We start from the raw sequence: 115,343 nt of genomic DNA, 5'->3' as shown, positions 1-115,343 counted from the left end.
GGCTTTACAAGCGTGCCAGACGCCGGTCAGGTTGATATCGATCACCCGCTGCCACTGCTCGGTTTCCATCTCCAGCGCCGGGTTGGCGTTGGCGATCCCGGCGGCGTTCACCGCCACGTCAAGGCGGCCATACTGTGACTTTACGCCGGCGATGGCGCTGCGCAGCGCATCGGGATCGCGTACGTCGCCGGTAAAGGCGACGGCGTGACCGCCGATGGCGTGAATATGCCGCACGGTCTCTGCCAGGCCGCCGTCTTCACGCAGGTCGAAACAGGCGACGTTAGCGCCGGCGCTGGCCAGGCCATAGGCGATAGTCTGGCCGATGCCGCTGCCGGCGCCGGTCACAAAGGCGGTGCGTCCCTGCAGGCTGAATAACTGTTGAGCGAAATCTTTGGTCACCATCGAATATTCTCCTAGCGTTTGGCGCTGTATGCGGACTGCGTTGTTGATAAGGTTTTCGGAACGGCAAAGCGTGCCTTTTCATCCCGGGCGACAAAACTGGTCAGGAAAATGCTGACGATATACAGCCCGGCGAAGACAAACAGCACCCCTTTGGCGCCGACGGTGGTGAACAGCAGCGCCACCAGCAGCGGGCCAACAAAGCTGGACAGCCCGGCGCCGAGGTTCAGCACCGACATCGCCGCGCCTTTTCTTTCCGGCTCCAGCGAAGGCACCAGCGCGGTGAGCGGGCAGAAGCCGGCAATCAGCGCGCCGTACAGACAGCCCATCAGCAGCATGGCCATATAGTTGCCGCTGAACCAGATAGGCGCATAGGCCATGAAAATCATGGTGCAGGCGCAGCCGAAGCCGCCGAAGATCTGTACGGTGCGGCCCCAGCCAATGCGGTCGCCCACCACGCCCCAGATCAGGTTAAAGGCGATGTTGACCGTAAAGGTCAGCGCCCAGACCTTTAACCACTGTTCGGTGGTAAAACCGTGCAGCGAGAGGTAAATCGGGAAAAAGACCGGCAACGCAAACTGGGAGGTGGTGTTGATCAGCCTGACCAGGCCGCCGACGCCGACGCGGGGGTTTTCCTTGATAATCGAGATGCCGCTGAGCAGGATCGCCAGCTGTTCACCGACCGTCGTGCGTTCCCGCACCGTGCCTTTTACGCACATCAGAACGATCGCCGTACCGGCCAGCGCCCAGACAATGGCGCTCCACAGTACGCCGACGTGGCCGAGTACCGGGATCATCAGCGAGGCGTAGAAATTGGCGACGATATACAGCCCGCCGGTAAACGCCAGATAGAACCAGCCGACGGCGGTCGCCAGGGTTTTGGCCGGGTTGCGGTAGGTCACCCAGACCAGGAATGAGTAGCAGAACAGCGGGTAGCCGAGGCCGCGGATACAGTAGGTCGGCACGATAATGGCGAAGTTCATGGTAGGCAGGGCCACCAGCAGGAACAGCACCTGGCCGACCAGCCAGAACATCGCGCCGATCAGCATGGTTTTACGCGGCCCCAGCGCTTCGGCCATCACGCCCGACAGCCACGCGCCGATCGCCACGGCAATGCCGTAGATGGCGATCAGCGTGGCGCTTTGCGGCATGCTCAGCCCGCGTTCGATCAGATAGGGGGAGATCCAGGCTTGTTCAACGCCGTCGCCGACGATAAACAGCAGCACGCCGATTAAACCCCAGACCAAATCCGTTCTGAGGCCGAGTATCGTCCGCGGCTCTGAGTGAGCGGGTGTCATAAAGTACTCCGTAGGCAGGTAAGATTTATAGGAATTTTTAAGGGTTATGACATGATGAGGCCGCCATCGACATTGATGGTTTGGCCGGTGATATAAGAGGCGTCTTCCGAGGCCAGAAACATCACCAGCCCGGCGACGTCTTTGGGCTTGCCTGCGCGTTTTAACGGAATGCCTTCCACCCACTCCTGCATTAATTCGCCTTTGCCGTATTTTTTCTCCGGCGTGCTCAAGATCTCGCCCCAGACGCGGTCGTTATAATCCCACATCTCCGTTTCGATAATGCCGGGACAAAACGCATTGACGGTAATATTGTGGGCGGCGAGTTCCAGCGCCAGACTTTGCGTAATGCCAATCACCCCCATTTTGCTGGCGGCGTAGTGCGGCGTATAAATAAACCCGACCCGTCCCTGTCCGGATGAGGTATTAATCAGGCAGCCTTTATTCTGCTTGACCATATATTTGGCCGCTTCCCGGCAGCACAGCCATACGCCGGTGGTGTTGACGTTAAGCACGTTGTCGAATTCTTTGCGCGTCATGGAATCGAAATGGTCGATGGTAATGATGCCGGCGTTCTGAATTGAGACGTCCACCGATCCGAAGGTGTCAAACGCCAGCTGGTAGAGCGCGGCAACCTGTTGTTCGTCGGTGACGTCGGCAACCAAGGGAACGATATTGCCGCGATAGCGCTGCGTTAACCGCTCGGCCGTGGCGAGGATATCTGCCGAATAGTCGGAGATCACCAGATTGGCGCCGGCGGCGGCAAAGCGCTCGGCAATACCTTCGCCAATGCCGCGTGCGGCGCCGGTGATTACGACGGTCTGGTTGCTGAATGAATAGCTCATAACGTGGTCCTTCTGCTTCAGGGAGATCAAGATGCGTAGAGGGTGCGCTCTACCGCGCTCTGCCACTCGCGCCAGCGTTTTTGCAGGCGGCCGTGGCGTGCCATATTGGGACGAAACTCGCCGTGTACCGGCAGGTAGCTTTTCAGTTCGTCATCGGTGATATGGGTAATGGCCTTGCGCGCCAGCAGGGCGGCGCCGATGGCCGAAAGTTCGGGGATATCGCTGCGCATAACCGGGCATCCCAGCAGATCGGCCTGATACTGCATCAGCCAGTCGTTTTTGCTGGGGCCGCCGTCCACCATGAGCGCCGTCAGCGTGAAGTCATTATGTTGGCGCATGGCGGCGACCACGTCGGCAATCTGGTAGGCGACCGATTCCAGCGCCGCGCGAATCAGGTGCGCGCGTTTAACGCCGCGGCTCAGCCCGCAAATGACGCCTCTGGCGTGCTCGTTCCACCACGGCGCGCCCAGGCCGGTGAGCGCCGGAACGAAATACACCCCGAGGGTGGAATCCACCGAAGCCGGCAGCGTATTCAGCTCATGGGCCAGCTCTGCGGCGGGCAACTCACTTAAGCCGGTGCTGTCGGCCATCCAGGCGACGGCGTCGCCGGTGTGGGGAATATTGCCCTCCAGTCCGTAGACCAGCCGCTGCCCGTCATGCCAGGCGAGGGTGGTGGCGAGCGACTGGATGTCGCATTGGGCGGACGTCACCGGCGCCATGACGGACGAGCCGGTGCCGTAGGTGGCTTTGACGCAGCCGGGCTGTCCCAGCGCGTGGCCGAATAACGCGGCGTGCGAATCGCCGATCATCGCCATGATCGGAATACCGTCGGGAATGTCCGCCAGTCCTTTGGTATGGCCGAACAGGCCGCTTGAGGGTTTGACCGCCGGCAGCGCGGCGGCGGGGATCTGGAAGATGGCCAGCATCTGTTCATCCCAGCCGCCGCTGTGCAGGTTCAGCAGCTGCGTGCGCGAGGCGTTGGAGTAATCGCAGTAAAAGGCTTCGCCCGCGGTCAGATGCCAGAGCAGCCAGCTGTCGATGGTGCCCAGGCAAATCTCGCCCTGCTCGGCGAGCGCAAAGCCGTTTGGCACCGACTCCAGCAGCCAGCGCATTTTAGAGCCGGAAAACAGCGGAGCAATGGGCAGGCCGGTTGCCGTTTTAATCGGCTGCGCCTGATGATCGCGCCGCAGGCTGTCGCAAAAATCCGCGGTGCGCGAGCATTGCCAGGAGAGCGCCGCGCCGAGCGGTTTGCCGTTACTGCGATACCAGCCGATGGCGGTTTCACGCTGATTGCTGATCGCCAGCGCGCAGACACGCTCCGCACCGACGTGCGCCACCGCCTGCGCCAGCACGTTCAGCGAGGCGTCCACCAGTAATTCCCCCGACTGTTCCACCCAGCCTTCACGCGGCGTCTGAATGGACAGCGCTTGTGAAAACTTGGCGATGACCTGGCCGCATTCGTCCAGCGCGACGGCTTTGGCATTGGTGGTGCCTTCATCAAGCGCGATGATGACATTCTTTGTTGCCGACATAGAGTTTCTCCAAATAACGCAGAATTCAGGCGACGACCGGCATGGCGGAAAGCGGATCGCGTTGGCGCGGTCTGCGCCGGCAGGGCAAGGCATACGTCTTTTTCCACCGGCTTGAATATATATTCATATGTGATTATTTATTTAGTGCACGATAACCAAGTTGCTGAGGCTCAGCCACCGGCAAAGTCTGCAAATGTGCTTGCTATCACATTTCTAACGCGGTGCAGTGTGACGGGAAAAACGCAGGAGGATGGTTTATCTTTTTGATAAAAAACTATTTTTTCGTGCCGCCTCCGAAGGTTTTGGGGCGGCGGCAAACACGGTAACCGACCGGACTGGGGAAAATCAGTCCGTGACCAGCATTCTGGAAGTGTGGTAATCGGTGATCAGCACATCGATATAACCGCCGTTCAGCGCGCCCTTGATGGCGGCGACTTTGTCGCGGCCACCGGCCAGTGCGACGACGTTCGGGCATTTTTTCACTTTGTCGAGCGCCATGCCGATCACCGGATCTTCATCGTCGCTCAGCACCGGGGCGCCGTGCCGGTCAAAATAGTGCAGGCAGATATCGCCGACGGCGCCGCGCTCGGCCAACCGTGCCAGCATCTCCTCCTGATAGTAGTTGCCGGAGGTTTTCAGCAGCTGGGACGGTTCCAGAATGCCGATACCGACGATGGCGACGTCGACATCATCGAAATGGGCGATCACTTCGGCGACGTCGCTGCTGGCCATCAGGCGCGCTTTTTCATCCATCGAGCCTTCAATGCTCTGCGCCGGCAGCAGCCAGGCTTTGCAGTTGAGCTGCTGCGCCAGGGTCTGCGTCAGGATGGTGGCCTGCACGTTGCCGTTGGGCCCCACGCCGCCCAGCAGTTGGATAACGCCGTTCGCCTTCAGGTTCTGGGTGTGCACCTCATCCACCATGGCGCGGATGGTGCTGCTCCAGGAGGAGACGCCCACCAGATCGTTAGGCCGCAGGCGGGTTTCCATATAGTGGGCGGCGGCCGAGCCGATGGCGCGTTTCAGCACCGCGTCGGAAGCCTCTTCTGCAACGTCGACCACGATGGCCTGCTTAATGCCGTAACGCTCTTCGATGCCTTTTTCGATATTCAGAAAAATATTGGAGGGCTGAACAACGCTGATTTTGACCAGTCCCTCTTTTTGGCAGCGGGTGATGGCGCGCGAAACGAAAGATTGGGAAAGGGATAATGATTGTGCGATCTCAGACTGCTTGCGACCCTCCAGGTAGTAAAGCGTGGCAATCTTAACCAAGAGCCGTTGTTCATCCTGCTTAGCCATGTTGTTCCTCAACTATCAATTAGGTGCAATCAGTATGTTTTAGCCCGTCATCATACGCGAAAAAGTATGGACTTTAAGTGTGATGGAACTCTAATTTTCGCCAATGGTGTCGTACCGCGCTGGACAAACTTGCAGCGATGATCATACTATCATGAATATAAAATCATGATTGAATATATATTCATGATGGCAGATATCCCGCTTTGTTAGTGAATGGGGGCCTGTAAACGCAACGGTTTGGCAGGTTACCCCTCTTTTTTAACCAGGTGGAATAAATATTCGTGAAGGAATAATAATTCGGAGGCGATTATGAACCCGTTCTCACTGTCAGTGCCGGAACTGGAAAGCAAAGCGCGTGCGGTACGACGCCATATCATCAACCTGAACGCCAACAGCCCTGCCGGCGGACATACCGGGGCCGATCTGTCGCAGGTTGAACTGCTGACCGCGCTGTATTTCCGCATTCTGAACTGTGCGCCTGACCGCCTGGACGATCGGGATCGCGATATCTATATCCAGTCGAAGGGACATGCCGTCGGCTGCTACTACTGCGTGCTGGCGGAGGCGGGCTACTTCCCGCAGCCCTGGCTGGCGACCTATCAGCATGCCAACTCGCACCTGCCGGGTCATCCGGTGAAACAGAAAACGCCGGGCATTGAACTGAACACCGGCGCGCTGGGGCACGGTTTCCCGGTGGCGGTGGGGCTGGCCATTGCCGCCAAGCGTGACAACAGCAAGCGCCGCATTTTCCTGATCACCGGCGACGGCGAACTGGCGGAAGGCAGCAACTGGGAGGCCGCGATGGCGGCGGCGCACTACAAGCTGGATAACCTGGTGGTGATTAACGATAAAAACGGGCTGCAGCTGGCCGGCGCCACCAAAGACATTATGAGCACCGATCCGCTGGATGAAAAATGGCGCGCTTTCGGGATGGAAGTCACCGAATGCCGGGGCAACGATATGGCCTCCGTGGTGGCAGCGCTGGAAAACCTGCCGCAGAACGGCAAGCCGCACGTGCTGATTGCGCACACCACCAAGGGCGCCGGCGTGTCATTTATTGCCGGCAAGCCGGAGTGGCATCACCGGGTGCCGAAAGGCGATGAGATTACGCAGGCCATGGCCGAGCTGAGCGATCGGGCAGAAGAGGAGGTATAACGTGAGTAATGCAGAACATTTGGCGAACGTAATGGTGACGGCGTTTATCGATGCGGTAGATAACGGCGTCGATCTGGTGCCGGTGGTGGCGGACTCCACCTCCACGGCGAAAATAGCGCCGTTTATGCAGCGCTTCCCCGATCGTCTGGTTAACGTCGGCATTGCCGAACAGACGCTGGTGGGGGCCGCGGCGGGGCTGGCGATGGCGGGAAAAATCGCCGTCACCTGTAACGCCGCGCCGTTCCTGGTCGCCCGGGCGAATGAGCAGGTGAAGGTCGACGTCTGCTACAACAATACCAACGTGAAGCTGTTCGGCCTTAATGCGGGCGCCAGCTATGGGCCGCTGGCGAGCACCCATCATGCCATCGACGATATCTCCGTGATGCGCGGCTTTGGCAATATCCAGATTTTCGCCCCTTCTTCACCGTTGGAATGCCGCCAGATCATTGACTATGCGCTGGAACACGTCGGGCCGGTCTATATCCGGATGGACGGCAAAGCTCTGCCGGAGCTGCATGATGAGACCTACCGTTTCCAGCCGGGCGCCGTCGACGTGTTGCGCACCGGGAGCGATGTGGCGCTGGTGGCGATGGGGTCTGCGGTGCATGAGGCGGTGGATGCGGCGGCCACCCTGGAGCAGCAGGGCGTCAGCGCGCAGGTGATCGGCGTACCGTCAATCCGTCCGCTGGACCGCGCTGCCCTGAGCGCCGCGCTGGGCGCAATCCGCACGGTGATTACGGTCGAGGAACACAATGTGAACGGCGGCGTCGGCAGCATTGTGGCGGAAGTGCTGGCGGAATATGGTCATGGCGCACGGCTGCAACGTCTCGGCATTGCCGATGGCGAGTACGCCATCGCCGCCGACCGTCAGGCAATGCGCGCGCACCATGGTCTGGATGCGGCCGGCATTGTTCGCCAGGCGCTGGCGTCGTTGCATCAATAACGGCCATTGCGCAGATTTGCCGGCAGGGGGAGGTCACGTATGCATCCGCGACAGAGGAAAATTGTGCAGATGGTGGGGGCGCATGGCCGCCTCAGCGTCGGCGCGCTGGCGCAGGCCGTCGGCGTTTCTCTGGTCACCATCCGTCATGATTTGCAGGCGCTGCATCAGCGGGGGGAACTGTTCCGGGTGCATGGCGGCGCTGTGGCCTTGCAGAGCCATGCGCTCCGGGCCGGATTACAGCGGCGCTATGCCGCCAAACAGGGGATTGCCGGGTATGCCGCCTCGCTGGTGCGCGACGGCGATACGCTGTATCTCGACGGTTGCAGCATCAGCCTGGCGCTGATCGACGCGTTGCACGCCAGGCGTGGCCTCACCATCGTGACGACGCATCCCGATATTGCCGAGCGGCTGAAGCAGAGCGAGCATCAGGCGATGATCGTGGGTGGCCTGCGGCAAACGCGTAATGATGCGAGGATCGGGGCGTTTACCTGCAGTTGCCTCAGCCAGCTGCGGTTTCAGCGCGCCTTTCTGGGCATCGGCGGCTGGCACTGGCAAAGCGGATTTACCGAGCCGGACCCGCAGAGCTGCGCGGTGAAAAACGTCGTTGCGGCGCACTCTGACGAGGTCGTGCTGCTGGCCGACTCGTCCAGGTTCGGCCGGACGCATCCGCACGCGCTGGCGCCCGCCGACGCCGCCGTTACCCGGGTCATTACCGACACCAGGCTGTCGCCCAAATATCGGCAATATTTCGCCCGGCGGGCGATACGCTTGAACGTCATTAATGTGCCGGAGGCCGTCTCAGGCGACTAGCACCCTGACGCCCAGCGTCTCGAACGCCTGTACCTGCGACGGCGTGATGCCGCTGTCGGTAATCAGGTAATCGATCTTCGACCACTCGCAGGGTAAGGCGAACATGGAAACCTTATCAATCTTGCTGGAGTCGGCCACCACGTAGACCTCGCTGGCGGCGTTAATCATCGCCAGTTTCAGTTTGATATCCGTTTCACTGGGAAAACTCAGCCCTGAGCGCGGCGAGATGCAGGCGGTGGCGAGAAACAGTTTTTCCGCCAGCACGTTTTCGAAGAAACCAGCCGCCTTGTCGCCGGAGGTCGACAGCGTGGGGAACTTAAAGCTGCCGCCGGTCAGCAGGATATTGATCTCCGGCTCACCGCCCAGCGTCAGCGCGATGTTGACCGCCGTGGTGATGACCGACAGCCGCTTGATATGGGCCATATATTTGGTGATCGCGGTGGTGGTGGTGCCGGAATCGAAAATCACGGTGTCGCCGTTTTCGATATACCGCGCCGCCAGGCGGCCGATCGCATCTTTTTGCTCTAGATGGATCTGGCGTTCCAGCATCATCGCCCCGGTGTTTTGTTTACCGGCCAGCAGCGTGGCGCCGCCGTGATAGCGCTGGACCAGCCCCCTTTGCTGCAGGGTGCGCAGGTCGGTGCGGATGGTTGCTTCGGTCAGGCCGAATGCCGCAGTGAGCGCTTTAACCGTGACCGTTCCGTCCTCCCGGACCATCTCAAGGATCTTCTCTCTGCGTAGCCGAACGTCAGCCAGCTGTTCACTTTTGCTTTTCAATCGAAAGTCACCTTTTCGTGATGAGGTTACCTGACGGCCTACAAACTACCTCAGATTTTAACCATATGGTGAGTCTAATGCGAGAAATACGCGTACGCATCATGCTTTCGTTCGAAAATAAAATATTGTTATCTATATGAAATAGCAGCGTAAATTTATTTATTAAATAGCGGTCTATAGATTCGAATTGATGCTATCCCACTGTAATTAAAGAATATGTTTTGTTTTTCTGGCTTTTGTTTGAAATATGATCAAGTACACAAACGGAACAATATCGATCGCTTATATTTTTATTCGAAAATCAATGTGTATGAAAACGATAGTGCAGGGCAGAAAGATACGGCTGAAGCGGTTTGATTTCTCCGGGGAAAACGAGGTGATGAATCAACAGCGAGTGGTAAGGCCGGTGGGCAATAACCGACGGGATCGCGGGGGAGGTTGTGACGAACCGCTGATGCCAATCACATAATAATGAGAGAGAGCCTGATGATGAAGAAGAAACTGTTGTTATTAAGCATCGCTTCCGCCTGTGTCTTTTCCGGCGCCGCGCTGGCCGCAGAAAAAGGCACCATCATGATTCTGGTCAATTCACTGGATAACCCGTACTACGCCGCCGAGGCTAAAGGCGCCAATGAGAAAGCCAAAGCGCTGGGCTACAAGACCTCCGTGCTGTCGCACGGCGAAGACGTCAAAAAGCAGAATGAGCTGATCGATACCGCGATCGGTAAAAAGGTGCAGGGCATCATCCTGGATAACGCCGACTCGACCGCCAGCGTGGCGGCAATCAAAAAAGCCAAAGATGCCGGCATTCCGGTGGTGCTGATTAACCGGGAGATACCGGTTGACGATATCGCACTGGAGCAGATTACCCATAACAACTTCCAGGCCGGCTCCGAAGTGGCCAATGTGTTTGTCGAGGCGATGGGCGAAAAGGGCAAATATGCTGAGCTGACCTGCAACCTGGCGGATAACAACTGCGTGACCCGTTCCAAATCCTTCCACCAGGTGATCGATCAGTATCCGGATATGCAGAGCGTGGCGCGTCAGGACGCCAAAGGCACTCTGATTGACGGCAAGCGGGTGATGGACAGCATTTTGCAGGCCCATCCCGACGTGAAAGGCGTTATCTGCGGCAACGGCCCGGTGGCGCTGGGCGTCGTTGCGGCACTGCGCGCCGCCGGTCGCGACGACGTGGTGGTGGTCGGCATCGACGGCAGCAATGACGAACGTGACGCCATCAAGGCCGGCGCGCTGAAGGCGACGGTGATGCTGCAGGCGCAGGCCATCGCGGCGCAAGGGGTCACCGATCTCGACAACTATATCCAGCATGGCAAACCGCCGGCGAAGCAGCGGGTGATGTTCCGCGGCATTCTGATTACGCCGGAAAACGCGCAGCAGGTGCAGGACTTCAACTTCAAATCTTAATGTGTTGCTGTCGCGCCCGTTGCGGCGGGCGCAGAGGAGAATGTGATGTTCACACGACTCGGGCCGGTAGTGCTGATTTTTCTGCTGGGCGGTTGCCGTATTGTTTCGCAGCAGGAACTGGCGGATTTAAAAAATCCGCCTAACCCGAAAATGGCGAATATTCCGCAAACGTGGCAACAGAAGCTGGTGCCGCAAATTGTTAAGGACGCCAAAGCGGATAACGCCTTGCTTGCCGAACTGGCGGCGGCGAAAGATTTTGATGAGGCCTGCCAGCGCTATGGCTACCGCAGCCAGGCGGAGAACCCCTGCCTGTTCAGCGTCAGGCTGAGCGGCACCATCACCGACGTTAACAGCACGTCGCGCAGCGGCAAAATGACGCTGAAAACCGCCGCCGGCGATGAGGTCCGGGTACAGACCGGGCCGATTATCCGCGGAACTGACCTGCGTGACGCCTATAAGGGCGCAGGCTATCAGGATTTTAACGATCAGGTGCTGTTCGGCGATTACGGCCGGGCGATCAACCAGCAGGCGGCCGACATGATGCGCGATTTCAAACCGCAGGTCGGGGATAACGTCGAGGTGGTCGGCGTATTCAGCAGTTGGGATCTGCCGGGCAAGATCGCCGAGGTGACCCCGGCCGCGATTACGCGTCGCTAAGGAGGGAAGATGAGCGAGCAATTGGCGCACTCCGCCGCGGCGGATGTGATTATCGAGACCCGCGACGTCTCCCGTTTGTACCCCGGGGTAACGGCGCTCGATCGGGTTAACTACCGGGTCTACCGCAACAGGGTCAATGTGTTGATCGGGGAAAACGGCGCCGGTAAATCAACCATGATGAAACTGCTGGCAGGCGTGGAATCGCCCTCTTCCGGCGAAATTCTGCTGAACGGGGAAACGGTGGCCCTGTCGTCGACGCATCAGGCGGAGCGACACGGCATCAGCATTATTTTCCAGGAGCTGAATCTGTTTCCCAATATGAATGTGATGGACAACATCTTTATCGGCAATGAGTTTTTCCAGCGGGGCGTGATTAATGAGAAGTACCAGTATGCGCTGGCCAAATCGCTGCTGGAGCGCCTTGAGCTGGACGTTGACCCTTATGCGCCGCTGGGTGAGCTGGGCATCGGCCATCAGCAATTAGTCGAGATTGCGCGGGCGCTGTCCAAAGATACCCAGGTGCTGCTGATGGATGAGCCGACCAGCGCCCTGAGCCAGTCGGAAGTCAAAGTGCTGTTCAAGGTGATCGAGCAGCTCAAGCGGCGCGGCGTCACCATAATCTATATCTCTCACCGGCTGGAAGAGCTGATGGAGATTGGCGATCACATCACCATTTTCCGCGACGGGCGCTTTATCAGCGAGCGTGAAGTCAGCGACGCCAGCGTGCCCTGGATCATTGAACAGATGGTGGGCGATAAGAAAAAACATTTTGACTACTCGCCCGCGCCTCAGCAAGAAACGGTGCTGCAGGTTGACGGTTTGACCGCGCTGCACCCGAACGGCGGCTATCGGCTGAATGATGTGACGTTTGCACTGCGTAAAGGCGAGGTGATCGGCATTTACGGCCTGCTGGGCGCCGGCAGAACGGAGCTGTTCAAGGGGCTGATCGGCATGCTGCCCTGTCAGCAGGGACGCGTGGCGCTCCACGGCGAAGATATCAGCCGGCTTAACTTCCAGGCGCGGTTAAAGAAGGGGATCGCGCTGGTGCCGGAAGACCGGCAGGGGGAAGGGGTGGTGCAGCTGATGTCGATCAAAACCAATATGACGCTGTCCGATCTCAGTCTGAAGGGATTCCGGCGCGCCCTGCGGCCGCTGAGCCCGTCGCAGGAGCAGCATAACGTCGACGATATGGTGCGGCAGCTGGCGATCAAGGTGAGCGACAGCGAGCTGCCGATCACCTCGCTCAGCGGCGGCAATCAGCAAAAAGTGGTGCTGGGAAAAGCCTTGATGACCGGCCCCGAGGTGGTGCTGTTGGACGAGCCGACGCGCGGTATCGACGTCGGGGCGAAAACCGATGTGTATCACCTGATCGGCAAACTGGCGCACGAAGGGCTGGCGGTCATGTTCTCCTCGTCGGAGCTGGATGAGGTGATGGCCCTGGCTGACCGTATCCTGGTGATGGCCGACGGACGTATTACCGCCGATCTGCCGCGCGCCGCCGTAACGCGGGAAAAATTAATCAGCGCTTCAACGCCGCATGACTGACGTCCGTCGGAGAGAAACTATGAGCCGTAAATATCTGATCTATATGTATCTGCTGAAGGCGCGCACCTTTATTGCGCTGCTGATCGTCATCGGCTTTTTCAGCGTGATGGTGCCGAACTTCCTGACCCCCTCCAACCTGCTGATCATGACGCAGCACGTGGCGATCACCGGCCTGCTGGCGATCGGCATGACGCTGGTGATTCTGACCGGCGGCATTGACCTGTCCGTCGGCGCCGTGGCGGGCATTTGCGGCATGGTGGCCGGCGCGCTGCTGACCAGCGGCGTACCGCTGTGGGGCGGCAATGTTCTGTTTTTAAACGTGCCGGAGGTGATTTTGACGGTTGCCGTATTCGGCTGCCTGCTTGGCCTGGTAAACGGCACGGTCATTACCCGTCTGGGCGTCGCGCCGTTTATCTGTACGCTGGGCATGATGTATGTGGCGCGCGGTGCGGCCCTGCTGTTTAACGACGGCGGTACTTACGCCAATCTGGTGGGGATGGCGCCACTGGGCAATACCGGTTTTGCCACGCTGGGGTCCGGCACCTTCCTGGGGGTGTATATCCCGATCTGGCTGATGCTGGCCTTTTTGCTGTTTGGCCTGTACCTGACGCGTAAAACTCCGCTCGGCCGCTATATTTATGCCGCAGGCGGCAATGAGTCCGCCGCCCGGTTGGCGGGGGTGCCGATCGTGAAGGTTAAGGTGTTTGTGTATGCCTTTTCCGGGCTGTGTGCGGCGCTGGTGGGGTTGATTATCGCGTCGCAACTGCAAACCGCCCACCCGATGACCGGCAATATGTTTGAAATGGACGCCATCGGCGCCACGGTGCTTGGCGGCACCGCGCTGGCGGGAGGGCGCGGTCGCGTATCGGGGTCGATCATCGGCGCTTTCGTGATCGTTTTCCTGGCGGATGGCATGGTGATGATGGGGGTGAGCGATTTTTGGCAGATGGTGATCAAGGGGCTGGTGATCGTCACGGCGGTGGTTATCGACCAGTTCCAGCAGAAGCTGCAAAGCAAAGTCGTGATGCTGCGCCGTCATGAACATAAACAGGCCATACCGCAGGCGGAAGGATCGCTATTGCGCTGAGCCGGAAGACAGCGCGGCGTTGCGGTCAGGGAGGCTGCAACGCCGTTTTTTTCGTCTGTCGATTGTCTCGCCGGTTATGGGCGCGTTTGAATACGATTCCGAGCCGCCGTTCCGCTCCGGCCATCCGCGCCGGTTTTCTCGTCCTGGCCGTTTGATTATCGATGGGAGATGGCGAATATCCCGGCGCTGCAGACTGGGTTTTTGGTAAGGATTTCTTAAGCATAGAATTGCGGGCACTATAGTTTCCGGCTATTCTGCTTAATTATTGATAGCTGTCGGACTCATTGAAATATTATGTTTGGTGCGGAAAAAAGCAGTTTATTGCGTGCAAATCTGGAGCATTTGCTCCGTAGTAAAGGCGAAACACAGGTTTCTGTCAGTGAAAGCACCGGGCTTAATCGCACAACAATCTTTAAGATATTGGACGGCCGCGTTGCCAGCGTGCAGAAACAGACGCTGCGTAAAATATCTGATTTTTTCGGCGTCACCATGTATGAGCTGCAGCATGTAGATATTGCGACAGCGGAAAAAATCGATGCCAGTATTTCCGTTCATGGCAATATGAATGCGGCGGCGCTGCCCATAATTCCCCTGACCTCACTGATTGAGCAGATAAACGCCGGGCGTTCCGTCGGGGAGCTGACGCTGTCCTGGCCACTGACCTACTACTATGGCCATGGGCCGAACCTGATTGCCGTGGCAATGGATAAAAACCCGCCGGTGCGCTACCGGTGCGGGGATATGCTTATTATTCGTAAAGGCATCTATAAAAGCACCAATCTAAAGCTGCTGTTTAAGAGTAATGCGGGATTCTTTACTGATGCACTGGCCTGCGTGGACGAGGTCGATGCAGGGGTTATCGTATTAGGAGATATTCTTGAAGAACGTTATGGAAACTGAAGCAGAATATAAACTTATGGGGTTTGAACCCAATACTCATATGGCAAGAATCCTTATACGTTCTTCAGGGAAGGTATTGAACATTCATGCTAACGATCTGGAAAGAAGTGAAATATCGCAAAGCTTATCTGCGCATGAAATCAAGGCCTTATACCGCCATATTTATATGGATGGGCTAGCGCCCAAAACTGAGTATCAGTTGCAGGACCGGAACGATCGCTCCTGGAGCACCTATGCCGTTTTTGTCCTGGCGCTGGCGATATTTTATCAGTTCAGTAATCTGGCGGCGATTAAGCCCGTTTATATTAGCTATTTCGATATTGTGGTGACGCCGGGCACCTTTATTTACCCCTTCACCTTTCTGGTCATTGACCTACTCAATGAGTTTTATGGCTTCCGCCTGGCCAAGAGGGCCATACTGTACTCGGTCGCAGCAAACGTGGTTATCACACTGTTGCTATACCTATCGACAAAACTTCCGGTTATCCCCGGCTGGGGGCTTAATGAGGCGTATAATAACTTTATGATGCAACTCTATGTCGTACTGTTTGCCTCGACCATGGCCTTTATAACCTCTGAGCTATCTAACTCATGGATACTCTGCAAGGTGAAGGCGATGACGCATTCTCGTCACCTTTATCTGCGCATCTTTTTGAGTACCTTTGCGGCGTCCATTATCGACAGCTTTGTTTTCTGCCTGCTGGCCTTTTATGGCAAGATGGAGACCAGCGTTATCGTGAAAATGGCGATAATACAGATGATGATCAAGTCGGTTTACGCGGTGTTAAACGTATTCCCGGCCTATTATGCGCGTTTCCTCTACAGAAAATATATTCTCCATACTGAGTGAGCAGCTGCTTACACCTTGGTATGCCGGCTGTGTTTTAAAGCCGTAAGAACCGGAAATGTACTGGCCAGTATGTTTCCGGTTTTTTTGTGCGCTGCTGCATCCCCCCTGTCTTGATTCAAACCAGACCTGCTTACGCATTACCGAAAACCGAGGAGGGGGCCGGCCTGTTCAACTGACCTGTGCGGAATAGCGGGTGAACCCAATATTAAGAAAAGCGCGTGTGTAGCGTCAGCGTCCATGCGCAGTCTCGGCCGTAACCGCCAATGACACGCAGTGCCGTATGATAGAAGCATGAAAAATTCATAAGATAATTTGCATTATATGGTGGCTGGTGGGTTGTTCTATACCACTTTCCTGATTTCGACTTTTTCACATCATTTTGATAAATAACCATAATTTAAAAAGTCATTTATTAGTCACCATTTTTGTATTCATGTGTTGACTTTTCAGGGTAAGAAAAACTACATTGTTATGCAAGATGAAGGTATCAGGGGCTGTCGCTGGATAGCCATAGCACGTAATACCAGGGGAACCACTGATAAAAGGGCGCAGGACATATTACAGCCCTGTTATTCCAATAAAGTAATCTTGAATCATCCATTGGCGTGGGCGTCTGCTCACGCGCTTTTCTTTTCCCGAGCTGACTGCGGGTAACGCCTTGTGTCGGGCAGTTTGCTTCAGCGCTGCAGATACGCCGTTCTGGTTTGCCGGGCCGCGTTTAAGCGACCCGGCAATAAGCGGTATCAGATCTCTTCTACCTTAATGTCGGTGATGCTGAAATCGTTGCCGTCGCCGCTCGCCTTATGGCTGAATATTTCCAGCAGATTTTCGCCCTGTGCGGCGGTGAATTCCCCTGTGAGGGTTAACCACTCGCCTTTGTTTTTTAATGTTGTCAACGGCGTAATGTCACTGCCTGCAACACGCAGCGACAGTTCCGGGATCACTTTATAGTCGTTATCCCGGCGCGCCCGAATGCTGAAACGATAGCGCTTTCCTGGCTGCAGCTCGGTGTATTTTTTATACAGCAATACGCCGTTATGTGTTCTGCCTTTGACATTGGTGGTCGGGAAACGTATCAGGCTTTTTCCATCTTCGGTGTAAAACTCATGCTCAGGCGTTGCGGGGCCAAATTGCCAGTTATTTAACTGATTCCCTGTGAAGTCCGTTGATTCTGAGAACGGCGGGGGGACGGGGGTTGGCTCCGGGGCTGGCGGGGACGGCGGCGTTTCAACCGGTGCGGCGTGTTCATGGCACTTGCATCCGGATTTCTCCGCATTGCCTGCATTACCCGGTCCGCAGGCTTCAACCAAACCTTTCAGCACGTCCGCCAATGTATTTACCGCTTTTACAATTTCCGGCAGTTGCTCGCACAGGTTGCTGCCGTTGCCTGTCGGTTTATCGCCTTCTGACGGCGCCTTGCCTTCCAGCTTATCGGCTTCGTCTTTTTTATCCTCAATGCTCTCTTGCTGCGGGATTTTACTGGCGCAGATGGTATCTTTCAGCACCTGGGTAAAATCGGCGATGCCTTTGGTATAGATATAGTGCTCACCGCCGGTGCGCAACGCCAGGCGTTTGTATTCCTTGATATTGGCTTCTTCATCTTCCGGCGTCGGATATGGCGTGGTGGCGTGTGGGGTGCCCAGGTAAGTATGTACTTTGGCGCCGTTGTTCCGCGCGGTAGCGATGGCATCATTGCAGGCTTTGATACGCGCTGCATCCAGAATCATTTCTCCGCCTTCCAGGCTCTCATCGCCTAATACGAACACGTTCTTTTCTGCGCCGGCGCGCCAGTCAAAATGGGTGCTGATATCTTCAACCGCGCGAGCCACATCTTCCTGCGCACCGGCATTCGCTACGCTGTCCCGCTTGCGTCCTTTTAACGTATTGCCGTCTGCTCCGGCGGTTGTCGTGAGGTAGTTATGCACCGTTTTTTCAAACTTGGTGCCGGTGAATGTGCCTTCAATCCCCAAAAATTCGACCCGTAAATCAGAAGGGCAAGATTTGCGGGCTTCCTCTACGGCCTTGTCCAGCACCGCGCTCAGCGCCTTTGCCTCATCGGCCATTGAACCGCTGGTATCAATGACGATCACCAGATCGACTTTCTTACCGCTTTGCACCTGTGTATTCATCGACTGTTTCCTTTTATCCTGTTTGTTTATCATTGCTTGTTATTTTGTGTTCAAAGCATAGGCGTAGTGTGAAAGCCTCGCACTGTTATGAATAAAAAATAGTGTCGCGTCGGCGGAGTATGTCGTTTTGACGTTGACTCCGCAGGTCACCGGCGGGGTGGGTGGGTGACCGTACTATTCTTGCTGGTGGCCACCGCTATCGGCGGTCTTTTGCATGACGGCCGGCCAATCGCTCTTTCTCTACGGCGCGATAAGGCGCTATTATTTTTATCCCGGTTATTTCTCGTCATAAGGATTGCTTGCCGCTATGCCCGTGAATGTTGATCTTAACGGTCTGTATGCGTTTCGCGCGCTGGTCGAATACGGCAGCTTTCGTAGCGCCGCCGAGTCTATCTGCCTGTCCCAGTCGGCCCTGAGCCGCAGAATAGAAAAGCTGGAAGCGGCATTGGGCGCCCGGCTGTTCGAGCGCACCACCCGTCGCGTCACTCTGACGCTGTACGGGCAGACGTTTGCCGAGCGTTCCGACCAGCTGCTGGCGAATTTTGAAGAAGTGATGGCTGACGTCAGTAAAGTCAGTCAGGAGCGGACGGGGCTGGTGACGGTGGCGACGGTGCCCTCGGCGGCGTATTACTTTATGCCTGACGTGATCCGCCTGTTTCAGGCGCGATACCCGCGCGTGCGCGTAAAGCTTATCGACAGCAGCGTCGGCAACGTTATCGAAGCAGTGATGAACGGCCAGGCCGACTTCGGCATCTGTTTCTCCGGCAACCCGCTGCCGAATACGGAGTTTTTACCGCTGGTGGAAGATGCCTATGTGGCCGCCTGCCGGCGCGACAGCCTGTTGGCCACAAGGGATAGCCTCACCTGGCGCGAGTTTTATCAGCAGGAGTATGTGGGATTGGATAAAGTTTCCGGCAACCGCAACCTGCTCGATCAGGCGTTGGGGGATATAATTCCCGCGCGCCCCAGCCTGTGCGAAACCCGGCATGTGACCACCCTGCTGGGAATGGTTGAGGCGGGCATCGGCATTGCCGCCGTGCCCGCCATGTCGATGCCTCCAGCAGAGCACTCCGTGCTGATGCAGCTGCCGCTGACCGAACCGGCGGTAACGCGCACGGTCGGGCTGCTCAAACGCAGCGGACGCATACAGTCCTATGTGGCTGCGGAACTGGAACAACTGATCACTGAACGGTATCTCGCAGCTGAACGGTCTGCACGGCCGGAACAGATTTAAGCCCGGTCGCGGCAATGGTCTGCTGCGCCGTTGGTGAAGAGAGGAAATCCAGCAGCGCTTTCCCTTCCTGCCGATGCTCTGCGTGCGCCGTCACCGCGCCGGCAAAGCGGGTGATGTACTGCACGCTGTCCGGCAGTTCGCCGATAAAGGTCACGCCGGGCACCGGCAGCAGCTCGCTGACCTGCTGAAAACCGAGCGCGTATTTACCGCCTGCCACTTCGCCCGCCACCGGGACGCGCTCCACCTTATGCGCCTTATCCTTCATCTGTACTTCAATCCCCAGCGTTTTAAACAGCTGGCTGCTGACGTAACGACCGCTGGCGCTGTCGGAATAGGCCACGGAGCCGGCCTGCAACAGCGTGGCGCGCAGCGCGTCGCGGCTGCTGATATCGGGCTTCGGCTGTCCCTGTTTAACCACCACGCCAATCGGTGAATCGGCCAGCTCCACACGTGAACCCGGCTGCAGTCGGCTCTCTTTTTCCAGGTTTTTCAGCGCGTCGCCCACCATGATCACCACGTCGGTTTTTTCACCGCGCGCCAGGCGGTTAGGGATCGCCTGGGCGGATTTTCCCATCGACGGCCCGGATACCAGAATAATGTGGTTGCCGCTTTGGGTTTCATACTGCGGCGCCAGTTTTTCCAGCGCGGCCTTAAAACCGCCTGAAATCATCACGGTGACGTCTTTGGCCAGCGCGCCGCCGCTGGCGGAGGAAAGCACCAGCGCGGCGATCAGGGAAGGATAAATTTTATGCATGATGTCATTCCTGGCTGCGGGATTAATGTGAGGTTTGCAGGGTCAAGGTGCGACGGCGGTACAGATACAGCGTCGCCAGCAGGGCGCACACGGCGGCAAAGCTCATCCAGTAGCCCGGCGAGGCCTTATCCCCGGTGAATTCGATCAGCGCGGTGGATATCACCGGCGTAAAGCCGCCGAATACCGCCGTCGCCAGGCTGTAAGCCAGTGAGAAACCGGCAACCCGCACTTCCGTCGGCATAATTTCCGTCAGCGCCGGGATCATGGCGCCGTTGTACAGGCCGTAAATAAAGGACAGCCACAGCAGTACGCTCAGCATCATCGAGAAGGTGGGGGTGGCGGCCAACAGCGCCAGCGCCGGATAGGCGGTAGCCAGCGCCAGCAGCGTCATTGCCACCAGAACCGGCTTACGGCCGAAGCGGTCCGACAGGGCGCCGCCCACCGGCAGCCAGATGAAGTTTGAAATGGCGACCAGCAGCGTCACCAGCAGGCTGTCGGAGGCGCTCAGCATCAGCACTTTTTTGCCGAAGGTCGGCGCATAGACGGTAATCAGGTAAAAGGCGGTGGTGGTCATTGCCACCATCAGCATACCGGCGATAACCACCTGCCAGTTGGCGAGCAGCGTGCGGAAAACCTGCCGCATCGCCAGGTGGTTGCGGCGGGCGCTGAATTCCTCGGTTTCTTCCAGTTTGCGGCGTAAAACAAAGATAAAGGGCACGATGGCGCAGCCTAGCAGGAACGGTATGCGCCAGCCCCATTCACGGATCGCGCTCTCTTCCAGCGCCGCATTCAGGGCAAAGCCGATCGCCGCCGCCACCATGATGGCGACCTGTTGGCTGCCGGACTGCCAACTGGTGTAAAACCCCTTGCGGCCCGGCGTGGCGATTTCCGCCAGATACACCGAAACGCCGCCCAGCTCTGCGCCGGCGGAGAAGCCCTGCAGCAGACGCCCGAATAGCACCAGCAGCGGCGCCCACAGCCCGATGCTCTGATAAGACGGGATCAGCACAATCAGGAAGGTGCCGGCGGCCATGATCGACAGCGTGACGATCAGCCCCTTACGGCGGCCGACTTTATCGATGTAGGCGCCCAGCACCACCGCGCCGATGGGGCGCATCAGAAAGCCGGCGCCGAAGACGGCGAAGGTCATCATCAGCGAAGCAAATTCACTGCTGGCCGGGAAAAAGGTATGGGCGATATAGGTGGCATAAAACCCGAACAGGAAGAAATCAAACTGCTCAAGAAAGTTGCCTGAGGTTACGCGCAGTATCGCGCCGGCGCGTCCCCGGGCTGTCATGGGTGAGGTCGATGAGTGCATGGTTGTCTCCAGTTTGTCAGTGGCGCTTTTGGCTGCGCCTGCTCTGGAGACTGCAGGAACGGGGGAGAGTAAATAAGTGCAATTTACACATGGATTGATGTGTCCGGCACATCAATCGGCGGCAGCCGTAGGAAATCGATTATGTTAACAATGGGTTAATAATGGCTGACGGGTATGTCTGTTAGTAAGCAGGGTAACTGTTAGGTTGCTATTTTGTGACGGGGTTCATAGGCGGGGTGAGCGGGGGGCGACATGGGTATTACAGCATATCGGACCTGATCCTGGTCGGCGACCCCCTGCAAGATAAATCCTGCTGGTCAATGAGTTACACTTGATGTTGGCGGGTGCGGCATGTTCTGAAGCCAGCTCTCTTACGTTTCGGCCAACGTTTCCGGCTCCAGCAAAAGCGCCATAAACTCCCGGGCGATCTCGGTAAGCGGTTCACTGCGCCGGGTCAGTACGCCATATTCCTGCGGTGCCAGCCGCAGATCGGTGTTCAGCACGCTCAGCAGTCCCCCGTGCAGATGAGCGGCGGCCATGGCTTCCGGCAGCATGCCGATCATCGGGCCGCCCTGTAGTACCTGAAGGAAGGTCTGCATCGAGATGGTTTCAACGGTATTGTGCGGCGTGGCAACGCCGGCCGCCGCAAAGGCCTCCTCCATCTGGCGACGAATCGGCGTCCCCTGAGGATAGAGGATCCACGGCCACGCCAGGAGTTCTCCCAGGCTGTAGCGCCGATCCTGCCCGGCCAGCGGATGGCGGCGATTCACCACCAGGCAGAACGGTTCCGGCCCCATCGGGCGGAAGTCGAACAGCTGTTGCTGTTGAGGCTCGGTAAAACGACCAATAGCCAGGTCCAGGGTGCGTGCCTTTAGCATTTCCATCAGATGATCGCTGGTCTGTTCCACCACTTCAATCGCCAGCAGCGGCCAGCGCTTTTTGATACTGATGATGGCCTGGGGCAGCGCCACCGCCGTGGCGGCGAAGATCCCTCCCACCCGCAGGTGTCCGTGGCCACCGGCCCGCAGACTGTCGATGCGCGCCACAAATCCCCGTGCATCGTTGAGCGCAATCTGCGCGTAGCGCACCACCTCGCCGCCCAGCGCCGTGGGCGGCATACTGCGCGGCAGGCGCTCAAACAGCGGGAAACCGAACTGGTTCTCGATCTCCCTGAGCATTTTACTGAGCGCGGGCTGGCTCAGGCTCATCTGTTCGGCCGCCAGATGCATATTCCCGGTACGACCAAGAGTATCTATCAACAACAGATGGCGGAACTTTAGCCAGTGACAGAAGCTGGTAAACGACATATCAGACATAGTGCGCCCTTGAATAACCGATAACCCCTGGTTATCGATGACTGAATGAATGCCATTGGAGTTTATCTCTCCCGCCGCATAACGTAACGGCAACAACAATGAGGAGAAACTCCCATGACCATCGCTCTGAATCCTGCAAACACCCTGCCCGAAGACGGAACCCGCGGCTGCCTGATCGGCCGCGCCTGGGTTCCCGGCCCCTGTCCCGGTCCTTCGCCGGTAGTTATTCGCGGCGACGACGTCTTCGATATTTCGCAACAGGCTGCCACCGTCGCCGGACTTCTGGAACTGGAAAACCCCGGGGATGTGATACGCCAGACAAAGGGACGCCATATCGGCTCACTTTGTGAGCTGCTGGCCAACGGCGGCGATGCGCCGGACCCTGCACGCCCGTACCTGCTATCCCCCATCGACCTGCAGGTGATTAAGGCCGCCGGGGTCACCTTCGTCGACAGCATGCTGGAGCGGGTGATCGAGGAGCAGGCCGCCGGCGACGGTGAACTGGCCAGCGGCCTGCGGGCCCGTATCTACGATCTCACAGGCCCGGATCTGCGGGCGGTCAAACCCGGCTCCGAACGGGCCGCCGCCCTGAAGCAGTTGCTGATTGAACGCGGCCTGTGGTCCCAGTATCTGGAAGTCGGCATTGGCCCCGACGCCGAGATCTTTACCAAGGCGCCGGTGCTGGCCAGCGTCGGCAGCGGCGCCGCCATCGGCATTCATCCCCATTCCAGCTGGAATAACCCGGAGCCGGAAGTGGTGCTGCTGGTTAACAGTCGCGGCCGGATTCAGGGGGCGACGCTGGGCAACGACGTCAACCTGCGTGACTTCGAAGGGCGCAGCGCGCTGCTGCTCAGCAAAGCCAAGGACAATAATGCCTCCTGCGCCATCGGCCCCTTTATTCGCCTGTTCGATGACAGCTTTACCCTGGATCACGTACGCAACTGCGAGGTGGAACTGACGGTTCAGGGCGAAGAGGGTTTCCAGCTTCACGGACTGAGCGCCATGAGCGCCATTAGCCGCGATCCTGAAGAGCTGGTCAGGCAGACCCTGAACGCCAACCACCAGTATCCCGACGGCTTTGCGCTGTTCCTGGGCACGCTGTTCGCTCCCACCCAGGACCGGGATCGCCCCGGCGCCGGTTTTACCCACCGGCCCGGCGATATCGTCACTATCGGCACGCCGATGCTGGGCGCTTTGCGCAATCGGGTCACCACCAGCGACCAGGCACCGCCCTGGACCTTCGGTCTGCGCGCGCTGTTCGACAATCTGAGCCGGCGCCGCCTGCTGTAACGCCCGCCATCCTGAAATCACGCTGTAAGGCAATCCCACTGAAGGAGCATGCTATGCGTGTACAGAATCACTCTTCTACGCCCGATCCGCGCCAGCTGCGGCGGGCAATCTTCACCGGCGCCGTTGGTAGCGCGCTGGAGTATTACGATTTTGCCATTTACGGGCTGGCGTCGGCGCTGGTCTTCGGCCATATTTTCTTCCCCTCGCTGGGGGTTACCGGTGCGCTGTTGGCAAGCTTCGCCACCTATGGCGCCGGGTTCCTGGCCCGGCCTTTCGGCGGCCTGTTTTTCGGTTCGCTGGGCGATCGCAAAGGCCGCAAACTGGTCTTGCTGATCACCATCGGGCTGATGGGGGTCGCCACCACGCTGATCGGCCTGCTGCCCGCCGGGCCGCTGGGCGCCGTGCTGCTGGTTGCCCTGCGGCTGCTTCAGGGCTTCGGCGCCGGCGCTGAACAGTCCGGCGCCGCCACCCTGATGGCGGAGCTGGCGCCTCCGAAACGCCGCGGCTGGTATGCGGCACTGCCCTTTATCGGCGTTTTTTCCGGGCTGGCGCTGGCGACCATCACCTTTCGGGTTATGCAGTTGTTGCTGAGCGAACAGCAGATCCTGAGCTGGGGCTGGCGCATTCCTTTCCTGCTGAGCGTGGTGTTGATCGCCGTCGCTATCTGGGTGCGCTTAAGGCTGAAAGAAAGCCCGGTGTTTAAGACCCTGGAAACCCAGCAGCAGGTGATTAAGACGCCGATGCGGGCGGTCATGCGCGACGCGCGACGTCCGCTGGCCGCCACCATTCTGATGCGCATGGCGGAAACCGGCAGCTCCACCCTGTACGCCACGGTGTCCATCGCCTTTCTGACCGGCTACGCCGCCACCCAGGCCCAGCAGAGCGCCGCCTTCGCGCAGATCGGCACCAATGCCGTACTGCTGGCCAGCGTGGCGAGCGTCATCACCACGCCGCTGTTCGGCGCCCTGTCGGACCGCGTGGGGCGGTTGCGGGTTTACCGCGCCGGGGCGCTGTTCTGCATGATCTGGGCCTTCCCGGCCTGGATGATGATCGCCAGCGGCAATCCCTGGCTTATCACTCTGGCGATCGTCGGCGGTTTTGCCATCGGCGCCAACAGCATGCTCGGCGCTCAGTGCGCCCACTTCACCGAGCTATTCGGCAACCGCTACCGTTATTCCGGCGTGGCGCTTTCCCGCGAGGTCGGCGCGCTGCTTTCCGGCGGACTGGCGCCGCTACTCGGGATCTGGCTCACAGGACTGGCCGACGGCGCCCCCTGGGTGCTGGCCGCATACACTATTGTTCTGGGGGGCATTACGCTCGCCGGTAGCTGGCTTTCCGTGGAAACCCGCGGCCGCGATCTGACACTGATTCAGGATGCCGTCGGCCGGTCACCCCATCATCGCGCCCCGGGCGCCATACTAATAAGAGAGAAAAATCATGAAGGATAAACCGGTACCCAAACTGCGCAGCCAGCGCTGGTTCGACGATCCTGAACACGCCGATATGACGGCGCTGTACGTCGAACGCTATATGAACTACGGACTGACCCGCGAGGAGCTGCAATCCGGGCGTCCGATTATCGGCATCGCTCAGACCGGCAGCGATCTGACCCCCTGCAACCGCCACCACCAGGCGCTGGCGGAACGGGTGAAGGCCGGCATTCGCGATGCCGGCGGCATTCCGATGGAATTTCCGGTTCACCCCATCGCCGAGCAGAGCCGCCGTCCCACCGCGGCGCTGGATCGTAACCTGGCCTATCTGGGGCTGGTGGAGATCCTGCACGGCTATCCTTTGGATGGCGTGGTGCTGACCACCGGCTGCGATAAAACCACGCCTGCCTGCCTGATGGCGGCCGCCACCACCGATCTGCCTGCCATCGTACTGTCCGGCGGGCCGATGCTTGACGGCCACTATAAAGGGGAGCTGATTGGTTCCGGCACGGTGATTTGGCATGCACGCAACCTGCTGGCCACCGGCGAAATCGACTACGAAGGCTTCATGGAGCTGACTACCGCTTCTTCGCCGTCCATCGGCCACTGCAACACGATGGGGACCGCGCTATCGATGAACGCGCTGGCCGAAGCGCTCGGCATGTCGCTGCCGGGCTGCGCCAGCATTCCGGCTCCTTATCGCGAGCGCGGGCAGATGGCCTATCGCACCGGCAAACACATCTGCCAAATGGTGTGGGACGATCTGCGTCCGTCGAAGATTCTGACCAAAGCGGCGTTTGAAAACGCCATTACCGTTGCCTCGGCGCTGGGGGCATCCAGCAACTGTCCGCCGCACCTGATCGCCATCGCCCGCCATGCTGGTGTTGCGCTGACTCTGGATGACTGGCAGCGGGTGGGCGAAGCGGTGCCGCTGCTGGTGGACTGCATGCCTGCCGGACGCTATCTGGGGGAGGGCTTCCACCGCGCCGGCGGGGTTCCGGCGGTGCTGCATGAATTGCAGAAAGCCGGTCGCCTCAACGAATCCTGCCTGACGGTCAGCGGCAAAGCCATTGGCGACATTGCCCGCGAGTCCGGCAACCACAATGCGGATGTGATTCACGACTGGGAAAATCCGCTTAAACACCGGGCGGGCTTCATTGTGCTGAGCGGCAACTTCTTCGACAGCGCGATTATGAAGATGTCGGTGGTAGGTGACGAATTCCGTAAAACGTGGCTCAGCGAACCCGGTGCGGAAAACTGCTTCGAGGCGCGGGCCATCGTGTTCGATGGCCCGGAGGATTACCACGCGCGGATTAACGATCCCGAACTGGCGATTGACGCCCGCTCGATTCTGGTGATCCGCGGCGCTGGTACCGTCGGCTATCCCGGCAGCGCTGAAGTGGTCAATATGGCGCCGCCGACGGCGCTGCTGAAACAGGGGGTAACCTCGCTGCCCTGTCTGGGGGACGGACGCCAGAGCGGCACCTCCGCCAGCCCGTCGATCCTCAATATGTCGCCGGAAGCCGCCGTCGGCGGCGGGCTGGCGCTGCTGCAAACCAACGATCGTCTGCGGGTGGATCTTAACCAGCGCCGGGTCGATCTGCTGATTGACGATAGCGAAATGGAACGCCGTCGGGCGGCCTTTACGCCCACGCATCCGCCTTCTCAGACGCCATGGCAGGAAATTTACCGCAGCATGGTCGGCCAGCTTTCCACCGGCGGCTGCCTGGAGCCGGCGACCCTCTATTTGCGGGTGGTTAATGACGACAACTTACCCCGACATTCACACTAACGAGATGAGCATCAGGTCATGAAGATTACCGGATACAACTTTATCGGCAGCGAACGCAGTGCCCAGGGAGATACCGTACTGGAAAGCCTGGACGCCGTCAGCGGCGAAGCGCTGCCGTGGCGTTTTTATCAGGCCACCGAACAGGAGGCTGTCGCCGCCTGCGAGGCGGCCCGTCGCGCCTTTAGCGTTTATAGCCGCCTGGCGCCGGAACATCGGGCCCGGTTTCTGGATGCCATTGCCGATGAGCTGGATACGCTGGACGACGAGTTTCTGGCCCTTGCCAGCCGGGAGACGGCGTTGCCCGTGGCCCGGTTGCGCGGTGAACGCGGGCGCACCAGCGGCCAGATGCGGCTGTTTGCCAGCGTACTGCGGCGCGGCGACTGTCTGGGAGCCCGTATCGATACGGCGTTGCCGGATCGGCAGCCGTTGCCGCGCCCCGATCTGCGCCAGGCGCGGCTTGGCGTGGGGCCGGTGGCCGTGTTTGGCGCCAGCAACTTCCCGCTGGCGTTCTCTACCGCCGGCGGCGATACCGCGGCCGCGCTGGCGGCGGGCTGCCCGGTGGTGTTTAAGGCCCACACCGGCCATATGGCAACGGCGGAATGCGTTGCCGACGTCATCCTCCGCGCCGCGCGCCAGACCGGCATGCCCGCAGGCGTGTTCAGCATGATTTACGGCACCACCATCGGCGAAGTGTTGGTCAGACACCCGTTGATTCAGGCGGTGGGGTTTACCGGCTCGTTGCGCGGCGGACGGGCCATTTTCGATATGGCGGCCAGCCGTCCGCAGCCGATTCCGGTATTTGCCGAAATGAGCAGCATCAACCCCATCATTCTGCTGCCGGAAGCCCTGCGCCGCCGTGGGCCGCAGATCGCCCGCGAGCTGGCGGATTCCGTGGTGCTGGGCTGCGGCCAGTTCTGCACGAACCCGGGGCTGATTATCGGCGCGGCAGGGGCGGAATATAGCGAGTTTCTGCTGGCGCTGCGTGATGAAATGGCCAGCCGCCCGGCGCAGGTGATGTTGAATGCCGGGATCCTGCAGCACTATCGTCAGGGGCTTACCCGGCTGAGCCGGCATCCGCAGGTTGAAACGCTGACCGGCGAAGCGCGTGACGATAATCAGGCTGCTCCCTGGCTGTTTAAGGCCGATGCCGCCTTGCTGGCCAGCGGTGATGAGCTGTTGCAGGAAGAGGTGTTCGGCCCGGCGACCGTGGCGGTGGAGGCCGGCAGCGCACGGGAGTTATTGCAGGCGCTACAGGGAATGCACGGCCAGCTCACCGCGACGCTCATCGCCGAGCCGGACGATCTGCGCGACTGCCGCGAGCTGGTGAATCTGCTGGAAGAGAAGGCGGGGCGTCTGCTGCTGAACGGTTATCCCACCGGCGTGGAGGTGTGCGACGCCATGGTGCACGGCGGCCCCTGGCCTGCCACGTCGGACGCCCGCGGCACCTCGGTGGGCACCCTGGCTATCGATCGCTTCCTGCGCCCGGTCTGTTATCAGGATTATCCCCAGGCGCTGCTGCCGGATGCCCTGAAGGATGAAAACCCGCTGGGGATTAACCGACTGGTGAATGGCGTAACCACCCGCGAACCGCTGCGTTAAACGACGAGGCCGTTGCTTTAAAATGCCGCCCGACGGCGCCACAGCACCACCAGCCCTACCAGCAACCACAGCGCCCCGGCCGCCAGCGCCGGGGTGTGAATATGGAACAGCACCGGCGTCAGCACCGCGATCCCCAGCAACGGCACCAGCCCGCAGGCCAGCAGCGCGCGCAGGCTGCGCAGGCGGCGCTTCACCAGAAACAGGCCGATTACCGAACAGTGCAGCAGAATAAAGCCGCAGATCGCCCCCACATCCACAAACGAGACCAGCTGCGACAGCCCGTTGTCGACGCTGGCGGCGACTACCGCCAGCACGGTGTTGACCGCGGCGGCGGCCAGCAGCGCGGTCACCGGCAGCCCGCTGCGTTTGCCGACCTGGCTGAGGGAACCCGGCAGCGCGCCGCTACGCCCCATACTGAACAGCAGCCGCCCCGCAGCCGCCTGGCCCACCATGGCGGAAAAGGCCGCCCCCAGCGCTTTCACAAAGGCCAGCGCATCGCCCAGCCACGGAGAGATAGTGTCGCCGACAATCACATAATAGGCTTTACCCTGAAGCTCAGGCTGTTGCGCAAGCGTCTGACTGTCCCAGGGACTGAGCAGCGCCCCGAGCCAGGTCTGAGCGACAAACAGTGCTCCCGCCAGAATCAGGCACCACAGGGTCGCCCGACCGGGCTGATTGCGGGAGCCTTGGTTTTCTTCAGCAAACGTGGAGATGGCGTCGAAGCCCAGGTAAGAGAGCACGGCCACGGAGACGCCGGTCAGTACGGCACCGCTGCTGATGCCTTCCGTTCCCAGAAAGGGCGCCAGCAGCGGCCGGTTAAATCCCTGCTGCCACAGCACCCATAGCCCGCCGGCCAGAATCAGCGCCAGTACGATCAGCTCGGCGATCAACACCGTCATGGTGACCCGTCGGGTTTTATGCAGCCCGGTCAGATTCAGGGCCGTGGTTGCCACGACTGCCAGCAGCGTCCAGGCCCAGACCGGCACCGCAGGCACCAGCGCGTTTAACGAAATACCGCTAAACAGATAGGCCACCGCCGGAATAAACAGATAATCCAACAGAATGATCCAGCCGGCGATAAAACCCACTCGAGGGGTAATTCCTTCCCGGGTATAGGCATACACCGCCCCGGCGTTGGGCACCGCCCGCGACATCAGCGCATAGGACCAGGCGGTAAAGCCCATAACCACGGTGGCAATCACATAAACCAGTGGCACCACTCCGCCGCTGGTGGCGTCCAGCGTGCCAAACAATCCTACCGGCGCCGCCGGGCCAATAAACAGCAATCCCATAATCACTAAGTCGCGCATCCGCAAAGAACGAACCAGTGCCATCCCCATCACCTTTGATTGTTATTATCTGAACCGACGTCGCGCCGGGTGGAAGGGAAATCATAGACTATTTTGATCTGGGTTTTCCCCGATTCGGGGGGCGATGTGTGTCATGGTTCGGATGTCCTCAGAGATGGAATGGGATCCGCAGGGGAAGGGGGCCGGCGTCACGATTTATGGTCGTATACGCCGGGCGAACCGGCGTGCGGTGCTGACAGTGTGGTAACCACTACCACCGTTTGTCAGCCAAATCCGCCGGAGCTTCTGCATCGAACCTCGCCTTTTTCTCACGTAACGCACTCCTCCGTTACAGAAGGAGTGCGTTCGCGCGTGTGCGGTAATAATCAGAGCGACTTAATATGACACTGGGGGAATACTTCCAACAGCATTCCCAGGGCGGGATATCAAAAAGTGCATGGAACTAAAGCGGGCCTATTTACACATAGATTTATCACGACAGATAATATCACGCTAGAATCATTCAATGGCAGCGTGCGACAGGAGTACCTGAACGAGGACTGGTTCATGTCTCTGGGTAATGTGCGGTGTAAAATTGGGTCCTAGCACATGCACTATAACTAGAATCGTCCTTATTCAAATAGAAACCACCCCTTATGGGGTGGTTTTGCTTATCTTATACTTAGCTGTATGAAAGAGGAGATCAGGCCCCCCATTCCTTCTCGTAATGGTACTCGATTCGGCTAGCATCTCCACCCAGTAGCGAACCAACACCAGCCACCGTTTTAAAAGCCGCATACCCTAAAGAGTCGGCCAAATTGTGGATGCCCCCAAGTCCTACAGCATTGAATGCCTGGCCAACCGAAGAGATCGTTCTAGTATTAAGAGCGTCATTACTAATTTTCACTGCATCAATTATGACATCCCCCGCAAAGCCTACTGCATCTGAAATAATTCCTGCCCCAGATACGATCTCAACTTCACTAGCGGTTAGTTCTTTCATGAAATTCATTTCCTTTTTATTGAGTTAAACTTACGTAGTTTCAATTACGCTTGGTTCTTCAGTGTTACAACACTCTCAGTATTTTCTTGATACTATAAAATATAGGTGATTTCCAATAGGACTTATCGAATATTTCATGTAATAGCACTTAATGATTGGTTTTATGTATTTTTAGGGAGGAATCTTATTTGTTGTAAAGTATCCTTTATGTTTCATTGGGTTGCATGTTTTTATAAGCCAACTAATCATTAATTATAAAATTCTTTTTGACTATCTCTAAATAAAGATATTAATGTATGCCTACAGGATGTAAGTGAATTAAGAAAGGTTGCTTATGGAGATGGAGCAGGAAGGTCTTTTCAGGAGAGAAGCCGTTTCACATAATCGCTCTAAATGGACAGGTAAAGCACTGTTAATTGCGGGGATGCCGATGTGGGTCACTGCCGCTATTTCTCTGTTTTTTATCTCTGTATTAGTCCTTTTTGTCACATATGGAACTTATACTCGTCGTATAAGTGTTGGGGGCGAAGTTACTACGCTCCCAAGGACGGTGAGTATATTCGCTACCCAGCAAGGATTCATAGCTCGGCGCTTCGTTACTGTTGGAGAACAAGTAAAAAAAGGGCAGCATCTTTATCAAATTGATGTCAGTAGAGTCACAGACTCTGGTACTGTCAGTACAAATACTCGACAAGCTATTGAAAACCAGCTCGCTCAGGTAGATAACATTATTACTAAACTGGAACAGAATAAGAAGACTACCTTGGACAATCTACGGTCACAGATTGAACAATATAAATTGTCGCATGAGCAGTCAAAAAAAATGGTTGAGAATTCACGTGATGGCGTTAATTTTATGCGTGAAACGATGAAAAACTATAGCGAATACCGTAATAAAGGGCTGATTAATAGAGACCAACTTAACAGCCAAGTTTACCTATATTATCAGCAGCAAAGCACGTTCCAAAGTCTTTATAGTCAAAGTATTCAGGAAGCATTGCAAATAACAAACTTGAATAGCGATCTAGTCACGAGAGCATCCGACTTTGATAATCAAATATCACAATACCAATTTCAAAAAAATGATCTTCTGCGCCAACTCTCTGAGGCTGAGGCGAGTGGTTCGATCATTGTCAATGCTCCTACTGATGGTAGAGTTGAATCCTTAAGCGTCACTCCCGGTCAAATGGTTAATGCCGGAGATAGCTTGACGCAATTAATCCCCAGCGACCATGCTATATACTATTTAGTTTTATGGTTGCCAAACAGTAGCGTGCCATACGTCAACAGCGGCGATAATATTAATATTCGTTATGATGCATTTCCGTTTGAAAAGTTTGGCCAGTTTCCTGGGGTAATAGATAACGTAGCATATGTTCCAGCTTCCAACCAAGAAATGTCAACCTACAGCAGTTCGCCTATGCGCCAAAGTGGTGAGATTGTCGAATCATATTACAAAGTGCTAGTTGCCATAGATAACACTCGATTTGGTTATCAAGGGAAAGTATTAAATCTTTCAAGTGGAATGAAAGCGCAAGCAACGCTTTTCTTGGAAAAAAGGCCAATATATCAATGGATGTTTGCACCTTTTTATGACATGAAAAATAGTGTGTCGGGGCCAATTCGTGAAAAAAACCTATGAAAAAATTGTTAGCAAACTGAATTTAGCTATTAGACGAAATGTACCTCAGATATTACAAACTGAGGCTGCTGAGTGTGGTTTAGCCAGTTTAGCCATGGTGTGCGGTTATTATGGTATGCATATCGATCTTTTTAACTTACGCCAAAAATATGATATTTCCTCTCGAGGGGCAACCTTGGGAGCATTGATTACTATCGCTGAAAACTTAAACTTAAAAACGCGCGCTCTCTCGTTGAACTTGAATGAAATACGGCAGGTGAAAACCCCTTGCATCTTGCATTGGGATATGAACCATTTTGTGGTGCTGGTTAACATTCGAGGAGGACGGATTACGTTGCACGATCCAGCCTTTGGGCGACGCGTCATTGGTATGCAGGAGCTCTCCCTACATTTTACCGGAATTGCTTTAGAAGTCTGGCCAAGCAGCGATTTTAGTCCGGTAGTTCAACAAAGCCGGTTACATTTTCGTAAGTTATTAAAAAATGTTACTGGCCTTAAAAGTGCCTTAGGTAAAATATTTGCTTTGTCGTTGGTCATTGAGGCCATAAACCTGCTAATGCCGGTTGGTACCCAATTGGTTATGGACCACGTTATCCAGGCTGGTGACCATAATTTATTAGTGGTTATCTGTGTTGGTCTACTTTTTTTTATCTTGTTTCGCACCTTTGTCTCCATGCTTCGTTCATGGGTCTCTATAGTTATGGGTGCGCTCATAGATATACAGTGGAAGGCGGGACTTTTTGACCATTTAATGAGGTTACCTCTTGCTTATTTTGAAAAGCGTAAGCTTGGTGATATTCAGTCGCGTTTTGGCTCATTAGACGCGATCCGTACTACATTCACCACAAGTATTGTTTCTAGCATTATTGATGGAATCATGTCGGTTGGTGTTTTCATTATGATGTATATGTATGGCGGCTGGCTTGTTTGGGTTGTCACTGGTTTTACGTTACTTTATATATTACTTCGGCTTTCTACCTATCGATACTATCGCCAGGCTTCTGAAGAGCAACTCGTCAAAGCGGCTAAAGCTAATTCACATTTTATGGAGACCCTGTACAGCATTGCCACGCTGAAATCTTTGGGGTTGGCGGCTACACGTTCGCAGTTCTGGTTGAATCTGAACATTGATACCACAAATGCCAATATCAGTGTAACCAAGCTAGACATGATGTTCGGTGGAGTAAATGCATTTTTGGCCGCATGCGACCAAATTATCATTTTATGGTTAGGTGCTTCATTAGTTATAGATAATCAGATGACGCTTGGGATGTTTGTTGCATTCAATGCCTATCGAGGTCAATTCTCTGATCGAGCATCTAACCTCATAGATATGGTACTACGGTTACGCATGTTGAACCTGCATAATGAAAGGGTCGCTGATATCGTTCTTTCACTACCGGAAGAAGATAAGCCCTATCGGAAAATCTGTGCGCCTAACGAAGCCGTGACTTTTGAAGCGCGCGATCTTTATTATCAATACGACAGCTTATCGCGACCGATAATACAAGACCTTAGTTTACATATCGCGGCAGGTGAAAGCGTAGCTATCGTAGGTCCTTCTGGCGTGGGAAAAACAACGCTGATGAAACTCATGTGCGGACTATTAGAACCCACAGGGGGGCGTTTGCTGGTTAACGGTCTTAACATCAAGGATGTTGGTATAAATAATTACCGCGAATGCATAGCCTGTGTACTACAAGAGGATAAGCTATTTGCTGGATCAATTGCGGAAAATATATGTGGATTTGATCCGAAGCCAGATCAAGATTTGATTGTAGAGTGCACTAAGCATTGTAATATTCATGACGACATAATAAAAATGCCTATGGGATATGAAACACTTGTAGGCGAGCTAGGTGGTAGCCTTTCTGGAGGGCAGAAGCAGAGGGTTTTAATTGCACGAGCCTTATATAGGAGACCAAGTATTCTCTTTATGGATGAGGCAACAAGCCACTTAGACCTTATCAATGAAAACTATATAAATAATGCAATATCCTCATTGAACATAACTCGGGTGATAGTTGCTCACCGACCGTCAACAATATCATCTGCCGATAGAATAATAACGTTGGAACCGTCAAAACAAGATGGTTTTTAATGTAGTAGTATTGTGATTTCATATTTATTTTATATGAAATTTGCAATGTCGCTATTGAATGTTTCAAATGCGACGTATATACCTAACTGTGGGTTTTGACCCATAAATAAGGTTTTTATTTTTAGGTTTTTAATAACAGAGATGGAGATATACTATGAGAGAATTAAACTCTAGCGAAGTTCAACAGGTAAATGGCGCGACTTTTGGCCTGGGGTTATCGATTATTGGCTCGGTTATTAGTAGTTGGGGAAATGCTTGGGGCCACATGTGGGGAGGCTGTACTCCTCAACCTCCAGTATGTAAGCCAGAGCCTCCAGTATGTAAGCCAGAGCCTCCAGTATGTAAACCAGAACCTCCGGTATGCAATCTGAAGCCTAACTAAATAGATACAAGTCGGTAAGTGAAACATCCAAGACTTCGCCCCAGCTAAGGGCGAAGTCTTGGAAAATGCTTACCACTAATTTATATATTTACTAGAAATTAAATATCATTAACATGTAAAATCAGATGGTAAATATATTACTGTCTGAAAACGTTATAGGAAATATTTTTCGAAACAAGATTAGTATAAATACTATCAGGGAAGAAAGGTTTCTGTTCAAATTTATACAAGGAGATCTTATGGTCGACTCGAAAAATGTGGTCTTGCAACTTATTGATATAATTGAAACTAACTTTGAAAAAGATCTCTCGATGGATAAGCTCTCAGAATTGTCTGGTTATTCTAAGTGGCACTTACAAAGATTGTTTCAACAACATGTTCAAATGAACGTAGGTTCATATATAAGGTATAGGAGGTTGAGTAAGGCTGCAATCATGCTTAAGCAAAACAAATGCACCGTATCTGAACTTGCCGAGAAGGTAGGGTTTAGCTCTCATCAATCCTTCACGCGTTCATTTCAACAGTTCTTAGGAGAAAATCCACACAAGTTTAGGATGAACCCTGTATGGGATTTTTCAAAACTATTACCACCATTTTTAGAGAATTATACCTTAACATACAAATATATATCGATTCCGAATGACTCTGCTGCTGTTAATGCATACTCATTTTTCTTATGCCAATCATTAGATAAAGAAAGATTAAGAAGAAAGAAATATGGTAAGTGTAAATTAATTTCTTTAGAACGGTTATATAAAATGAAAAGTCAGCATAGACAGGCTACGAAAAAATCAACAGAGCCAACTATTAAATGCTTCAGTCGGGTTACTGATTTTTCTTTCCCACATGGTCATTATCTTCTGATCTCTTTCTGCGGAGTGTTAGAGGAGTTTTGTGATTTTTTTAAACATTTGTATGAATTACACTTGCCAAGAATAGGAGCTAAGGTAAACGATAGCTTTATTATTGAACTATATAGAGAAAGTTCGAGTTCGACTAGAGAGTTAGATATTGGAATTTTAATCTCTATCGAGAGTGATTCGGATAAATATGGGTAAATATATTAAGCCTTTCACTATTTAATGGAAGTGACAATATTATATATTTAATATCTTTCTTATTATTGGGTTATATCATTCCGTTATTATTTTTTAGCATGCATGAAATGCATGTTAAATGCGGTTCCCACTGAACTTTGGTGGTCGTGTTATTTAATTAACTTACTATGGGTGTTTATTATGGAAAATAGTACATTAAAAGATTTCCCGCTTGATTTCTTTTACAGCGATATAACGAACTGGTCGAAGGAGATATCAGGGAGTCATATTCTTACCTGTGTGCCAGAGAATGAAACAGAGCTACTGGCTGCTATCAATTGGGCATACGCAAATAATTACTGTGCCAGGCCTGTAGGGATGAAGCATAATTGGTCTCCTTTGACCATTGCCAATGGGAACAATAATGGAAATGTTTTACTTATTGATTTAAGCAGTAAAATCAATAAAGTAACAATAGAGAAAGATGGCGAAAATGGATATGTGACAGCTCAAACAGGCGTGTCCATGCAGGAGTTATTAACCTTACTGGAAAAAAATAAATTAGGTTTTTATGCCACTCCAGCACCTGGAGATCTGACTTTAGGAGGAGTTCTCGCTATTGGCGGTCATGGGACATGCATTTCTGCCGATGGTGAGACACCTTCTGAGTTTGGTAATTATGGATCTGTTAGCAATAGCATTTGTGCTCTCAATGCTATTGTGTGGAATTCGGAAAGCACTCAGTATGAACTTCATGAGTTTAAACGTGATGACCCAGATATTTCTGCATTTCTGGTTCACGTGGGCCGAGCATTTATCTATGAAGTTACGTTGCAAGTCCCCCGTAATCGCCGCCTACGTTGTCAGAGTTTTGTTAATATTCCAGCTACAGAGCTATTTTCTATAGAAGGCTCGAGCCAACGTACCTTTAGCCATTTTCTGGACCAGTGTGGCCGAGCTGAGGCTATCTGGTTCCCTTTTACTAAAAATCCTTGGCTAAAAATTTGGACGATAGAGGATAAGTATCCGAGTGTATCAAAACCTACCAATGGACCTTTTAATTATCCATTCTCAGATAATCTACCTGTTCAGATCTCCGATATTATAAAAAAAATTAATAACGGTTTTCCAGAGCTTACGCCAACGTTAGGTCAGACACAGATGGAATTAGTGAGCATTGGTTTGGGCGCGACGATTTCAACGGATCTTTGGGGTTGGAGTAAAGATCTTCTATTGTATGTAAAACCTACAACTTTGCGGGTTACGGCAAATGGTTATGCAATCATTACCAAGAGAAGCAACATTCAGAAGGTCCTGCATGAATTTGTCGAAAAGTACGAAAGTATGGTGGATGAATACAAAAATGTAAATTCGTTCCCAATGAACGGGCCGATTGAAATTCGTGTAACGGGCTTAGATAGGCCACAGCAGAGTGTCGTCGCAAATGCGGTAGCACCTGATCTATCTCCTGTAGCACCAGTGGAGGGTAAACCTGATTGGGATACGGCAATTTGGTTAGACATTTTGACCATGCCGGATACGCCAGATGCCAATAAATTTTATAGTGAGATGGAGAAGTGGATTTACAGCCATTACAGCGGTGATTATGCGACTGTTCGCGTAGAGTGGAGTAAAGGATGGGGCTATACGGAAAGTTCGGCTTGGGCTGATAAACAAGTTATAAGCCAAGATGTGCCCAATAGCTTTGGTGCGAACTCAGCAGAAAATGATCGCTGGCAACATGCGCATGACATATTACGTAAATATGACCCGCATTATGTTTTCTCTTCACCGTTGCTTGATATGTTATTTGAAAAGTAAAACTGACTTGATGACTGATATGTATAGATTGTCGGTCATCTTATTTAAATAGTATCAAACTGATATCTGCTGTAAATGCTACTAATAAATAAAATCCGGCATAAGTTGGATGCCGGATTTTATTATAAACTATCATTTATTAATGTTGTTAAGTCTATTGCCTGCTGATGATGTAAGTATCCCACATAATCACACTATTCATATTTAGAAAACTTATGGCATATCAACCTGACAATGGAGGCGCTCGCTATGCGTAAACCCATTTTACTGGGCCTCAGATCATCACTGTGATTAAATCGATGGAGGCCGGATGAACCTGTGAAAAATCTCTGCCATGAGGCAGTCATCCCTGAAGCCATCTATGACAACTGGTAATATCAAGCCGGGAAGACTGACACAGAATGCCTGCATCGAAAGATTTAACCAAACTTACCGCACGGAAGGACCCGACTTCTGGATGGATAGCTTGTGCTCCAGAAAGCAAAAAACCCGCCATAGGCGGGTTTTTCTGAATATGGTGCCCGGACTCGGAATCGAACCAAGGACACGGGGATTTTCAATCCCCTGCTCTACCGACTGAGCTATCCGGGCAACGGGGCGCATTAAACCGTAAAGGCCGGGTGTCGTCAACGGCTTTCTGCCACAAAGCGTTTGGTTGCTCCCTTTTTAGTCAATCCACATCACCCCGGCAGGGCATCTGCAGGCTCCGCCACGTCTATCGTTCCCGCTTCCTTTTTCTGTTTCCGTGGGTTTCCCGCCGCTGCCGCCGCTTGCCGGTTTTAACCAAAATTTAACCATTAATCATGCGTTTCCCGTTGACCAATGGCTTTTTTGTGCTCAATGTCACTTTAATAACATTGAGTGTCTGATATGTTCATAAAATAACATTTTTATATGTATGACTATGCGTCCTGACAGGGCGACATACAATTTTCCGGGGAAGAAATATGAAGTATCTCATTGGTATATCAAGCATTTTGGTTATTTATGCTTTGGCGGTGTTGGTGAGTAATAACCGTAAAAATATTCGCTACCGACCGCTGGGTGTGATGTTATTGTGCCAATTTGTTATGGCATTGTTACTGCTGAAAACGGACGCCGGCAATACCGGCATCGCCGCCGTGGCCGGAGTATTTGGCCATCTGTTGGCCTACGCCAATGAAGGCGTCAACTTTGTGTTCGGCGGCCTGCTGAATAAAGGAGAGATCTCGTTCTTCCTGTCGGTATTGCTGCCTATCGTGTTTATTTCCGCGCTGATCGGCATTTTGCAGCACTGGCGTATTCTGGGCTTTATCATCAAGTACATCGGTCTCGGGCTCAGCAAAATCAACGGCATGGGGCGTCTGGAGTCCTATAACGCGGTGGCCTCGGCGATCCTCGGCCAGTCTGAAGTGTTTATCTCGGTAAAAAAACAGCTCGGCCTGCTGCCGGAGCATCGCCTGTATACGCTGTGCACCTCGGCGATGTCGACGGTCTCGATGTCGATTATCGGCGCCTATATGGTGATGCTGGAGCCGCGCTACGTGGTGACGGCGTTAGTTCTGAACCTGTTCGGCGGTTTTATCATGGCGTCGTTGATCAACCCTTATCAGGTGAACCCGCAGGAAGATCTGCTGGACGTCAGCGAAGGGGAGAAACAGAGCTTTTTTGAAGTGCTGAGCGAGTACATCCTCGACGGCTTTAAAGTGGCGGTGATCGTCGGCGCGATGCTGATCGGCTTTATCGCGTTAATCGCCATGGCCAACGCCATCTTCACCGCGCTGTTCGGCATCTCTTTCCAGGATATTCTCGGCTACCTGTTCTCGCCGCTGGCGTTCCTGATCGGCGTACCGTGGCATGAAGCCGTGCAGGCCGGCAGCCTGATGGCGACCAAAATCGTCAGTAACGAATTTGTCGCGATGCTGAACTTCTCACAGGGCGACTTTAATTTCTCCGAGCGTACCGTGGCGATCATCTCCGTCTTTATGGTGTCGTTCGCCAACTTCTCCTCCATCGGCATTATCGTCGGCGCGATCAAGGCGCTGGACAGCAAGCAGGGGAACAGCGCGGCGCGCTTTGGTCTGAAATTGCTGTACGGCTCAACGCTGGTCAGCTTCTTGAATGCGACGGTGGTGGGGCTGCTGTTTTAACCCGGCCACATCGGGGCAGTTTGGCCGCCGGGCGGCCAATTTTCAACACACAGGGAAAGTAGCATGAAACTATTAAAATCAGTCAGTAAAGTGACGTTATTAGCAGTGATGATATCCGGTGTCTGCCACGCCGCCACGGTGAATCTGCGGGTGATGGAAACCACCGATATGCACGGCAATATGATGGATTACGACTACTACAAGGATCGCGCAACGGCTCAGCATGGCCTGGTGCGCGCCGCCACGCTGATCGATGCGGCGCGTGCGGAAGTAGACAACAGCGTGCTGGTGGATAACGGCGACGTGATTCAGGGCAGTCCGATGGCCGACTATGCCGCAGCGCACCTGAAAAAAGGCGACGTGCACCCGGTTTATCAGGCGATGAACCGTCTGGACTACGCGGTAGGCAGCGTCGGCAACCACGAGTTCAACTACGGGCTGGACTACCTGCAGCTGGCGCTGAGCGGCGCCAAATTCCCTTACATCAACGCCAACGTCTACCATGCCGACGGTGAGAAACCGTACTTCAAACAGTATCTGATCGTCGATACGCCGGTGAAGGACAGCGAAGGCAAAACGCATAACCTGCGCATCGGCTATATCGGCTTTGTGCCGCCGCAGATCGCTCTGTGGGATCGGGGGCATCTGGAAGGCAAGGTGGTGGTGAAAGACATCACCGAAACGGCTAAGAAACTGGTGCCGCAGATGCGTAAAGAGGGTGCCGACGTGGTGATCGCCATTGCCCACTCCGGCATCTCCGCCGATCCGTACAAAGCGCTGGCGGAAAACTCGACCTACTACCTGTCTCAGGTGCCGGGCATTAACGCCATCGCCTTCGGCCACTCCCACGGAGTCTTCCCGAGCGCCAGTTTCGCTTCACTGCCGGGCGTGGATATCGCCAAGGGCACGGTAAACGGCGTGCCGGCCGTGATGCCGGGGCGTTGGGCCGATCACCTGGGGGTGATCGATCTGGTCATTGAAGGTGAAGAGGGCAAATGGCAGGTCACCTCCGGCAAGGCCGAGGCGCGCCCTATCTATGACAGCAAGGCGGGCAAGTCGCTGGTGGATGCGAAGCCGGAACTGGTCGAGGCGCTGAAAAATGCCCATGACAGCACGCGTGAATACGTCAACAAGCCGATCGGCAAGCTGGCTGCCGGCATCGACTCTTATCTGGCCCTGGTGCAGGATACGGCGGCGATGCAGGTGATCCGCGATGCGCAGCGAGCCTATGTGGAACGTATGATTCAGGGCGATCCGGATCTGGCCGATCTGCCGGTGCTGACCGCCGCCGCGCCGTTTAAAGTCGGCGGCCGCAAAAACGCGCCGGATGACTTCGTCGATATTGCCAAGGGCGATCTGAGCTTCCGCAACGCGGCGCAGCTGTATCAATACGCCAACACCCTCGCCGCCGTGCGCGTGAAGGGCAAGGACGTGAAACAGTGGCTGGAGTGTTCGGCGGGGATGTACAACCAGATCGACCCGAACAGCGAAGCGCCGCAGTCGCTGCTGAACTGGGACGGTTTCCGCGCCTACAACTTCGATATGTTCGACGCGCTCAGCTATCAGATCGATGTGACCCAGCCGGCGCGTTATGACGTCGACTGCAACCTGATCAACCCGCAGGCGCAGCGTATTGCCTCGGTTACCTATCAGGGCAAACCGCTGGATGACAACGCTGAATTCCTGGTGGCGGTGAACAACTATCGCGCCTTTACCGGCAAGTTCGCCGGCACCGGGGAAAAGAACGTAGTGATCAATGCGCCGGATGAAGTGCGTTCGATCATCGCCGACTATATCAATACGCAAACCCAGCAGCATGGCCAGTACGCGCCGGCGGCGAAGAACGGCTGGAGCATTGCGCCGATCGCGTCGGAGAAAAAGCTGGATATCCGCATGGAAACCTCGCCTGATGAGCATGCCGCGCAGCTTATCAGGCAGTCAGCGCAGCATCCGATGACTTACGTCGGCAAAGACGACATCGGCTTTGCGATTTATAAGATCGATCTGCAAAGTCCCTCCGCTAATAAAAAATAATTCTGTAGTAACGGAATAAATAATACGCGGGCTTTATCGGTTCAGGTAAAGCCCGCAAACGCGCACCATCAACCGAGGGCGCGAGCCCTCTTTATAACGTTAACTTCAATACCTGGGCGAAATAGAAAACGGAGCTTTTCTATGAAAAATAAAAAAATGGGATTCAAAAAAAATAATTTGTTAATGATGTTACCTCTGGCGGCACTGGCGGCGTTTAATGCTGATGCGGCAGAAAATAAAAAAATCGGCGGTGTTTTTACCGGATTTGTTGATGATAGCCATGCCGATCTTTCCTTCCGCAATGTATTTAAAAACCTGAGTACGGAAGATTACGGCTCGCGCTCTAACCAGACCGCGTGGGGGCAGGGAATTACGCTGGATTACCAGTCGGGCTATATCAACGATATGCTCGGGGTGGATGCGTCATATTATGGCGTGGTCAAATTGGCCGCCAGCGATGATTTCTGGGGGCGCAGCGTGCTGTATAACGACGATGGCCAGGCGAAAGGTTTTAACAAGCTGGGGCAGCTGTATATGAAGGCGCGCCTGGGGGATGAGGATACCTATCTGCGTCTCTACGGCGGCTGGCAGCAAATTAAAAAGTGGGGCGCGCTGAATAACTCGACCCGCGCTATCCCGAGCACCTATCTGGGCTGGCGCGGCGAAACCGGCAGCGGGCCGCTGCGCTTGCGCGGCGCCTATGTCACGCGCTACAGCGACAGGGACTCCCCGGAGAAAGTGCATTTCCGCACCGCCGACAAGAAGCAGATTAGCCAGATCGCCACCGGCGAGCTGAGCTACGCGCAGCGTGACTACGGCGCCCGCTATTTCTTTGGCGAAAGTCATAACTATCTGCAGCGTCACGGCCTGGAGTTTGACTGGCGGCCGGCGATGCTGGCGGACTATCGCGCTGTGCTCGGCACCCAGCTTTATATGAACCATGGGCTGCAGGACTGGACCAGCATGTCGCCGAGCAAGAAAACCTTTGACCGCGATGCCTACCACGCCGCGCTGTCGCTGAACTGGCAGGCCGGGCGCTGGAAGAACAAGGCCGGTCTCTCCTATACGCGCGCGCACCTGTCGCAGGGGCTGGGGCGTTTTGAATGGCACCTGGCGAAGCTCAGCCGCGGCACCTTTAATTCGATGGCCGACAGTTGGGGCAACGACTATGTCGGCCATAACGAAAAAATGGTGGCCTGGACGTTTGGTTATGCCGTGACGCCGGAAGTTGAAATGGGGATGGTGACCAACTACGGCTGGGGCATGAAGTATCAGGGACGCGGCATCCAGCGCGGCGAAACCCTGATGTATTCGCGCTGGACGCCGTCAGCGGTGAAGGACCTGAGCCTGCAGCTGTCCGGCGGGCCATCCTGGAACTACCAAAGCCAGAACAACCGGCCGATATTGACCGCCGACGGCAAACCGATGCGGGCGCAAAACCACTCGGTCGAACTGCAGGTCGATTACAAATTTAATCTGTTCTAACGCCGCTTGATTCAGCGCAGCGTGGCAAACTGCGCTGAATTATTAGCCCGTCAATATAGTTTCCTTTGTTACAAACTGCTCTCGGCTCGAGAGTTGATTTTAACTATCTGTATTTTATCTGTTTATATTATTTTTTTGTTTTTACAGCAAAGGGTAACATAATTTAATCTAAAGTATTTATCGGCGGTGCTTCACTTTTTCATTTGCGCCCTTACCGGGTGGCCGCAGGATAATCGTCATTATTTTATGCAGGCTGATGGCGTCACTTCATTCCCCATTGTTTGAGAGTTGGCACAATGAAAGACTTGAAGATAGCAATCAGCACCGGTTTGTCCGCCAGTATTGAAACCCTGCGGCAAGTCGTGCGTGTCGCACACACCGATTACACCGACGTGGCGGCGGTGGTAGTCTCCGTCGATGATGTGAACGCCGGTATTCTGGCTCGTTTGCAGGCGACCGGGTTTAACATACCGGCCTTTGTTGCCGTTGAAGAGGAAGAACCGCTGTCGCCGGATTATCTGCCGCTGGTGACCGGCGTTTTCACCCTGAGCGGCACCAGCAAGGCGTTTTATATGGCGCAGCTGGAAGCCGCGGCAGACGCCTATGAGCAGGCGCTGCTGCCGCCGTTTTTCAAGACGCTGAAAACCTATGTAGAGATGGAGAATTCTACCTTTGCCTGCCCGGGGCATCAGGGAGGGGAATTCTTTCGTAAGCATCCGGCGGGGCGGCAGTTTTTCGATTTTTATGGCGAAACCCTGTTCCGTTCCGATATGTGCAACGCCGATGTGAAACTGGGCGATTTGCTGATCCATGAAGGGGCGGCGAAGGATGCGCAAAAACATGCCGCGCGGGTATTTAACGCTGACAAAACCTACTTTGTGCTCAACGGTACCTCCGCGGCGAACAAGGTGGTGACCAACGCGCTGCTGACGCGCGGCGATCTGGTGCTGTTCGATCGCAATAACCACAAGTCCAACTATCACGGCGCCCTGATTCAGGCAGGCGCCACGCCGGTCTATCTGGAAACCGCGCGCAACCCGTTCGGATTTATCGGCGGTATCGATGCCGGCTGTTTTGACGAAGCGTACCTGCGCCAGCAAATCTGCGAGGTGGCGCCGGACAAGGCCGAGGCGGCACGGCCGTTCCGGCTGGCGATTATTCAGCTCGGCACCTACGACGGCACCCTCTACAACGCCCGGCAGGTGCTCGACACCATCGGCCACCTGTGTGATTACATTCTGTTTGATTCCGCCTGGGTGGGCTATGAAGGCTTTATCCCGATGCTGAAAGAGTGCTCGCCGCTGCTGCTGGAGCTGGACGAGCACGATCCAGGCATCTTCGTCACTCAGTCGGTGCACAAACAGCAGGCGGGCTTTTCGCAGACCTCGCAGATTCACAAGAAAGACGATCATATCAAGGGGCAGAAGCGCCACTGCAACCATAAGCATTTGAATAACGCCTTTATGCTGCATGCATCGACCAGCCCGTTTTATCCGCTGTTCGCCGCGCTGGACGTCAACGCCAAAATGCACGCCGGTGAGGCGGGGCGACGCATGTGGATGGAGTGCGTGCGGCTGGGCATTGAAACGCGTAAACAGCTGCTACAGCGCTGCAGTCAGCTGCGACCGTTTATTCCGCCGCAGGTGGACGGGCAGGCATGGCAGAGCTTTGACAGTGAACACATCGCCGGCGACGCACGTTTCTTCACCTTCGAGCCGGACGCGGTCTGGCACGGCTTTGCCGGCTATGCGCAGGAACAGTATCTGGTCGACCCGTGCAAACTGCTGCTGACTACGCCGGGCATTGATGCCCAGACCGGGCAGTACGGTGAATTCGGCGTGCCGGCGGTGATTCTGGCCAACTTCCTACGGGAAAACGGCATCGTGCCGGAAAAGAGCGATCTCAATTCGCTCCTGTTCCTGCTGACCCCGGCGGAGAAACCGGCCAAAATGGCGCGCCTGGTGGATAAGCTGGTGCAGTTTGAGCGCTATATTGAACAGGATGCGCCGCTCTGTGAGGTGTTGCCGACGGTATACCGCAAACATGAGCGGCGCTACCGCAACTACAGCATTCGTCAGCTGTGCCAGGAGATGCACGACCTGTATGTCAGCCATGACGTGAAACGGCTGCAGCAAGAGATGTTCCGTCAGGCGCACTTCCCGCCGGTGATGATGAACCCGCAGGACGCCAACGTGGCGTTTATCCGCGATAACGTCGAGCTGGTGCCGATATCGCAGGCGGCGGGGCGTATTGCCGCCGAAGGGGCGCTGCCTTTTCCGCCGGGCGTGCTGTGCGTGGTGCCGGGGGAGGCGTGGGGCGGCGCGGCGCAGCGCTATTTCCTGGCGCTGGAGGAGGGAATCAACCGTCTGCCGGGCTTTTCGCCGGAGCTGCAGGGCGTGTATGTCGAGAAAAAGGACCACGGCTGGAAGCGGATTTTCGGCTACGTGGTCAAGCCGTAACCGCCGCGTGGCGTGAGGAAAAAAACAGGGGCGCATTGCGCCCCTGTTTGCATGACTTAACGGCGACGATAGCTCTTCTGTGCGGTGTTCACCTTCACCAGATAGCGCCGCGACTCGCCGGCCGGGTGCTTGGTGGTCAGGGTGGTGTACACATCGCCCGGCTGCATGTCGTTAATGACGTCAAACGCCTTGCTGCGGTTGCTGGAGAACACGCGCAGCACGCTGCCGGCGCCGCCGTTGTAGGCGGTGATCACCGCGTAGCGCCGCGAGGTCGGGTTCTTGATGCCGCCCAGGTAGTTGTTCTGCAGAATCGCCAGATAGGCGGTGCCGGTATCGATATTGTTCGCCGGATCGAACAGGTAGCTGCGGCTTGGTTTGCCCCATTTGCCGTGCATCTGGAACACATCCTTACCGGCGGTATGCTGCACCACCTGCATCAGGCCGAGCGCGTCGGAACCGCTGACCGCATATGGGTTAAAGCTGGATTCGGTCTGCATAATCGCCAGAATCAGCGACGCTTCCACGCCGTATTTCTCCGAGGCTTTACGCACCATCGGCAGGTACTTATGCGCACGTTTATCCAGGTGGTTCGGCACCAGCTGAATGGTGACCGAGTAGATTACGTGCAGGCCGGAGGTGCGTTTTTGCAGCTTGTTCTGCACCAGATAGTCGGCGAAGTGCGCGGCGCGCCACTCCCAGCGGATCGGCTGGCCTTTGTTATCCACCACCTGGCCGTAAAGGAACGGCTCTTTGCTGATCTGGATATCGTTGGCGTCGGAATAAAGGTCAACCGAGCTCGGGTCGTCGCCCATCAACAGGGTGGTGACGATCGCCTTGCGCAGGCTGGCGGCCGGATCGGTCGGCGAAATGGTTTCAAAGGTGATGGTGCCGGCATCAAAGTTGATGTGGCTGCGCGTCAGATACTGATCGGTATATTTGACGTAATCCTTCGGCCCGGCGATCAGAACTTCGTTCAGACCCCAGATATTTTCGATGTTGTGGGCGAACTGGCCCATCAGAATGTCGAAGCCGTTGGTGTCTTTCACCCAGGCTTCGTTGAACTCATCGCTTTTTTTACCGGAACAGGAAATCAATAAAGGTGCTATCACTAGCAAAGCTAAAATTTTCTTCATCTTAAGCCGTATTTTGATGAATGTAATCGGGCATTGCAGGGGCCAGCGCCGGCCCCGAAACAGGTTATTCGCTCGGCGGCGTGTAGCCTTCGATATGGACGTCGTGGCCTTCAAACAGGAAGCGCACCATCTCCGCTTCCAGCAGCTTGCGGTCGTCCGGGTTCATCATATTGAGCTTTTTCTCGTTGATCAGCATGGTCTGCTTCTTCATCCACTCGCCCCAGGCTTCTTTGGAGATTTCGTTGAAGATGCGTTTACCCAGCTCGCCCGGATACAGCTGGAAATCCTGCCCTTCGGCGTCACGCTGCAGGTAGGTACAAAAAATGGTTCTGCTCATGCTAGTTCCTCATCGGTGGCGCTGTTGCCAAATAGATTCGATTGGGTCGGCGGCTGTTTGACCAGCTGTTGCAGCAATCGCTCAACAGGCGCGGCCAGTCCGACCGACGGCGGCTGCGCCAAGTTATACCAGAGACCGTCGCCTTCATCCATGGCGCCGCCGGCACCGTCGAGCGGTAGCCACATCGGCACGATATCCAGATGAAAATGGCTGAACGTATGGCGAAACGCCGTCAGTTGTTGCGCGTGCTCTGCGTTCAGACCCCGCTGTTGCAGCCAGAGTTCCATTTCCTGACGAACGGCGAACTGCGGGAAACAGAACAGGCCGCCCCACAGGCCGACCGCCGGACGCTGCTGCAGCCAGACGCGCTCGCCCTGTTGCAGCAACAGGAAATAGGCGGTTTTTTCCGGCAGCGTCTGTTTCGGCTTCTTGCCCGGATAGTTGGCCCAGCTGTGGTTGGCATAGGCGATGCAGCCGTTGCTGAGCGGGCACAGCTCGCATTTCGGTTTCGAGCGGGTGCAGACCAGCGCGCCGAGGTCCATCATCGCCTGGTTGAACTGGCCGACGCCTTCCGCCGGGGTGACTTCGCCGCTGATTTGCCACAGACGGTTCTCCACCGGCTTTTTGCCCGGCCAGCCTTCTACCGCATAGCAGCGTGCCAGCACGCGCTTCACGTTGCCGTCGAGGATCGGATAGTGCTGCCCCAGCGACAGCGACAGAATGGCGCCGGCGGTGGAGCGGCCGATGCCGGGTAGCGCGGCAATTTCTTCAAAGCTGGTCGGGAATTCGCCGCCATGTTGTGCGACAATGGTCTGTGCCGCCTTGTGCAGATTACGCGCACGGGCGTAGTAACCGAGCCCGGTCCACAGATGCAGCACTTCGTCCAGCGGCGCGGCGGCCAGCTGGCTGACGGTGGGAAAACGCGCCATAAATCGCTGAAAGTATGGAATGACGGTGGCAACCTGAGTCTGTTGCAACATCACCTCGGAGAGCCATACTTGATAGGGCGTTTTATCTAATTGCCACGGCAGCGTTTTGCGCCCGTAGCGTTGGTACCATTCAAGCACTTGGTGCGAGAACTGGCGTGCTTGCATCATAATCGGGTTTCGTATCAGACTGATATTGATGCGCGATTGCAGCATAGTGCGCTGGTGGTGTAAACCGGAACTTTCCGACGGTAGCGATATCGTTGCTTCTCACATCGGGAAAGATGCCGGAGAGAGAAGATGAACACTTGCTAAACCGGGCTATCTTTGCATAATGCGCCTTTCCCTAATTGGCAGCCAAACAGACAGAAAGCACTATGATTAATGACGTCATCTCCCCGGAATTCGATGAAAACGGCCGCGCCATGCGCCGCATTCGCAGTTTTGTGCGCCGCCAGGGGCGGTTGACCAAAGGTCAGCAGCACGCGCTGGACCACTACTGGCCGGTAATGGGCGTGGAATATCAGACGCAGCCTGTCGATCTGAAGGAACTGTTCGGCCGCGATGCGCCGGTGGTGCTGGAAATCGGTTTTGGCATGGGCGCCTCGCTGGTGACCATGGCGGGCAACAACCCGCAGCAGAACTTTTTAGGGATTGAAGTACACTCGCCGGGCGTCGGCGCCTGCCTGGCCGATGCCCATGAGGCGGAGCTGAGCAACCTGCGCGTGATGTGTCATGATGCGGTTGAGGTGCTGGAGAATATGATCCCGGATGGCTCGCTGGAGATGGTGCAGCTGTTCTTCCCGGATCCGTGGCATAAGGCGCGCCATAATAAACGCCGCATCGTACAGACGCCGTTTGTCGAACTGGTGCTGCGCAAACTGAAAGTCGGCGGCGTGTTCCATATGGCCACCGACTGGCAACACTATGCGGAACATATGTTAGAGGTGATGAACGGCGTTGCCGACTACCGTAATCAGTCGGAAACCGGCGATTACGTCCCGCGTCCGGCATCGCGTCCGTTAACCAAATTTGAATTACGCGGCCAGCGTCTGGGACATGGCGTTTGGGATTTGATGTTTGAGAGGAAAGCATAATGGCTAAGAACCGCAGTCGTCGTTTACGTAAAAAGTTGCATATCGAAGAGTTTCAGGAACTGGGCTTCTCCGTCGCCTGGCGCTTTGCCGAAGGCACCGCGGTTGAGGACATCGACGCGACCTTGGACGCCTTCATTGACGAAGTGATCGAACCTAACGGCCTGGCCTTTGACGGCAGCGGCTATCTGCAGTGGGAAGGTCTGATTTGCCTGCAGAAAATGGGTCACTGCACCGAAGAGCACCGCGAGCTGGTGAAAAACTGGCTGGAAGCGCGCAACATGACTGAAGTGAAAGTCAGCGATCTGTTTGATATCTGGTGGGACTGATCGCCGGCTGTGAATAGCGGGGCCGGATACGTCCGGCCCGTCATGCCGCGGAATTGTCATAAGGTGCCTGAGGGCGCCTTTGTTTTGTCCGGAGAAAAGAGTTGGTAACAGCATTGGATAACGCGCTGCTGGCGGAGATTCTGCAGCAGGTGCGTCCGTTGATCGGCAGCGGCAAGGTCGCTGACTATATTCCCGCGCTGGCGGAGGTGCCGGCGGATCGTCTGGGGATTGCCGTGTGCACCGTCGATGGCGCGCTGTATCAGGCGGGCGACGCGGCGGAACGCTTCTCCATCCAGTCAATCTCCAAAGTGCTGAGCCTGACGCTGGCGCTGACGCGCTATCAGGAGAGCGAAATCTGGCAGCGGGTGGGGAAAGAGCCTTCCGGCCTGCCGTTCAACTCGCTGCTGCAGCTGGAAATGGAGCAGGGCAAGCCGCGCAATCCGTTTATCAACCCGGGGGCGCTGGTGGTGTGCGACATGCTGCAAACCCGCCTGAGCGCGCCGAAGCAGCGGATGCTGGAAGTGGTGCGTCAGCTGGCCGGCGAAGACGATCTGGCCTACGACGCGCGCGTCGCGCGTTCCGAATTTGAGCACTCCGACCGCAATGCGGCGATTGCCTACCTGATGAAGTCGTTCGGCAACTTTGAAAATGACGTGCTGACCGTGCTGCATACCTATTTTCACTACTGTGCGCTGCGGATGAGCAGTATTGAGCTGGCGCGCAGCTTTGTTTATCTGGCCAATAACGGGCGCGACCTGCAGGGTAATGCGGTGATCTCTCCGCTGCAGGCGCGGCAGATCAATGCGCTGATGATGACCAGCGGCATGTATGACGGCGCCGGCGAATTCGCCTACCGGGTCGGCATGCCGGGCAAGTCGGGCGTCGGCGGCGGTATCGTGGCGATCGTGCCCGACGAGATGGCGATTGTCGTCTGGTCGCCGGAGCTGGACGCCTCCGGCAACTCGCTGGCGGGAACTGCGGCGCTGGAACTGTTGTCTCAACGAATTGGTCGTTCGATTTTTTAGATCCCGCTGTGGTTACCCGCGTACGGGTATACGGTTGGAAGGGAATCTCAGGAGAAATTATGTTGAAGAAAACCGGCTTGGCATTATTGCTGTTCACCGCCGTGCAGGCGCATGCCGCCTACCAGTGCAATGTTAAACCGCAGGACGATGTGATTATCAGCCCGCAGAGCGTACAGGTGGTGGGTGCCAGCGGTAATCTGCAGATCTCGCCGGACGGCGATGTGACCCGCGACGGCCAGGCGCTGACGCTGAGCGACAGCCAGCGCCAGCAGGCCTTCCGCTACCAGACGGCGCTGCGTAAAGAGCTGCCGTGGATCGATGACGGCGCGCAGCAGCACCTGGAAAAGGCGCGCGTGGCGCTGGATAAGGTGATCGTCAAGGAATTGGGCAGCGACAGCAACGTGCGTAACCGCCTGACCACCCTGAACGGCCAGCTGAAGCAGCAGATGAACCGGATTATCGAGCACCGCAGCGACGGCCTGGCCTTCCACCACAAAGCCATTGCGCAGGTTGAACAGGACGGCCGCAATATCGTGCAGCAGAGCATGGGCGGCGTGCTGCAGGACAGCCTGAACGAAATGGGCGTCAAGCAGGCGGCCAACAGCGGCGGTAACCCGCTGCAGGCTATCATGGGCAACCTGGGCGGCCTGCAGAAGGCGATCCATAACGAGTGGAACAACCAGGAGCAGGATTTCAAAAACTTCGGCCACGACGTCTGCAACCGCGTCACCTCGCTGGAAGACCAGCGCAAGGCGTTACTGAGTTCGTTGAAGTAAGGCGGAGAGATCGTTGGGGCTGGACAATGAAAGCGCCGTGTAGCGGGGCTTCCATTTTATCCGGACTTATCACGCAAAAAGCGCCGAATTCGGCGCTTTTTTATGGTTACTCGTCGGCTAAAAACAGCTCCAGCAGCGAGTTGAGGAACAGCTTGCCATGTTCGGTAATCTGCCAGCGGTCGGCGTTTTCCGTCAGATAGCCTTTTGCCAGCGCCTGATCCAGCTGCGGGCGGATTGCGCTTTCATCCAGCCCGGTGTAAATGCGGAACTCGTCGCGCGGCGCAGCTTCCAGCAGCCGGAAGCGGTTCATAAAGAATTCGAACGGCCGATCCGCCGTCGCTACCTCATGCTGCTTCGCCATATAGTTGCCCTGCATAAAACCGCGCGGATGCTTGGTTTTTTCGGTGCGCACAATGCGTCCGTCGCTGAAGGTCAGTTTGCCGTGCGCGCCGCAGCCGATGCCCAGATAATCACCGAAGCGCCAGTAGTTCAGGTTGTGCTGGCACTGATAGCCCGGCTTGGCGTAGGCCGAGGTTTCATACTGCTGGTAGCCGGCGGCGGTCAGCAGTTCATGCCCTTGCTGGAAAATGTCCCACAGCGCGTCGTCATCCGGCAACGGCGGCGGGCGCGAGCCGAACAGGGTATTTGGCTCAATGGTCAGCTGATACCACGACAGATGCGGCGGATTCAGGGCGATGGCCTGGCGCAGGTCATCCAGCGCTTCTTCCAGCGACTGGTCCGGCAGCCCGTGCATCAAATCCAGGTTAAAACTGCGCAGGCCGAGGCCGGTAGCCAGCTGCGCCGCACGTTTGGCCTCTTCCGGGCCGTGGATGCGGCCCAGGCGCTCCAGCTTCTGGTGGCTGAAGCTCTGCACGCCAATCGAAATACGGTTAACGCCGGCGCGCTGGTAGCCGCTGAAGCGGTCGGCCTCAACGGTGCCGGGATTGGCCTCCATGGTGATTTCGGCGTCGTCGGCGACGGGAATGCGCGCCCGCACGCCGTCCAGCAGCCTTTGCATCGCTTCCGCGCTCAGCAGGCTGGGGGTGCCGCCGCCGATAAAGATGGTGCTGATGCTGCGACCGCCGGCGAGCGGCAGGTCGGCGTCCAGATCCGCCAGCAGATGGTCGACATATTCCTGATGCGGCACCTCGCCCTTCAGCGCATGCGAGTTGAAATCGCAATAGGGGCACTTCTGCACGCACCACGGAATATGGATGTACAGGCTCAGCGGCGGCAGTTGTACGGCGTTACTGGGCATTGCGCATCGCTTCCAGCAGCAGTTTCAACGCCTGACCACGGTGCGAGACGGCGATTTTATCCTCGCGCGTCAGCTCGGCGGCGGTGCGCTGCAGTTCCGGGACGTAGAAGATCGGATCGTAACCGAAGCCGCCGCGGCCGGCGGAGGTGGTGGTGATTTCCCCGGCCCAGCTGCCGTGGAACACCAGCGGCGTCGGGTCGGCGGCGTGGCGCAGATACACCAGCACGCAGTGGAAGCGGGCGCCGCGTTGCCCGGCGGGCACCGCCTGCATGGCATCCAGCAGTTTGTCCAGATTCTGTTGGTCGCTGGCGTCTTCGCCGGCGTAGCGGGCGGAATAGATGCCCGGCGCGCCGCCGAGCGCATCCACCGCCAGGCCAGAGTCATCGGCGATTGCCGGCAGGCCGGTAACCTGTGCCGCGTGGCGCGCCTTCAGGATGGCGTTTTCGATAAACGTCAGGCCGGTCTCTTCGGCGGACTCGACGCCCAGCTCGGTTTGCGCCACGATGTCCAGACCGAAATCGGCCAGCAGCGCGGCGAGTTCGCGTACTTTACCGGGGTTGCCGGTGGCAAGAACGACTTTTTGCATAGTGATACCTTGAAGCTTTAGTCAATCAGCGCCGCAATAACCGGCGGGCGCTGTTGCGGATGAATAATGCGTAACTGTTTATGCCGGCCCAGTTCGCCTTTTTCGATAGTGATGTTGCTCTTCGCCGCCTTGAACTGCTTGGCGAGAAACTTGATCAGATGGGCGTTAGCCTGGCCGTCCACCGGCGGCGCGGTGATGGCGACTTTTATCTCGTCGCCATGCAGACCGATAATCTGGTCGCGGCTGGCCTTCGGCTGAATATACAGCCTGATGACCAGCCCGTCCGGCAGCAGGGTGACGGCGCTCACAGCAGGAACCAGATCTCGCCGAACAGATCCATACCCAGGTAGTTGATGAGATACAGGATCAGAATCACTACCATCGCCGAGAAGTCAATGCCGCCCATCGCCGGGATAATACGGCGGATCGGCGCCATTAGCGGCTCGGTCAGCTGATACATCACGTAGTCAATCGGGCTGCGGCCCTGGCTGATCCAGCTCATCAGGGCGCGGATGATCATCACCCAGAAAATCAGATAACCGGCGGACTTCACCAGCGAAATCAGGCCGAACAGCAGGTTATACGGGCTGAGCGCCATGGCGCCGCCCTGAATCAGCAGCAGCAGCGGATACTTGATGGTCATCAGCAGGAACGCCAGCAGCAGCGAGGCGCTGTCGATCGGCCCCAGCGAAGGCAGGACGCGACGCAGCGGGCCCACTACCGGCTGGGTGATTTTCACCACGAACTGGGAAAACGGGTTATAAAAATCGGTGCGCGCCCACTGCATCCAAATGCGCAGCAGCAGCACCATAACGTAAATATCAATAACGGTCTTGACCAGGAAAGTCAGCGTTAGCATTGCGTGGTTCGCTCCTTAATTAGAATGATTTTTCCATTTCCTGCGCACGGGAAACGGCCGCCTGCATCGCCTGAGCGACGGTTGCCGGCAGGTGTTGTTCGTTAAGCACGCGCAGCGCTTCGGCGGTGGTGCCGCCTTTTGACGTCACCTGTTCGCGCAGGGTCGACAGCGACGTTTCCGGGTTGGCTTCCACCAGCGCCGCCGCGCCGCTGGCCGCCTGCTGCACCAACTCGCGCGCCTGCTGGCTGCTGAAGCCCATCTGTTCGGCGGCCTGCTGCATGGACTCCATAAACAGGAAGAAATAGGCCGGCGCGCTGCCTGCGGCGGCAATCACGCCGTTAATGCCGTTCTCATCGTCCACCCAGCAGACTTTGCCCACCGAACCCATCAGCGCGCCGGTGAAGTCGCGATCCTGCTGGCTGACCTGTGGCGGCGCGTACAGGCCGCTCATACCTTTCCCGACCAGCGACGGGGTGTTCGGCATGATGCGCACGATATTGAGCGACTGGCCGAGCAGTTGATAGAAACGCTCGACCCGAACGCCGGCGGCGATCGACAGTACCAGCTTGCCGTCAAAACTGACCTGGCTCTGCAGCGCCTGGCAGACGTCGGCCATCAGCTGCGGTTTTACCGCCAGCACCACCACATCGGCGTCCTGTGCACAGGCGGCGTTGTCGGCGCTGCTGATAATGCCATAGTCGGCGGCCAATGCATCGCGATTGTTCGGCGACGGCGCGCAGACGCTAATCAGGTTGGCCGGATAGCCGCCGCTGACCAGACCGGCGATGATAGCGCGCGCCATATTGCCGGCGCCAATAAAAGTAATCTTGCGGTGTTGCATATCGTTCCTCGTCTGTACTGTCAGGCCTGCGAATAATCACGGGCACCAAAAATCGCGGTGCCGATGCGTACCAGGGTACTGCCGGCGCTAATCGCCGCGGACATATCATCAGTCATGCCCATCGACAACGTATCCGCCTGCGGGTGCTGCTGCTGCAACTGCAAAAAGGCCTGCTGCATCCGGCCGAAGACCTCCAACTGCCGCTGAGGCTCTTCCTCCGGTGCCGGGATAGCCATCAGGCCGCGCAGCGTCAGGCGCGGCATGGCGGCGACGGCCTGCGCCAGCTGCGGCAACTCGTCCAGCCCGATGCCGGATTTGCTCTGTTCATCGCTGATGTTGATCTGGATTAACACATTGAGCGGCGGCATTTCGGCCGGACGCTGGTCGTTCAGCCGCTGGGCGATCTTTTGCCGGTCGACGGTGTGGCACCAGGCGAAGTGTTCGGCCACCAGACGGCTTTTATTGGATTGCAGCGGGCCGATAAAGTGCCACTCCAGCGCCGCGCCCTGCGGCTGCGTGCTGAAATACTGGATTTTTTCGACCCCTTCCTGCACGTAGTTTTCGCCAAAGGCGCGCTGCCCGGCATCGATGGCTTCTGCGATCGCCGCTACAGGTTTGGTTTTGCTGACTGCAAGCAGCGTCACCTCTTCCGGAGCGCGTGCGCAACTTTCGGCAGCGCGAGCAATACGGCTCCTGACATCCTGCAGATTCTGTTGGATAGTGCTCATTTTTGGTCCGGGAGATAGATATGGATATCGATGAATTTGTGGCCCTTAGTGTAAAGCATAATGCTTCCGATCTGCACCTTTGTACCGCCCAACCGTTGATGATGCGCATCGATGGTGAACTTCAGCCGCTGACGGGCGACGCCGTTCTGCCCGCAGAAGACATGCAACGGCTGTGTGCGGCGCTGCTCGACGAGCGCCAACTGCGGCAGCTGCGACGAACCGGTCAGTTGGATTGTGCCTTGACGACCACGGGCGGGACGCGGCTGCGCGCCAACTTTTTTTATCAGCGCACCGGCGTGTCGCTGGCGCTGCGCCGCATTGCGGAACGCTGCCCGACGCTGGAACAGCTGCAGGCGCCGGCGATTATTCCGGCGCTCACCGAGCGGGAAGAGGGGCTGATTCTGGTGACGGGAGCGACCGGCAGCGGCAAGTCCACCACGCTGGCGGCGATGATCGACCATATCAACCGTCATCAGCGGCGGCATATATTGACGCTGGAAGATCCGATCGAATTTATCCATCACAGCGCGCAGTCGCTGATTCAGCAGCGTGAACTGGGCCGCGATACCCGCAGTTTCGACGCGGCGTTAAGCGCGGCGCTGCGCGAAGATCCTGACGTTATTCTGGTGGGTGAACTGCGCGACAGCGCCAGCATCCGGCTGGCGCTGACCGCGGCGGAGACCGGGCATCTGGTGCTGGCGACGTTGCACACCCGTAATGCTCCCCAGGCGGTTGAACGGGTGATCGACGTTTTTCCGGCGGAGGAGAAAGCCTACGTGCGTGCCCAACTGGCCAGCGGTTTACAGGCGGTGATTGCGCAGAAATTACAGCGCAGGGTCGGCGGCGGCAGAACGGCGGTGTTTGAGATCCTGACGGCGACGCCGGCGGTAAGCAGCATGATTCGCGAGGGAAAAACGCATCAGCTGGCCAGCGTATTGCAAAGCGGCGCGCAGGCCGGCATGCAAACCTTTGCTCAGGGCATACAGCAACGTATTGCGCAGGGAATTTTATAATGACACAATCCTGACGCGAGAATGATAATATGGACGTTGTTAATTTTTATTTTTAATTTGGCTGTCGTTCTCCCCTGTGATTATTAATTTCACGGGGCGCATAGCCATACGCGGATTATCTTGCCCATGAATAAGGATGTTCTTATGGATACCTGGCTGGTTGTTGACGATCATCCGGCAATCTGTTTCGCCGTCAAAACAATGCTGGCGCAGTTAGGTGATAATGTAATTATAACGGCGAACAGCGGCACTGACGCGCTGGCGAAAATAAAAGAGCACCGCCCCGGCATGGTGATTCTGGATATCATGCTAAATAAAATGGACGGCCTGCAGGTTCTCCAGCGTATTCGTCAGCTGAACAGCGCCATCAAGGTTATCGTCTATACCGGCCTCCCGGCGGAGAATTACGCAGAGCGGGCCATGCGCGCAGGCGCCCGCGGATTCTTTCATAAAGATCAGGACATCAGCCAGCTGGTGCCGCTGTGTCAGCTGGTACTGCAGGGCTATGCCTGCTTTCCTTATGATGCGGTAACGCCGTTGTTTAATACTGCGGAGCGGAATAGTAATGCGTTGGCGCGCCTGTCCGATCGTGAATTAACGGTATTACGCTATTTGTCAGAGGGCTTGAGTAATAAGGATATTGCCGACAGATTGTTGCTCAGTAATAAAACAATCAGCACTTATAAGAGTCGTCTGATTGAAAAGTTTAATGGCAAATCTTTGGAGGAGGTTTATGCGCTATTGAACGAGCAGGGAAGCACGGAAAATAATGGCTAAATATATATTATTATTTTTATCGCTGTTTTCCGCTTGCGTATATTCCGTCACGCTATCGCCAAGCCGGGAAATCAATTTGGTCAGCCGTGGGCAGGTGCAATTGGCGGATCCCGACCTGAGCAGCGATGACTGGCTGTGGCTGCGGCGTAAACGCGTATTGGTATTCGGCCTGGCGGCGCCGCACTATCCGCCGTTTGATATCACCAGCGGCGCCAATGATTATGGCGGCATCAACGCCGATTACCTCGGTATTCTCGCCTATAACCTCAATGTGCAGATCAAAGTGCGTTACTACGAAAATGACGCCGCTTTGCGGCAGGATCTGCAAAAGGGCGTGGTTGATATGATCGGCAACGTGGCGGCAATGGGGCAAGAGGAGCCCGGCCTGCGGCTGACCAAAGCCTATGTGCCGGCAGCACCTGCGCTGGTGCTGCGCACCGACAGTCTGCTGCGCTTCCAGCCGCTGAAGGAGATTGCCATTGAAAGCCAGTATCGTAATAACCCGCGCATTCTGCAGCGTTTTCCCGTAGCCGACTATCAGAGCCTGGACGTTCCCCGCCGTGCGCTGGAGGCGCTGTCGTTCAAAAAACTGGATGCCTTTATCGGCGATGCGACGGTCGCCCGCTACCTGATTAATCAGGGGAATCTGAACAACCTGCGCATTCAGCTGCTGCCGCCGCAGGAGGTGCGCGGTTTTTCCTTTGGTCTGGCGGCGGACAACGAACGCCTGCAAACAATCCTCGACGCCGTGCTGTCGATCATTCCTGAAAGCACGCAGGCGGAGATTCAAAGCCGCTGGAACGGCGGCATTCCGATGTCGCAGGGGGGAGAGCACCTGCTGCTGACGTCGCTGGAGCGTAAGTGGGTCGAGGATCATCCGCATGTGCGGGTGGTGGTCAACGGCGACTTTCCGCCGCTGAGTTTCTTCGATGTGCAGGGCGGTTTTCGCGGGTTAAGCGCCGATGTGATGGATGCCATCTCCGATCGCACCGGCCTGAAGTTCGATATTATCCGTGCCCGTTCGCTCAAGGATTCGCTGAATGCGGTTCACGCCGGCAAGGCGGACGTGGTGGTGGGGCTGACGCTGGATTCCGTCTGGCCAAACGGCCTGATGACCACCCGTTCTTTTCTGGTTAACTCCTGGGTGCTGGTGGGATTGGCGAGCCAGAAGGCGCAGGGCGATCCGCAGGTGATCGCCCTGGTCGACGGCCATCCGCTGCAGGCGTTCCTGCAGGAGCGCTATCCGGAGAGCCGTATCATCAGCGTAGACTCGCCGCAGGCCGGAGTTGACGCGGTGAAAAAGCGCCGGGTGTCGGCGCTGGTGCTGCCGATGATTAGCGCGGATTTCTTCCTCGCGCATGAGCAACCCGACGGGCTGCATATTCTGGAATCGCTGGATACCGAACCGGCGCACTTCGTGATTGGCGTCGCCGGCACCGAATATCCGCTGGCGACCATTCTGGATAAGGCGCTGCTCAATATACCACCGGAAGATATCCATGCCATGACCAGCAACTGGTACAACAATACCTATCTGCTTGAGGGGGCGCAAAGCAGCGGCAAGCGCTGGTTCCGCTACTATCCCGCGCTGCTGTTCGGCACCAGTCTGATGCTGATTTTGCTGGCCACGGCGTATTTCATCAGCCAGATGCGCAACAAGCGGCAGCTGACCCGCCGCTGCCAGCTGGTGATGGACGCCGTGCCGCTGCCCATCTATATGACCAATCTGCAGGGGCAGATCGTGATGGCGAACGCGTCGTTTTACCGCGCCATCGGCGCTACGGCGCCGCAGATTATCGGCACCTCTCTGGATGATATCCCGTTGGGGCTGCCCGGCGCGTCAGATATTGCGCTGACCGACGGCGAGAAGGGCAAGGGGATGTTCGTCACCCGCTATTTACAGATGGGCGAGCAGCGGCACACCCTGCAGCAGTGGAATTCGCTGTGGATCACCGAAGGGCGCCGGGCGGAGGGGAAAATAGGCGGCTGGTTTGACGTGACCGAGCGCGATCGCCTGATCGAGCAGCTGCGCCAGGCGAAAGAACATGCCGACCGCGCCAACCGCGCCAAAACTACCTTTCTGGCGACGATGAGCCATGAGATACGCACGCCGCTGAATGCCATTATCGGCATGCTGGAACTGCTGCTGAACCGCCAGCCGGGCGATGAGCCGGCGGATATCGAGCTGCTGGGCGTGGCCCATGAGTCGGCGCACTCATTGCTGACGCTGATCGGCGATATTCTCGATATTTCGCGTATTGAAGCGGATCGTCTGGTGCTGCACCCTCAGCGCGCCGACATCCGGCGGCTTATCGAGTCGATGGCCATGCTGTTTGACGGCGTTGCCAGACAGAAGGGGCTGGATTTCAGGTTGGAAATCGATGCGGAAATTACCGGCGACGTACTGGTCGACCCGGTACGTTTCAAACAGGTGCTGTCGAATCTGGTGAGCAACGCGATCAAATTTACCGAACAGGGGCAGATCACCTTAAGCGCGGTGGTGGAGAAGGTCACCAAAGAGCATTTTGATCTGCGCCTGCAGGTTTCCGACACCGGCAAAGGCATCGACGCCCGCACGCTGGGACGACTGTTCCGGCCGTTTACCCAGGGGCAGAACGACGTCGGCGGCGCGGGGCTCGGCCTGTTTATTTGCCGTAAGCTGGTGGCGATGATGGGCGGTTTTATCAGCGTGAACAGTGAGGTCGGGCTGGGCAGCGAATTTACCGTGGCGCTGTCTATGGCGCGCCTGCGGCGGATGGACGTACAGCCGCAGAGCAACGATACGACTCCCCAGCCGGAGCGGAGCCTGCGGGTGCTGGTGGTGGAAGATCACCATGCCGGGCGCATGTTGCTGAGCCGCCAGCTGACGTTTCTCGGCCACTGCCCCACGGCGGCAGAGGATGGTGAACAGGCATTGGCGCTGCTGGAGCATTCCCCGTTCGATCTGATTATCACCGACTGCCATATGCCTAATCTGGATGGCTATAGCCTGAGCCGCCAGATACGGCTGAATGAGCGTGAGCGGCATCTGGCGCCGTCAATTATCTGGGGCCTGACCGCCAACGCGCAGGAGAGCGCACGCGAAGCGTGCCTGCGGGCCGGCATGAACGATTGTCTGTTTAAACCGGTCAATCTGGCGATGCTGCAGAAGACGTTGCAGCGTCTGCCGGTGAACGCGCCAGCAGCGGCGCACCAGGAGGCGATTTTCGCCAGACTTCCGGCGGAGCTGCAGCAGCCGGAGGTACTGCAGGAGTTTATCGCCACCCTGTTAAGCAGCCTGCATGAGGATGGCGGCCGGCTGCGTAAGGCGCTGCGGCAGCAACCCGTGCCGTGGGACGACGTTCAGGCACTGGCGCACAAGCTGGCGGGCGCCGCACGGTTGTTGCATGTCGATGCGCTGGACCGGGCGTGCCGGGCGTTGCAACAGACCAGCGAGATGGCGCTTGCCGGGCGGGTGCTGGATGAAACGGAACGTCTGGCGTCACGGCTTGAGGGACTACAGGATAATCATCCTTTCCTACAGCGTGATTAAGATGCCGTTGGCTTTTAAGGTAAGCGGCAAAATTTTAGACTTGTTGTGGACAGGAAGGGGAGCATCGGGCTCTCCGAGTCCATGTAATATTTAAGGATAATATCATGAAAAAAATGACTAAAATGGCAATCCTGCCGGTAGTAATGGCGCTGGGCGTTGGTTTCTCTTCCATGGCGTCTGCCGCTTATAACTGCGACGCTAAGCGTTCTGCTATTGAATATCAAATTCAGCAGGCGGAAAGATACGGCAACTACAACCGCGTAGCCGGCCTGAAGCGTGCGCTGAGTGAAGTCAACGCGCGTTGCTCTACCGGTAGCGCTGTAGTTGACGTGCAGAAGAAAGTCGAAAAGTTAGAGCGTAAGCTGCTGGACAAGAAAGAAGACGTCCGTGATATCAAAGCCGACCTGCGCAAAGCACAGGCAAAAGGCGACGCGAAGAAAGTGGCTAAATATCAGCGTAAGCTGCGTGAAAAGCAGGCTGAAGTTAAAGAAGTGGCCGCTGAACTGCGTCAGGCGAAAGCTGAACTGGCGGCAGCACGTAAATAATCCGATAGACAACGTTCACGCATGGAAAGCGGCGAACAGTCTAGTGAGAAGCGAGGCGCTACTATGCGCCTCTTTTTGGCGTTGATAAAACGCCGGAATCGTGTGGTTGATACTCAAGGAACGAATGAAACCCGCCCTGCGCTTTACCCTGCTTCCTCTGGCGCTTGCCACCACTTGCGCGCAGGCGGAAGTGAACAAAATTTACCTTATCTTTAACGATACCTATAAAGGCCGCGCTGCAGTTACGCTGGATGCGGCGGGTATGCCGTGCGTGACTCCTACCTTGCTCAGCGAGTGGGGCGTACGGGGAAAACTCGCCGCAGGGCTGGCGACCTCGGCCGATGGCTGCGTGTCGGCCGACGAACCCGGCGTGCAGTTCTTTTATGAACCGGTATCACAACTGCTGACGGTGGACGTTTCACCGCGGATGGTCGGCGGCGGCGATATCAGCCATCGTTGGGACGACGGCGTTAACGCCGGTTTTATCGACTATCAGCTTAACTACGGCCACTATGCCGCCGAGCGTTATCGGGACGCCGAACGGCGCTATAGCCTGTTTGCGGAATTGAACACCGGCCTGAACCTGGGGGCATGGCGTTTGCGTTACCAGCCGGTCTATCAGAAAGACGCCTGGGGCCAGCCAAGCTGGCATACGGAAAAAGCGCTGGCCTATCGCGATCTGAAAGCCTGGCGCGCATTGTTGAGCATCGGTGATAACAACACGCCGTCGACCCTGTTTGATAACGTTAAGTACCGTGGCATCCAGCTGGCGTCGGACGATCGGATGCTGCCGGAGAGCCTGCGGCAGTTTTCGCCGTGGATCCGTGGTATGGCGCGCAGCAACGCCGAGGTTAAAGTGCGGCAAAACGGCGAGGTGATTTACCAGACTTTTGTATCCCCCGGCGCGTTTATTCTGAAGGACGTGTATCCCCCGGATCCCGATGGCGACATTAGTGTGACCGTGCGTGAAAGCGACGGAACGGAAACCGAGCGCAAACTGCCTTACTCCGCGATGCCGAATCTGGTGCACGGCGGCAGGCTCAAGTACGACCTGACGCTGGGTAAATACCAGCCCTATTTTGGCATAGAACAGCAGCAGCCGCAGTTTGGCCTGCTGTCCGCCAGTTACGGCCTGCCGGCGAAAACCACGCTGTATGGCGGCATATTGCTGTCCGGGCTGTATCGCAGCGCCGCCGTGGGCGTGGGGAAAAGCTTCAACCAGTGGGGGGCGCTGTCGGTGGATTACAACTATGCCGCGGCGCGTCAGCCGCGTCGTTCTGCCGACGATCGCGGCGGCATGTGGCGCCTGCGTTACGCCAAGGTAATCCCGTCCTGGGAGTCATCCGTCAGTCTGCTGGCGCAATATTATCCGCGGCAGCGTTACCGGACGTTTGGCGATGGGGTAGAGCAGCAGACGCTTTACTGGTGGGATTGGGATGACGATATGTTTATCGGCGATTTCGACGCCGAGAAAAAGTACCGTCTGGAGGCGCGTTACAATCAGTACTTCTCCGAGTCGGACAGCCTGTATCTGACGCTGGCGCGTGAGGCAATGCGCGGCCAGGATAAAGGTGAAACCAGCGTAGAGTTGGGGTACAGCGCCACCTGGGGCGCGGTTGACGTCAATCTGTATGCGGAATACAGCCGCAGGAATTACGGCAAAGAGCAGGGGCAGCTCGGGCTGTCGTTTTCAGTACCGCTGGGCAAACTGGCGCTGCCGCGTATGAAGTTGAATTACGATCACCGGCTGGCGAAAAACGGCGCCGGCAGCCGGCGGGTCGGCGTCAGCGGTACGCTGCTGTCGGATTACAGCCTGAGTTACGATCTCAGCACCAGCCAGAGCCAGAGCTATGGCAGCAGTCAGGATGCCAGCGCCAGTTATCAGTACAACGCCGGTTCGCTGCGTCTCGGCTATGCACGCGGTCGGAACTATCGCCAGCAGAATGTCGAGCTGGCCGGCAGCCTGATGGCCCATGCCGGCGGCGTGACGCTGGGGCAAACGCTGGGGGAAACCATGGCGATCGTACAGGTGCCCGGCTCATCGGGCATCGGCGTCGACAACCAGTACGGCGTCACTACCGACTGGCGCGGCTATGCGGTGGTCAGCACGCTGACCCCTTATCGGATTAACCGGCTGTCGTTGGATACCTTTGAGCTGCCCGACGACGAAGAATTACCGCAGCCGGAAATCGAGGTGGTGCCGACGGCGGGGGCGATCATGTTCAGCCGCTTCGTGCCGGCGCAGAAACTTACGCTCCCAGATGCTGCTCGAACCAGCTCTCCAGAATAACCACCGCCGAGGCGGAATCCACGCTGCCTTTATCCAGCGCGCGGAAACCGCCGCGGTCAAACAGATGCGAACGCGCTTCCACGGTGCTCAGCCGCTCGTCATGCAGCTCCACCTGAACGCCGAAGCGGCCATGCAGGCGGTTGGCGAACTTGCGCGCCCGGGCGGTCAGCGGCTGTTCCGTGCCGTCCATATTGAGCGGCAGGCCGACGATGACCAGATCCGGCTGCCACTCCTGCAGCATTTTTTCGATTTTCTGCCAGTCCGGCGTGCCGTCCTGTGCTTTAAACGCCGCCAGCGCGCGTGCGGTGCCGGTAATTTCCTGACCGATGGCCGCGCCGATGCTTTTGGTGCCGAAGTCAAAGGCGATGAGGGTGCGGTTGCTCATCAGGCATGTCCTGCATGGTTGGCGATGCTGCGGATATCGACGCCGAGACGGTTGGCCGCTTCACGCCAGCGGTTGGCGATCGGCGTGTGGAACAGGATTTCGCTGTCGGCTTCTGCGGTCAGCCAGGCGTTTTCCAGCACCTCCTGCTCCAACTGGCCTTTTTCCCAGCCGGCATAGCCGAGGGCGACCAGCACTTCCTGCGGCTGCTCCGGGGTGCCCAGCGTCTCCAGCACGTCTCGTGAGGTGGTGATCATGGTCTCCGGCGAAATCTGAATGCTGGCGTCAAAGCCCGGCTGCGGCGTATGCAGAATAAAACCGCGGTCGTCCGCCAGCGGGCCGCCGGCATACACCGGTTTATCCAGGCTGATGGCCGGGTCGCGTTCGGCCGGCGCAATCTTCAGCTTATCCAGCACGCTTTCTACCGTAAACTGTTCCACAGGTTTGTTGATCACCAACCCCATGGCGCCTTCTTCGTTATGCTCGCAGATGTAAATCACCGAGCGTTTGAAACGGGGATCCTGCATGGTTGGCATGGCGATAAGAAAGTGGTGCTGTAAATTCATGTCGGTCTGTCGATTATTGAGTAGGGTGGATAGTGACGCTGTCGCACCAATCAGGGCGCAAACGACGCGAAATCGGCAGCGCGGGCGATAACGCCGCGCTGCCCGTCAGCTTAACGCGTAGCCAGACGTTTTTCGATAGCATCCATCAACATACCGGTGATGGAGATCGGGAAGGCTGCTTCGATTTCACGCACGCAGGTTGGGCTGGTGACGTTGATTTCGGTCAGGCGGTCGCCGATCACGTCCAGGCCGACGAACACCAGGCCTTTTTCTTTCAGCGTCGGCGCGACGGTACGGGCGATCTGCCAGTCGCTTTCGCTCAGCGGGCGTGCTTCGCCGCGGCCGCCGGCGGCCAGATTACCTCGGGTTTCCCCCTGCGCCGGAATACGCGCCAGGCAGTAAGGCACCGGTTCGCCGTCGACCACCAGAATGCGTTTGTCGCCTTCTTTAATTGCCGGCAGGAAGTTTTGCGCCATGCAGAAACGGCTGCCGTGTTCGGTCAGCGTTTCGATAATCACCGACAGGTTCGGGTCTTCCTGCTTAACGCGGAAAATCGATGCGCCGCCCATGCCGTCCAGCGGCTTGAGGATAATGTCGCCGTGCTGCTGGTGGAACTTGCGGATGTGCGCGGCGCTGCGGCTGACCAGCGTATCCGGCGTCAGCTCCGGGAACCAGGCGGTGAACAGTTTTTCGTTGCAGTCGCGCAGGCTCTGCGGTTTGTTGACGACCAGCGTGCCTTTGACCTCTGCACGCTCCAGAATATAGGTCGCGTAAATATATTCGGTATCAAACGGCGGATCCTTACGCATCAGGATCACGTCCAGTTCCTGCAGCGCCAGATCCTGCTCGGCGCCGAAGCTGAACCAAGACTCTTTGTCTTCCTTGACGCTCAGTACGCGCGTGCGGGCGCGGCCATCGCCGGCATGCAGATAGAGATCGTCCATCTCCATATAGTGCAGCTCCCAGCCGCGGCGCTGTGCTTCCAGCAGCATGGCGAAGCTGGTGTCTTTCTTGATGTTGATGGATGAGATGGGGTCCATCACTATGCCGAGCTTAATCATTGTTCTTTCTCCTTTAACCCAGATCGCCGAAACGCACCTGGAGGGCGGTAATTGCGGTGAGCGCGGTAGTTTCGGTACGCAGAACGCGTGGCCCCAGCAGGATATCGGTAAATCCATGCCCGGAGGTCATTGCTATTTCATCGGCGGACAGGCCGCCTTCCGGCCCGATCAGCAGGCGGACGTGGTTAACCGGCAGCGGCAGCGTATTGATACTGTGGCTGGCGCGCGGATGCAGATTCAGTTTCAGGCTGTCGTCCTGCTCGGCACACCAGGCTTCCAGCGCCATGGCCGGGCGGACTAGCGGAATACGGTTGCGGCCGCACTGTTCGCAGGCGGCGATGGCGATTTTTTGCCACTGCTGGAGTTTCTTTGCCAGGCGTTCGCCGGACAGCGAGACGCCGCAGCGTTCGGAAAACAGCGGCGTAATGGTATTCGCTCCCAGCTCGATGGACTTCTGGATGGTGAACTCCATTTTGTCGCCGCGTGAGATGACCTGGCCGAGATGCAGGTTCAGCGGCGATTCGCGATCTTCCAGCCGGCCGTCGCCGGTGCGCACCCGTACGCTTTTTTTATCCGCCTGGGTGATTTCAGCGTCGAACACCTGGTTGCTGCCGTCAAACAGCTGCAGCGCCTGGCCCGAGCTCATGCGCAACACGCGCCCGACATGGTTGGCCGCGTCTTCGCTCAGGGCGACTTCTGAATGGGAACTCAGCGGTTCCGGGTGATAGATGCGAGGTATGCGCATAATGACGTTCTAATCCTGACGAAATTCGCAGCCGAAGCGCTGCGTCCTGAAAGACCAAGAGTATATACCCAAAGGCGGCCGAGCGGCAGCGGCGCCGTTGCCGCTGCTCTATGCAGACTATTTAGCTTTTGCGCTGCTGGCAAGCCTGCTGAATATACGGGTTATGGTTTCCCTGTACCTTAGCGATGCGTGCCTCGCGGCGACATTCCCAGTCGCTGACCGGGTACTGACGGTTCCACACCTCAAACAGCCGGGTCTGCTGGCGTGACAGACGCAGCTGGTAGCGATCGCGCATATAGAAATAGGTGCGGGCGATGGCGCCGCGGGCGCGGGCCGGCGGTTCCGCCTGTTTGTGTTTGAAGTCGACCTTCATCGGACACTGGCCGTATTGGCCTTCACCGCCGCGCCACTGGCTGTACATAAAGTTACTACGGTCGCCGTTTACTTCGCCGATCGCCGGCTGCAGGTTGTGCAGGTCGGTTTCAATTTTGCGGTATGCGGGATCCTTGTTGCAGTTTTTACGCCCGCCGTCGCGCCAGCACTGCAGCTGGTGGCCGAACTGCCAGGCTGGCACCACGTGTTCCCATTCGATTCGGCCGGCGCGCTGGGCATTTTTACGCGGCTGAAAGCCGCAGCCGTGGAGGTTGGGGATGCCTTTCTTGCCGTGCCACTGAATTTGGCAGCCGCAGTAGAAGCTGCCGGGGGCGTCCTGATTGATTTTGACCGCTGCCGCTTTGGCCTGGGAGAAGTTGTTGATGCCATGCGCGTTAACCGCGCCAGAAATGAAAACCATTGCGAACAAAATTTTGCGAAGCATATTCCAAAACAGCTCAAAATCAGAAAAGCACGCAGGGTAGCGGAAGTCGCAGGCAGTGGCAAATCAGGCTAATTATTTGTTTATCCGGCAGACTTGCCGGCGTTATGCATAGCGAGCCGTGCCGGCCGCTGGCGGAAAGCGGCGGCCGGAAGCGAGGTGAGGAATGGCGAAAAGTCTCAATCGCGCAGTTCGCGCGTTTCGCCGGCGGAGAAGACCAGTTTTTCGCCGCAACGGCGGCAGCGGTACTCGCTTTCGCCGCGCTGGATGCGGTTATGGCGACGCACCGTCAGCTGATGCAGCTGGCAGCGGCATTGGTAAGGGAAGGTTTTGCTCTGCACCGAGGCGATGCCGAATTGATGGGTGCGGCTGGCCGGCGTCTGCAGCACTTCTTCCATCATCCAGCGCCATTCGCGGCCGTGCGGCGCTGCCGCCTGACCGAAACGGCGGAATACCAGCAGGTGCGCCAGTTCGTGCGGCACGACTTCATCAATAAACGACTGCTTGTTTTCCATCAGCAGCACCGGGTTAAGGCGGATCTCCCAGTCTTGCAGCCAGGCGGTGCCGGCGCTGGTGCCGCGCTGCTGGTAAACGACCTTGGGTTCCGGAAATTCTTCGGCAAAATGTTGCCGGGCCAGCTGCAGTTTTTCCCGCAGGCAGCGCATCACTGCTTGTTGCAGTGCGATAGGGATTCTGATTTTGTTCATCGCCGCTAGCATAGACGCGGCGCGCGGGGCTGGCAATATGCCTCAGGATGAAAAAAGCGTATCGGTTTATGTAGGCTTACGTGCTTTTTTCACCACAATGATAAGCCGATCGGGCGGTGCGGATTGTAATCAAGGTGTTAACTGCGGGATAATAAAACGTGCCAGATAAGTCTGTACCCGCAGTTCTCACAGGACGTGGTCGAAAAAGCTCAAACGGCGTTGCACCCGCGATTCAGGGGCGTTTTGCGATTTAGCGCAATAACCGGCTACCTAAAAATAAGTAAGGTGTGGTGAGTTTTTTTGACGCAGCGACCCGAGTCATGCGCTGAAAGTGTGAATTTAACGCAGCTAATTGTTGCAAGTGAGAGATAAATGTCGAATAAACCGTTCCATTATCAAGATCCGTTTCCACTGAAGAAAGACGATACCGAATACTATCTGCTAAGCCGCGACCACGTTTCCGTCGCAGAATTTGAAGGGCAGGAAGTCCTGAAAGTTGCACCGGAAGCCCTGACCCTCCTTGCCCAGCACGCCTTCCACGACGCCTCATTTATGTTGCGCCCGGCGCACCAGCAGCAGGTCGCCGATATCCTTGCCGACCCGGAAGCCAGTGAAAACGATAAGTACGTTGCGCTGCAATTTCTGCGTAACTCAGAAATCGCCGCCAAGGGTATTTTGCCGACCTGCCAGGATACCGGCACCGCGATCATCGTCGGTAAAAAAGGCCAGCGCGTCTGGACCGGCGGCGGCGATGAAGCAGCGCTGTCGCGCGGGGTGTACAACACCTATATCGAAGACAACCTGCGCTACTCGCAGAACGCCGCGCTGGATATGTATAAAGAGGTGAATACAGGCAGCAACCTGCCGGCGCAGATCGACCTCTACAGCGTCGACGGCGACGAATACAAATTCCTGTGTATCGCCAAGGGCGGCGGTTCCGCGAACAAAACCTATCTGTACCAGGAAACCAAGGCGCTGCTGTCGCCGGGTAAACTGAAAGATTACCTGGTGGACAAGATGCGCACCCTGGGCACCGCGGCCTGCCCGCCGTACCACGTGGCCTTTGTGATTGGCGGCACCTCCGCCGAAGCGACGCTGAAAACGGTCAAGCTGGCTTCCACCAAGTATTACGACGGCCTGCCGACCGAAGGCAATGAGCACGGTCAGGCGTTCCGCGATGTGGCGCTGGAAGAAGAATTGCTGAAAGAAGCGCAGAATCTGGGGCTGGGCGCGCAGTTCGGCGGTAAATATTTCGCGCACGATATCCGCGTGATCCGCCTGCCGCGTCACGGTGCGTCGTGCCCGGTCGGCATGGGCGTATCCTGCTCCGCAGACCGCAATATCAAGGCGAAAATCAACCGCGACGGCATCTGGCTGGAGAAACTGGAGCATAATCCGGGCCGCTATATTCCACAGGAACTGCGTCAGGCGGGCGAAGGGGAAGCGGTGAAGGTGGATCTGAATCGTCCGATGGCCGAGATCCTCAAGCAGCTGTCGCAATATCCGGTGTCCACGCGCCTGTCGCTGAGCGGCACCATCATCGTCGGCCGTGATATCGCGCACGCCAAGCTGAAAGAGCGTCTGGAGCGCGGTGAAGGGCTGCCGCAGTATGTGAAAGACCACCCGATTTACTATGCTGGCCCGGCCAAAACGCCGGACGGCTATGCTTCCGGTTCTCTGGGGCCGACCACCGCCGGGCGAATGGACTCCTACGTGGATCTGCTGCAGTCCCACGGCGGCAGCATGATTATGCTGGCGAAAGGCAACCGTAGCCAGCAGGTGACCGACGCCTGTAACAAACACGGCGGCTTCTATCTTGGCAGCATCGGCGGCCCGGCGGCGGTGCTGGCGCAGCAGAGCATCAAGAGTCTGGAGTGTGTGGAGTACCCGGAACTGGGGATGGAAGCCATCTGGAAAATTGAAGTGGAAGATTTCCCGGCGTTTATCCTGGTGGATGACAAGGGCAATGACTTCTTCCAGAAGATCCAGAGCTCTCAGTGCACCCGCTGCGTGAAATAACTCGGCTGAAATAAAAACGGGGACGGGCTGCGCGCCCATCCCCGGATAAGGTTTCCCATAAGGGCGCGGCGGATGTCGCGCCCTTATCTGTTTTAGCGTGAGCCGATATCGCGCAGCGCTTTGCCGGACATCAAATTACGCTCGATCTGTTCCAGAGAAATGTTTTTGGTTTCCGGAATCAGCACGATGGTCAGTACGATAAACAGCAGGTTCAGTGCGGCGTATACCCAGAAGGTGTGTGCACTGCCCAGGCTGTTCAGCATGGTCAGGAAGGTGGCGCCGACAATCATATTGGCGATCCAGTTCACCGCCGTGGAGCAGGTGATGCCGAAATCGCGGCCTTTCAGCGGCTGAATTTCCGAGCAAAGCACCCAAATCAGCGGGCCGGCGCTCATGGCGAAGCCGACGATAAACATCAGCAGCATCAGGACGGCGAAGTACTGTGCGGCGGTGCTGGCGATGCCGATGTTCATCATGGTGCCGAGTACGCCCATACCGACCGCCATCACCAGGAAGCCCAGTTTCAGCGTCGGCTTGCGGCCCCAGCGGTCAACCAGCCCGATGGCGATAAAGGTCGCCAGCACGTTGACCAGACCGACGATCACCGTGCCCCACATTTGCTGCGCGGTGCTGGCGAAGCCGGCCAGATCGAAGATTTTCGGCGCGTAATACATGATGACGTTCATGCCGGTGAACTGCTGCATAACTTGCAGCAGAATGCCGAGATATACCGCGCGGCGGAAATTCTTGTTGTCTTTAAACAGCGACCAGCCGCCCTGTTTGATCTTCAGGCTTTCGCGGATTTCATCCATTTCCGCCTTGGCCTGTTCGGTGGTGTCGCGCAGCATGTCCAGCACTTGGCGCGCCTCTTCATGCCGGCCGCGTGACGCCAGCCAGCGCGGGCTGCGCGGCAGGAAGAACACGCCGATCAGCAGTAGCAGCGCCGGGATGGTGATGACGCCCAGCATCCAGCGCCAGGCGCCGCTGTAGCTGAACGCAGTATCCGACAGATAGGCCGCCAGAATACCGATGGTGATCATCAGCTGGTACATGGAAATCATACTGCCGCGGATGCGCTCCGGCGCGATTTCCGACAGGTACAACGGCGCGGTGAACGAGGCGATGCCGACGGCCAGCCCCAGCAGAACACGGGAAACCACCAGCACTTCGACGTTAGGGGCGAAGGCGGAACACAGCGATCCGATGACAAACAGCACGGCGCCGATCATCAGGCTGTATTTACGCCCCAGCCGATAGGAGAGCCAGCCGCTGCCGACCGCGCCGACCGCCGCGCCGAACATCATGGAACTGACCACCCACTCCTGTTGGTGCGCGGTGATCTGGAACTCATTGGTAATAAACGGCAGCGCACCGGCGATAACGCCGATATCCAGGCCGAAGAGCAGACCCGCCAGTGCGGCGAGGAAACAGACAAAGAAAGTCATTTGGGCATTTGACCGGCTTTTGCCTGTGGTTGTTACGGTACTCATAACGCCTCCAAAAGGGGGATGTAAAACGCCGAGTGGCTTTGGGGGATAATGTTATTGATCATGATGATGGTTAAAAGTGCGCCGGATCACATTAATGTAATCGCTTACATCAGTGGGGGCTTTTGAGAGGATTCCAATCGCCTAGTAAATAAAGATAAAAGCCACTATAGCCAGCCATAGGCGGTCATATTACGGTACTTTTATTGTAATCGTTTTCAATTTGGGGGCAGACGCGCTCCCAAATCAACCAGGGGGAAGCGCTCCCCGCCCGGTTCAGGAGAAATTATGCCATGAGAGAGGGGCTCAGTCCGAGGAAGGACGGATATTTTTTTGTTTCACAATATCAGCCATGACCGCCAGAGCGATTTCCGCCGGGGTTTTGCTGCCCAGCGGCAGGCCAATCGGCGCGTGAATGCGGCTTAGCTGCTGCGGATTAAATTCGGCAATGTTTTGCAGCCGCTGGCGACGGCGGGCGCTGTTCTGGTGGGAACCCATCGCGCCGATATAAAACGCCGGGGTATGAATAGCTTCCATCAGCGTCAGATCGTCCATACGCGGGTCGTGGGTCAGTGCGACCACGGCGGTATTGCCGTGGCAGCCGCCTTCTTCAATAAATTTGGCCGGAAATTGCCGCACCAGCGTGACCGACGGCGTTAACTGGGCGGCGAAGTTCTCCAGCGCCTCGGGACGGTTTTCACACACCAACACTTCAAAACCCAGCGCGGCGGCGAAGTCGGCGCAGTACAGCGCCACGCTGGACAGGCCGGCGATCAGCAGGCGCGGCGCGGCGGCGATATGCAGGACGATCTCTTCACCGCGGCGTTCAACCTGCGTTGCGCTGGCAAAGGGAGTTTCTTCCAGCACGGTGCAGGCGTGCGGCAGCGTCAGGCGTTTGAGCAACGCGTGATGGCCGTCCAGCGCCGCAGCCATCTGCGCCAGGTAGTGAATGCTATGTTCACCGGCCGGCAGGTACTCAATCAGCACCTCCAGTACGCCGCCGCAGGGCAGCGCCACGTTCGGCGTCAGGCCGCCTTCGCCGTAGCGCACCACCTGGCTGGCCGCCTGATAGTCGCCGGCGGCGATGCGCTGCAGAAAATCCTCCTCCACGCAGCCGCCGGAGAGCGAGCCGCAGTAGCGGCCATCGGCGCCGGCCGCCATCAGCGCGCCGGGCGATCGCGGCGAAGAGCCGTAGGTGGCCAGCACGGTGCACAGCCAGACCGGCTGCTGTTGCAGCCAGGACATGGCCTGACCGACGACGGTGATATCGAGATGTTGCATGGAGCTACTCGCTGTCCGCTAACTGAGAGGGAAGATCAATATCCTGTACGATGCCCGGGTTATCAACTGAAATCAGGTGCACTTCCTGGTCAAACAGCACGGAACGTCCACCGTCATCGCCGCGCAGGGCGCACAGCGCGTTGCGCAGCGTAGCGGAAAAGCCGACGGGATGCCCCGGGCGCCCGTTAACGCAGGGGCGGGCGATCGCATATTTTTGTAGCGCCGCTGCGGTTTGCCTGAATATTTCAGCAGGCACAAAGGGCATATCCGCCAGATGGATTAGCCAGCCGTCCCACTGCGGACGGGCCGCCACGCCGGCGGCGATGGATTCCCCCAGCCCGCGGCTGTCCAGCAATACCGTCTCGACGTGATGTGCGGCGCAGTGCCGGCGTACGGGCTGATTGTCCGGCCGGGTCACCACGACCAGCGGCAGGCCGCTGGCCTGCGCCTGCTGCAGAGTCTGGGCGAACAGGGTGCGTTCGCCCAGGGGCGCATTCAGTTTGTTTCCGCTGCCGCCGGCCCGGATAAAGCGTTCACTGCGTCCGGCGGCGGCAATCACAATACCTGTCGTCATATTGATCACCTGTTTTGGCTATAGGCATATGCCAACAGCGTTAGGGTAAGCCGGAGCCGCTTATGAAACGGCGCCGACTACAAAAGAAGGGAATCATTATGAATATTGTAACCTGTCACGGCGTCATTTTAGTCACCGCGCCGTAACGGCGGAAGGCGGCATCACTGATTATCCGCCGGTGGTTTGCCAAACAGCGGCATGCCCTGTTCATCCCAGGACAGGGTTTTGATGCGCGTATGCCGGTTAGGGTCGTACAGCGGATCGCCGTCAATTTCGGTGTAGTTGCGTGCGTGGTACACCAGCACGTCGTTGTTGTCCTCATCCTGGGTAAAGCTGTTGTGACCGGGGCCGTACTGGCGGTTGTCGTAACTGGTGCGAAACACCGGCTGCGGCGACTTATGCCATTGTGCCGGGTCGGTCAGGTCGGCGTCGATATCCGCCCACAGCAGCCCGAGACAGTAATTCTCGTCGGTGGCGCTGGCGGAGTAGCTGATGAAAATCCGCTGCCCGTGGCGGATCACCGCCGGCCCTTCGTTCACCCAAAAACCCCGCGTCTCCCAGGGCAGTTCCGGCTTGCTGAGCATCACCGGCTCCCCTTGCAGCGTCCACGGGTTGGTCATTTCCGCCAGATACAGGTTGGAGTTACCGCGTATGGCCGGATCTTTTTGCGCCCACAGATAGTAATGCCTGCCGCGGTGGTTAAAGTAGGTGGCATCAAGGGAGAAGCTGTCGAGATGGCTGTGAATGCGTCCTTTCTCCTGCCATTCGCCGGTGAGCGGATCGGCGTCGCTGCAAGCCAGTGCGAACATGCGGTGCTGAAACAGGCCGTCCTTAATCTCCGGGCTGTGGGCGGCGGCGAAGTAGATATACCAGACGCCGTCGATCACATGCAGCTCCGGCGCCCAGATCAGGGCGCTCATCGGCCCGCTGGCCGGTTTGCGCCAGACGACGTGCGGCGTGGCCTGCGCCAGACCTGTCAGGCTGGTGGCGCGGCGCAGCTCCAACCGGTCGTACTCCGGCACCGACGCGATAAAGTAGTAGTTGCCGTCGCTGTGGCGCAGGATAAAGGGATCGGCGCGTTGCGTAATCAGCGGGTTGGGATAGATTTTCATCGTTTTCTCTCTTAGCTGTGCCGGGTTTCAAGCTGGCGCTCACGGTAGTCGGCCAATTCCTGGTAGTTGGCGCGGCGCTTGGCCAGATCGCTTTGGATTTGCCGCATCAGGTCGCGGTCCACTTTCAGCAGCCGCACCACGCCGGCGGTGATCAGGTAGCCGATACCGGGAATGACGGTAAACAGCAGGACGATGCAGTTAAGCGCGCCGGCGCTCTGGCTGGCGGCGTCCGCCTGGTAGCCGGACAGCGACATCAGGAAGCCGACCATCGCGCCGGCCACCGCCAGCCCCACCTTCAGGAAGAACAGATTACCGGAAAAGCTGATGCCGGTGATGCGTTTGCCGGTTTTCCATTCGCCGTAGTCATCAACGTCGGCCATCAGAGACCAGTGCAGCGGCGACGGGATTTGGTGCAGGATATTCAGCAGGAAATAGGCCACCACGATGGTCCAGGTCAGCTGCGGGTTGAGGAAATAGAAGGCGCAGGAGAACAGCGCCAGCGCGATATTAGTCCAGAAGAATACCTGAAGTTTGCAAAAGCGGTCGGTGAGCGGTTTGGCCAGCGCGCTGCCGATCATCATCCCGACCACGCCGAGCGCGATGAACAGGCTGGCGAAAGACGATGACTGTTGCATCACATAGGTGACGTAGTACATGGTGGCCGCCATGCGGATAAAGCCGGGGCAGACGTTGCAGAAGGTCAGCAGCAGAATGCGCACCCACTGATCGTTTTTCCAGACGTCTCGCAGGTCGGCTTTCAGCGCGTCGTTGGTCGGCACCGCCGGGCGGATACGCTCTTTGACCGTCGCGAAGCAGAACAGAAACATAAACAGCGCCACCAAAGCCAGCACGCCCATTGCCATCTGATAACCGCGCGCCTTGTTGTCGCCGCCGAACCAGTCGGCCAGCGGCAGCAGCGTCAGCGACAGCAGCAGGGTGGCGATGCCGACCATGATAAAGCGGTACGACTGGCAGGAGACCCGCTCGTGCGGGTCGGCGGTGATGACGCCGCCCAGCGAGCAGTAAGGAATGTTGATGGCGGTATAGGTCAGCGACATCAGAAAATAGGTGGCGAAGGCATAGACCACCTTGCTGTTATAGCTCCACTCGGGGGTGGTGAACATCAGCACGCTGAACAGCACATAGGGCAGGGAGATCCACAGCAGCCAGGGGCGGAAGCGCCCCCAGCGGCTTTGGGTGCGGTCGGCGATGGCGCCCATAATCGGATCGGTGACCGCGTCCAGCACCCGCACCGATAGCAGCAGAATGCCTACCAGCGCCGGCGTCAGGCCAAAGATGTCGGTGTAAAAATAGTTGAGGAACAGCATGATGGCGCCGCCAATCATATTGCACCCGGCGTCCCCCATGCCGTAACCGATCTTTTCTTTTATCGAAAGGGCATTGCTCTTCATGGACATTTTCTCCGTGCTGACAGGATCAGACTCAATGATCATGATTATTGTCTTGTCCGACGCTGTCTGGTCAGGAGCTGATGGTTATAGAGCTGGACAAACCTGCCATGGCGGAAGAAGTGTGAGCTTGTTAGCAAACTTGACCCGGAGAAGGGACGGCAGAAGCCGGTGGCCCATAGAAGAGAACACGGCGTGAGCCGTGTTTTTTCAGGATGGCGTGGGCATTCAGTGGCTCACGATATGGGAACTGCCGAGACGATGTCCCGGTTTGAAAGCGTATTCACGGGACGACCAGGCGATGGCGAACGCAACGGCCAGCAGGATCAGCAATGCCCAGGGGAAAACGCTGGCCTCCCAGGTATCAAGCAGCATGCCGCCGATCACGCCGCCGCCGGCGATCGCCGAGTTCCAGGCCACCACATTCATGGAGAGCGCCACGTCAGCGCCGTCTCCCGCCGCATCGGCCAGCGCGGTTTGCAACAGGGTTGCCGCACCGCCGAACGTGATGCCCCATACGATCACCCCCAGATAAATCACGGCGGGATCTTGCGCACCGACGCCGAAGGCGAACGCGGTGAGCGCGAAGGCGGCGAGACTGGCCAGTACCGTGGCGCGCAGGTGGCGCTCCACCAGCCGGCCGGTGATCCAGATGCCGGCGAGCGCCGCTGCGCCGAAGGCGAACAGCACCAGATCGGTTCGGTCAGCCATTCCCGCCGGCGCGATAAACGGAGCGATATAGGTATAGAGAATGTTGTGCGCAAGCATCCAGGTGATTACCACTGCCAATACCGGGCGTACACCGGGCGTGGTGAAGACCCGGCGCAGCGGCATGTGTTGATGGGCGGACTGGCCGGGGTAATCGGGGACTTTGGCGTATACCCAGACGATCAGCAGCAGCGTCAGGGCCGACATGATCCAGAATGCGCTGCGCCAGCCGATTGTCGATCCCATGAAGGTCCCCAGAGGCACCCCCAGAGAGAGAGCGATTGGGGTTCCCACCATGGCGATGGCAAGGGCGCGTCCTTGCTGATAAGGCGCGACCATCCGCCGGGCGTAGCCGGCCAGCAGGCTCCAGGCCAGCCCTGCGGCGACGCCGGCAAAGAAGCGGGCGACCAGCGTGACGGCATAGTGGGTAGATAGCGCGGTGGCTGAGTTGAAGAGAAGGAAGCCGATGATAGTCAGCAGCAGGACGTTACGCCGCCGCCAACTGCGTGTTGCAATCGTCAGCGGGATGGCGGCCAGCAGTGAGCCCAGCGCATATGCCGTCACCATTTGCCCGGTCAGCGCCGGATTGACGCCGAGTCCCTGACTGATTTGCGGTAGCAGGCCTGCAGGCAGCGTTTCGGTCACGATACAGATAAATCCCGTCATGGCCAAAGCCAGCAGGGCGGCGACGGGCAGGCGGGCGGCGGTGGCCGATGTCGCCTGAGTGGATGAGTGATTCACGCAAAAGATCCTTTCGACGATGAGAAGGTTCCGGCGTCGCTTGGTGCCGCCGGCGTCTGAAGCATATCGATATATATACCGATCGGTATAAATGTAATCATCATCGTCGCTGCGTTGTCAATAAATTATATATCGATTAGTATATATGTCGTAAAAGATAAGGAGTCAGCGATGGCGCAAATGGGACGTCCCCGCAGCTTTGACCGCCAGCAGGCCATCGAACAAGCGATGCACCTGTTCTGGGAGCAGGGCTATGAATCAACCTCGCTCAGCCAGCTAAAGGCGAGCATTGGAGGTGGTATTTCCGCCCCGAGTTTCTATGCGGCTTTCGGGTCGAAAGAGGCGCTGTTCAACGAGGCGGTGCAGTGTTATCTGGAAAGCTATGCGCGTGTGACGGATTGTCTTTGGGACGACGCGCTGGCGCCGAGAGAGGCCGTTGAACTGGCGCTGCGTCAGTCGACGACCATGCAGTGTGAGCCGGGGCATCCGAAGGGGTGTATGGTTGCTTTCGGCGTCATGAGTGCGCCGACGCCCGCGCATGCCGACGTGGCCAAACCGCTGGCGGAATCGCGTGCGCGAACGTATGCCGGATTTATCCGCTGCGTCGAACGTGCCATTGCCGCCGGCGAGCTGACGGCGAGCACCGACGCCCGGGCGCTGGCGACCGTATTCAACAGTTTTTTGCTGGGCATCTCAACGTCAGCTCGGGATGGTGTTGACGTAGCGACCTTTCAGGGAGCTATTGCCGAAGTGATGAAAGTCTGGGACGCGCTGCGTAAGCAGGCGTAGCGGGCGGGAAAAGGCGTGATATGAAACAGGCCCGCCGTGGCGGGCCTGCGGCAGAGATGAAATCAGCGCGTGGCGCTGCCGAGCGCCCGCTGGCTGCGCTGCTTGATGGCGTAGCCAATCGCCAGCACCGCCACCCAGAGCGGGATCAGCAGCACGGAAATGCGAATGCCCGGCGTCAGATACATAATCACCAGAATACCGGCCATAAACAGCAGGCACAGGTAATTGCTCAGCGGGTACCAGAACGCCTTGAACTTCGGCTCCACGCCTTCACGGCGTTTTGCCGCGCGGAATTTCAGGTGGGCCAGGCTGATCATCGCCCAGTTGATCACCAGCGCGGACACGACCAGCGCCATCAGCAGTTCAAACGCGCGCCCCGGCAGCAGATAGTTAATCAGCACGCAGAATGCGGTCGCCAGCGCCGAGACGCCGATAGCGACGATCGGCACGCCGCGCCCGTCCACTTTCAGCAGGCTTTTCGGTCCGTTACCCTGCTGCGCCAGGCCGTACAGCATGCGGCTGTTGCAGTAGACGCAGCTGTTATACACCGACAGCGCCGCCGTCAGCACCACGATATTCAGCACCGTTGCCACCAGGTTGCTGTTCAGCGCGTGGAAGATCAGTACGAACGGGCTGCCGCCTTCTACCACTTTGCCCCACGGGTAGAGGGAGAGCAGAATCGTCAGCGAGCCAATATAGAAGATCAGGATGCGGTAGATCACCTGATTGGTGGCTTTGGGAATGCTTTTGGCCGGATTATCCGCCTCGGCGGCGGTGATGCCGACCAGCTCCAGGCCGCCGAAGGAGAACATGATCACCGCCATCGCCATCACCAGCCCGCTGACGTCGTTCGGGAAGAAGCCGCCCTGCGCCCACAGGTTGCTGACCGTGGCCTCCGGGCCGCCCATGCCGCTCAGCAGCAGGTAGGCGCCAAAGACGATCATGCCGATAATCGCCACCACCTTGATAATGGCGAACCAGAACTCCAGTTCGCCATATACCTTGACGTTGGCAAGGTTGATGGCGTTGATCGCCAGGAAGAACACCGCGGCGGAGACCCAGGTGGGGATCTCCGGCCACCAGTACTGTACATAGATGCCGACCGCCGTCAGTTCGGCCATCGCCACCAGCACATACAGCACCCAGTAGTTCCAGCCGGAGGCGAAGCCGGCAAAGTTGCCCCAGTATTTGTAGGCAAAATGGCTGAACGAGCCGGCGACCGGCTCTTCAACCACCATTTCACCCAGCTGGCGCATAATTAAAAAGGCGATAAAGCCGCCGATAGCGTAGCCCAGGATAACTGACGGCCCGGCCATTTTTATTGTTTGCGCGATGCCCAGAAATAGCCCGGTGCCGATTGCGCCGCCTAAGGCGATAAGCTGAATATGGCGGTTCTTCAGCCCGCGTTTCAGTTGGTCGCCCTGTTGTTGACCATCCATCAGTGTTTACCCTCTGTCGTTGCAAATGCTCACACGTTGTAAAAGTGTGATTACGATGTGTGTATGTTTTTGTTTACGGCGTTGTAGGTATTAATTAAACGGCGCCGCTACCGTTTCATGAAGAATAATGTTATGTGAAAAAGTTTGCATCTCCTTTGTTTTGGTGGTGATTAAGATTTCAGCAGTTTAGGCAACAAAATGCGGATTGTGTGATGAGAACGGCTGTTGCGTGCATGAAATAAGCAATAAATCACATAATTCGCAAAAAGATTGTTCTTACCTCCAACCGATGTCTCATCTTGCCGTTTCCCTCCCGTAACTAACCCTTTATGGTCATAGCTATTCACCAAAGCGTCATAAACATGCAATAAATCTCTGGCATTGACGGTTCACTCTGGAGGGGGAACGGCGAGCCTAAATGATGGAATGTGACCTGTGTCACATAAGGTGGCGACGGCGTCTGGGTAAAGCTTTGTAAATGGTATTACCACTTAAGAGTAGCCAGCAGCGGCGGGGGCGTATTTCAGGTAGTAAAACGTGCGGGCCGCACGGATTTCGGCAGGCGGCCATATGGACAGGAGGTGAATACTTTGTTACTTTACCGTCACGTTTGTGAAATTGGTATTACCAATTGACTCCGCGCTATTCGCAGAGAAGAAATCACCCATGGCCTATAGCAAAATCCGCCAGCCCAAGCTGTCAGACGTTATCGAGCAGCAGCTCGAATACCTGATACTCGAGGGTACGCTGCGCCCAGGAGAGAAGTTGCCTCCGGAGCGCGAACTGGCGAAACAGTTTGACGTTTCCCGCCCTTCTCTGAGAGAGGCAATCCAGCGCCTGGAAGCAAAGGGGCTGCTGTTGCGCCGTCAGGGCGGGGGAACTTTTGTGCAAACCAACCTCTGGCAAAGCTTCAGCGATCCGCTGGCTGAACTGCTGGCCGATCACCCTGAATCACAGTTCGATCTGCTCGAAACCCGTCATGCGCTCGAAGGCATCGCCGCCTATTACGCGGCCCTGCGCGGCACCGACGAAGATCTGGCGCGCATCCGCGATTGCCATATCGTGATTCAGCAGGCGCAGGACAGCGGCGATCTGGACGCTGAAGCCGACGCGGTCATGCAGTATCAAATTGCCGTTACCGAGGCGGCGCACAACGTTGTGTTGCTGCATTTGCTACGCTGCATGGGGCCGATGCTGGAACAGAACGTCCGACAGAACTTTGAATTGCTCTACTCGCGCCGTGAGATGTTGGCGAAAGTGAGCAGCCACCGCGCCGGGATTTTTGAGGCGATAGTGGCGCGCGAGCCGGAAAAGGCCCGCGAAGCCTCTCACCGCCACTTGGCGTTTATTGAGGAAATCTTGCTGGATCTCAGCCGGGAGCATACCCGTCGTGAGAGATCGCTACGGCGGCTCCAGCAACGCAAGGAGTAAGAGCGGTTCCCGTCTTGGGGTAACACCAGCCCAATATCAGGGATAAAGCTCGCAGTGCTTAATTAAGTACTTTAGCGGCAACTAAACTGATGAGCCTGTCTTCGTGCGCTTTGCTGCAGAGCGCAGGAAGACAGGCTCCAAATAAACCATTAGACAGATAAGGAATACCACCATGTCAGAACGTTTAAACAATGACGTGGATCCGATCGAAACCCGCGACTGGCTGCAGGCGATCGAATCGGTCATCCGTGAAGAGGGTGTTGAGCGAGCTCAGTTTCTGATTGATCAGGTATTGGGTGAAGCCCGCAAAGGCGGCGTTAATGTAGCGGCCGGTTCCGCTGCTAACGACTACATCAACACCATCGCGGTGGAAGACGAGCCTGAATATCCGGGTAACCTGGATCTGGAACGCCGCATCCGCAGCGCGATCCGCTGGAACGCCGTGATGACCGTTCTGCGTGCTTCCAAGAAAGATCTGGAACTGGGCGGCCACATGGCTTCCTTCCAGTCTTCCGCGACCTTCTATGAAGTCTGCTTTAACCATTTCTTCCGCGCACGCAACGCGAAAGATGGCGGCGATCTGGTGTACTTCCAGGGCCACATCTCTCCGGGCGTTTACGCACGCGCCTTCCTTGAAGGCCGCCTGACCGAAGAGCAAATGAACAACTTCCGTCAGGAAGTTCACGGCAACGGCCTGTCCTCTTATCCGCATCCAAAACTGATGCCGGAATTCTGGCAGTTCCCGACCGTGTCCATGGGCCTTGGCCCGCTGAGCGCCATCTACCAGGCTAAATTCCTGAAATATCTGGAACACCGCGGCCTGAAAGACACCTCCGCACAGACCGTATACGCCTTCCTGGGCGACGGTGAAATGGATGAGCCGGAATCCAAAGGCGCCATCACCATCGCCACCCGTGAAAAACTGGACAACCTGGTGTTCGTCATCAACTGCAACCTGCAGCGTCTGGACGGCCCGGTAACCGGCAACGGCAAAATCATCAACGAACTGGACGGTATCTTCTCCGGCGCAGGCTGGCAGGTGCTGAAAGTGATCTGGGGCGGCCGCTGGGACGAGCTGCTGCGTAAAGACACCAGCGGTAAACTGGTTCAGCTGATGAACGAAACTCTGGACGGCGACTACCAGACCTTCAAATCCAAAGACGGCGCCTACGTGCGCGAGCACTTCTTCGGCCGTTATCCGGAAACCGCCGCGCTGGTTGCCGACTGGAGCGACGAGCAGATCTGGGCGCTGAACCGTGGCGGTCACGATCCGAAGAAAGTCTTTGCCGCGCTGAAAAAAGCGCAGGAAACCAAAGGCAAGCCTACCGTTATCCTGGCCCACACCATCAAAGGTTACGGCATGGGCGACACCGCGGAAGGCAAGAACATTGCTCACCAGGTGAAGAAAATGAACATGGAAGGGGTGCACCACTTCCGCGATCGTTTCAACGTGCCGGTTGCCGATGCTGACATCGAAAAACTGCCGTACGTCACCTTCGAGAAAGATTCCGAAGAGTACAAATACCTGCACGAGCGCCGCGAGAAGCTGGAAGGCTACCTGCCGAGCCGTCAGCCTCACTTCAGCGAGAAGCTGGAACTGCCTTCTCTGGAAGACTTCGGCCCGCTGCTGGAAGAGCAGAACAAAGAGATCTCCACCACCATCGCCTTTGTGCGCGCCCTGAACGTGATGCTGAAGAACAAGTCGATCAAAGATCGTCTGGTGCCGATCATCGCCGATGAAGCACGTACCTTCGGTATGGAAGGTCTGTTCCGTCAGATCGGTATCTACAGCCCGAACGGCCAGCAGTACACCCCGCAGGACCGTGAGCAGGTGGCTTACTACAAAGAAGACGAGAAAGGTCAGATTCTGCAGGAAGGGATCAACGAACTGGGCGCCGGCGCGTCCTGGCTGGCGGCTGCGACCTCTTACAGCACCAACGACCTGCCGATGATTCCGTTCTACATCTACTACTCGATGTTCGGCTTCCAGCGTATTGGCGATCTGTGCTGGGCAGCGGGCGACCAACAGGCGCGCGGCTTCCTGGTCGGCGGCACCTCCGGCCGTACCACGCTGAACGGCGAAGGTCTGCAGCACGAAGACGGCCACAGCCACATTCAGTCGCTGACCATCCCGAACTGTATTTCCTACGATCCGGCATATGCCTATGAAGTGGCGGTCATCATGCATGACGGTCTGGTGCGTATGTACGGCGAAGCGCAGGAGAACGTTTACTACTACCTGACCACGCTGAACGAAAACTACCATATGCCGGCGATGCCGCAGGGCGCCGAGGAAGGCATCCGCAAGGGTATCTACAAGCTGGAAACGCTGGAAGGCAGCAAAGGCAAGGTACAGCTGATGGGCTCCGGCGCGATCCTGCGTCACGTGCGCGAAGCGGCACAGATCCTGGCGAACGACTACGGCGTTGGTTCCGACGTGTTCAGCGTGACCTCGTTCACCGAACTGGCGCGCGACGGCCAGGACTGCGAACGCTGGAACATGCTGCACCCGACCGAAGAGCCACGCGTACCTTACGTTGCTCAGGTGCTGAGCGATGCGCCGGCGGTAGCGTCTACCGACTACATGAAACTGTTCGCCGAGCAGATCCGCAACTTTATCCCGGCCAGCGATTATCGCGTACTGGGCACCGATGGCTTCGGTCGTTCCGACAGCCGTGAGAACCTGCGTCACCACTTCGAAGTGGATGCATCTTACGTGGTGGTTGCTGCTCTGGGCGAGCTGGCTAAACGCGGCGAAATCGATAAGAAAGTGGTTGCCGAGGCGATCGCCAAATTCGATATCGATGCCGATAAAGTAAACCCGCGTCTGGCCTAAGAGGTAAAGAATAATGTCTATTGAAATCAAAGTACCGGACATCGGTGCAGATGAAGTCGAAATCACCGAGATTCTGGTGAAGGTCGGCGATAAGGTCGACGCAGAGCAGTCGCTGATCACCGTAGAAGGCGACAAGGCGTCGATGGAAGTGCCATCGCCGCAGGCCGGCGTGGTGAAAGAAATCAAGGTTGCGGTCGGCGATAAAACCGAAACCGGCAAACTGATCATGATCTTCGAAGCAGAGGGCGCAGCGGCTGCAGCGCCTGCTCAGGAAGCGAAGCAGGAAGCGGCGGCTCCGGCAGCGGCGCCTGCTGCTGCGGCGGCAAAAGACGTTCAGGTTCCGGATATCGGCGACGACGAAGTGGAAGTCACCGAGATCATGGTGAAAGTGGGCGACACCGTGACGGAAGAACAGTCGCTGATCACCGTGGAGGGCGATAAGGCTTCCATGGAAGTGCCTGCGCCGTTCGCCGGCACCGTGAAAGAGATCAAAATCAACACCGGCGATAAAGTAAAAACCGGCTCGCTGATTATGGTGTTCGAAGTAGCAGGCGCCGCGCCGGCCGCAGCGCCTGCTCAGGCGGCGGCACCGGCGGCCGCTGCGCCGGCGGCTTCCGCAGCGAAAGACGTGGCCGTGCCGGATATCGGCGGCGACGAAGTGGAAGTGACCGAAGTGATGGTGAAAGTGGGCGATAAAATCGCCGCCGAACAGTCGCTGATCACCGTGGAAGGCGACAAGGCTTCGATGGAAGTGCCTGCGCCGTTCGCCGGCACCGTCAAAGAGATCAAAGTCAGCACCGGCGATAAAGTGAAAACCGGCTCGCTGATTATGGTGTTCGAGGTAGAAGGCGCAGCCCCTGCCGCCGCCCCGGCAGCCAGCGCCGCTGCACCTGCGCCGGCTCCGGCTCAGCAGGAAAGCAAAGCCGCCGCGCCGGCCGCGAAAGCGGAAGGTAAAAACGAATTCACCGAAAACGATGCCTACGTGCATGCGACGCCGGTTATCCGCCGTCTGGCGCGCGAATTCGGCGTTAATCTGGCGAAGGTTAAAGGTACAGGTCGTAAAGGCCGTATCCTGCGTGAAGACGTTCAGGCCTACGTGAAGGACGCGGTGAAACGCGCCGAGTCCGCACCGGCTGCCGCAGCCGGCGGTGGTCTGCCGGGCATGCTGCCATGGCCGAAAGTGGACTTCAGCAAGTTCGGCGAGATCGAAGAAGTGGAAATGGGCCGCATCCAGAAGATTTCTGGCGCCAACCTGAGCCGTAACTGGGTGATGATCCCGCACGTTACGCACTTCGATAAAACCGATATCACCGAGCTGGAAGCGTTCCGCAAGCAGCAGAACGAAGAAGCCGCCAAGCGTAAGCTGGACGTGAAGTTCACCCCGGTGGTGTTCATCATGAAAGCGGTTGCCGCAGCGCTGGAGCAGATGCCTCGCTTCAACAGTTCACTGTCTGAAGACGGCCAGAAGCTGACGCTGAAGAAGTACATCAACATCGGCGTGGCGGTCGATACGCCGAACGGCCTGGTGGTTCCGGTGTTCAAGGATGTTAACAAAAAAGGCATCACTGAGCTGTCCCGCGAACTGATGGCGATCTCCAAGAAAGCGCGCGACGGTAAACTGACCGCCGGCGAAATGCAGGGCGGTTGCTTCACCATCTCCAGCCTGGGCGGTATCGGGACAACCCACTTCGCGCCGATCGTCAACGCGCCGGAAGTGGCTATCCTGGGCGTCTCCAAGTCGGCGATGGAGCCGGTCTGGAACGGTAAAGAGTTCACGCCGCGTCTGATGATGCCGATGTCGCTCTCCTTCGACCACCGTGTGATTGACGGTGCCGATGGCGCACGCTTTATCACCATCATCAACAATATGCTGTCTGACATTCGCCGTCTGGTGATGTAAGGAAAAAAGGGCGCAGCATGCTGCGCCCTTATCGCTTCGGTAGCAGTTTTGTCGGTTTTTGCATGATTCGACAAGATTGTTGAGACACGGGTCACTTCGAACATGCTTTGCAGATTATTAACAATTCTGTAAACTGCTCGCGGTGTAAGCGTCCCGGTGGATGAAGGGCGTTATGAATTCGATTAAAAATATACCCTATAGATTTCACATGGCAGCTAGGCGGCAACTTCTTGAATTCCCAAGAGCTTACTGAAGTAAGTGACTGGGGTGAGCGAATGAAGCCAACAACGCGGCAAGGTGAAAGATGACGGGTATAAAAATGACGTCTGACCCGCCGGACAATAAATTAAGAGGTCATGATGAGTACTGAAATAAAAACTCAGGTCGTGGTACTTGGGGCGGGCCCAGCAGGCTACTCTGCTGCCTTTCGTTGCGCTGACTTAGGTCTTGAAACCGTTCTGGTTGAACGTTATTCCACGCTGGGCGGGGTTTGCCTGAACGTGGGATGTATCCCTTCCAAAGCACTGTTGCACGTTGCCAAAGTGATTGAAGAAGCCAAAGCACTGGCTGAACACGGCATCGTTTTCGGTGAGCCGAAAACCGACATCAACAAGATCCGTACCTGGAAAGAGAAAGTCATCACTCAGCTGACCGGCGGTCTGGCGGGTATGGCTAAAGGCCGTAAAGTTAAAGTGGTTAACGGTCTGGGCAAATTTACCGGCGCTAACACCCTGGTTGTTGAAGGCGAAAACGGTCCGACCACCATCAACTTCGATAACGCCATCATTGCCGCAGGTTCTCGTCCAATCCAACTGCCATTTATCCCTCATGATGACCCGCGCGTGTGGGATTCCACCGATGCGCTGGAGCTGAAAACTGTCCCAGAGCGTATGCTGGTGATGGGCGGCGGTATCATCGGTCTGGAAATGGGCACCGTCTACCACGCGCTGGGTTCTCAGATTGACGTGGTGGAAATGTTCGATCAGGTGATCCCGGCGGCTGATAAAGACGTGGTGAAGGTGTTCACCAAGCGTATCAGCAAGCAGTTCAACCTGATGCTGGAAACCAAAGTGACCGCGGTAGAAGCCAAAGAAGATGGTATCTACGTCACGATGGAAGGCAAAAAAGCGCCTGCGGAACCACAGCGTTATGACGCGGTGCTGGTGGCTATCGGCCGTGTGCCGAACGGTAAACTGCTGGATGCCGACAAAGCGGGCGTGGCGGTTGATGAGCGCGGCTTTATCAACGTTGACAAGCAGATGCGCACCAACGTACCGAACATCTTCGCCATCGGCGATATCGTCGGTCAGCCGATGCTGGCGCACAAAGGCGTGCATGAAGGCCACGTGGCGGCGGAAGTTATCTCCGGTCTGAAGCACTACTTCGATCCGAAAGTGATTCCATCCATCGCGTATACCGAGCCGGAAGTGGCATGGGTAGGTCTGACCGAGAAAGAAGCGAAAGAGAAAGGCATCAGCTATGAAACCGCCACCTTCCCGTGGGCGGCGTCCGGCCGTGCTATCGCTTCCGACTGTGCAGACGGCATGACCAAACTGATCTTCGACAAAGAGACTCACCGTGTTATCGGTGGGGCGATTGTCGGCACCAACGGCGGCGAGCTGCTGGGTGAGATCGGTCTGGCTATCGAGATGGGTTGTGATGCGGAAGATATCGCGCTGACCATCCACGCTCACCCAACCCTGCACGAATCGGTAGGTATGGCGGCTGAGATGTTTGAAGGCAGCATTACCGACCTGCCTAACCCGAAGGCCAAGAAAAAGTAATTTTTCCGGCTTAAACGGTTGATAAGCGGCTCCTGAGAAGGGGCCGTTTTTTATGACGCCGCTAAAAGGCCGCTCAGAGAGCGGCCAGTAGCTTACTTGTTCTGGACTATCACGTTCAGCGTCAGGCTGTTGCCGTTGACCGACCAACCGCCTTTATCAACCCCAAACGCCGCGCCCAGTACAATGAGCAGGATAAATAACGAACTCCTTTTCATTGCGCGATCCCTGTGGAACCACGACCACCGCGACTTCACCGGGAAAATCCCGGTGGAACAAGCGCTTTGTGACGCTCACATCGCAGTTGTGGCAGAACTGTCCTCAAGCCCGGTGACCGGCTGCTAAACCGGCAGAACAGACCCGGTGAGATAGTAACGTGGAATCATGTTTTCCACATTCTTTTTGTTGATTTTTTAAGCGTGATTGCGCAGAATGTCTCTGCTTTGTGGCGCTTGTATCGTACTTTACGATGTAAGTATTCCGTCCGGTGCCTGCTAACGCCGTACGGAACAAAGGAACCGCCTTAACGGCGGTTTTTTTGTTTTTGTCTCCGGCGTTTTTTCCGCTGTTCAAACAATAGTTATTGTAATAGTGTGGCTATTACGATGCGCCCGACCGCCTTGTCCTGCCTGCATTGCAGCCGATTACTCTGTGCTCAACGATTCAGCAAAGATTTAATGTTGCTTTTATGTGAACGAATTAACAACCGATTCAAATCCTGATATGCTGGCTGGGCGGAACCGGGCACTGTACCTTACAGTCCAGGACATCGACAGCAGTGCCTCGTAATATCGCCGTGCGCTAAAAAACCCGGCTTTGATAACAAATCCGGAGTCTCAGAGGCTGCAGCCGACAGCGCTGCCGTTTCAGCGACGCAAGGTATGGACGCCAGGCACAATAAATGACAATGAGAGCGAGGAGAAAGTCGTGCTAGAAGAATACCGTAAGCACGTGGCCGAGCGTGCTGCAGAGGGCATCGTCCCTAAGCCATTAGATGCATCACAAATGGCAGCGCTGGTCGAATCATTAAAGAATCCGCCGCAAGGCGAAGAAGAATTCCTGTTAGACCTGCTGATTAACCGTGTTCCACCAGGCGTCGACGAAGCCGCCTACGTCAAAGCAGGTTTCCTGGCAGCCATCGCCAAAGGCGAAGCCACCTCCCCCCTGATTACTCCGGAAAAAGCCGTTGAACTGCTGGGCACCATGCAGGGCGGTTACAATATTCATCCGCTGATTGAAGCGCTGGACGATGACAAGCTGGCGCCTATCGCCGCCAAAGCGCTGTCTCATACCCTGCTGATGTTTGACAACTTCTACGACGTGGAAGAGAAGGCCAAAGCGGGCAACGCCTACGCCAAGCAAATCATGCAGTCATGGGCCGATGCCGAATGGTACCTGTCCCGTCCGGAACTGGCGGAAAAACTCACCGTTACCGTCTTTAAGGTAACCGGTGAAACCAATACCGATGACCTGTCTCCGGCGCCGGATGCCTGGTCACGCCCGGATATTCCGCTGCACGCGCTGGCAATGCTGAAAAACGAACGTGACGGCATCGTACCGGATCAGCCGGGCAGCGTCGGCCCGATCAAACAGATTGAAGCGCTGAGCGAAAAAGGCTTCCCGCTGGCTTACGTCGGCGACGTGGTCGGCACCGGCTCTTCCCGTAAATCCGCCACCAACTCGGTGCTGTGGTTTATGGGCGACGACATCCCTCACGTGCCGAACAAACGTGGCGGCGGCGTGGTGCTGGGCGGTAAAATCGCGCCTATCTTCTTCAACACCATGGAAGATGCCGGCGCACTGCCGATCGAAGTGGACGTTTCCGACCTGAATATGGGCGATGTGATCGACATCTTCCCGTACAAAGGCGAAGTGCGTAACCACGAAACCGGCGAGCTGATCGCCAGCTTCGAGCTGAAAACCGACGTGCTGCTGGACGAAGTGCGCGCCGGCGGCCGTATCCCGTTGATCATCGGCCGCGGCCTGACCACCAAGGCGCGCGAGTCGCTGGGCCTGCCGAATACCGACGTATTCCGCATCTCCAAACCGGTTGCGGCAAGCGATCGCGGCTTCTCGCTGGCGCAGAAAATGGTTGGCCGCGCCTGCGGCGTAGCCGGCGTGCGCCCGGGCGAATACTGCGAACCGAAGATGACCTCTGTCGGCTCCCAGGACACCACCGGCCCGATGACCCGTGACGAGCTGAAAGACCTGGCCTGCCTGGGCTTCTCCGCCGATCTGGTGATGCAGTCCTTCTGTCATACCGCCGCCTATCCGAAGCCGGTTGACGTGACCACACACCACACGCTGCCGGACTTTATCATGAACCGTGGCGGCGTCTCGCTGCGTCCGGGCGACGGCATCATCCACTCATGGCTGAACCGCATGCTGCTGCCGGATACCGTCGGCACCGGCGGCGATTCCCACACCCGTTTCCCGATCGGCATCTCCTTCCCGGCCGGTTCCGGTCTGGTGGCGTTTGCCGCCGCGACCGGCGTGATGCCGCTGGATATGCCGGAGTCGGTGCTGGTGCGCTTCAAAGGCAAAATGCAACCGGGTATCACGCTGCGCGACCTGGTGCACGCCATCCCTTACTATGCGATCCAGCAGGGTCTGCTGACCGTTGAGAAGAAAGGCAAGAAAAACATCTTCTCCGGCCGCATTCTGGAAATTGAAGGCCTGCCGGAACTGAAGGTTGAACAGGCCTTCGAACTGGCGGATGCGTCCGCCGAACGTTCCGCCGCCGGCTGTACCATCAAGCTGGATAAGTCGCCGATCGAAGAGTATCTGAACTCCAACATCGTGCTGCTGAAATGGATGATCTCCGAAGGTTACGGCGACCGTCGTACGCTGGAACGCCGTATTCAGGGCATGGAAAAATGGCTGGCGGATCCGCAGCTGCTGGAAGGCGACGCCGATGCGGAGTACGCGGCGGTGATCGAGATCGACCTGGCGGAAATCAACCAGCCGATCCTGTGTGCGCCAAACGATCCGGACGACGCGCGTCTGCTGTCCGACGTGGCCAACAGCAAAATCGACGAAGTGTTCATCGGTTCCTGCATGACCAACATCGGCCACTTCCGTGCGGCGGGCAAGCTGCTGGATCAGCACAAAGGCCAGCTGCCGACCCGTCTGTGGGTGGCGCCGCCGACCAAGATGGATGCGGCCCAACTGACCGAAGAAGGTTACTACAGCGTCTTCGGCAAGAGCGGGGCGCGTATCGAGATCCCTGGCTGCTCGCTGTGCATGGGCAACCAGGCGCGCGTTGCTGACGGCGCGACGGTGGTTTCGACTTCAACCCGTAACTTCCCGAACCGTCTGGGCACCGGCGCCAATGTTTATCTGGCATCGGCAGAGCTGGCGGCGGTGGCTTCGCTGCTGGGGCGCTTACCAACGCCGGACGAGTATCAGACCTATATGGAGCAGGTGGATAAGAGCGCGGCCGACACTTACCGCTATCTGAACTTCAACCAGCTGGAGCAGTATACGGAGAAAGCCGACGGTGTGATTTTCCAGACCGCGGTGTAAAAACCGCACGCTGTTAATGCGCTATCAGGGGAGCCGCCAGGCTCCCTTTTTTTATGCCTGAACTGTGACCTTTTCCGCATTTGTATGTTTTTAATTAACTGAAAATTAAAAGCTATTTTAAATCATTAACCTTGGGCTAATGATTGCCTCTGGTGGTTGATTGATGGTGAATAGTTAGCGTCCTAATCTAATCCTCTTCGTAATTCTTACTGCGTGAAGCGTAAATCAATTAAACCGGGGAGGTTTAGCTATGTCGCTTTATCAACAGCCCGCCCGCGTCTGGGATACCCGACGTCAGGAGAAACAACGCCGGCTGGCCAGCGTACAGGGGCAGGTGCAAGGGAAGGTGATCCCTACCGCAGATTTAACCGCGGCGCTGGAACGGCTGCTGGTGCCGGGGGACCGCGTGGTGCTGGAAGGGAACAACCAAAAACAGGCAGATTTCCTTTCCCGCATGCTGGCGCAGGTCGACCCGTCGACCGTGCACGATCTGCATATGATTATGCCGAGCGTCGGCCGCGCCGAACATCTGGATATTTTCGAAAAAGGCATTGCCCGCAAGCTGGACTTCGCCTTTTCCGGCACCCAGAGCCTGCGTATTTCTCAGCTGCTGGAAGATGGCCAGCTGGAAATCGGCGCCATCCACACCTATATCGAACTCTATTCGCGTCTGTATGTTGACCTGGTGCCGAACGTGGCGCTGGTGGCCGGCTTCAAGGCCGACCGGCAGGGCAATCTGTATACCGGCCCCAGCACTGAGGATACCCCGGCGCTGGTGGAGGCCGCGGCGTTTAAAGACGGGATCGTGATTGCTCAGGTTAACGAGCTGGTGGACGACGAAACTGACCTGCCGCGGGTCGATATTCCCGGTTCGTGGATCGACTTTGTGGTGGTGGCGGATCGGCCGTTCTTTATCGAACCGCTGTTTACCCGCGATCCACGGCTGATCAAACCCGTCCACGTACTGATGGGCATGATGGCCATCAAAGGCATCTACGCCGAGCATCAGGTGCAGTCCCTTAACCACGGTATCGGCTTCAACACCGCCGCCATCGAACTGCTGCTGCCGACCTACGGCGAGCGGCTGGGGCTGAAAGGCAAAATCTGCAAACACTGGACTCTGAACCCGCACCCGACCCTGATCCCGGCGATTGAAAGCGGCTGGGTGGAAACCGTGCACTGTTTTGGCGGCGAACTGGGCATGGAGGATTACATCGCCGCGCGTCCGGATATTTTCTTCACCGGCCGCGATGGTTCGATGCGTTCCAACCGCGCCTTCTGCCAGATGGCGGGCCAGTACGCGGTGGATATGTTTATCGGCTCCACGCTGCAGATTGACGCCATGGCGCACTCGTCCACCGTAACGCGCGGGCGCCTCTCCGGCTTCGGCGGCGCGCCGAATATGGGCCACGATCCGCATGGCCGCCGTCATGCCACTCCCGCATGGCTGGATATGATCGAGGAGCCGGATCCGCTGGCGCGCGGCCGCAAGCTGGTGGTGCAGATGGTGGAAACCTTCCAGGCCGGCGCGAAGCCGACCTTTGTCGAGAAGCTCGATGCAATCGACGTCGCCAAAGACGCCGGCATGCCGCTGGCGCCGGTGATGATTTATGGCGATGACGTCACCCACGTACTGACCGAAGAGGGCATCGCCTATCTGTACCGCGCCCGTTCGCTGGAGGAGCGCCGCGCGATGGTCGCCGCCGTGGCCGGCATTACCGATATCGGCCTGGGCGTGGACGCCGCGCGGGTGGCGCAGCTGCGCCGCGAAGGCAAAGTGGCGTACCCGGAAGATATGGGCATCCGCCGCACCGAGGCCGACCGTTCGCTGCTGGCGGCGGGCAGCGTGGCCGATCTGGTGGACTGGTCCGGTGGTCTGTACAACCCGCCGGCTAAATTCCGGAGCTGGTGATGACACTTTCCCCCTGCAGCAGTGCGTCGCGGGTCGATGCCGTCGCGCTGAGTCTGGCGGACGCCGCCACTCGGGCGCTGATTGACGAGGCGCGCCTCAGCCCGAAGCCGGGGCTGGTGGACGCGCGCGGCAGCGGTGCGCATCAGGATCTGACGCTGGCGCTGATGGAGCGTTCTGCTCTCAGTCTGCATGACACCTTCTATGCGTTGGCGATCGCCGGCTGGCAGCGCCCGGCGGACGGCGCGCTGCGTCAGGAGATTGGCCGTATCGGTCGCGAGGGCGAACGGCGGATGATGGCGGCGACCGGCGGGGTGAACACCCATCGCGGCGCCATCTGGGCGCTGGGGCTGCTGGTGACGGCGCTGGCGATGAGGGAGGGGCGCGCCGACGCGCGGCAAACCTGCCTGCGGGCGGCGCAACTGGCGCAGTTGGCAGACCCGGCCAGCCCGAAATCGTTCAGCAACGGGCTGCGCGCTTCCCGGCGCTATCGGGTGCCCGGCGCGCGGGAAGAGGCGCAGCAAGGGTTTCCGCATGTGATGCGTCTGGCGCTGCCGCAGCTGTGGCGCAGCCGCGCAGCCGGCGCCGACGAGCAGGCGGCCCGGCTCGACGCGCTGATGGCGATCATGACCAGCCTGAGCGACACCTGCGTACTGTCGCGCAGCGGCTGGCCGGCGCTGCAGGCGATGCGGCAGGGCGCGCAGGCGGTACTGTGCGCCGGCGGTTATCAGCGGCCGGAAGGGCGGGTGCAGCTGGCGCGGCTGGAACAGCGGCTGCTGGCCTGCAACGCTTCGCCGGGCGGGGCGGCGGACTTATTGGCGGCGGCGCTGTTGCTCGATCGGGCGGCGGGCCGCTGAACATCTATTCGAGAGGACGTTATGGAACGTATTGAATTGAGCTATCCGGCTGTGGAGCGCGTGGTCGGCCAACGGTTGGCCGGCGTGGTCGGCTCCGGCGATATGGAGGCGTTGTTTGAACCTGCAGAGGACGATGTGCTGCGGGTAGTGATTAAAACCTCGGTCAACGGCAGCCAGCAGCGTTGGCGGCATCTGTTCGAGCGTTTGGCTGCGCTGCGCAGCCTGCCGGCGGGGCAACTGGAGATCAACGATTTCGGCGCGACGCCGGGGGTGGCGCGTCTGCGGATTGAGCAGGTATTTGAGGAGGCCGGCCATGCGTGAAGATCTCAGCTTTATTGAACTCAGCGCCCGTGAGCGGGCGCGGCATTTACTCGACGACGGCAGCTTCCGCGAACTGCTGGGGCCGTTTGAACGTATTACCTCACCGTGGCTGGAGCCGCAGGGCATCGTCACCCAGGCGGATGACGGCATGGTGGTGGCCAAAGGCACCCTGAACGGCCAGCCGGCGGTGGTGGCGGCGGTTGAGGGGGCGTTCCAGGGCGGCAGCATGGGCGAGGTTTCCGGCGCCAAAATGGCGGCGGCGCTGGAGCTGGCGGCAGAGGATAACCGCAACGGCATTCCGACGCAGGCGGTGCTGCTGCTGGAAACCGGCGGCGTGCGTTTGCAGGAGGCCAATCTGGGGCTGGCGGCGATCGCCGATATTCATGCCGCTATCGCCGACCTGCGGCGCTATACCCCGGTGGTGGGCATTATCGCCGGTACCGTCGGCTGCTTCGGCGGCATGTCGATTGCCGCCGGCCTGTGCAGCTACCTGATCGTCACCCGCGAGGCGCGGCTGGGGCTTAACGGTCCGCAGGTGATTGAGCAGGAGGCGGGAATTGACGAGTACGACTCCCGCGACCGGCCGTTTATCTGGAGCATGACCGGCGGCGAGGTGCGTTACCGCAGCGGTTTCGCCGACGTTGAGGTGGAGGACGCGCTGCATCAGGTGCGCGCTGCGATGCTGGATTGCCTGGCGCGCGGCGTGCCGGCGCAGCACCGCAGTGAACGCTATGACTATTACCTGCCGAAACTGACGCAGTTTGACAGCCGTCAGCAGGCGGACGCCGCCGTGGTGGCGCAACTTTTCACTCGGGAGGATCGCGCATGAGCACGCAGACAAGAAGCCGCGGTGACTATTGGTTTTCCCTGCTGACGCAGGGGAGCGAGGAACGGCGCGGACAGTGCGCCTCGGTCAGGGTCGCCGACGGCGATCTCGACGGACAGGCGGCGCGCTTTATCGCCGTGGTGCCGGACGCCGACAACCATTACCCGCGCGCCGCGCGCGGCGAGGTGGGACTGCTGGAGGGCTGGACGCTGGCGCAGGTGGTGAGTGAAGCGGTGGCGGCAGACCAGAATCAAACGCAGAAACGCGCCATCGTGGCGATTATCGACGTACCGAGCCAGGCCTACGGCCGCCGCGAAGAGGCGTTCGGCATTCATCAGGCGCTGGCGGGCGCGGCGGGTGCCTACGCGGCGGCGCGGCTGGCCGGGCATCCGGTGATTGGGCTGATCGTCGGCAAGGCGATGTCGGGGGCGTTTTTGGCGCACGGCTATCAGGCTAACCGGCTGATCGCCTTTAACGATGACGGCGTGATGATCCACGCCATGGGCAAGGCATCCGCCGCGCGCATTACGCTGCGTTCGGTCGAGGCGCTGGAGAAACTGGCCGCCTCTATCCCGCCGATGGCCTACGACATCGGCCACTACCGCTCGCTGGGGTTGCTGGACCAGTTGCTGGATATCTGCGATCCGTTGCAGGCGACGCAGCAGGAGCTGGCGCTGGTGCGCCAGACGCTCGCCACGGCGATCGCAGACAGCCGGCAGCAGGGCTGCGGGCTGGAAAATCGCCTGGGGGCGGACAACCGCCGCAGTTCCGCACTGGTGCGCGAGCGCATGCGCGCCGAATGGTAAGACAGGCTTTCGTTAACGTCAGTTCGTCATAACCGGGTCGGGGAGGGAGCGAACCCTTTCCGGCTGATAACAACCAATCGCTACCTTCATCTGCATCTTTGCTACGGGCACGACAACACCAGTAAATAAGAAACACATCGCACCTGAACTGACTGAATTTTTTTCTTTTTAACAGGTGATTTATGACATACATCATTATTCATGCGTTGGCGCCGATTTTTGTCATCATGCTGCTGGGGTTTTACGCCGGCAAGACAAAAATGGTCGATAACCAGAATGTTTCTTTGCTTAATATTTTTGTGATGGATTTTGCTTTGCCCGCGGCGCTGTTCAGCGCCACCGTACAAACCCCATGGTTGGGCATCGTGCAGCAGTCGCCGCTGATTGTGGTGCTGGTGTTGGCGATGTGGCTGACCTACGCGGCGATTTATGCCGTCAGCACCCGGCTGTTCCACAAGTCGCCGCAGGATGCGGCGGTGCTGACGCTGACCGTGGCGCTGCCCAACTATGCGGCGCTCGGCCTGCCGATCCTCGGCAGCGTGTTGGGCGAGTCGCCGGGCACCTCGCTGTCGGTGGCGGTTTCCATTGCCTGCGGCTCGGTGCTGATGACGCCGTTTTGTCTGCTGATCCTGGAGCGAGAAAAAGCCCGCGCCGGCGGCGGTGCACAGCAGGCGGGGTTGCGTATGCTGCCGCTGCTGATGTGGCGCTCGGTGATTAAACCGATTGTCTGGGGGCCGCTGTTGGGCGTGGTGCTGTCGGCCATCGGCGTGCGGATGCCGGAGATGGTGCTGGCGGCGATCAAACCGCTCGGGCTGGCGGCCACCGCGGCGGCGCTGTTCCTGACCGGGGTGATCTTGTCGGCGCGCCGCCTGCAAATCAATGCCTCGGTGCTGCTGGCCAGCGTCACCAAACTGCTGATCCAGCCGTTTATCGCCTGGGGCATCGTGCTGGCGTTAGGGCTGCACGGCAGCGTGGCGATCACCGCGATCCTGATGATTGCGCTGTCGGCGGGCTTTTTCGGCATCGTGTTCGGCAACCGCTTCGGCGTCCGGTCGCCGGATGCGGAAGCCACACTATTGATAAGCTCGGTGCTGTGTATCCTGACGCTGCCGCTGTTTATCACCCTGACTGCCGGTCTGTAACGGAGGAAACCATGATACGTCCGCATGACCTGCTATGGACGGAAAGCGTCGAGGCGCTGATATTTCCCGGCGTTTCACCGGCATGGTTGGCGCGGCAGCAGCTGCGCGACTTGCCGCTGGTAGTGCGGCGCGATATGCCGCGCGACGGCGCCATTCCGGTGGGGATCCGCGGCGAAACGCGCGCGCAGCGGGCGGCAGCCTGGTTGCCGCCCGCTGCGGTATGCCGGCGGGTGACGCCGGAGTCGCTGGTGGCCGGGCTGTCGGCGGCGTCGCCTTTCGCCGCCCTGCCGCCGGTGCGTGCGCTGCGCGAACTGGCGGCGCAGCCGTGGCGCTGGGCGTGGGGTGTGACCGGCAGCTGCGGCTATGCGCTGGCCACCGGCCTGCCGGTGATGCATCCGGACAGCGATCTGGACCTTACCGTACGCTGCCCGCAGCCCGTCGGGCGTGCGGCGCTGCATGCGCTGGCGCAGCGGTTGCGCACGCTGCCGTGCCGGGTCGATCTGCAGGTTGAAACCCCATACGGCGGTTTTGCGCTGAACGAGTGGCTGCGCGACGGGCGGGTACTGTTAAAAACCAACGGCGGCCCTTATCTGACCGATGCGCCATGGTCGGCGCCGCAGGAGTGACGATGAAGATTCTGTTTACCTTTCCCGGCCAGGGGCCGCAGACGCCGCAGATGCTGCATCAACTGCCGGATAACGCCGTCAGCCGCGAGCTGCTGGCGCAGGCGCGCCAGGTGCTGGGGGAGGATCCGCTGTTGCTGGACAGCGCGCAGGCGCTGCGAAAAACGCGCGCGGTGCAGCTCTGTCTGCTGATTGCCGGCGTAGCCTATGCCCGCGAACTGGAGCAGAACGGCGTGACGGCCGATTTCGTCAGCGGCCTGTCGATCGGCGCATTTCCGGCGGCGGTGGTGGCCGGCGCGCTGAGTTTTGAGGATGCGCTGCAGCTGGTGGCGCTGCGCGGCGAGCTGATGGAGCAGGCTTATCCGCAGGGCTATGGCCTGGCGGCGCTGGTTGGTCTGTCGCAAGACCGGGTGGAGGCGTTAATCGCGCAGCTGCATGGCGGGCAGTCGCCGCTGTATCTGGCCAATATCAACGCCGAAGATCAGATGGTGGTGGCCGGCAGCGACGACGCGCTGCAGCAAATTATGGCGCTGGCAAAACAGGCCGGTGCGGCGAAGGCCAGCCGGCTGGCGGTCAGCGTGCCGTCCCACTGCCCACTGCTGGCGCAGCCGGCGGACAGGCTGGCGGAAGCTATGCGGGCGGTGACGCTGCGGCGTCCGCGCATTGCCTATCTGAGCGGCAGCAGCGGGCGGGTGCTGTGGCAGCCTGAACGTATCGCCGACGATCTGGCCTATAACATGGCGCGCACCGTGCGCTGGCATGAGGCGATGACGGCGGCGTATGAACGGGAAGTACGTCTGGCGATTGAAATGCCGCCGGGGGCGGTGCTCACCGGGCTGACGCGTAAGGTGATGACGCAGGGAGAAGCGCTGTCCCGCTGCCAGTTGGGGCTGGCGGCGGTCGTCGGCATCGTCGCGCGCTATCGCCGCGAGGTTTAACGGGGCCGCTCCCCACGGGCGTACATGCGGCTCTCCGCCGTCAGCGCCAGCAGGTTCGGATCCTGCTGCTGATTGCGGTTGAACACCAGCGCGATGGTCTGGCGCATTTGGTAGCGTTCGCACAGCGGCATCAGACGCACCGTGTGCTCGTAAACCTTTTTCATGCGGCCGGGCAGCAGGGTATAGCCAACGCCGGCCTGCACCAGACTGAGCATCGAGAAGATATCGTTGACCCGGGTGACGATCTCCGGCTCAAAACCGGCGATCTGAAAAGCTTCGGTAAAGCCGTGGTAGGTGGCGAACCCTTCGGTCAGCGAGACAAATTTCTGGCTGCGGAAATCCTGCAGATCCGCCGGGCCGTCGACGATCAGCGCGGAGCTGGCGGAGGCGGCAAGAAAAATATCGTCTTTAAACAGCGGTTGGATCTCAAAGCGCTGCGGATCTATCTGGCTGTCGGAGACGGAAATCAGAATCGCGTCCAGTTGCTGCGTCTGCAATTGCGCCAGCAGCGCGGCGTTAGAACCCATCGTCAGATTGATTTCCAGCTCCGGGCGGCGCAGCTTAAGGCCCATAATCAGGCGCGGCACCGTTTCCAGCGTCAGCGAATAGAGCGTGCCGAGCCGCAGGCGCTGCTGCCCGAAGCCGGCCTTCAGCCGCGTCTCTTCAATACCTTTATGGGTCAGCCCGACGATATCGCGGGCGTAGTCCGCCAGCGTATGGGCGGCGGGCAGCGGCTGCAGGTTGCGCCCCTGATGGATAAACAGCGGGCAGCGTATGCCGGCTTCCAGCGTATGCAGCGCGCGGTGGACGCTGACGCCGCTCAGCCCCAGCCGTTCGGCGGCGCGGGCGATGTTTTCCGTCTCCATAAAGGCCAGAAAGATTTCCAGTTTTTTCAGGGTTATTTCACTGTCGATCATTGACGCGTCCCTTGGCGGTGTCTGCGCATCATCATAACAACAATCGCGGCGGGCGGCTTCCCATTGCCGCGTCAAGCCGCTATATTGCCCGCCGCAAAAAAGAGCTGAACTTTGCGAGCGCTCGCTGAAATCTGGGCTGAACAAAGCAGTACACTTACCATAAACAGGCCTGGGGAGGGCGCACGATGGATTACGAATTTCTGCGGGATGTGACCGGTCAGGTAATCGTCAGATTTTCTATGGGACATGAAGCCATCGGCCATTGGATCAATGAAGAGCTGAAAGGCGATCTGAATCTGCTGGACCGGATTGAGAGCGGCGCAGCGCAGGTGAAGGGCAGCGAACGTCAGTGGCAGCTGGAAGGGCATGAATATACGCTGCTGATGGACGGCGAAGAGGTGATGATCAGAGCCAATCAGCTGCTGTTCGAAGGCGACGAGATGGAGGAGGGGATGAGCTATTACGATGAAGAGAGCCTCTCCTTCTGCGGCGTGGAAGACTTCCTGGCGGTGTTGAAGGCCTACCGGCACTTTATGTTGAACTACTGAACCAGGCTGTTGCTGACCGGGCGGCGCCCGCCGCCCGCATATTCTTATTTTAGCTACCACCTTATTGATTAAATAAAATCAAAAAATCACTCCCGGTCGTGATAACTGCGATCGCGCTCTCTATTTTTTATAATTTGATTCAATATAATCATTGTGATTAAAATAAATCAAAATGAGGGTGCTATGAAACTGAAAGCGGCAATAGAGAAGATCCCCGGCGGGATGATGGTTGTTCCGCTGGTGCTTGGCGCGCTGTTGAACACGTTTACACCAGAGGCTTTAGACATTGGCGGCTTCACCACCGCGTTATTCAAAAACGGCGCCGCGCCGCTGATCGGCGCTTTCCTGCTGTGCATGGGGGCCGGCATCAGTTTTAAAGCGGCACCGCAGGCGCTGCTGCAGGGCGGCACCATTACGCTGACCAAACTGCTGGTGGCGATGGCGCTGGGGCTGGGCGTGGAACGGCTGTTTGGCGCCGACGGCGTCTTCGGCCTGACCGGCGTGGCGATTATCGCGGCGATGAGCAACTCCAACGGCGGCTTGTATGCGGCGCTGGTCGGCGAGTTCGGCAATGAGCGCGATGTCGGCGCTATTTCCATTTTATCGCTCAACGACGGCCCCTTCTTCACCATGATCGCGCTCGGCGCCGCCGGCATGGCCAACATTCCGCTGATGGCGCTGGTCGCGGTGCTGGTGCCGCTGTTGGTGGGTATGTTGCTGGGCAACCTCGATCCGAACATGCGCGAGTTTCTGACCAAAGGCGGCCCGGTGCTGATCCCGTTCTTCGCCTTTGCGCTCGGTGCCGGCATTAATCTGGAAATGCTGCTGCAGGGCGGGCTGGCGGGCATTCTGCTGGGGGCATTGACCACCTTTGTCGGCGGTTTCTTTAACATCCGCGCCGATCGGCTGGTCGGCGGCAGCGGTATCGCCGGGGCGGCGGCTTCCAGCACCGCGGGCAATGCGGTGGCGACGCCGCTGGCGATTGCGCAGGCGGACCCCTCGCTGGCATCGGTCGCTGCGGCGGCTGCGCCGCTGATTGCCGCCTCGGTGATTACCACGGCGATCCTGACGCCGGTTCTCAGTTCCTGGGTGGCGAAGCGTAATGCAGCAGCGAAGGAGAAGGCGGCATGAAAATGATTGTGATTGCCGATGATTTTACCGGCGCCAATGATACCGGCGTGCAGCTGGCGAAAAAGGGCGCGCGCACCAATGTGCTGTTGAATGACCGGCAGCAGGCGCCGCGCGGCGGCGATGTACTGGTGATCAATACCGAAAGCCGTGCGCTGCCGGCTGCGGAGGCGGCGCGTAAAGTCAGCGATGCGCTGCGTCCGTACTGCGACGATGAACGGCCGCCGCGGGTGTACAAAAAGATTGATTCCACCTTCCGCGGCAACGTCGGGGCAGAAATTGCCGCAGCGATGCAGGCCAGCGGCGCACGGCTGGCGATTGTCGCGGCGGCGATCCCGGCTGCCGGACGGGTTACGCGGGATGGGGCGTGCTGGGTGCACGGCGTGCCGCTGCTGGAAACCGAATTCGCCAGCGATCCGAAAACACCGATTGCCTCGTCACAGATTAGCACCCTGATTGGCCTGCAAACCGATATTGCCATCCATGAACTGGATCTGGCGACGGTGCGCGGTGCGCAGTTGGATGAGCAACTGGCGCTGCTGGCGCAGCAGGGCGGCATTGTGGTGGCGGACGCCGAACTGGATGGCGATCTGGCGCTGCTGGCGCAGAGTATCGGCCGGCTTGCCACGCCCGTTCTGCTGGTGGGTGCCGCCGGCCTGGCGAATGCGCTGCCGTCGGACTGGTATCTCAGCGATCGGCAGCGGCTGCCGGTGCTGGTGGTGGCCGGTTCGATGAGTGAGGCCACCCGTCGGCAGATTGCCTTCGCCGAGCAGGAGAAGTCGCTGGGCATCGTCGATATCGATGTGCAGGCATTGCTGTCGGCACATGGCGCGCAGGTATGCAGCGACATCGTCGCGCAGGCGGTGGCGATACTGCAGGCGCGTCAGCACTGCGTATTGCGTACCTGCCGTGACGACGATGCGCGTCAGCAGGTCGAGCAGCTGTGCGCCGAATTGTGCATCAGCCGCCAGCAGTTGGGCGATCGCATCAGCCAGTCGCTGGGGGAGATGACGCTCGGGATTATCAACCACGCGCGTATCGGCGGCCTGTTCCTGACCGGCGGGGATATCGCGATTGCCGTCGCCCGGGCGCTGGGGGCGGAAGGTTACCGCATTAACGGCGAAGTGGCGCCCTGCGTACCGTGCGGCGCCTTTATCAACAGTGAAATTGACGATCTGCCGGTGATCACCAAGGCCGGCGGTTTTGGCGGCGAAACCACGCTGCGCGATGCGCTTTATTTTATTGAGGAGATGTACAGTGGCAAATAACATCATAGCGATTACCATGGGCGACCCGGCGGGCATCGGGCCGGAAATTATCATCAAGGCGCTGGCCGAGGGAGAGCTGTCCGGCGCCCGCGCCGTGGTGGTGGGCTGCTTGCAGACGCTGCAGCGTATCCAGGCGCTGGGCATTACGCCGGCGACGGAACTGCGGCCGATAGCAACGGTGGCCCAGGCGCGTTTTGCGCCGGGGGTGATCAACGTGATCGATGAGCCGCTGGCGGATCCCGCGGCGCTGGAGGCGGGCAAAGTACAGGCGCAGGCGGGGGATCTGGCCTACCGCTGTGTAAAACGCGCTACCGAGCTGGCAATGGCGGGTGACGTGCAGGCTATCGCCACCGCGCCATTGAACAAAGAAGCGCTGCATCTGGCGGGACATATGTACCCGGGTCATACCGAGCTGCTGGCGACGCTGACCCACAGTCGTGATTACGCCATGGTGTTGTATACCGATAAACTGAAAGTGATCCACGTTTCCACCCACATTGCCCTGCGCACGTTTCTGGATACATTGAGCGCCGAGCGGATCGAAACGGTAGTGTCGATGGCGGATACCTTCCTCAAGCGGGTGGGCTTCAGCCAGCCGCGCATCGCCGTCGCCGGCGTTAACCCGCACGCCGGGGAAAACGGCCTGTTTGGCGATGAAGAGATCAAAATTGTCAGCCCGGCGATTGCGGCGGCGAAGACGCGGGGCATTGATGTCTACGGGCCCTGCCCGCCGGACACGGTCTTCCTGCAGGCCTATGAAGGGCAGTACGATATGGTGGTGGCGATGTACCACGATCAGGGACATATTCCGCTGAAGCTGCTGGGTTTTTATGACGGGGTGAATATTACCGCCGGGCTACCGTTTATTCGGACTTCCGCCGACCACGGTACGGCCTTTGATATTGCCTGGACAGGTAAAGCCAAGTCTGAGAGCATGGCGATCTCGATACAATTAGCCACGCAGCTTGCCTAATCAAGGGACTATGAAGCCACAACATCGTCTGGACCAGATTCTGGACTATTTAAAGGGCCATAATCTGGTCACGGTTGAACAACTGGTTGCGGCGATCGACGCATCGCCGGCCACCATTCGCCGCGACCTGATCAAACTGGATGAACAGGGCGTTATCAACCGCAGCCATGGCGGCGTGGCGCTCAATCGTTTTATTCCCGCCCAGCCTACCACCAATGAAAAACAGCTGCGTCATCTGCAGGAAAAGCGCGCCATTGCCCGGCAGGCGCTGGCGCTGATTAAGCCTGGCGATGCGGTGGTGCTGGACGCCGGCACCACCATGCTGGAGCTGGCGCGTAATCTGACCCATCTGCCGTTACGGGTGATCACCGCCGATCTGCGCATTGCCCTGCTGCTGTCGGAGTTCAAACAGATAGAGGTCACCATTATCGGCGGACGCATTGATGACAGCAGCCAGTCCTGCATCGGCGACCATGGCCGCCGGCTGCTGCGCGGCGTCTATCCGGACATTGCCTTTATCAGCTGTAACTCCTGGAGCCTGGAGAAGGGCGTTACCACGCCGACGGAAGAGAAGGCCGGGCTGAAGCAGGATCTGGCGGCCAACGCGCGCCGGCGCGTGTTGTTGGCGGACAGCAGCAAATACGGCGCCTATTCGCTGTTTTGCGTGACGCCGCTGGCCGAGCTGACCGACATTGTGACCGACGGCGCCCTGCCGGCGGAGATACAGCAGCAATTAACGGCGTTGCCTGCACAGTTGCATCTGGCGTAGCCGTCCGCAGCCATGGCGGGCCGCTCGTCCGCCAGGCGTTATTCCCCCTCTATTTTCCCCGTGCTTGTCACCGACGGACAACGTGACCTACCCCCGGTTTAATGCCGATTTGTTTTGTATCCCTACCATTTTTAGGTTACATCTTGTTAATAAATATAAATCATTTTGTTACAAATAAGGCAAGGGCAGGGGGAAGCGATGGATTGGGTGATAGCGGGGTTGTCGGCCGTTAATGGCGTGGTATGGGGTGTCCCGATGCTGATCGGCATTCTGGGCATTGGTATTTTTCTGCAGATTAGGCTCTCTTTTTTGCCGATTCGCCGGTTAGGCACCGGATTTAAGCTGTTGTTCGAGCGTAATCACGACCGTGGCGACGGGCAGATCTCACCGTTCAATGCGCTGATGACCGCGCTGTCCGCCACCATTGGCACCGGCAATATTGCCGGCGTTGCTACGGCGGTGGTGCTCGGCGGCCCCGGAGCGCTGTTCTGGATGTGGATCACCGCGCTGGTGGGCATGGCGACCAAGTATTCCGAGGCGGTGTTGGCGGTGCGCTTTCGTGAAGTTGACGATCGCGGTCACTATGTCGGCGGGCCGATGTACTACATCAAGCACGGGTTAGGCAAAAAATGGATGTGGCTGGGGACGCTGTTTGCCTTTTTCGGCAGTATCGCCGGCTTCGGCATCGGCAATACCGTGCAGGCCAATTCGATTGCCGAGGCGCTGAACAGTAACTTCGGCATTTCCCACGGGATGACCGCCGGCGTTCTGGTGGTGCTGGTGGGGGCGGTGCTGATCGGCGGTATTAAACGCATCGCCGACGTGGCGGGGAAACTGGTGCCGCTGATGACGGTGGGCTATTTCGCCGCCGGCATCATTGTGCTGGGGCTGAACGTGAGCGAGATCCCTGCGGCCTTCTCGCTGATTATTACCTCCGCCTTTACGCCGGTGGCGGCGCAGGGCGGCTTCGCCGGCGCGGCGGTCTGGGCGGCGATTCGCTTTGGCGTGGCGCGTGGGGTGTTCTCCAACGAGGCCGGTCTGGGCAGCGCGCCGATCGCCCACGCGGCAGCAAAAACGCAGAACCCGATTCGTCAGGGGCTGATCGCCATGCTGGGCACCTTTATCGACACCATCATCGTCTGCTCCATCACCGGCCTGACCATCATTATCAGCGGCAAATGGATCAGCGGTGAGACGGGTGCGGCGCTGACCTCGACGGCCTTCTCGTCGTCTCTGCCGGGCGGTAACTACATTGTGGCGGTGGCACTGGCAATTTTTGCCTTTACCACCATTCTGGGCTGGAGTTTTTACGGCGAGAAGTGCATTCAGTATCTGTTCGGGCCGAAGATGATCGTACCGTTCCGCATCGCCTGGATCATCGCGCTGCCGATTGGCGCCACCCAGTCGTTGGAGTTTGTCTGGCTGCTGGCCGATACGCTGAATGCAATGATGGCGATCCCGAACCTGATCGCCCTGGCGCTGTTAAGCCCGGTGGTGTACCGCCTGACGCGCGCGCATATTAATGACGTGAATGCGCCATCGGTGCAGGCCGACAGCACTAATCCGTAGCGTTGGTCGCTAAAACAGCGGGGCAGCCTTGGCTGCCCCGTGTGGTTTACAGGTGAGGAATATTCCGCCCGTAATAGATCTCCTGCATCTCTTTCCACAGCAGATCGGTAATCCGTTGTCGTTCTTCCTCACTCAGCGCCTCGGGTTTGGCGTTGAACAGATAGTGCTTCAGGTCGAAATCTTTCAGCAGCATCTTGGTATGGAAGATATTTTCCTGATAAACGTTCACATCCATCATGTGGTACAGCGCCTTCATATCCTCAGACATAAAGTTCTGGATCGAATTGATCTCATGATCGATATAGTGCTTCACGCCGTTAACGTCACGGGTAAAACCGCGTACGCGGTAATCCATGGTGACGATATCCGACTCGAGCTGGTGGATCAGATAGTTCAGCGCCTTCAGCGGGGAAATCACGCCGCAGGTTGAGACTTCTATGTCGGCGCGGAAGGTGCACAGACCGCCCTCCGGATGACTTTCCGGGTAGGTGTGTACGCAGATATGGCTCTTGTCCAGGTGTGCCACCACCGTATTGGGCAGCGGGCCGGGGTGCTCCGAGGTATCAACGTCTCTCGGATCGACCGGTTCCTCGCTCACCAGAATGGTGACGCTGGCGCCTTGCGGCTCGTAATCCTGACGTGCGATGTTCAGAATGTTGGCGCCAATGATCGAGCAGGTCTCGCTGAGGATCTCGGTCAGGCGGTTGGCGTTGTATTGTTCGTCAATGTAGGCGATATAGCCATCGCGGTCGTCCGCGGTTTTGGCGTAACAAATATCGTAAATACAAAAACTCAGGCTTTTGGTCAGGTTATTGAAGCCGTGCAGTTTCAGCTTTTGCAATTTGGTTCACCCCCTTTGTTTTTCTCGGGTCTAGCGTGGAATGCGCTCTTTGCCGCTTATGCCGGTGCGTTGGCCAGGGCATTGAGCAGGTATTGCGGCAAGGCAAAGCTGCCGCTGTGGACCGCCGGGTTGTAATAACGGCAGTGTAAACCGCTTTGGTTAAAGCGCTGTTGCAGCGTGGCGAGGTCAAGCTGACGCAGCGCCGGGTTCTGGCTGGCCCAGGCAAAGGTCATAATGCCGCCGTAATAGGTCGGGATTGCCGCCTGATAAAAGCTGACGTCCTGGAAATAGTGGCTTAACCGGGTGTGGCTGTTGACGGCCTCATCCTGCTGCAGGAAGCAGACGCCGTTCTGCGCGACGAAAATGCCGTTCTCATTCAGGCAGCGGGCGCAGCCTTCATAGAATGCCGAGGTAAACAGGCTTTCGCCGGGGCCGATCGGGTCGGTGCAGTCGGAGATAATCACATCGAATTTTTCATCGGTCTGATTAACGAAGTTAACGCCGTCGTCGATCACCAGTTTGAAACGCGGGTCGTCGTAGGCGCCGGCGTTGTGGTTGGGCAGGTACTGGCGGCAGAACTCCACCACGCCGGCATCAATTTCCACCATGGTGATCTGCTCAACGCCGCGGTGGCGGCTGACTTCACGCAGCATACCGCCGTCGCCGCCGCCGATGATCAATACTTTCTTCGCCTGGCCGTGGGCCAGCAGCGGTACGTGAGTCATCATCTCGTGGTAGATGAACTCGTCGCGTTCGGTGGTCTGCACCACGCCGTCGAGCGCCATCACGCGTCCTAACACTGCGTTTTCAAAGATCACCAGATCCTGATGCTCGGTTTTTTCACGGTACAGCTCTTTCTCTACCGCGAAGTATTGACCAAAGCTGTCGTGCAGCGTTTCATACCAAATTTCTTTTTGGGCCATGTCGGGATGCTCCGTAATAACAGCCATGAAAAATCGGCGCAACATAATAGCTAACTCTGCTACAGGTTGCACGGTGGAATTTCACACAATCAGCGGGAAAAGGGACGAGCGGCGGCGAGGGAGCCGGCCGCCTTTAGTTGGCGTAGGCCAGCAGGCTGAGGGAGTCGCGCGCCAGCGATTTGCACTTGGTCGGCGTGGGGATGGCGATGCCGCTGAGATCGCGGTAGCTGTCCTCGCCCAGGGCTTTCATATCAAAGTGATTATAGTTGCTGAGATCCCAACGGTTTTGCTGGGCAAAATAGACGATGGCGCGTTTGACCTGCTCGTTAGGCAAATCTTTGTAACCACAGTTGTTTTTCAGGTACACAAACACCGCGGTCAGATCCGCCAGGTCTTCCGCCTCTGATTCATTGAGCGCCAGGCTGGCGTTGGAAAAGCCCAGCGTACTCAGCAACAGTATCAATAAAGTTGTCTTTTTCATCGTGACAATGGGGCCGTTGGTTGTCTGCAGACGTTACCACACTTTTTCCCTTCCCACTCTACTTTCGTCTGCGGGGGATGCTTTGCAGTTTATCCGGCCTGCACGTATGATTTCTGTTCGTTTCACAGGAGGGTAGGCACAAGGAGTGTATAACGATGACGGCATTAATGTTCCCCTGTACGGTATTCGAGACCCAAAAACGGATGGATGACTACGGAGCGGAGGATATGCGCAGCGGCGACCTGACGGCTGGCCAGTTAAAGACGCAGTTTCGTTTAACGGACATCTCTACCAAGGTAGATCCGTACACGCTGAGGCGGCTCGCCGCTTTTGGCGGCCGGTCGTCAATGTTCAGGCCGCCGGCTGCGGGTGGGCCGGTAGGGCGTCAGGAATGCGCCCGGATACTATTTGATGAGTTCCGGGAACTGTCAGCGACCTTTGCGCTATACGGCCCGTATCGGCATTTGATTGGCAAGATGATCAACCATATGCAATACGGTAACGGCACGCCGTTTCGGGATGCGTTGTTAGACCAGGCGCTGAAGGCGCATATTATTAATGATAGGACGGACAATAGTTCGTTATTAAAAATAAAAAATGCTTTAGATGAAAATATCGATAGGGTTAACGGTTATTTTCCCAATGAAAAGTTTTACAGGATAAGGGAAATTATTCTTGATGGGAGACTGCCCAAGTTCGATCGGTTTCAGGATAATTTTAACGGTATGGGGATAACCGTTTATGACACATGGGCAACGCATATCACCATAAAGTCACTCCACATAGAGAGTAGTGGCTATCGTGCGGCAGTGAACTACAAAGTACAAGATCACTTCGGTTTGGATGCAGAGGATATTTTGAAACTCAAATTTAATCAGTTTCGTTTTTTTCGCATCTGGTTTGTGCTGCAGCGCTATAGCCAATTTGGGTTTAAGCCGTTTATGACAAATATGGAAGCGGATATAGAGTTGCGGGGGGCGTGGTAATGAAGGTGAAATGTAAGGTAAAGCTTTTTGCTTTGGTTATCGTTATATTGCTTGGTTTATTGATATGGATATTGGTTCGCCCGGTGAAAATTATTGCCGTACATAAAAAAGGAGAGTTTGCTTCTGTTTTAGTTGAAAACTTTCCGCTTAGCGATCGGGGTAAAATGAATTGGTGGCTCAAAAACCAAAAAACATTCACAGCACAATATGGAATTCCTGCCCCGGCAAAAGATGGCTACTTTTTTGTCACATTCTGGAGGTTTGGGGATGGTTACAAAGAAGAAGGCAAGTACGATCGACTGTGTTTTGACGATATGACATCGCCAAAGAACTGTATTGAAAAGGATGCGGTTTTCTCTGTCAGCCACAGCCGTAATCTGGGCACCGTGTTTACCACCTATGAAGGGCGCTACAAACTGCAAGAAAACGGTGAGATTGTGGCAGACCAGAGCACGTTTGAAGCCCGATGATTGGAGCACGATAGCTAGCGCCCAAATAACTTGACGTAACTTAACAAAACAAGACGAATCAAACTATTATTGATACTTGACCTTCCACCAAGGGGAGGGTTTAGGCTGGCCTGATGCTTTCATGTAACTGGAAAAGGGAGTCAGCTATGTTACGTCGTGATTTTATTAAGTTTACCGCTGCGCTGGGCGCGGCCAGCGCATTACCGCTCTGGAGCCGGGCCGCCTGGGCGGCCGATCTGCCCGCGCTGCCGATACCGCCGCTGCTGATGCCGGATGCGCAAGGAAAGCTGGCGCTGGCGCTGCAGACCGGCGAGATGAACTGGCTGCCGCAGGCGGCGACCAAAACCTGGGGCGTCAACGGCGCTCTGCTGGGGCCGGCGGTGCGTTTGCAGCGCGGCAAGCCGGTGACGGTCGATATCAACAACCAACTGCCGGAAGCCAGCACCGTACACTGGCACGGGCTGGAAATTCCCGGCGACGTCGACGGCGGCCCACAGGCGCTGATCGCGCCGGGCACTACCCGCACCGTACATTTCACCATTGACCAGCCGGCGGCCACCTGCTGGTTCCACCCGCATACGCACGGCAAAACCGGCCATCAGGTGATGATGGGGCTGGGGGGGCTGGTGCTGCTGGAAGATGAAGAGAGCGGCAAGCTGCCGCTGCCGAAAACCTGGGGTAAGGACGATATCCCGGTGATTTTGCAGGATAAACGCCTGGGCAAAGATGCGCAGATTGAGTATCAGCTCGATATCATGAGCGCGGCGGTGGGCTGGTTTGGCGACCGCATGTTTACCAACGGCGCGCAGTATCCGCAGCACATCGCGCCGCGCGGCTGGCTGCGCCTGCGTTTTCTTAACGGGTGTAACGCGCGCTCACTGCAGCTGGCGACCAGCGATCGGCGCCCGCTGTATGTGATCGCCAGCGACGGCGGCTTCCTCGGTGAGCCGGTGAAGCTGACGGAACTGCCGATGCTGATGGGCGAACGCTTTGAGGTGCTGGTCGACGCCAGCGACGGTAAACCGTTTGATATCGTCACGCTGCCGGTACAGCAGATGGGCATGACGCTGGCGCCGTTCGATCGGCCGCTGCCGGTGCTGCACATTCAGCCATCGCTGGCGCAGGGGATTAAATCCATGCCGGACAGCCTGGTGAAACTGCCGGCGCTGCCTGCCGCCGCCGGCGTACAGCAGCGTGAGTTCCGTCTGATGATGGATCCAAAGCTGGATATGCTGGGGATGAAAGCGCTGATGGACCGCTACGGCCATCAGGCGATGGCCGGCATGAGCATGGATCACGGCAGCATGGGCCACGGCGCACCGGAGAGCGGCGACAAGATGGCCGGTATGGATCACGGCAAGATGGATCACGGCAAGATGGCCGGTATGGATCATGGCACGATGGACCACAGCAAGATGGCGGGGATGAAGCACGGCGAGCAGTCGTATGATTTCAGCCACGGTAATACCATCAACGGCAAGGCGTTTGATATGAGCAAGCCGATGTTCGCCGCCAAGCGCGGGCAGTATGAGAAGTGGGTCATCTCCGGTGAAGGCGACATGATGCTGCATCCTTTCCACATTCACGGCACCCAGTTCCGTATTTTGAGTGAAAACGGCAAGCCGCCGGCGGCGCATCGCGCTGGCTGGAAGGACACGGTTCGGGTGGAAGGCGCGCGCAGTGAAGTGCTGGTGCAGTTCAACCATGAAGCCAGCGCAGAGCACGCCTATATGGCGCACTGCCACCTGTTGGAGCATGAAGATACCGGCATGATGATGGGCTTTACCGTCGCCTGACGGTAAAAATAGCAGGGCGGCGCGCTCGCGTCGCCTCTGCTGTCAGGCTATGCTAGAATCTGCGCCTTTCTTCCGGCAATAGACCTGAAAACTATGAAACACACTGTAGAAGTAATGATTTCCGAGCAGGAAGTTAAGACCCGAATCGCCGAACTTGGCCGCCAGATCACCGAAAATTACCGCGACAGCGGCAGCGATATGGTGCTGGTCGGGCTGCTGCGCGGCTCATTTATGTTTATGGCCGACCTGTGCCGCACCATTGAGGTGTCGCATGAGGTTGATTTCATGACCGCCTCCAGCTACGGCAGCGGAATGTCCACCACCCGCGACGTGAAAATCCTCAAAGATCTGGATGAAGACATCCGCGGCAAAGACGTGCTGATCGTGGAAGATATTATTGATTCCGGCAATACGCTGAACAAAGTGCGCGAGATTCTGGCGCTGCGCGGCCCGAAATCACTGGCGATCTGTACGCTGCTGGATAAACCGGAGCGTCGTGAAGTGGATGTGCCGGTAGAGTACGTCGGTTTCTCTATTCCGGACGAGTTTGTGGTCGGCTACGGCATCGACTATGCCCAGCGCTACCGCCATCTGCCGTATGTCGGCAAAGTGGTGCTGCTCGACGAATAATCAAGATTGGGGGCGGCGCGGTTTAACGCGCGCCCCGCCAGCTTACCGCTATCTATCAGACTTCGCTTACGGCTGCTGTAAGCCTTTACTCTGCAACAGCGTCGAAATGCCTTTGTTATAGCCCAGCTCCAGGCTTTCGCGGCTGGTCGCCGTAACGTCCAGATCGCGCAGACGCCCGTCCTGAATGCCATATACCCAGCCGTGAATCATCACTTTCTGGCCGCGCTGCCAGGCGGACTGCATGATGGTGGAGTGGCCCAGGTTATGCACCTGCTCGATCACGTTGATTTCGCAAAGGGCGTTGAGACACTCTTCCTTTTCGAGTTTTTCCAGTTGCGGGCTATGCTTGTACCACAGATCGCGGATATGCAGCAGCCAGTTGTTGATCAGCCCCAGCTCCGGGTTTTCGACCGCCGCCTGCACGCCGCCGCAGCCCAGGTGGCCGCAGATGATGATATGTTCGACCTGCAGGACGTCAACGGCGTACTGCACCACAGACAGACAGTTCAGATCGGTGTGTATCACCAGGTTGGCCACATTGCGGTGCACGAACAGTTCTCCCGGCTCCATTCCGGTCAGACGTTCGGCAGGCACGCGGCTGTCGGAACAGCCAATCCACAGAAAACGCGGTTTTTGCGCCTGCGCCAGACGTTCAAAGAATTCGGGGTCTTCCTGGTTGATGTTGGAGGACCACGCTTGGTTGTTGGCAATTAGCCTTTCGATCTCTTTCATGGAGGTTATGCACCTGTAATGAACACTTTGCGTTTGAGTAATATAGGACAAGCGTCACAGTTTTGAAATCGGAACAGTGGAGTTAACCGCACGGATTCAACTCGGCAGGCGCGCCGTTGATGGTAAGATCAGAGAAATTATTCAATAACATCAGTCTCGAAGACATGGTCATAGGGTACCCTTATCGCTTATGAATTATGCACTGGAATTAACACAGTTGACCAAGACCTACGCCGGCGGGGTCAAGGCATTGCGCGGCATCGACCTTCGCGTCGAAGCCGGTGATTTTTATGCCTTGCTGGGGCCGAACGGCGCGGGGAAATCCACCACTATCGGCATCATCAGCTCGCTGGTGAACAAAACCTCCGGCAAGGTGCAGGTGTTTGGTTACGACACCGACAAAGACATCGTCAACGCCAAACGCCAGCTGGGGCTGGTGCCGCAGGAGTTCAACTTCAACCCGTTTGAAACCGTGATGCAGATTGTGGTCAATCAGGCGGGCTATTACGGCGTGACGCGGCGCGATGCGCTGTCGCGCGCGGAAAAATACCTGACGCAGCTGGATCTGTGGGAAAAACGCAACGAGCGGGCGCGCATGCTGTCCGGCGGGATGAAACGCCGCCTGATGATCGCCCGCGCGCTGATGCATCAGCCCAAGCTGCTGATCCTCGATGAGCCGACCGCCGGGGTGGATATTGAACTGCGCCGCTCCATGTGGGGCTTCCTGAAAGACCTCAATGCGCAGGGCACCACCATCATCCTGACGACCCACTATCTGGAAGAGGCGGAGATGCTGTGCCGCAATATCGGCATTATCCAGAACGGCGAGCTGGTGGAGAACACCTCGATGAAAGGGCTGCTGGCGAAGCTGAAGTCGGAGACCTTTATCCTCGATCTGGCGGCGAAAAGCCCGCTGCCGGCGCTGGACGGCTATCACAGCCGCCTGGTCGACACCTCGACGCTGGAAGTGGAGGTAATGCGCGAACAGGGGCTGAACGGGCTGTTCAGCCAACTGAGCGCGCAGGGCGTACAGGTGCTGAGCATGCGCAACAAGGCCAACCGGCTGGAAGAGCTGTTTGTCACCCTGGTTAATGGTAATGGAGAAAAAGCATGACACGTTTGTACTGGGTGGCATTGCAGAGCATCTGGGCGAAAGAAGTGCACCGTTTTGCGCGCATCTGGGTGCAGACCCTGGTGCCGCCGGTGATCACCATGACGCTGTATTTTATCATCTTCGGTAATCTGATCGGTTCGCAAATCGGCAGTATGCATGGCTTCACCTACATGCAGTTTATCGTGCCCGGTCTGATTATGATGGCGGTGATCACCAACTCGTACGCCAACGTCGCCTCATCGTTCTTCAGCGCCAAATTCCAGCGCAATATCGAAGAGCTGCTGGTGGCGCCGGTGCCGACCCACGTGGTGATTGCCGGTTACGTCGGCGGCGGCGTGGCGCGTGGCATTTGCGTGGGCGTGCTGGTGACGGCAATCTCGCTGTTCTTCGTGCCGCTGCAGATCCACGCCTGGTGGGTGATTGCCGTCACGCTGCTGCTGACGGCGATCCTGTTTTCGCTGGGCGGCCTGCTTAATGCGGTCTTCGCCACCACCTTTGACGATATCAGCCTGATTCCGACCTTCGTGCTGACGCCGCTGACCTATCTGGGCGGGGTGTTCTACTCGCTGTCGCTGCTGCCGCCGTTCTGGCAGGCGGTGTCGAAGCTGAACCCGATCGTGTATATGATCAGCGGCTTCCGCTACGGCTTCCTCGGCGTGCACGACGTGCCGCTGACGCTGACCATGGCGGTGCTGCTGGCGTTTATCGCGGTGTTCTACCTGCTGGCCTGGTATCTCATTGAGCGCGGCCGAGGTCTGCGCACCTGATGTTTTCTCCCCTCCCGCATGTTTACAGCGGGAGGGGATGTTGCTTATCCCGCCTTTTTCTCCCCGCTGTAAATCATGCTATGCTGACGCACCCCCGACTTCTGGTCATTACGCACGGTTAAGCAGAACACTCTCATGCGGTTTCACATCAAAATAGCGGCCACGCTGGCTGGCGTGTTGACGTCGCTGCTGGCGCCTGCGGCGTCGGCCGGCCTGGTGTCGGCAGACAACGCGCTAAAATCCGGTTATATGGAAGCAAAACGCGACAGCGAAATCTATTCGCTGATTGGCGAACAGGTTATTCCGGTGGGCGAAGTGAAGGAAGGGCAACTGGTGCAGGTCTTTCCGGCGGACGCGGAATATTATGAGCTGAAGTTCGGCCACGGCGTAGGGTTTATCGATAAGGATGACGTCGAGCGCCTCAACAGGGCGCAGGCGGAAAAGGTGAAGGATCCGTTGGGTGAGCTGAACAAGCCGCTGACCAATCAGAACCTGATTACCCATAAAGCAATCAACGTCTACACCGCAGCGGATAACAAAAGCGAAATCTTCGGCATTCTGGAAGAGAACCTGCGCTACCCGATTATCGGCCGGCTGAAGGATCGGTTGAATAACACCTGGTATGAAATCAATCTCGGCGACCGGCTCGGTTACGTCAGCGAGCTGGACTGTGAGGTCGATAACGGTATCCCGGTGCTGACCTACCACCACCTGCTGAAGAATGACGAGAACAAGCGTTTTCGGCATACCTCCACTACCACCTCGGACGTGGCCTTCAGCAATCAGATGACCTACCTGAAGCAGGCCGGTTATGACACCATTTCGCTCTATCAGCTGGAAGCCTATCTGAAGAACCGGATTAACCTGCCGGGCAAAGCGGTGGTGCTGACCTT

General features: G+C 57.5%; 100 protein-coding genes and 1 tRNA gene (2 of these 101 cut by a window edge). 60 read left to right on the top strand and 41 right to left on the bottom strand.

Annotation, left to right across the window (positions count from 1 at the left end):
- The 5 genes from TAN611_RS19695 to TAN611_RS19675 form a co-directional block, all read right to left on the bottom strand.
- Positions 1-402, bottom strand: partial view of an SDR family oxidoreductase gene (locus TAN611_RS19695; protein WP_105232545.1) — the 5' portion only. It extends 384 nt beyond the left edge of the window; only the first 402 of its 786 coding nucleotides appear in the window; it begins with the start codon at positions 400-402; its stop codon lies off the left edge, out of view.
- Between the two features lie 11 nt (positions 403-413).
- Positions 414-1,697, bottom strand: coding sequence for an MFS transporter (locus TAN611_RS19690; protein ID WP_105232544.1), 1,284 nt, complete (start codon positions 1,695-1,697; stop codon positions 414-416).
- Between the two features lie 44 nt (positions 1,698-1,741).
- The gene (locus TAN611_RS19685; protein WP_105232543.1) at positions 1,742-2,539 is read right to left on the bottom strand and encodes a glucose 1-dehydrogenase; all 798 of its coding nucleotides are present in this window, start codon (positions 2,537-2,539) and stop codon (positions 1,742-1,744) included.
- 26 nt (positions 2,540-2,565) lie between these two features.
- Positions 2,566-4,071 (bottom strand): FGGY family carbohydrate kinase, encoded by a 1,506-nt coding sequence (locus TAN611_RS19680; RefSeq protein WP_105232542.1) that lies wholly within the window; start codon positions 4,069-4,071, stop codon positions 2,566-2,568.
- Positions 4,072-4,416: 345 nt separating this feature from the next.
- Entirely contained in the window at positions 4,417-5,367 is a 951-nt protein-coding gene (locus TAN611_RS19675) for a sugar-binding transcriptional regulator (protein ID WP_105232541.1), read from the bottom strand.
- 309 nt (positions 5,368-5,676) lie between these two features.
- On the opposite strand from TAN611_RS19675, the gene TAN611_RS19670 reads away from it, so the two are divergent.
- The 3 genes from TAN611_RS19670 to TAN611_RS19660 are packed head-to-tail and all read left to right on the top strand — an operon-like array spanning position 5,677 to position 8,275.
- A complete protein-coding gene (locus TAN611_RS19670; RefSeq protein ID WP_105232540.1) occupies positions 5,677-6,522 on the top strand; it encodes a transketolase in 846 nt (281 codons plus the stop codon).
- 1 nt (position 6,523) lies between these two features.
- The gene (locus TAN611_RS19665) at positions 6,524-7,465 is read left to right on the top strand and encodes a transketolase family protein (protein ID WP_105232539.1); all 942 of its coding nucleotides are present in this window, start codon (positions 6,524-6,526) and stop codon (positions 7,463-7,465) included.
- A gap of 39 nt (positions 7,466-7,504) precedes the next feature.
- Positions 7,505-8,275, top strand: a complete 771-nt coding sequence (locus tag TAN611_RS19660) for a DeoR/GlpR family DNA-binding transcription regulator (protein WP_203066907.1) — start codon at positions 7,505-7,507, stop codon at positions 8,273-8,275.
- Here TAN611_RS19660 and TAN611_RS19655 read toward each other — a convergent pair.
- Positions 8,264-9,052, bottom strand: coding sequence for a DeoR/GlpR family DNA-binding transcription regulator (locus TAN611_RS19655; RefSeq protein ID WP_105232537.1), 789 nt, complete (start codon positions 9,050-9,052; stop codon positions 8,264-8,266). The two genes, TAN611_RS19660 and TAN611_RS19655, sit on opposite strands and share 12 nt — an antisense overlap.
- A 489-nt stretch (positions 9,053-9,541) precedes the next feature.
- On the opposite strand from TAN611_RS19655, the gene TAN611_RS19650 reads away from it, so the two are divergent.
- The 6 genes from TAN611_RS19650 to TAN611_RS19625 all read left to right on the top strand — a co-directional run bounded on the left by TAN611_RS19650 (position 9,542) and on the right by TAN611_RS19625 (position 15,516).
- On the top strand, positions 9,542-10,477 hold the full coding sequence (locus TAN611_RS19650) for a D-ribose ABC transporter substrate-binding protein (protein WP_105233517.1): 936 nt from the start codon (positions 9,542-9,544) through the stop codon (positions 10,475-10,477).
- A gap of 45 nt (positions 10,478-10,522) precedes the next feature.
- Complete coding sequence (locus TAN611_RS19645; protein WP_105232536.1) at positions 10,523-11,134, top strand: DUF2291 family protein; 612 nt, start codon at positions 10,523-10,525, stop codon at positions 11,132-11,134.
- Positions 11,135-11,143: 9 nt separating this feature from the next.
- Entirely contained in the window at positions 11,144-12,679 is a 1,536-nt protein-coding gene (locus TAN611_RS19640; protein ID WP_105232535.1) for a sugar ABC transporter ATP-binding protein, read from the top strand.
- Between the two features lie 19 nt (positions 12,680-12,698).
- Complete coding sequence (locus TAN611_RS19635; RefSeq protein WP_105232534.1) at positions 12,699-13,766, top strand: ABC transporter permease; 1,068 nt, start codon at positions 12,699-12,701, stop codon at positions 13,764-13,766.
- A gap of 294 nt (positions 13,767-14,060) precedes the next feature.
- The gene (locus tag TAN611_RS19630; RefSeq protein ID WP_105232533.1) at positions 14,061-14,666 is read left to right on the top strand and encodes a helix-turn-helix transcriptional regulator; all 606 of its coding nucleotides are present in this window, start codon (positions 14,061-14,063) and stop codon (positions 14,664-14,666) included.
- Positions 14,656-15,516, top strand: coding sequence for a queuosine precursor transporter (locus tag TAN611_RS19625; RefSeq protein ID WP_105232532.1), 861 nt, complete (start codon positions 14,656-14,658; stop codon positions 15,514-15,516). The genes TAN611_RS19630 and TAN611_RS19625 overlap by 11 nt, the downstream gene beginning before the upstream one ends.
- 743 nt (positions 15,517-16,259) lie before the next feature.
- On the opposite strand, the gene TAN611_RS19620 is transcribed toward TAN611_RS19625, so the two are convergent.
- Positions 16,260-17,645, bottom strand: a complete 1,386-nt coding sequence (locus TAN611_RS19620; protein WP_203066906.1) for a carbohydrate binding domain-containing protein — start codon at positions 17,643-17,645, stop codon at positions 16,260-16,262.
- A 307-nt stretch (positions 17,646-17,952) separates the two neighbouring features.
- On the opposite strand from TAN611_RS19620, the gene TAN611_RS19615 reads away from it, so the two are divergent.
- Positions 17,953-18,879, top strand: a complete 927-nt coding sequence (locus TAN611_RS19615; RefSeq protein WP_203066905.1) for a LysR family transcriptional regulator — start codon at positions 17,953-17,955, stop codon at positions 18,877-18,879.
- Here TAN611_RS19615 and TAN611_RS19610 read toward each other — a convergent pair.
- The 3 genes from TAN611_RS19610 to TAN611_RS19600 all read right to left on the bottom strand — a co-directional run bounded on the left by TAN611_RS19610 (position 18,827) and on the right by TAN611_RS19600 (position 22,267).
- Entirely contained in the window at positions 18,827-19,633 is an 807-nt protein-coding gene (locus tag TAN611_RS19610) for a substrate-binding domain-containing protein (protein ID WP_105232529.1), read from the bottom strand. The two genes, TAN611_RS19615 and TAN611_RS19610, sit on opposite strands and share 53 nt — an antisense overlap.
- Before the next feature lie 22 nt (positions 19,634-19,655).
- A complete protein-coding gene (locus TAN611_RS19605) occupies positions 19,656-20,951 on the bottom strand; it encodes an MFS transporter (protein WP_105232528.1) in 1,296 nt (431 codons plus the stop codon).
- Between the two features lie 371 nt (positions 20,952-21,322).
- The gene (locus TAN611_RS19600) at positions 21,323-22,267 is read right to left on the bottom strand and encodes a LysR family transcriptional regulator (RefSeq protein WP_105232527.1); all 945 of its coding nucleotides are present in this window, start codon (positions 22,265-22,267) and stop codon (positions 21,323-21,325) included.
- Between the two features lie 114 nt (positions 22,268-22,381).
- Between TAN611_RS19600 and TAN611_RS19595 the strand changes: the two genes are divergently transcribed.
- The 4 genes from TAN611_RS19595 to TAN611_RS19580 are packed head-to-tail and all read left to right on the top strand — an operon-like array spanning position 22,382 to position 28,378.
- Positions 22,382-23,557, top strand: coding sequence for a fumarylacetoacetate hydrolase family protein (locus TAN611_RS19595; RefSeq protein WP_105232526.1), 1,176 nt, complete (start codon positions 22,382-22,384; stop codon positions 23,555-23,557).
- A 53-nt stretch (positions 23,558-23,610) separates the two neighbouring features.
- The gene (locus TAN611_RS19590; RefSeq protein ID WP_203066904.1) at positions 23,611-25,005 is read left to right on the top strand and encodes an MFS transporter; all 1,395 of its coding nucleotides are present in this window, start codon (positions 23,611-23,613) and stop codon (positions 25,003-25,005) included.
- A complete protein-coding gene (locus TAN611_RS19585; protein WP_105232524.1) occupies positions 24,995-26,779 on the top strand; it encodes an IlvD/Edd family dehydratase in 1,785 nt (594 codons plus the stop codon). Before TAN611_RS19590 ends, TAN611_RS19585 begins: the two co-directional genes overlap by 11 nt.
- A gap of 18 nt (positions 26,780-26,797) precedes the next feature.
- The gene (locus TAN611_RS19580) at positions 26,798-28,378 is read left to right on the top strand and encodes an aldehyde dehydrogenase (NADP(+)) (RefSeq protein ID WP_203066903.1); all 1,581 of its coding nucleotides are present in this window, start codon (positions 26,798-26,800) and stop codon (positions 28,376-28,378) included.
- Between the two features lie 17 nt (positions 28,379-28,395).
- Here the strand turns inward: TAN611_RS19580 and TAN611_RS19575 are convergent, their stop codons facing one another.
- The gene (locus TAN611_RS19575) at positions 28,396-29,712 is read right to left on the bottom strand and encodes an APC family permease (RefSeq protein ID WP_203066902.1); all 1,317 of its coding nucleotides are present in this window, start codon (positions 29,710-29,712) and stop codon (positions 28,396-28,398) included.
- A gap of 408 nt (positions 29,713-30,120) precedes the next feature.
- Here TAN611_RS19575 and TAN611_RS23740 point away from each other — a divergent pair, with 408 nt between their 5' ends.
- Complete coding sequence (locus TAN611_RS23740; protein WP_203066901.1) at positions 30,121-30,273, top strand: integrase core domain-containing protein; 153 nt, start codon at positions 30,121-30,123, stop codon at positions 30,271-30,273.
- 97 nt (positions 30,274-30,370) lie between these two features.
- Here the strand turns inward: TAN611_RS23740 and TAN611_RS19565 are convergent, their stop codons facing one another.
- Positions 30,371-30,670 (bottom strand): hypothetical protein, encoded by a 300-nt coding sequence (locus TAN611_RS19565; RefSeq protein WP_203066900.1) that lies wholly within the window; start codon positions 30,668-30,670, stop codon positions 30,371-30,373.
- 340 nt (positions 30,671-31,010) lie between these two features.
- Here TAN611_RS19565 and TAN611_RS19560 point away from each other — a divergent pair, with 340 nt between their 5' ends.
- The 4 genes from TAN611_RS19560 (at position 31,011) to TAN611_RS19545 (ending at position 37,653) form a co-directional block, all read left to right on the top strand.
- Positions 31,011-32,312: an HlyD family secretion protein gene (locus TAN611_RS19560; RefSeq protein ID WP_203066899.1), complete on the top strand. Its 1,302-nt coding sequence runs from the start codon at positions 31,011-31,013 to the stop codon at positions 32,310-32,312.
- Complete coding sequence (locus tag TAN611_RS19555) at positions 32,296-34,413, top strand: peptidase domain-containing ABC transporter (protein ID WP_203066898.1); 2,118 nt, start codon at positions 32,296-32,298, stop codon at positions 34,411-34,413. Before TAN611_RS19560 ends, TAN611_RS19555 begins: the two co-directional genes overlap by 17 nt.
- A gap of 621 nt (positions 34,414-35,034) precedes the next feature.
- On the top strand, positions 35,035-35,853 hold the full coding sequence (locus tag TAN611_RS19550; RefSeq protein WP_203066897.1) for a helix-turn-helix domain-containing protein: 819 nt from the start codon (positions 35,035-35,037) through the stop codon (positions 35,851-35,853).
- Between the two features lie 180 nt (positions 35,854-36,033).
- Entirely contained in the window at positions 36,034-37,653 is a 1,620-nt protein-coding gene (locus TAN611_RS19545; RefSeq protein ID WP_203066896.1) for a cholesterol oxidase substrate-binding domain-containing protein, read from the top strand.
- A gap of 515 nt (positions 37,654-38,168) precedes the next feature.
- Here the strand turns inward: TAN611_RS19545 and TAN611_RS19540 are convergent.
- Positions 38,169-38,244 (bottom strand) — tRNA-Phe (locus TAN611_RS19540).
- Positions 38,245-38,600: 356 nt separating this feature from the next.
- Between TAN611_RS19540 and TAN611_RS19535 the strand changes: the two genes are divergently transcribed.
- From TAN611_RS19535 to speF, 4 genes are all read left to right on the top strand, one after another.
- The gene (locus tag TAN611_RS19535) at positions 38,601-39,782 is read left to right on the top strand and encodes a NupC/NupG family nucleoside CNT transporter (protein WP_105232520.1); all 1,182 of its coding nucleotides are present in this window, start codon (positions 38,601-38,603) and stop codon (positions 39,780-39,782) included.
- A 63-nt stretch (positions 39,783-39,845) separates the two neighbouring features.
- Positions 39,846-41,816, top strand: a complete 1,971-nt coding sequence (locus tag TAN611_RS19530) for a bifunctional 2',3'-cyclic-nucleotide 2'-phosphodiesterase/3'-nucleotidase (RefSeq protein ID WP_111736481.1) — start codon at positions 39,846-39,848, stop codon at positions 41,814-41,816.
- 183 nt (positions 41,817-41,999) lie between these two features.
- Positions 42,000-43,301, top strand: a complete 1,302-nt coding sequence (locus tag TAN611_RS19525; RefSeq protein ID WP_238404481.1) for an OprD family outer membrane porin — start codon at positions 42,000-42,002, stop codon at positions 43,299-43,301.
- 296 nt (positions 43,302-43,597) lie between these two features.
- Positions 43,598-45,760, top strand: a complete 2,163-nt coding sequence (speF, locus tag TAN611_RS19520; RefSeq protein WP_203066894.1) for an ornithine decarboxylase SpeF — start codon at positions 43,598-43,600, stop codon at positions 45,758-45,760.
- A gap of 56 nt (positions 45,761-45,816) precedes the next feature.
- Here the strand turns inward: speF and mltC are convergent, their stop codons facing one another.
- The 3 genes from mltC to mutY all read right to left on the bottom strand — a co-directional run bounded on the left by mltC (position 45,817) and on the right by mutY (position 48,372).
- Entirely contained in the window at positions 45,817-46,893 is a 1,077-nt protein-coding gene (mltC, locus tag TAN611_RS19515) for a membrane-bound lytic murein transglycosylase MltC (RefSeq protein WP_105232516.1), read from the bottom strand.
- Between the two features lie 64 nt (positions 46,894-46,957).
- Positions 46,958-47,230: an oxidative damage protection protein gene (locus TAN611_RS19510; RefSeq protein ID WP_015673808.1), complete on the bottom strand. Its 273-nt coding sequence runs from the start codon at positions 47,228-47,230 to the stop codon at positions 46,958-46,960.
- A complete protein-coding gene (gene mutY / locus TAN611_RS19505; protein WP_370446959.1) occupies positions 47,227-48,372 on the bottom strand; it encodes an A/G-specific adenine glycosylase in 1,146 nt (381 codons plus the stop codon). Before mutY ends, TAN611_RS19510 begins: the two co-directional genes overlap by 4 nt.
- 161 nt (positions 48,373-48,533) lie before the next feature.
- On the opposite strand from mutY, the gene trmB reads away from it, so the two are divergent.
- The 4 genes from trmB (at position 48,534) to TAN611_RS19485 (ending at position 51,380) form a co-directional block, all read left to right on the top strand.
- Positions 48,534-49,253 (top strand): tRNA (guanosine(46)-N7)-methyltransferase TrmB, encoded by a 720-nt coding sequence (trmB, locus tag TAN611_RS19500; RefSeq protein ID WP_187044128.1) that lies wholly within the window; start codon positions 48,534-48,536, stop codon positions 49,251-49,253.
- Entirely contained in the window at positions 49,253-49,579 is a 327-nt protein-coding gene (locus tag TAN611_RS19495; protein ID WP_105232514.1) for a YggL family protein, read from the top strand. The genes trmB and TAN611_RS19495 overlap by 1 nt, the downstream gene beginning before the upstream one ends.
- A gap of 101 nt (positions 49,580-49,680) precedes the next feature.
- Positions 49,681-50,604: a glutaminase B gene (gene glsB, locus TAN611_RS19490; RefSeq protein ID WP_187044129.1), complete on the top strand. Its 924-nt coding sequence runs from the start codon at positions 49,681-49,683 to the stop codon at positions 50,602-50,604.
- Positions 50,605-50,663: 59 nt separating this feature from the next.
- Positions 50,664-51,380, top strand: coding sequence for a DUF2884 domain-containing protein (locus TAN611_RS19485; RefSeq protein WP_105232512.1), 717 nt, complete (start codon positions 50,664-50,666; stop codon positions 51,378-51,380).
- Between the two features lie 106 nt (positions 51,381-51,486).
- Here the strand turns inward: TAN611_RS19485 and hemW are convergent, their stop codons facing one another.
- From hemW to TAN611_RS19455, 6 genes are read right to left on the bottom strand one after another with little or no spacing between them, the layout of a single operon-like run.
- Positions 51,487-52,638, bottom strand: coding sequence for a radical SAM family heme chaperone HemW (gene hemW / locus TAN611_RS19480; protein WP_187044131.1), 1,152 nt, complete (start codon positions 52,636-52,638; stop codon positions 51,487-51,489).
- Positions 52,628-53,224: an XTP/dITP diphosphatase gene (locus TAN611_RS19475; protein ID WP_203066893.1), complete on the bottom strand. Its 597-nt coding sequence runs from the start codon at positions 53,222-53,224 to the stop codon at positions 52,628-52,630. Before TAN611_RS19475 ends, hemW begins: the two co-directional genes overlap by 11 nt.
- Before the next feature lie 17 nt (positions 53,225-53,241).
- Positions 53,242-53,532 (bottom strand): DUF167 family protein YggU, encoded by a 291-nt coding sequence (gene yggU, locus TAN611_RS19470; protein WP_105232509.1) that lies wholly within the window; start codon positions 53,530-53,532, stop codon positions 53,242-53,244.
- Positions 53,529-54,083 (bottom strand): YggT family protein, encoded by a 555-nt coding sequence (locus tag TAN611_RS19465; protein WP_015673797.1) that lies wholly within the window; start codon positions 54,081-54,083, stop codon positions 53,529-53,531. Before TAN611_RS19465 ends, yggU begins: the two co-directional genes overlap by 4 nt.
- Before the next feature lie 19 nt (positions 54,084-54,102).
- Positions 54,103-54,924: a pyrroline-5-carboxylate reductase gene (gene proC, locus TAN611_RS19460; protein ID WP_105232508.1), complete on the bottom strand. Its 822-nt coding sequence runs from the start codon at positions 54,922-54,924 to the stop codon at positions 54,103-54,105.
- 20 nt (positions 54,925-54,944) lie between these two features.
- Entirely contained in the window at positions 54,945-55,652 is a 708-nt protein-coding gene (locus TAN611_RS19455; RefSeq protein ID WP_111736487.1) for a YggS family pyridoxal phosphate-dependent enzyme, read from the bottom strand.
- Between the two features lie 20 nt (positions 55,653-55,672).
- Here TAN611_RS19455 and TAN611_RS19450 point away from each other — a divergent pair, with 20 nt between their 5' ends.
- The 5 genes from TAN611_RS19450 to TAN611_RS19430 all read left to right on the top strand — a co-directional run bounded on the left by TAN611_RS19450 (position 55,673) and on the right by TAN611_RS19430 (position 63,809).
- Entirely contained in the window at positions 55,673-56,665 is a 993-nt protein-coding gene (locus TAN611_RS19450; protein ID WP_111736488.1) for a type IV pilus twitching motility protein PilT, read from the top strand.
- Positions 56,666-56,809: 144 nt separating this feature from the next.
- Complete coding sequence (locus TAN611_RS19445; protein ID WP_158684837.1) at positions 56,810-57,442, top strand: response regulator transcription factor; 633 nt, start codon at positions 56,810-56,812, stop codon at positions 57,440-57,442.
- Positions 57,435-60,974 (top strand): transporter substrate-binding domain-containing protein, encoded by a 3,540-nt coding sequence (locus TAN611_RS19440; RefSeq protein ID WP_111736489.1) that lies wholly within the window; start codon positions 57,435-57,437, stop codon positions 60,972-60,974. Before TAN611_RS19445 ends, TAN611_RS19440 begins: the two co-directional genes overlap by 8 nt.
- Positions 60,975-61,078: 104 nt before the next feature.
- The gene (locus tag TAN611_RS19435; protein WP_105232503.1) at positions 61,079-61,519 is read left to right on the top strand and encodes a DUF1090 domain-containing protein; all 441 of its coding nucleotides are present in this window, start codon (positions 61,079-61,081) and stop codon (positions 61,517-61,519) included.
- Positions 61,520-61,643: 124 nt separating this feature from the next.
- Positions 61,644-63,809, top strand: a complete 2,166-nt coding sequence (locus TAN611_RS19430) for a fimbria/pilus outer membrane usher protein (protein WP_203066892.1) — start codon at positions 61,644-61,646, stop codon at positions 63,807-63,809.
- On the opposite strand, the gene ruvX is transcribed toward TAN611_RS19430, so the two are convergent.
- The 6 genes from ruvX to TAN611_RS19400 all read right to left on the bottom strand — a co-directional run bounded on the left by ruvX (position 63,769) and on the right by TAN611_RS19400 (position 68,084).
- Positions 63,769-64,194, bottom strand: coding sequence for a Holliday junction resolvase RuvX (gene ruvX, locus TAN611_RS19425; protein WP_105232501.1), 426 nt, complete (start codon positions 64,192-64,194; stop codon positions 63,769-63,771). The genes TAN611_RS19430 and ruvX overlap by 41 nt on opposite strands.
- Positions 64,194-64,757, bottom strand: coding sequence for a YqgE/AlgH family protein (locus TAN611_RS19420; protein ID WP_105232500.1), 564 nt, complete (start codon positions 64,755-64,757; stop codon positions 64,194-64,196). The genes ruvX and TAN611_RS19420 overlap by 1 nt, the downstream gene beginning before the upstream one ends.
- Before the next feature lie 110 nt (positions 64,758-64,867).
- Entirely contained in the window at positions 64,868-65,818 is a 951-nt protein-coding gene (gene gshB / locus TAN611_RS19415) for a glutathione synthase (RefSeq protein WP_111736491.1), read from the bottom strand.
- 13 nt (positions 65,819-65,831) lie between these two features.
- A complete protein-coding gene (rsmE, locus tag TAN611_RS19410) occupies positions 65,832-66,563 on the bottom strand; it encodes a 16S rRNA (uracil(1498)-N(3))-methyltransferase (protein ID WP_111736492.1) in 732 nt (243 codons plus the stop codon).
- A 121-nt stretch (positions 66,564-66,684) separates the two neighbouring features.
- Positions 66,685-67,380 (bottom strand): deoxyribonuclease I, encoded by a 696-nt coding sequence (endA, locus tag TAN611_RS19405; protein WP_197950880.1) that lies wholly within the window; start codon positions 67,378-67,380, stop codon positions 66,685-66,687.
- Between the two features lie 176 nt (positions 67,381-67,556).
- Complete coding sequence (locus TAN611_RS19400; RefSeq protein WP_105232496.1) at positions 67,557-68,084, bottom strand: SprT family zinc-dependent metalloprotease; 528 nt, start codon at positions 68,082-68,084, stop codon at positions 67,557-67,559.
- Positions 68,085-68,456: 372 nt separating this feature from the next.
- Here TAN611_RS19400 and fumA point away from each other — a divergent pair, with 372 nt between their 5' ends.
- On the top strand, positions 68,457-70,103 hold the full coding sequence (gene fumA, locus TAN611_RS19395) for a class I fumarate hydratase FumA (RefSeq protein ID WP_015673783.1): 1,647 nt from the start codon (positions 68,457-68,459) through the stop codon (positions 70,101-70,103).
- Between the two features lie 92 nt (positions 70,104-70,195).
- Here the strand turns inward: fumA and TAN611_RS19390 are convergent, their stop codons facing one another.
- The 6 genes from TAN611_RS19390 to TAN611_RS19365 form a co-directional block, all read right to left on the bottom strand.
- Positions 70,196-71,593, bottom strand: a complete 1,398-nt coding sequence (locus tag TAN611_RS19390; RefSeq protein ID WP_105232495.1) for a sugar porter family MFS transporter — start codon at positions 71,591-71,593, stop codon at positions 70,196-70,198.
- 303 nt (positions 71,594-71,896) lie between these two features.
- Positions 71,897-72,871: an XdhC family protein gene (locus TAN611_RS19385; protein WP_111736494.1), complete on the bottom strand. Its 975-nt coding sequence runs from the start codon at positions 72,869-72,871 to the stop codon at positions 71,897-71,899.
- Positions 72,872-72,875: 4 nt separating this feature from the next.
- Complete coding sequence (locus tag TAN611_RS19380; RefSeq protein WP_105232493.1) at positions 72,876-73,445, bottom strand: NTP transferase domain-containing protein; 570 nt, start codon at positions 73,443-73,445, stop codon at positions 72,876-72,878.
- Positions 73,446-73,606: 161 nt separating this feature from the next.
- On the bottom strand, positions 73,607-74,557 hold the full coding sequence (locus tag TAN611_RS19375; protein WP_203066891.1) for a family 43 glycosylhydrolase: 951 nt from the start codon (positions 74,555-74,557) through the stop codon (positions 73,607-73,609).
- 11 nt (positions 74,558-74,568) lie between these two features.
- A complete protein-coding gene (locus TAN611_RS19370) occupies positions 74,569-75,969 on the bottom strand; it encodes a glycoside-pentoside-hexuronide (GPH):cation symporter (protein ID WP_105232491.1) in 1,401 nt (466 codons plus the stop codon).
- Between the two features lie 225 nt (positions 75,970-76,194).
- Entirely contained in the window at positions 76,195-77,415 is a 1,221-nt protein-coding gene (locus TAN611_RS19365; protein WP_111736497.1) for an MFS transporter, read from the bottom strand.
- A gap of 171 nt (positions 77,416-77,586) precedes the next feature.
- On the opposite strand from TAN611_RS19365, the gene TAN611_RS19360 reads away from it, so the two are divergent.
- Positions 77,587-78,204, top strand: coding sequence for a TetR/AcrR family transcriptional regulator (locus tag TAN611_RS19360; RefSeq protein ID WP_105232489.1), 618 nt, complete (start codon positions 77,587-77,589; stop codon positions 78,202-78,204).
- A 62-nt stretch (positions 78,205-78,266) separates the two neighbouring features.
- On the opposite strand, the gene TAN611_RS19355 is transcribed toward TAN611_RS19360, so the two are convergent.
- Positions 78,267-79,643: an amino acid permease gene (locus TAN611_RS19355; RefSeq protein ID WP_105232488.1), complete on the bottom strand. Its 1,377-nt coding sequence runs from the start codon at positions 79,641-79,643 to the stop codon at positions 78,267-78,269.
- Between the two features lie 666 nt (positions 79,644-80,309).
- Here TAN611_RS19355 and pdhR point away from each other — a divergent pair.
- The 4 genes from pdhR (at position 80,310) to lpdA (ending at position 87,594) form a co-directional block, all read left to right on the top strand.
- Entirely contained in the window at positions 80,310-81,074 is a 765-nt protein-coding gene (gene pdhR, locus TAN611_RS19350) for a pyruvate dehydrogenase complex transcriptional repressor PdhR (RefSeq protein ID WP_015673774.1), read from the top strand.
- A 172-nt stretch (positions 81,075-81,246) separates the two neighbouring features.
- The gene (aceE, locus tag TAN611_RS19345) at positions 81,247-83,910 is read left to right on the top strand and encodes a pyruvate dehydrogenase (acetyl-transferring), homodimeric type (protein WP_105232487.1); all 2,664 of its coding nucleotides are present in this window, start codon (positions 81,247-81,249) and stop codon (positions 83,908-83,910) included.
- Positions 83,911-83,923: 13 nt separating this feature from the next.
- Positions 83,924-85,810 carry a pyruvate dehydrogenase complex dihydrolipoyllysine-residue acetyltransferase gene (gene aceF / locus TAN611_RS19340; protein WP_111736498.1) on the top strand — a complete coding sequence of 629 codons (1,887 nt, stop codon included), beginning with the start codon at positions 83,924-83,926 and terminating at the stop codon, positions 85,808-85,810.
- A 359-nt stretch (positions 85,811-86,169) separates the two neighbouring features.
- Positions 86,170-87,594: a dihydrolipoyl dehydrogenase gene (lpdA, locus tag TAN611_RS19335; RefSeq protein ID WP_105232485.1), complete on the top strand. Its 1,425-nt coding sequence runs from the start codon at positions 86,170-86,172 to the stop codon at positions 87,592-87,594.
- Positions 87,595-87,686: 92 nt separating this feature from the next.
- On the opposite strand, the gene TAN611_RS23630 is transcribed toward lpdA, so the two are convergent.
- Complete coding sequence (locus TAN611_RS23630) at positions 87,687-87,809, bottom strand: hypothetical protein (protein ID WP_255265501.1); 123 nt, start codon at positions 87,807-87,809, stop codon at positions 87,687-87,689.
- A gap of 709 nt (positions 87,810-88,518) precedes the next feature.
- On the opposite strand from TAN611_RS23630, the gene acnB reads away from it, so the two are divergent.
- The 9 genes from acnB (at position 88,519) to mdcH (ending at position 98,538) form a co-directional block, all read left to right on the top strand.
- Positions 88,519-91,116, top strand: coding sequence for a bifunctional aconitate hydratase 2/2-methylisocitrate dehydratase (gene acnB, locus TAN611_RS19330; protein ID WP_105232484.1), 2,598 nt, complete (start codon positions 88,519-88,521; stop codon positions 91,114-91,116).
- A 250-nt stretch (positions 91,117-91,366) separates the two neighbouring features.
- A complete protein-coding gene (gene mdcA / locus TAN611_RS19325; protein WP_160030052.1) occupies positions 91,367-93,028 on the top strand; it encodes a malonate decarboxylase subunit alpha in 1,662 nt (553 codons plus the stop codon).
- On the top strand, positions 93,028-93,882 hold the full coding sequence (locus TAN611_RS19320) for a triphosphoribosyl-dephospho-CoA synthase (RefSeq protein ID WP_203066890.1): 855 nt from the start codon (positions 93,028-93,030) through the stop codon (positions 93,880-93,882). The genes mdcA and TAN611_RS19320 overlap by 1 nt, the downstream gene beginning before the upstream one ends.
- A gap of 21 nt (positions 93,883-93,903) precedes the next feature.
- Positions 93,904-94,203: a malonate decarboxylase acyl carrier protein gene (gene mdcC, locus TAN611_RS19315; RefSeq protein ID WP_203066889.1), complete on the top strand. Its 300-nt coding sequence runs from the start codon at positions 93,904-93,906 to the stop codon at positions 94,201-94,203.
- Complete coding sequence (locus tag TAN611_RS19310; RefSeq protein ID WP_187044141.1) at positions 94,196-95,032, top strand: biotin-independent malonate decarboxylase subunit beta; 837 nt, start codon at positions 94,196-94,198, stop codon at positions 95,030-95,032. Before mdcC ends, TAN611_RS19310 begins: the two co-directional genes overlap by 8 nt.
- The gene (gene mdcE / locus TAN611_RS19305; RefSeq protein WP_187044142.1) at positions 95,029-95,835 is read left to right on the top strand and encodes a biotin-independent malonate decarboxylase subunit gamma; all 807 of its coding nucleotides are present in this window, start codon (positions 95,029-95,031) and stop codon (positions 95,833-95,835) included. Before TAN611_RS19310 ends, mdcE begins: the two co-directional genes overlap by 4 nt.
- 182 nt (positions 95,836-96,017) lie before the next feature.
- Positions 96,018-96,977, top strand: a complete 960-nt coding sequence (locus TAN611_RS19300) for an AEC family transporter (RefSeq protein ID WP_203066888.1) — start codon at positions 96,018-96,020, stop codon at positions 96,975-96,977.
- Positions 96,978-96,988: 11 nt separating this feature from the next.
- Positions 96,989-97,603: a malonate decarboxylase holo-ACP synthase gene (locus TAN611_RS19295; RefSeq protein WP_203066887.1), complete on the top strand. Its 615-nt coding sequence runs from the start codon at positions 96,989-96,991 to the stop codon at positions 97,601-97,603.
- Positions 97,604-97,605: 2 nt separating this feature from the next.
- On the top strand, positions 97,606-98,538 hold the full coding sequence (mdcH, locus tag TAN611_RS19290; RefSeq protein WP_203066886.1) for a malonate decarboxylase subunit epsilon: 933 nt from the start codon (positions 97,606-97,608) through the stop codon (positions 98,536-98,538).
- On the opposite strand, the gene TAN611_RS19285 is transcribed toward mdcH, so the two are convergent.
- On the bottom strand, positions 98,535-99,455 hold the full coding sequence (locus TAN611_RS19285) for a LysR family transcriptional regulator (RefSeq protein ID WP_203066885.1): 921 nt from the start codon (positions 99,453-99,455) through the stop codon (positions 98,535-98,537). The genes mdcH and TAN611_RS19285 overlap by 4 nt on opposite strands.
- 185 nt (positions 99,456-99,640) lie before the next feature.
- Between TAN611_RS19285 and yacL the strand changes: the two genes are divergently transcribed.
- The 6 genes from yacL to TAN611_RS19255 all read left to right on the top strand — a co-directional run bounded on the left by yacL (position 99,641) and on the right by TAN611_RS19255 (position 105,710).
- Positions 99,641-100,003 (top strand): protein YacL, encoded by a 363-nt coding sequence (gene yacL, locus TAN611_RS19280; RefSeq protein ID WP_054307103.1) that lies wholly within the window; start codon positions 99,641-99,643, stop codon positions 100,001-100,003.
- A 183-nt stretch (positions 100,004-100,186) separates the two neighbouring features.
- Positions 100,187-101,134 carry a 2-keto-3-deoxygluconate permease 1 gene (locus tag TAN611_RS19275; protein ID WP_105232474.1) on the top strand — a complete coding sequence of 316 codons (948 nt, stop codon included), beginning with the start codon at positions 100,187-100,189 and terminating at the stop codon, positions 101,132-101,134.
- Positions 101,131-102,399: a four-carbon acid sugar kinase family protein gene (locus TAN611_RS19270; protein WP_111736502.1), complete on the top strand. Its 1,269-nt coding sequence runs from the start codon at positions 101,131-101,133 to the stop codon at positions 102,397-102,399. Before TAN611_RS19275 ends, TAN611_RS19270 begins: the two co-directional genes overlap by 4 nt.
- Positions 102,359-103,372: a D-threonate 4-phosphate dehydrogenase gene (locus TAN611_RS19265; RefSeq protein WP_203067801.1), complete on the top strand. Its 1,014-nt coding sequence runs from the start codon at positions 102,359-102,361 to the stop codon at positions 103,370-103,372. Before TAN611_RS19270 ends, TAN611_RS19265 begins: the two co-directional genes overlap by 41 nt.
- A gap of 10 nt (positions 103,373-103,382) precedes the next feature.
- The gene (locus tag TAN611_RS19260; RefSeq protein WP_105232471.1) at positions 103,383-104,141 is read left to right on the top strand and encodes a DeoR/GlpR family DNA-binding transcription regulator; all 759 of its coding nucleotides are present in this window, start codon (positions 103,383-103,385) and stop codon (positions 104,139-104,141) included.
- 198 nt (positions 104,142-104,339) lie between these two features.
- Positions 104,340-105,710, top strand: coding sequence for a sodium:alanine symporter family protein (locus tag TAN611_RS19255; protein WP_105232470.1), 1,371 nt, complete (start codon positions 104,340-104,342; stop codon positions 105,708-105,710).
- Between the two features lie 46 nt (positions 105,711-105,756).
- On the opposite strand, the gene speD is transcribed toward TAN611_RS19255, so the two are convergent.
- The 3 genes from speD to TAN611_RS19240 form a co-directional block, all read right to left on the bottom strand.
- Complete coding sequence (gene speD / locus TAN611_RS19250; RefSeq protein ID WP_105232469.1) at positions 105,757-106,551, bottom strand: adenosylmethionine decarboxylase; 795 nt, start codon at positions 106,549-106,551, stop codon at positions 105,757-105,759.
- Between the two features lie 56 nt (positions 106,552-106,607).
- Complete coding sequence (gene speE / locus TAN611_RS19245) at positions 106,608-107,474, bottom strand: polyamine aminopropyltransferase (RefSeq protein WP_111736504.1); 867 nt, start codon at positions 107,472-107,474, stop codon at positions 106,608-106,610.
- Between the two features lie 133 nt (positions 107,475-107,607).
- Positions 107,608-107,955, bottom strand: coding sequence for a YacC family pilotin-like protein (locus TAN611_RS19240; protein ID WP_105232467.1), 348 nt, complete (start codon positions 107,953-107,955; stop codon positions 107,608-107,610).
- Positions 107,956-108,110: 155 nt separating this feature from the next.
- Here TAN611_RS19240 and TAN611_RS19235 point away from each other — a divergent pair, with 155 nt between their 5' ends.
- From TAN611_RS19235 to hpt, 4 genes are all read left to right on the top strand, one after another.
- Positions 108,111-108,941, top strand: coding sequence for a DUF3289 family protein (locus tag TAN611_RS19235; protein ID WP_203066884.1), 831 nt, complete (start codon positions 108,111-108,113; stop codon positions 108,939-108,941).
- On the top strand, positions 108,941-109,411 hold the full coding sequence (locus TAN611_RS19230; RefSeq protein WP_105232465.1) for a DUF943 family protein: 471 nt from the start codon (positions 108,941-108,943) through the stop codon (positions 109,409-109,411). The genes TAN611_RS19235 and TAN611_RS19230 overlap by 1 nt, the downstream gene beginning before the upstream one ends.
- 146 nt (positions 109,412-109,557) lie before the next feature.
- On the top strand, positions 109,558-111,207 hold the full coding sequence (cueO, locus tag TAN611_RS19225; RefSeq protein ID WP_203066883.1) for a multicopper oxidase CueO: 1,650 nt from the start codon (positions 109,558-109,560) through the stop codon (positions 111,205-111,207).
- Between the two features lie 93 nt (positions 111,208-111,300).
- Positions 111,301-111,837, top strand: a complete 537-nt coding sequence (gene hpt, locus TAN611_RS19220) for a hypoxanthine phosphoribosyltransferase (RefSeq protein WP_105232463.1) — start codon at positions 111,301-111,303, stop codon at positions 111,835-111,837.
- Between the two features lie 66 nt (positions 111,838-111,903).
- Here the strand turns inward: hpt and can are convergent, their stop codons facing one another.
- On the bottom strand, positions 111,904-112,569 hold the full coding sequence (gene can / locus TAN611_RS19215) for a carbonate dehydratase (protein ID WP_105232462.1): 666 nt from the start codon (positions 112,567-112,569) through the stop codon (positions 111,904-111,906).
- Between the two features lie 190 nt (positions 112,570-112,759).
- On the opposite strand from can, the gene TAN611_RS19210 reads away from it, so the two are divergent.
- From TAN611_RS19210 to TAN611_RS19200, 3 genes are all read left to right on the top strand, one after another.
- Positions 112,760-113,683 (top strand): ABC transporter ATP-binding protein, encoded by a 924-nt coding sequence (locus tag TAN611_RS19210; protein ID WP_015673745.1) that lies wholly within the window; start codon positions 112,760-112,762, stop codon positions 113,681-113,683.
- Positions 113,680-114,450 (top strand): ABC transporter permease, encoded by a 771-nt coding sequence (locus TAN611_RS19205; RefSeq protein ID WP_105232461.1) that lies wholly within the window; start codon positions 113,680-113,682, stop codon positions 114,448-114,450. Before TAN611_RS19210 ends, TAN611_RS19205 begins: the two co-directional genes overlap by 4 nt.
- 135 nt (positions 114,451-114,585) lie before the next feature.
- Positions 114,586-115,343: the 5' portion of a polysaccharide deacetylase family protein gene (locus TAN611_RS19200; protein ID WP_105232460.1), read on the top strand. 526 nt of this gene lie beyond the right edge of the window; 758 of the gene's 1,284 nt are visible here — the first part of the coding sequence; it begins with the start codon at positions 114,586-114,588; the stop codon falls past the right edge of the window.

The sequence above is a fragment of the Serratia sp. Tan611 genome (genome assembly GCF_905188235.1).
Lineage (GTDB): Bacteria > Pseudomonadota > Gammaproteobacteria > Enterobacterales > Enterobacteriaceae > Serratia_B > Serratia_B rhizosphaerae.
This window is presented reverse-complemented; position numbering and strand designations above follow the sequence as displayed.

Coding starts and splice junctions, on each gene's coding strand:
- TAN611_RS19690 (WP_105232544.1), bottom strand. CDS start 1,697: ATGACACCCGCTCACTCAGAGCCGCGGACGATACTCGGCCTCAGAACG.
- TAN611_RS19685 (WP_105232543.1), bottom strand. CDS start 2,539: ATGAGCTATTCATTCAGCAACCAGACCGTCGTAATCACCGGCGCCGCA.
- TAN611_RS19680 (WP_105232542.1), bottom strand. CDS start 4,071: ATGTCGGCAACAAAGAATGTCATCATCGCGCTTGATGAAGGCACCACC.
- TAN611_RS19675 (WP_105232541.1), bottom strand. CDS start 5,367: ATGGCTAAGCAGGATGAACAACGGCTCTTGGTTAAGATTGCCACGCTT.
- TAN611_RS19670 (WP_105232540.1), top strand. CDS start 5,677: ATGAACCCGTTCTCACTGTCAGTGCCGGAACTGGAAAGCAAAGCGCGT.
- TAN611_RS19660 (WP_203066907.1), top strand. CDS start 7,505: ATGCATCCGCGACAGAGGAAAATTGTGCAGATGGTGGGGGCGCATGGC.
- TAN611_RS19650 (WP_105233517.1), top strand. CDS start 9,542: ATGAAGAAGAAACTGTTGTTATTAAGCATCGCTTCCGCCTGTGTCTTT.
- TAN611_RS19645 (WP_105232536.1), top strand. CDS start 10,523: ATGTTCACACGACTCGGGCCGGTAGTGCTGATTTTTCTGCTGGGCGGT.
- TAN611_RS19640 (WP_105232535.1), top strand. CDS start 11,144: ATGAGCGAGCAATTGGCGCACTCCGCCGCGGCGGATGTGATTATCGAG.
- TAN611_RS19635 (WP_105232534.1), top strand. CDS start 12,699: ATGAGCCGTAAATATCTGATCTATATGTATCTGCTGAAGGCGCGCACC.
- TAN611_RS19630 (WP_105232533.1), top strand. CDS start 14,061: ATGTTTGGTGCGGAAAAAAGCAGTTTATTGCGTGCAAATCTGGAGCAT.
- TAN611_RS19625 (WP_105232532.1), top strand. CDS start 14,656: ATGGAAACTGAAGCAGAATATAAACTTATGGGGTTTGAACCCAATACT.
- TAN611_RS19620 (WP_203066906.1), bottom strand. CDS start 17,645: ATGAATACACAGGTGCAAAGCGGTAAGAAAGTCGATCTGGTGATCGTC.
- TAN611_RS19615 (WP_203066905.1), top strand. CDS start 17,953: ATGCCCGTGAATGTTGATCTTAACGGTCTGTATGCGTTTCGCGCGCTG.
- TAN611_RS19610 (WP_105232529.1), bottom strand. CDS start 19,633: ATGCATAAAATTTATCCTTCCCTGATCGCCGCGCTGGTGCTTTCCTCC.
- TAN611_RS19605 (WP_105232528.1), bottom strand. CDS start 20,951: ATGCACTCATCGACCTCACCCATGACAGCCCGGGGACGCGCCGGCGCG.
- TAN611_RS19600 (WP_105232527.1), bottom strand. CDS start 22,267: ATGTCTGATATGTCGTTTACCAGCTTCTGTCACTGGCTAAAGTTCCGC.
- TAN611_RS19595 (WP_105232526.1), top strand. CDS start 22,382: ATGACCATCGCTCTGAATCCTGCAAACACCCTGCCCGAAGACGGAACC.
- TAN611_RS19590 (WP_203066904.1), top strand. CDS start 23,611: ATGCGTGTACAGAATCACTCTTCTACGCCCGATCCGCGCCAGCTGCGG.
- TAN611_RS19585 (WP_105232524.1), top strand. CDS start 24,995: ATGAAGGATAAACCGGTACCCAAACTGCGCAGCCAGCGCTGGTTCGAC.
- TAN611_RS19580 (WP_203066903.1), top strand. CDS start 26,798: ATGAAGATTACCGGATACAACTTTATCGGCAGCGAACGCAGTGCCCAG.
- TAN611_RS19575 (WP_203066902.1), bottom strand. CDS start 29,712: ATGGCACTGGTTCGTTCTTTGCGGATGCGCGACTTAGTGATTATGGGA.
- TAN611_RS19565 (WP_203066900.1), bottom strand. CDS start 30,670: ATGAAAGAACTAACCGCTAGTGAAGTTGAGATCGTATCTGGGGCAGGA.
- TAN611_RS19560 (WP_203066899.1), top strand. CDS start 31,011: ATGGAGCAGGAAGGTCTTTTCAGGAGAGAAGCCGTTTCACATAATCGC.
- TAN611_RS19550 (WP_203066897.1), top strand. CDS start 35,035: ATGGTCGACTCGAAAAATGTGGTCTTGCAACTTATTGATATAATTGAA.
- TAN611_RS19545 (WP_203066896.1), top strand. CDS start 36,034: ATGGAAAATAGTACATTAAAAGATTTCCCGCTTGATTTCTTTTACAGC.
- TAN611_RS19535 (WP_105232520.1), top strand. CDS start 38,601: ATGAAGTATCTCATTGGTATATCAAGCATTTTGGTTATTTATGCTTTG.
- TAN611_RS19530 (WP_111736481.1), top strand. CDS start 39,846: ATGAAACTATTAAAATCAGTCAGTAAAGTGACGTTATTAGCAGTGATG.
- TAN611_RS19525 (WP_238404481.1), top strand. CDS start 42,000: ATGATGTTACCTCTGGCGGCACTGGCGGCGTTTAATGCTGATGCGGCA.
- speF (WP_203066894.1), top strand. CDS start 43,598: ATGAAAGACTTGAAGATAGCAATCAGCACCGGTTTGTCCGCCAGTATT.
- mltC (WP_105232516.1), bottom strand. CDS start 46,893: ATGAAGAAAATTTTAGCTTTGCTAGTGATAGCACCTTTATTGATTTCC.
- TAN611_RS19510 (WP_015673808.1), bottom strand. CDS start 47,230: ATGAGCAGAACCATTTTTTGTACCTACCTGCAGCGTGACGCCGAAGGG.
- mutY (WP_370446959.1), bottom strand. CDS start 48,372: ATGCTGCAATCGCGCATCAATATCAGTCTGATACGAAACCCGATTATG.
- trmB (WP_187044128.1), top strand. CDS start 48,534: ATGATTAATGACGTCATCTCCCCGGAATTCGATGAAAACGGCCGCGCC.
- TAN611_RS19495 (WP_105232514.1), top strand. CDS start 49,253: ATGGCTAAGAACCGCAGTCGTCGTTTACGTAAAAAGTTGCATATCGAA.
- TAN611_RS19485 (WP_105232512.1), top strand. CDS start 50,664: ATGTTGAAGAAAACCGGCTTGGCATTATTGCTGTTCACCGCCGTGCAG.
- hemW (WP_187044131.1), bottom strand. CDS start 52,638: ATGCCCAGTAACGCCGTACAACTGCCGCCGCTGAGCCTGTACATCCAT.
- TAN611_RS19475 (WP_203066893.1), bottom strand. CDS start 53,224: ATGCAAAAAGTCGTTCTTGCCACCGGCAACCCCGGTAAAGTACGCGAA.
- TAN611_RS19465 (WP_015673797.1), bottom strand. CDS start 54,083: ATGCTAACGCTGACTTTCCTGGTCAAGACCGTTATTGATATTTACGTT.
- proC (WP_105232508.1), bottom strand. CDS start 54,924: ATGCAACACCGCAAGATTACTTTTATTGGCGCCGGCAATATGGCGCGC.
- TAN611_RS19455 (WP_111736487.1), bottom strand. CDS start 55,652: ATGAGCACTATCCAACAGAATCTGCAGGATGTCAGGAGCCGTATTGCT.
- TAN611_RS19450 (WP_111736488.1), top strand. CDS start 55,673: ATGGATATCGATGAATTTGTGGCCCTTAGTGTAAAGCATAATGCTTCC.
- TAN611_RS19445 (WP_158684837.1), top strand. CDS start 56,810: ATGGATACCTGGCTGGTTGTTGACGATCATCCGGCAATCTGTTTCGCC.
- TAN611_RS19440 (WP_111736489.1), top strand. CDS start 57,435: ATGGCTAAATATATATTATTATTTTTATCGCTGTTTTCCGCTTGCGTA.
- TAN611_RS19435 (WP_105232503.1), top strand. CDS start 61,079: ATGAAAAAAATGACTAAAATGGCAATCCTGCCGGTAGTAATGGCGCTG.
- TAN611_RS19430 (WP_203066892.1), top strand. CDS start 61,644: ATGAAACCCGCCCTGCGCTTTACCCTGCTTCCTCTGGCGCTTGCCACC.
- ruvX (WP_105232501.1), bottom strand. CDS start 64,194: ATGAGCAACCGCACCCTCATCGCCTTTGACTTCGGCACCAAAAGCATC.
- TAN611_RS19420 (WP_105232500.1), bottom strand. CDS start 64,757: ATGAATTTACAGCACCACTTTCTTATCGCCATGCCAACCATGCAGGAT.
- gshB (WP_111736491.1), bottom strand. CDS start 65,818: ATGATTAAGCTCGGCATAGTGATGGACCCCATCTCATCCATCAACATC.
- rsmE (WP_111736492.1), bottom strand. CDS start 66,563: ATGCGCATACCTCGCATCTATCACCCGGAACCGCTGAGTTCCCATTCA.
- endA (WP_197950880.1), bottom strand. CDS start 67,380: ATGCTTCGCAAAATTTTGTTCGCAATGGTTTTCATTTCTGGCGCGGTT.
- TAN611_RS19400 (WP_105232496.1), bottom strand. CDS start 68,084: ATGAACAAAATCAGAATCCCTATCGCACTGCAACAAGCAGTGATGCGC.
- fumA (WP_015673783.1), top strand. CDS start 68,457: ATGTCGAATAAACCGTTCCATTATCAAGATCCGTTTCCACTGAAGAAA.
- TAN611_RS19390 (WP_105232495.1), bottom strand. CDS start 71,593: ATGAGTACCGTAACAACCACAGGCAAAAGCCGGTCAAATGCCCAAATG.
- TAN611_RS19385 (WP_111736494.1), bottom strand. CDS start 72,871: ATGCAACATCTCGATATCACCGTCGTCGGTCAGGCCATGTCCTGGCTG.
- TAN611_RS19380 (WP_105232493.1), bottom strand. CDS start 73,445: ATGACGACAGGTATTGTGATTGCCGCCGCCGGACGCAGTGAACGCTTT.
- TAN611_RS19375 (WP_203066891.1), bottom strand. CDS start 74,557: ATGAAAATCTATCCCAACCCGCTGATTACGCAACGCGCCGATCCCTTT.
- TAN611_RS19370 (WP_105232491.1), bottom strand. CDS start 75,969: ATGAAGAGCAATGCCCTTTCGATAAAAGAAAAGATCGGTTACGGCATG.
- TAN611_RS19360 (WP_105232489.1), top strand. CDS start 77,587: ATGGCGCAAATGGGACGTCCCCGCAGCTTTGACCGCCAGCAGGCCATC.
- TAN611_RS19355 (WP_105232488.1), bottom strand. CDS start 79,643: ATGGATGGTCAACAACAGGGCGACCAACTGAAACGCGGGCTGAAGAAC.
- pdhR (WP_015673774.1), top strand. CDS start 80,310: ATGGCCTATAGCAAAATCCGCCAGCCCAAGCTGTCAGACGTTATCGAG.
- aceE (WP_105232487.1), top strand. CDS start 81,247: ATGTCAGAACGTTTAAACAATGACGTGGATCCGATCGAAACCCGCGAC.
- aceF (WP_111736498.1), top strand. CDS start 83,924: ATGTCTATTGAAATCAAAGTACCGGACATCGGTGCAGATGAAGTCGAA.
- lpdA (WP_105232485.1), top strand. CDS start 86,170: ATGAGTACTGAAATAAAAACTCAGGTCGTGGTACTTGGGGCGGGCCCA.
- TAN611_RS23630 (WP_255265501.1), bottom strand. CDS start 87,809: ATGAAAAGGAGTTCGTTATTTATCCTGCTCATTGTACTGGGCGCGGCG.
- mdcA (WP_160030052.1), top strand. CDS start 91,367: ATGTCGCTTTATCAACAGCCCGCCCGCGTCTGGGATACCCGACGTCAG.
- TAN611_RS19320 (WP_203066890.1), top strand. CDS start 93,028: ATGACACTTTCCCCCTGCAGCAGTGCGTCGCGGGTCGATGCCGTCGCG.
- mdcC (WP_203066889.1), top strand. CDS start 93,904: ATGGAACGTATTGAATTGAGCTATCCGGCTGTGGAGCGCGTGGTCGGC.
- TAN611_RS19310 (WP_187044141.1), top strand. CDS start 94,196: ATGCGTGAAGATCTCAGCTTTATTGAACTCAGCGCCCGTGAGCGGGCG.
- mdcE (WP_187044142.1), top strand. CDS start 95,029: ATGAGCACGCAGACAAGAAGCCGCGGTGACTATTGGTTTTCCCTGCTG.
- TAN611_RS19300 (WP_203066888.1), top strand. CDS start 96,018: ATGACATACATCATTATTCATGCGTTGGCGCCGATTTTTGTCATCATG.
- TAN611_RS19295 (WP_203066887.1), top strand. CDS start 96,989: ATGATACGTCCGCATGACCTGCTATGGACGGAAAGCGTCGAGGCGCTG.
- mdcH (WP_203066886.1), top strand. CDS start 97,606: ATGAAGATTCTGTTTACCTTTCCCGGCCAGGGGCCGCAGACGCCGCAG.
- TAN611_RS19285 (WP_203066885.1), bottom strand. CDS start 99,455: ATGATCGACAGTGAAATAACCCTGAAAAAACTGGAAATCTTTCTGGCC.
- yacL (WP_054307103.1), top strand. CDS start 99,641: ATGGATTACGAATTTCTGCGGGATGTGACCGGTCAGGTAATCGTCAGA.
- TAN611_RS19275 (WP_105232474.1), top strand. CDS start 100,187: ATGAAACTGAAAGCGGCAATAGAGAAGATCCCCGGCGGGATGATGGTT.
- TAN611_RS19270 (WP_111736502.1), top strand. CDS start 101,131: ATGAAAATGATTGTGATTGCCGATGATTTTACCGGCGCCAATGATACC.
- TAN611_RS19265 (WP_203067801.1), top strand. CDS start 102,359: ATGCGCTTTATTTTATTGAGGAGATGTACAGTGGCAAATAACATCATA.
- TAN611_RS19260 (WP_105232471.1), top strand. CDS start 103,383: ATGAAGCCACAACATCGTCTGGACCAGATTCTGGACTATTTAAAGGGC.
- TAN611_RS19255 (WP_105232470.1), top strand. CDS start 104,340: ATGGATTGGGTGATAGCGGGGTTGTCGGCCGTTAATGGCGTGGTATGG.
- speE (WP_111736504.1), bottom strand. CDS start 107,474: ATGGCCCAAAAAGAAATTTGGTATGAAACGCTGCACGACAGCTTTGGT.
- TAN611_RS19240 (WP_105232467.1), bottom strand. CDS start 107,955: ATGAAAAAGACAACTTTATTGATACTGTTGCTGAGTACGCTGGGCTTT.
- TAN611_RS19235 (WP_203066884.1), top strand. CDS start 108,111: ATGACGGCATTAATGTTCCCCTGTACGGTATTCGAGACCCAAAAACGG.
- TAN611_RS19230 (WP_105232465.1), top strand. CDS start 108,941: ATGAAGGTGAAATGTAAGGTAAAGCTTTTTGCTTTGGTTATCGTTATA.
- cueO (WP_203066883.1), top strand. CDS start 109,558: ATGTTACGTCGTGATTTTATTAAGTTTACCGCTGCGCTGGGCGCGGCC.
- hpt (WP_105232463.1), top strand. CDS start 111,301: ATGAAACACACTGTAGAAGTAATGATTTCCGAGCAGGAAGTTAAGACC.
- can (WP_105232462.1), bottom strand. CDS start 112,569: ATGAAAGAGATCGAAAGGCTAATTGCCAACAACCAAGCGTGGTCCTCC.
- TAN611_RS19210 (WP_015673745.1), top strand. CDS start 112,760: ATGAATTATGCACTGGAATTAACACAGTTGACCAAGACCTACGCCGGC.
- TAN611_RS19205 (WP_105232461.1), top strand. CDS start 113,680: ATGACACGTTTGTACTGGGTGGCATTGCAGAGCATCTGGGCGAAAGAA.